Source organism: Micromonospora sp. NPDC005161 (genome assembly GCF_053599855.1).
The window spans coordinates 1-112,263 of record NZ_JBSFYQ010000011.1 but is presented as its reverse complement, the minus strand read 5'-3'; the positions used below and the strand labels follow the sequence as shown (position 1 = coordinate 112,263).

The 112,263-nt window shown below is 73.2% G+C and carries 106 protein-coding genes and 1 pseudogene (1 of these 107 only partly in view); 47 read left to right on the top strand and 60 right to left on the bottom strand.

Going from position 1 to position 112,263, the window contains the following annotated elements; all coding sequences use genetic code 11:
* Both ACWD5O_RS13570 and ACWD5O_RS13565 read right to left on the bottom strand, forming a co-directional pair.
* Window positions 1-66 carry the start of a TIR-like protein FxsC gene (locus tag ACWD5O_RS13570; RefSeq protein WP_450004936.1) on the bottom strand. Its footprint begins 1,176 nt before the window's first position, so the window shows 66 of its 1,242 coding nt (coding positions 1-66); its start codon is at window positions 64-66; its stop codon lies beyond the left edge, outside the window.
* A 194-nt stretch (window positions 67-260) separates the two neighbouring features.
* Entirely contained in the window at window positions 261-440 is a 180-nt protein-coding gene (locus tag ACWD5O_RS13565; RefSeq protein WP_450085445.1) for a hypothetical protein, read from the bottom strand.
* Between the two features lie 25 nt (window positions 441-465).
* Here ACWD5O_RS13565 and ACWD5O_RS13560 point away from each other — a divergent pair, with 25 nt between their 5' ends.
* On the top strand, window positions 466-1,548 hold the full coding sequence (locus ACWD5O_RS13560) for a family 1 glycosylhydrolase (protein WP_450085501.1): 1,083 nt from the start codon (window positions 466-468) through the stop codon (window positions 1,546-1,548).
* A gap of 76 nt (window positions 1,549-1,624) precedes the next feature.
* Here the strand turns inward: ACWD5O_RS13560 and ACWD5O_RS13555 are convergent, their stop codons facing one another.
* The 3 genes from ACWD5O_RS13555 to ACWD5O_RS13545 are packed head-to-tail and all read right to left on the bottom strand — an operon-like array spanning window position 1,625 to window position 5,417.
* The gene (locus ACWD5O_RS13555; protein WP_450085444.1) at window positions 1,625-4,084 is read right to left on the bottom strand and encodes an FtsX-like permease family protein; all 2,460 of its coding nucleotides are present in this window, start codon (window positions 4,082-4,084) and stop codon (window positions 1,625-1,627) included.
* Window positions 4,081-4,806 carry an ABC transporter ATP-binding protein gene (locus ACWD5O_RS13550; protein ID WP_450004939.1) on the bottom strand — a complete coding sequence of 242 codons (726 nt, stop codon included), beginning with the start codon at window positions 4,804-4,806 and terminating at the stop codon, window positions 4,081-4,083. The genes ACWD5O_RS13555 and ACWD5O_RS13550 overlap by 4 nt, the downstream gene beginning before the upstream one ends.
* Window positions 4,803-5,417 (bottom strand): PadR family transcriptional regulator, encoded by a 615-nt coding sequence (locus ACWD5O_RS13545; protein WP_354962341.1) that lies wholly within the window; start codon window positions 5,415-5,417, stop codon window positions 4,803-4,805. Before ACWD5O_RS13545 ends, ACWD5O_RS13550 begins: the two co-directional genes overlap by 4 nt.
* A gap of 92 nt (window positions 5,418-5,509) precedes the next feature.
* On the opposite strand from ACWD5O_RS13545, the gene ACWD5O_RS13540 reads away from it, so the two are divergent.
* The 7 genes from ACWD5O_RS13540 to ACWD5O_RS13510 all read left to right on the top strand — a co-directional run bounded on the left by ACWD5O_RS13540 (window position 5,510) and on the right by ACWD5O_RS13510 (window position 11,510).
* Window positions 5,510-6,181, top strand: coding sequence for a TMEM175 family protein (locus ACWD5O_RS13540; RefSeq protein ID WP_450004940.1), 672 nt, complete (start codon window positions 5,510-5,512; stop codon window positions 6,179-6,181).
* Window positions 6,182-6,309: 128 nt separating this feature from the next.
* Window positions 6,310-6,807: a 2Fe-2S iron-sulfur cluster-binding protein gene (locus tag ACWD5O_RS13535; RefSeq protein ID WP_450085500.1), complete on the top strand. Its 498-nt coding sequence runs from the start codon at window positions 6,310-6,312 to the stop codon at window positions 6,805-6,807.
* Entirely contained in the window at window positions 6,804-7,799 is a 996-nt protein-coding gene (locus tag ACWD5O_RS13530) for an FAD binding domain-containing protein (protein WP_450085443.1), read from the top strand. Before ACWD5O_RS13535 ends, ACWD5O_RS13530 begins: the two co-directional genes overlap by 4 nt.
* On the top strand, window positions 7,796-9,895 hold the full coding sequence (locus ACWD5O_RS13525) for a xanthine dehydrogenase family protein molybdopterin-binding subunit (protein WP_450085442.1): 2,100 nt from the start codon (window positions 7,796-7,798) through the stop codon (window positions 9,893-9,895). The genes ACWD5O_RS13530 and ACWD5O_RS13525 overlap by 4 nt, the downstream gene beginning before the upstream one ends.
* Before the next feature lie 28 nt (window positions 9,896-9,923).
* Window positions 9,924-10,292, top strand: a complete 369-nt coding sequence (locus tag ACWD5O_RS13520) for an ArsR/SmtB family transcription factor (RefSeq protein ID WP_354962345.1) — start codon at window positions 9,924-9,926, stop codon at window positions 10,290-10,292.
* The gene (locus tag ACWD5O_RS13515) at window positions 10,289-10,930 is read left to right on the top strand and encodes an SRPBCC family protein (protein WP_450085441.1); all 642 of its coding nucleotides are present in this window, start codon (window positions 10,289-10,291) and stop codon (window positions 10,928-10,930) included. The genes ACWD5O_RS13520 and ACWD5O_RS13515 overlap by 4 nt, the downstream gene beginning before the upstream one ends.
* Before the next feature lie 67 nt (window positions 10,931-10,997).
* Window positions 10,998-11,510 carry an NUDIX domain-containing protein gene (locus ACWD5O_RS13510; protein ID WP_450085440.1) on the top strand — a complete coding sequence of 171 codons (513 nt, stop codon included), beginning with the start codon at window positions 10,998-11,000 and terminating at the stop codon, window positions 11,508-11,510.
* Between the two features lie 80 nt (window positions 11,511-11,590).
* Here the strand turns inward: ACWD5O_RS13510 and ACWD5O_RS13505 are convergent, their stop codons facing one another.
* The 4 genes from ACWD5O_RS13505 to ACWD5O_RS13490 form a co-directional block, all read right to left on the bottom strand.
* Window positions 11,591-13,525 carry an ABC transporter ATP-binding protein gene (locus ACWD5O_RS13505; protein ID WP_450085499.1) on the bottom strand — a complete coding sequence of 645 codons (1,935 nt, stop codon included), beginning with the start codon at window positions 13,523-13,525 and terminating at the stop codon, window positions 11,591-11,593.
* A 150-nt stretch (window positions 13,526-13,675) separates the two neighbouring features.
* Window positions 13,676-14,308 carry a flavin reductase family protein gene (locus ACWD5O_RS13500; protein ID WP_450085439.1) on the bottom strand — a complete coding sequence of 211 codons (633 nt, stop codon included), beginning with the start codon at window positions 14,306-14,308 and terminating at the stop codon, window positions 13,676-13,678.
* A gap of 58 nt (window positions 14,309-14,366) precedes the next feature.
* Window positions 14,367-15,803 carry an ATP-binding protein gene (locus ACWD5O_RS13495; RefSeq protein ID WP_450085438.1) on the bottom strand — a complete coding sequence of 479 codons (1,437 nt, stop codon included), beginning with the start codon at window positions 15,801-15,803 and terminating at the stop codon, window positions 14,367-14,369.
* 55 nt (window positions 15,804-15,858) lie between these two features.
* A complete protein-coding gene (locus ACWD5O_RS13490) occupies window positions 15,859-17,526 on the bottom strand; it encodes an FAD-dependent oxidoreductase (RefSeq protein WP_354962350.1) in 1,668 nt (555 codons plus the stop codon).
* A 152-nt stretch (window positions 17,527-17,678) separates the two neighbouring features.
* Between ACWD5O_RS13490 and ACWD5O_RS13485 the strand changes: the two genes are divergently transcribed.
* The 8 genes from ACWD5O_RS13485 to ACWD5O_RS13450 all read left to right on the top strand — a co-directional run bounded on the left by ACWD5O_RS13485 (window position 17,679) and on the right by ACWD5O_RS13450 (window position 25,535).
* A complete protein-coding gene (locus ACWD5O_RS13485; RefSeq protein WP_354962351.1) occupies window positions 17,679-19,919 on the top strand; it encodes a hypothetical protein in 2,241 nt (746 codons plus the stop codon).
* 25 nt (window positions 19,920-19,944) lie between these two features.
* Window positions 19,945-20,436 (top strand): SsrA-binding protein SmpB, encoded by a 492-nt coding sequence (gene smpB, locus ACWD5O_RS13480; RefSeq protein WP_354962352.1) that lies wholly within the window; start codon window positions 19,945-19,947, stop codon window positions 20,434-20,436.
* A gap of 62 nt (window positions 20,437-20,498) precedes the next feature.
* Window positions 20,499-21,344 (top strand): MOSC domain-containing protein, encoded by an 846-nt coding sequence (locus ACWD5O_RS13475; protein WP_450085437.1) that lies wholly within the window; start codon window positions 20,499-20,501, stop codon window positions 21,342-21,344.
* Between the two features lie 62 nt (window positions 21,345-21,406).
* The gene (locus ACWD5O_RS13470) at window positions 21,407-22,336 is read left to right on the top strand and encodes an expansin EXLX1 family cellulose-binding protein (RefSeq protein WP_450085436.1); all 930 of its coding nucleotides are present in this window, start codon (window positions 21,407-21,409) and stop codon (window positions 22,334-22,336) included.
* Between the two features lie 109 nt (window positions 22,337-22,445).
* A complete protein-coding gene (locus ACWD5O_RS13465; RefSeq protein ID WP_450085435.1) occupies window positions 22,446-22,868 on the top strand; it encodes a TOBE domain-containing protein in 423 nt (140 codons plus the stop codon).
* Window positions 22,865-23,659 carry a molybdate ABC transporter substrate-binding protein gene (modA, locus tag ACWD5O_RS13460; RefSeq protein ID WP_450085434.1) on the top strand — a complete coding sequence of 265 codons (795 nt, stop codon included), beginning with the start codon at window positions 22,865-22,867 and terminating at the stop codon, window positions 23,657-23,659. The genes ACWD5O_RS13465 and modA overlap by 4 nt, the downstream gene beginning before the upstream one ends.
* A complete protein-coding gene (locus ACWD5O_RS13455) occupies window positions 23,656-24,471 on the top strand; it encodes an ABC transporter permease (protein ID WP_172899115.1) in 816 nt (271 codons plus the stop codon). The genes modA and ACWD5O_RS13455 overlap by 4 nt, the downstream gene beginning before the upstream one ends.
* Window positions 24,468-25,535 (top strand): ABC transporter ATP-binding protein, encoded by a 1,068-nt coding sequence (locus ACWD5O_RS13450; RefSeq protein ID WP_450085433.1) that lies wholly within the window; start codon window positions 24,468-24,470, stop codon window positions 25,533-25,535. The genes ACWD5O_RS13455 and ACWD5O_RS13450 overlap by 4 nt, the downstream gene beginning before the upstream one ends.
* 50 nt (window positions 25,536-25,585) lie before the next feature.
* Here the strand turns inward: ACWD5O_RS13450 and ACWD5O_RS13445 are convergent, their stop codons facing one another.
* From ACWD5O_RS13445 to ACWD5O_RS13435, 3 genes are all read right to left on the bottom strand, one after another.
* Window positions 25,586-25,999, bottom strand: coding sequence for a type II toxin-antitoxin system Phd/YefM family antitoxin (locus ACWD5O_RS13445; RefSeq protein ID WP_450085432.1), 414 nt, complete (start codon window positions 25,997-25,999; stop codon window positions 25,586-25,588).
* A 41-nt stretch (window positions 26,000-26,040) separates the two neighbouring features.
* Window positions 26,041-26,613: a GNAT family N-acetyltransferase gene (locus tag ACWD5O_RS13440; RefSeq protein WP_450085431.1), complete on the bottom strand. Its 573-nt coding sequence runs from the start codon at window positions 26,611-26,613 to the stop codon at window positions 26,041-26,043.
* 94 nt (window positions 26,614-26,707) lie between these two features.
* Window positions 26,708-27,943, bottom strand: a complete 1,236-nt coding sequence (locus ACWD5O_RS13435; RefSeq protein ID WP_450085430.1) for a hypothetical protein — start codon at window positions 27,941-27,943, stop codon at window positions 26,708-26,710.
* A 189-nt stretch (window positions 27,944-28,132) separates the two neighbouring features.
* Here ACWD5O_RS13435 and ACWD5O_RS13430 point away from each other — a divergent pair, with 189 nt between their 5' ends.
* Window positions 28,133-29,692 carry an NAD(P)/FAD-dependent oxidoreductase gene (locus ACWD5O_RS13430; RefSeq protein ID WP_450085429.1) on the top strand — a complete coding sequence of 520 codons (1,560 nt, stop codon included), beginning with the start codon at window positions 28,133-28,135 and terminating at the stop codon, window positions 29,690-29,692.
* 15 nt (window positions 29,693-29,707) lie between these two features.
* Here ACWD5O_RS13430 and ACWD5O_RS13425 read toward each other — a convergent pair whose 3' ends face one another.
* Window positions 29,708-31,954 carry an NACHT domain-containing protein gene (locus ACWD5O_RS13425; protein ID WP_450085428.1) on the bottom strand — a complete coding sequence of 749 codons (2,247 nt, stop codon included), beginning with the start codon at window positions 31,952-31,954 and terminating at the stop codon, window positions 29,708-29,710.
* Between the two features lie 217 nt (window positions 31,955-32,171).
* Between ACWD5O_RS13425 and ACWD5O_RS13420 the strand changes: the two genes are divergently transcribed.
* On the top strand, window positions 32,172-35,636 hold the full coding sequence (locus tag ACWD5O_RS13420) for a ThuA domain-containing protein (protein WP_450085427.1): 3,465 nt from the start codon (window positions 32,172-32,174) through the stop codon (window positions 35,634-35,636).
* Between the two features lie 62 nt (window positions 35,637-35,698).
* Here ACWD5O_RS13420 and ACWD5O_RS13415 read toward each other — a convergent pair whose 3' ends face one another.
* The 9 genes from ACWD5O_RS13415 to ACWD5O_RS13375 form a co-directional block, all read right to left on the bottom strand.
* Window positions 35,699-38,776 carry a S8 family serine peptidase gene (locus tag ACWD5O_RS13415; protein ID WP_450085426.1) on the bottom strand — a complete coding sequence of 1,026 codons (3,078 nt, stop codon included), beginning with the start codon at window positions 38,774-38,776 and terminating at the stop codon, window positions 35,699-35,701.
* Window positions 38,777-38,911: 135 nt separating this feature from the next.
* A complete protein-coding gene (locus ACWD5O_RS13410) occupies window positions 38,912-40,096 on the bottom strand; it encodes a hypothetical protein (protein WP_450085425.1) in 1,185 nt (394 codons plus the stop codon).
* Window positions 40,089-40,886, bottom strand: coding sequence for a sugar phosphate isomerase/epimerase family protein (locus ACWD5O_RS13405; protein ID WP_354962587.1), 798 nt, complete (start codon window positions 40,884-40,886; stop codon window positions 40,089-40,091). The genes ACWD5O_RS13410 and ACWD5O_RS13405 overlap by 8 nt, the downstream gene beginning before the upstream one ends.
* Before the next feature lie 65 nt (window positions 40,887-40,951).
* Window positions 40,952-42,103, bottom strand: a complete 1,152-nt coding sequence (locus tag ACWD5O_RS13400) for a dihydrodipicolinate synthase family protein (protein WP_450085424.1) — start codon at window positions 42,101-42,103, stop codon at window positions 40,952-40,954.
* Window positions 42,100-43,251: a Gfo/Idh/MocA family protein gene (locus ACWD5O_RS13395; RefSeq protein ID WP_450085423.1), complete on the bottom strand. Its 1,152-nt coding sequence runs from the start codon at window positions 43,249-43,251 to the stop codon at window positions 42,100-42,102. The genes ACWD5O_RS13400 and ACWD5O_RS13395 overlap by 4 nt, the downstream gene beginning before the upstream one ends.
* Window positions 43,252-43,289: 38 nt before the next feature.
* Window positions 43,290-44,045: an ABC transporter ATP-binding protein gene (locus ACWD5O_RS13390; protein ID WP_387322808.1), complete on the bottom strand. Its 756-nt coding sequence runs from the start codon at window positions 44,043-44,045 to the stop codon at window positions 43,290-43,292.
* Between the two features lie 43 nt (window positions 44,046-44,088).
* Window positions 44,089-45,090, bottom strand: coding sequence for an ABC transporter substrate-binding protein (locus ACWD5O_RS13385; protein ID WP_450085422.1), 1,002 nt, complete (start codon window positions 45,088-45,090; stop codon window positions 44,089-44,091).
* 23 nt (window positions 45,091-45,113) lie between these two features.
* A complete protein-coding gene (locus ACWD5O_RS13380; RefSeq protein WP_450085421.1) occupies window positions 45,114-46,094 on the bottom strand; it encodes an ABC transporter permease in 981 nt (326 codons plus the stop codon).
* Between the two features lie 296 nt (window positions 46,095-46,390).
* Window positions 46,391-47,113: a cupin domain-containing protein gene (locus tag ACWD5O_RS13375; RefSeq protein WP_354962371.1), complete on the bottom strand. Its 723-nt coding sequence runs from the start codon at window positions 47,111-47,113 to the stop codon at window positions 46,391-46,393.
* Between the two features lie 93 nt (window positions 47,114-47,206).
* On the opposite strand from ACWD5O_RS13375, the gene ACWD5O_RS13370 reads away from it, so the two are divergent.
* From ACWD5O_RS13370 to ACWD5O_RS13360, 3 genes are all read left to right on the top strand, one after another.
* Window positions 47,207-48,280 (top strand): LacI family DNA-binding transcriptional regulator, encoded by a 1,074-nt coding sequence (locus ACWD5O_RS13370; protein ID WP_450085420.1) that lies wholly within the window; start codon window positions 47,207-47,209, stop codon window positions 48,278-48,280.
* Window positions 48,277-49,296 carry a phosphotransferase family protein gene (locus ACWD5O_RS13365; RefSeq protein ID WP_450085419.1) on the top strand — a complete coding sequence of 340 codons (1,020 nt, stop codon included), beginning with the start codon at window positions 48,277-48,279 and terminating at the stop codon, window positions 49,294-49,296. Before ACWD5O_RS13370 ends, ACWD5O_RS13365 begins: the two co-directional genes overlap by 4 nt.
* Window positions 49,297-49,400: 104 nt before the next feature.
* The gene (locus ACWD5O_RS13360; RefSeq protein WP_450085418.1) at window positions 49,401-49,886 is read left to right on the top strand and encodes an N-acetyltransferase family protein; all 486 of its coding nucleotides are present in this window, start codon (window positions 49,401-49,403) and stop codon (window positions 49,884-49,886) included.
* Between the two features lie 143 nt (window positions 49,887-50,029).
* Here the strand turns inward: ACWD5O_RS13360 and ACWD5O_RS13355 are convergent, their stop codons facing one another.
* Window positions 50,030-51,304 carry an MFS transporter gene (locus ACWD5O_RS13355; RefSeq protein WP_450085417.1) on the bottom strand — a complete coding sequence of 425 codons (1,275 nt, stop codon included), beginning with the start codon at window positions 51,302-51,304 and terminating at the stop codon, window positions 50,030-50,032.
* A 122-nt stretch (window positions 51,305-51,426) separates the two neighbouring features.
* Here ACWD5O_RS13355 and ACWD5O_RS13350 point away from each other — a divergent pair, with 122 nt between their 5' ends.
* Both ACWD5O_RS13350 and ACWD5O_RS13345 read left to right on the top strand, forming a co-directional pair.
* On the top strand, window positions 51,427-52,632 hold the full coding sequence (locus ACWD5O_RS13350; RefSeq protein ID WP_450085416.1) for an NAD(P)/FAD-dependent oxidoreductase: 1,206 nt from the start codon (window positions 51,427-51,429) through the stop codon (window positions 52,630-52,632).
* Window positions 52,629-53,549 carry an RNA polymerase sigma-70 factor gene (locus tag ACWD5O_RS13345; RefSeq protein WP_450085415.1) on the top strand — a complete coding sequence of 307 codons (921 nt, stop codon included), beginning with the start codon at window positions 52,629-52,631 and terminating at the stop codon, window positions 53,547-53,549. Before ACWD5O_RS13350 ends, ACWD5O_RS13345 begins: the two co-directional genes overlap by 4 nt.
* Before the next feature lie 53 nt (window positions 53,550-53,602).
* On the opposite strand, the gene ACWD5O_RS13340 is transcribed toward ACWD5O_RS13345, so the two are convergent.
* Complete coding sequence (locus tag ACWD5O_RS13340; protein ID WP_354962379.1) at window positions 53,603-54,163, bottom strand: NADPH-dependent FMN reductase; 561 nt, start codon at window positions 54,161-54,163, stop codon at window positions 53,603-53,605.
* 136 nt (window positions 54,164-54,299) lie between these two features.
* Between ACWD5O_RS13340 and ACWD5O_RS13335 the strand changes: the two genes are divergently transcribed.
* Entirely contained in the window at window positions 54,300-54,764 is a 465-nt protein-coding gene (locus ACWD5O_RS13335; protein ID WP_354962380.1) for a MarR family winged helix-turn-helix transcriptional regulator, read from the top strand.
* An 11-nt stretch (window positions 54,765-54,775) separates the two neighbouring features.
* Here ACWD5O_RS13335 and ACWD5O_RS13330 read toward each other — a convergent pair whose 3' ends face one another.
* From ACWD5O_RS13330 to ACWD5O_RS13290, 9 genes are all read right to left on the bottom strand, one after another.
* A complete protein-coding gene (locus ACWD5O_RS13330) occupies window positions 54,776-55,387 on the bottom strand; it encodes an FMN reductase (protein ID WP_354962381.1) in 612 nt (203 codons plus the stop codon).
* A complete protein-coding gene (locus tag ACWD5O_RS13325) occupies window positions 55,384-56,481 on the bottom strand; it encodes an LLM class flavin-dependent oxidoreductase (protein WP_387322268.1) in 1,098 nt (365 codons plus the stop codon). Before ACWD5O_RS13325 ends, ACWD5O_RS13330 begins: the two co-directional genes overlap by 4 nt.
* 126 nt (window positions 56,482-56,607) lie before the next feature.
* A complete protein-coding gene (locus ACWD5O_RS13320; RefSeq protein WP_354962383.1) occupies window positions 56,608-57,108 on the bottom strand; it encodes an anthrone oxygenase family protein in 501 nt (166 codons plus the stop codon).
* A 1-nt stretch (window position 57,109) separates the two neighbouring features.
* Window positions 57,110-57,985 (bottom strand): NmrA family transcriptional regulator, encoded by an 876-nt coding sequence (locus ACWD5O_RS13315; protein ID WP_450085414.1) that lies wholly within the window; start codon window positions 57,983-57,985, stop codon window positions 57,110-57,112.
* Between the two features lie 91 nt (window positions 57,986-58,076).
* Window positions 58,077-59,924, bottom strand: coding sequence for an IucA/IucC family protein (locus ACWD5O_RS13310; protein ID WP_354962385.1), 1,848 nt, complete (start codon window positions 59,922-59,924; stop codon window positions 58,077-58,079).
* Entirely contained in the window at window positions 59,921-60,544 is a 624-nt protein-coding gene (locus ACWD5O_RS13305) for a GNAT family N-acetyltransferase (RefSeq protein ID WP_354962386.1), read from the bottom strand. Before ACWD5O_RS13305 ends, ACWD5O_RS13310 begins: the two co-directional genes overlap by 4 nt.
* Complete coding sequence (locus ACWD5O_RS13300; RefSeq protein WP_450085413.1) at window positions 60,541-61,830, bottom strand: lysine N(6)-hydroxylase/L-ornithine N(5)-oxygenase family protein; 1,290 nt, start codon at window positions 61,828-61,830, stop codon at window positions 60,541-60,543. The genes ACWD5O_RS13305 and ACWD5O_RS13300 overlap by 4 nt, the downstream gene beginning before the upstream one ends.
* 29 nt (window positions 61,831-61,859) lie before the next feature.
* A complete protein-coding gene (locus ACWD5O_RS13295; RefSeq protein WP_450085412.1) occupies window positions 61,860-63,410 on the bottom strand; it encodes a pyridoxal phosphate-dependent decarboxylase family protein in 1,551 nt (516 codons plus the stop codon).
* A gap of 111 nt (window positions 63,411-63,521) precedes the next feature.
* Window positions 63,522-64,553, bottom strand: coding sequence for an ABC transporter substrate-binding protein (locus ACWD5O_RS13290; RefSeq protein ID WP_450085411.1), 1,032 nt, complete (start codon window positions 64,551-64,553; stop codon window positions 63,522-63,524).
* A 247-nt stretch (window positions 64,554-64,800) separates the two neighbouring features.
* Between ACWD5O_RS13290 and ACWD5O_RS13285 the strand changes: the two genes are divergently transcribed.
* Genes ACWD5O_RS13285 through ACWD5O_RS13265 form a run of 5 tightly spaced genes read left to right on the top strand, consistent with a single transcriptional unit; the run spans window position 64,801 to window position 70,243 of the window.
* Entirely contained in the window at window positions 64,801-65,751 is a 951-nt protein-coding gene (locus ACWD5O_RS13285; RefSeq protein WP_450085498.1) for a FecCD family ABC transporter permease, read from the top strand.
* Window positions 65,748-66,776, top strand: a complete 1,029-nt coding sequence (locus ACWD5O_RS13280; protein WP_354962389.1) for a FecCD family ABC transporter permease — start codon at window positions 65,748-65,750, stop codon at window positions 66,774-66,776. Before ACWD5O_RS13285 ends, ACWD5O_RS13280 begins: the two co-directional genes overlap by 4 nt.
* Before the next feature lie 29 nt (window positions 66,777-66,805).
* The gene (locus ACWD5O_RS13275; RefSeq protein WP_450085410.1) at window positions 66,806-67,630 is read left to right on the top strand and encodes an ABC transporter ATP-binding protein; all 825 of its coding nucleotides are present in this window, start codon (window positions 66,806-66,808) and stop codon (window positions 67,628-67,630) included.
* Window positions 67,627-69,681 carry a penicillin acylase family protein gene (locus ACWD5O_RS13270; RefSeq protein WP_450085409.1) on the top strand — a complete coding sequence of 685 codons (2,055 nt, stop codon included), beginning with the start codon at window positions 67,627-67,629 and terminating at the stop codon, window positions 69,679-69,681. The genes ACWD5O_RS13275 and ACWD5O_RS13270 overlap by 4 nt, the downstream gene beginning before the upstream one ends.
* Window positions 69,671-70,243 (top strand): GNAT family N-acetyltransferase, encoded by a 573-nt coding sequence (locus ACWD5O_RS13265; RefSeq protein ID WP_354962393.1) that lies wholly within the window; start codon window positions 69,671-69,673, stop codon window positions 70,241-70,243. The genes ACWD5O_RS13270 and ACWD5O_RS13265 overlap by 11 nt, the downstream gene beginning before the upstream one ends.
* Before the next feature lie 20 nt (window positions 70,244-70,263).
* Here ACWD5O_RS13265 and ACWD5O_RS13260 read toward each other — a convergent pair whose 3' ends face one another.
* The 3 genes from ACWD5O_RS13260 to ACWD5O_RS13250 form a co-directional block, all read right to left on the bottom strand.
* On the bottom strand, window positions 70,264-70,881 hold the full coding sequence (locus ACWD5O_RS13260; protein WP_354962395.1) for a bifunctional 4-hydroxy-2-oxoglutarate aldolase/2-dehydro-3-deoxy-phosphogluconate aldolase: 618 nt from the start codon (window positions 70,879-70,881) through the stop codon (window positions 70,264-70,266).
* The gene (locus ACWD5O_RS13255) at window positions 70,878-71,921 is read right to left on the bottom strand and encodes a sugar kinase (RefSeq protein WP_387322260.1); all 1,044 of its coding nucleotides are present in this window, start codon (window positions 71,919-71,921) and stop codon (window positions 70,878-70,880) included. The genes ACWD5O_RS13260 and ACWD5O_RS13255 overlap by 4 nt, the downstream gene beginning before the upstream one ends.
* 77 nt (window positions 71,922-71,998) lie before the next feature.
* Window positions 71,999-72,868 carry a S1 family peptidase gene (locus ACWD5O_RS13250; protein ID WP_354962397.1) on the bottom strand — a complete coding sequence of 290 codons (870 nt, stop codon included), beginning with the start codon at window positions 72,866-72,868 and terminating at the stop codon, window positions 71,999-72,001.
* 177 nt (window positions 72,869-73,045) lie between these two features.
* On the opposite strand from ACWD5O_RS13250, the gene ACWD5O_RS13245 reads away from it, so the two are divergent.
* Complete coding sequence (locus ACWD5O_RS13245; RefSeq protein WP_354962398.1) at window positions 73,046-74,224, top strand: low temperature requirement protein A; 1,179 nt, start codon at window positions 73,046-73,048, stop codon at window positions 74,222-74,224.
* A gap of 10 nt (window positions 74,225-74,234) precedes the next feature.
* On the opposite strand, the gene ACWD5O_RS13240 is transcribed toward ACWD5O_RS13245, so the two are convergent.
* Complete coding sequence (locus ACWD5O_RS13240) at window positions 74,235-74,807, bottom strand: nucleosidase (protein WP_354962399.1); 573 nt, start codon at window positions 74,805-74,807, stop codon at window positions 74,235-74,237.
* Window positions 74,808-74,905: 98 nt separating this feature from the next.
* Between ACWD5O_RS13240 and ACWD5O_RS13235 the strand changes: the two genes are divergently transcribed.
* Entirely contained in the window at window positions 74,906-75,451 is a 546-nt protein-coding gene (locus ACWD5O_RS13235; RefSeq protein WP_450085408.1) for a Rieske (2Fe-2S) protein, read from the top strand.
* Between the two features lie 12 nt (window positions 75,452-75,463).
* Here ACWD5O_RS13235 and ACWD5O_RS13230 read toward each other — a convergent pair whose 3' ends face one another.
* The 9 genes from ACWD5O_RS13230 to ACWD5O_RS13190 all read right to left on the bottom strand — a co-directional run bounded on the left by ACWD5O_RS13230 (window position 75,464) and on the right by ACWD5O_RS13190 (window position 84,921).
* A complete protein-coding gene (locus ACWD5O_RS13230; protein ID WP_450085407.1) occupies window positions 75,464-78,355 on the bottom strand; it encodes an Hsp70 family protein in 2,892 nt (963 codons plus the stop codon).
* Between the two features lie 126 nt (window positions 78,356-78,481).
* Complete coding sequence (locus ACWD5O_RS13225; RefSeq protein ID WP_450085406.1) at window positions 78,482-79,108, bottom strand: hypothetical protein; 627 nt, start codon at window positions 79,106-79,108, stop codon at window positions 78,482-78,484.
* A gap of 79 nt (window positions 79,109-79,187) precedes the next feature.
* The gene (locus tag ACWD5O_RS13220) at window positions 79,188-79,895 is read right to left on the bottom strand and encodes a RibD family protein (protein ID WP_354962403.1); all 708 of its coding nucleotides are present in this window, start codon (window positions 79,893-79,895) and stop codon (window positions 79,188-79,190) included.
* Window positions 79,892-80,575 carry a GTP cyclohydrolase II gene (locus ACWD5O_RS13215; RefSeq protein ID WP_450085405.1) on the bottom strand — a complete coding sequence of 228 codons (684 nt, stop codon included), beginning with the start codon at window positions 80,573-80,575 and terminating at the stop codon, window positions 79,892-79,894. The genes ACWD5O_RS13220 and ACWD5O_RS13215 overlap by 4 nt, the downstream gene beginning before the upstream one ends.
* A gap of 58 nt (window positions 80,576-80,633) precedes the next feature.
* Entirely contained in the window at window positions 80,634-81,572 is a 939-nt protein-coding gene (locus ACWD5O_RS13210) for a lysylphosphatidylglycerol synthase transmembrane domain-containing protein (RefSeq protein WP_450085404.1), read from the bottom strand.
* A gap of 64 nt (window positions 81,573-81,636) precedes the next feature.
* A complete protein-coding gene (locus tag ACWD5O_RS13205) occupies window positions 81,637-82,461 on the bottom strand; it encodes a class I SAM-dependent methyltransferase (protein WP_450085403.1) in 825 nt (274 codons plus the stop codon).
* On the bottom strand, window positions 82,458-83,537 hold the full coding sequence (locus ACWD5O_RS13200) for a glycosyltransferase family 4 protein (protein WP_450085497.1): 1,080 nt from the start codon (window positions 83,535-83,537) through the stop codon (window positions 82,458-82,460). The genes ACWD5O_RS13205 and ACWD5O_RS13200 overlap by 4 nt, the downstream gene beginning before the upstream one ends.
* On the bottom strand, window positions 83,537-83,935 hold the full coding sequence (locus tag ACWD5O_RS13195) for a 6-pyruvoyl trahydropterin synthase family protein (RefSeq protein WP_450085402.1): 399 nt from the start codon (window positions 83,933-83,935) through the stop codon (window positions 83,537-83,539). The genes ACWD5O_RS13200 and ACWD5O_RS13195 overlap by 1 nt, the downstream gene beginning before the upstream one ends.
* A 2-nt stretch (window positions 83,936-83,937) precedes the next feature.
* Window positions 83,938-84,921 carry a dehydrogenase gene (locus ACWD5O_RS13190; RefSeq protein ID WP_450085401.1) on the bottom strand — a complete coding sequence of 328 codons (984 nt, stop codon included), beginning with the start codon at window positions 84,919-84,921 and terminating at the stop codon, window positions 83,938-83,940.
* 117 nt (window positions 84,922-85,038) lie between these two features.
* On the opposite strand from ACWD5O_RS13190, the gene ACWD5O_RS13185 reads away from it, so the two are divergent.
* From ACWD5O_RS13185 to ACWD5O_RS13175, 3 genes are all read left to right on the top strand, one after another.
* Window positions 85,039-85,938 (top strand): CDP-alcohol phosphatidyltransferase family protein, encoded by a 900-nt coding sequence (locus ACWD5O_RS13185; protein WP_450085400.1) that lies wholly within the window; start codon window positions 85,039-85,041, stop codon window positions 85,936-85,938.
* Window positions 85,938-87,686 (top strand): sulfatase-like hydrolase/transferase, encoded by a 1,749-nt coding sequence (locus ACWD5O_RS13180; protein WP_450085399.1) that lies wholly within the window; start codon window positions 85,938-85,940, stop codon window positions 87,684-87,686. The genes ACWD5O_RS13185 and ACWD5O_RS13180 overlap by 1 nt, the downstream gene beginning before the upstream one ends.
* Before the next feature lie 78 nt (window positions 87,687-87,764).
* Window positions 87,765-88,997: a PP2C family protein-serine/threonine phosphatase gene (locus ACWD5O_RS13175; protein ID WP_450085398.1), complete on the top strand. Its 1,233-nt coding sequence runs from the start codon at window positions 87,765-87,767 to the stop codon at window positions 88,995-88,997.
* Here ACWD5O_RS13175 and ACWD5O_RS13170 read toward each other — a convergent pair whose 3' ends face one another.
* A complete protein-coding gene (locus ACWD5O_RS13170) occupies window positions 88,998-89,321 on the bottom strand; it encodes an STAS domain-containing protein (RefSeq protein ID WP_450085397.1) in 324 nt (107 codons plus the stop codon).
* Between the two features lie 243 nt (window positions 89,322-89,564).
* On the opposite strand from ACWD5O_RS13170, the gene ACWD5O_RS13165 reads away from it, so the two are divergent.
* Window positions 89,565-89,987, top strand: coding sequence for an ATP-binding protein (locus ACWD5O_RS13165; protein ID WP_450085396.1), 423 nt, complete (start codon window positions 89,565-89,567; stop codon window positions 89,985-89,987).
* Window positions 89,988-90,146: 159 nt separating this feature from the next.
* Complete coding sequence (locus ACWD5O_RS13160; RefSeq protein WP_354962413.1) at window positions 90,147-90,317, top strand: hypothetical protein; 171 nt, start codon at window positions 90,147-90,149, stop codon at window positions 90,315-90,317.
* Window positions 90,318-90,645: 328 nt separating this feature from the next.
* Here the strand turns inward: ACWD5O_RS13160 and ACWD5O_RS13155 are convergent, their stop codons facing one another.
* The 5 genes from ACWD5O_RS13155 to ACWD5O_RS13135 form a co-directional block, all read right to left on the bottom strand.
* Complete coding sequence (locus tag ACWD5O_RS13155; RefSeq protein ID WP_354962414.1) at window positions 90,646-90,987, bottom strand: nuclear transport factor 2 family protein; 342 nt, start codon at window positions 90,985-90,987, stop codon at window positions 90,646-90,648.
* Between the two features lie 2 nt (window positions 90,988-90,989).
* Window positions 90,990-91,682 carry a dioxygenase family protein gene (locus ACWD5O_RS13150; protein WP_450085395.1) on the bottom strand — a complete coding sequence of 231 codons (693 nt, stop codon included), beginning with the start codon at window positions 91,680-91,682 and terminating at the stop codon, window positions 90,990-90,992.
* Between the two features lie 146 nt (window positions 91,683-91,828).
* Entirely contained in the window at window positions 91,829-92,383 is a 555-nt protein-coding gene (locus tag ACWD5O_RS13145) for a nucleotidyltransferase family protein (protein ID WP_450085394.1), read from the bottom strand.
* Between the two features lie 75 nt (window positions 92,384-92,458).
* Window positions 92,459-92,980, bottom strand: a complete 522-nt coding sequence (locus ACWD5O_RS13140; RefSeq protein WP_450085393.1) for a hypothetical protein — start codon at window positions 92,978-92,980, stop codon at window positions 92,459-92,461.
* 71 nt (window positions 92,981-93,051) lie between these two features.
* On the bottom strand, window positions 93,052-93,645 hold the full coding sequence (locus ACWD5O_RS13135; protein ID WP_354962418.1) for a helix-turn-helix domain-containing protein: 594 nt from the start codon (window positions 93,643-93,645) through the stop codon (window positions 93,052-93,054).
* Between the two features lie 73 nt (window positions 93,646-93,718).
* Between ACWD5O_RS13135 and ACWD5O_RS13130 the strand changes: the two genes are divergently transcribed.
* From ACWD5O_RS13130 to ACWD5O_RS13120, 3 genes are all read left to right on the top strand, one after another.
* A complete protein-coding gene (locus ACWD5O_RS13130; RefSeq protein WP_450085392.1) occupies window positions 93,719-95,293 on the top strand; it encodes an FAD-dependent oxidoreductase in 1,575 nt (524 codons plus the stop codon).
* A 228-nt stretch (window positions 95,294-95,521) separates the two neighbouring features.
* Complete coding sequence (locus tag ACWD5O_RS13125) at window positions 95,522-97,138, top strand: hypothetical protein (RefSeq protein ID WP_450085391.1); 1,617 nt, start codon at window positions 95,522-95,524, stop codon at window positions 97,136-97,138.
* 131 nt (window positions 97,139-97,269) lie between these two features.
* On the top strand, window positions 97,270-98,664 hold the full coding sequence (locus tag ACWD5O_RS13120; protein ID WP_450085390.1) for a dihydrolipoyl dehydrogenase family protein: 1,395 nt from the start codon (window positions 97,270-97,272) through the stop codon (window positions 98,662-98,664).
* On the opposite strand, the gene ACWD5O_RS13115 is transcribed toward ACWD5O_RS13120, so the two are convergent.
* Genes ACWD5O_RS13115 through ACWD5O_RS13105 form a run of 3 tightly spaced genes read right to left on the bottom strand, consistent with a single transcriptional unit; the run spans window position 98,661 to window position 101,311 of the window.
* Entirely contained in the window at window positions 98,661-99,437 is a 777-nt protein-coding gene (locus ACWD5O_RS13115) for a nucleotidyltransferase domain-containing protein (protein WP_450085389.1), read from the bottom strand. The two genes, ACWD5O_RS13120 and ACWD5O_RS13115, sit on opposite strands and share 4 nt — an antisense overlap.
* Before the next feature lie 54 nt (window positions 99,438-99,491).
* Window positions 99,492-100,832, bottom strand: coding sequence for a hypothetical protein (locus ACWD5O_RS13110; protein WP_450085388.1), 1,341 nt, complete (start codon window positions 100,830-100,832; stop codon window positions 99,492-99,494).
* Window positions 100,833-100,837: 5 nt separating this feature from the next.
* Complete coding sequence (locus ACWD5O_RS13105) at window positions 100,838-101,311, bottom strand: hypothetical protein (RefSeq protein ID WP_450085387.1); 474 nt, start codon at window positions 101,309-101,311, stop codon at window positions 100,838-100,840.
* Between the two features lie 101 nt (window positions 101,312-101,412).
* Between ACWD5O_RS13105 and ACWD5O_RS13100 the strand changes: the two genes are divergently transcribed.
* From ACWD5O_RS13100 to ACWD5O_RS13090, 3 genes and pseudogenes are all read left to right on the top strand, one after another.
* Window positions 101,413-102,264, top strand: coding sequence for a copper resistance CopC family protein (locus ACWD5O_RS13100; protein ID WP_450085386.1), 852 nt, complete (start codon window positions 101,413-101,415; stop codon window positions 102,262-102,264).
* Between the two features lie 171 nt (window positions 102,265-102,435).
* Window positions 102,436-104,268 (top strand): annotated as a pseudogene (locus ACWD5O_RS13095) (discoidin domain-containing protein); the annotation flags it as partial.
* A gap of 61 nt (window positions 104,269-104,329) precedes the next feature.
* The gene (locus tag ACWD5O_RS13090; protein ID WP_450085496.1) at window positions 104,330-104,476 is read left to right on the top strand and encodes an RICIN domain-containing protein; all 147 of its coding nucleotides are present in this window, start codon (window positions 104,330-104,332) and stop codon (window positions 104,474-104,476) included.
* A gap of 78 nt (window positions 104,477-104,554) precedes the next feature.
* Here the strand turns inward: ACWD5O_RS13090 and ACWD5O_RS13085 are convergent, their stop codons facing one another.
* Window positions 104,555-104,941, bottom strand: a complete 387-nt coding sequence (locus ACWD5O_RS13085) for a DUF2267 domain-containing protein (RefSeq protein WP_354962427.1) — start codon at window positions 104,939-104,941, stop codon at window positions 104,555-104,557.
* 170 nt (window positions 104,942-105,111) lie between these two features.
* Here ACWD5O_RS13085 and ACWD5O_RS13080 point away from each other — a divergent pair, with 170 nt between their 5' ends.
* From ACWD5O_RS13080 to ACWD5O_RS13070, 3 genes are all read left to right on the top strand, one after another.
* Window positions 105,112-105,918, top strand: coding sequence for an SAM-dependent methyltransferase (locus ACWD5O_RS13080; RefSeq protein ID WP_450085385.1), 807 nt, complete (start codon window positions 105,112-105,114; stop codon window positions 105,916-105,918).
* Between the two features lie 173 nt (window positions 105,919-106,091).
* Window positions 106,092-106,424, top strand: a complete 333-nt coding sequence (locus tag ACWD5O_RS13075) for a nuclear transport factor 2 family protein (protein ID WP_354962429.1) — start codon at window positions 106,092-106,094, stop codon at window positions 106,422-106,424.
* A gap of 34 nt (window positions 106,425-106,458) precedes the next feature.
* Window positions 106,459-107,295, top strand: a complete 837-nt coding sequence (locus ACWD5O_RS13070) for an oxidoreductase (RefSeq protein WP_354962430.1) — start codon at window positions 106,459-106,461, stop codon at window positions 107,293-107,295.
* A 96-nt stretch (window positions 107,296-107,391) separates the two neighbouring features.
* Here the strand turns inward: ACWD5O_RS13070 and ACWD5O_RS13065 are convergent, their stop codons facing one another.
* From ACWD5O_RS13065 to ACWD5O_RS13055, 3 genes are read right to left on the bottom strand one after another with little or no spacing between them, the layout of a single operon-like run.
* On the bottom strand, window positions 107,392-108,942 hold the full coding sequence (locus ACWD5O_RS13065) for a molybdopterin-dependent oxidoreductase (protein WP_450085384.1): 1,551 nt from the start codon (window positions 108,940-108,942) through the stop codon (window positions 107,392-107,394).
* 30 nt (window positions 108,943-108,972) lie between these two features.
* Window positions 108,973-109,092: a fasciclin domain-containing protein gene (locus ACWD5O_RS13060; protein ID WP_450085383.1), complete on the bottom strand. Its 120-nt coding sequence runs from the start codon at window positions 109,090-109,092 to the stop codon at window positions 108,973-108,975.
* Window positions 109,076-109,606: a fasciclin domain-containing protein gene (locus tag ACWD5O_RS13055; RefSeq protein ID WP_450085382.1), complete on the bottom strand. Its 531-nt coding sequence runs from the start codon at window positions 109,604-109,606 to the stop codon at window positions 109,076-109,078. Before ACWD5O_RS13055 ends, ACWD5O_RS13060 begins: the two co-directional genes overlap by 17 nt.
* A 197-nt stretch (window positions 109,607-109,803) precedes the next feature.
* Between ACWD5O_RS13055 and ACWD5O_RS13050 the strand changes: the two genes are divergently transcribed.
* Entirely contained in the window at window positions 109,804-110,136 is a 333-nt protein-coding gene (locus ACWD5O_RS13050; protein ID WP_450085381.1) for an STAS domain-containing protein, read from the top strand.
* On the top strand, window positions 110,136-110,564 hold the full coding sequence (locus ACWD5O_RS13045) for an ATP-binding protein (RefSeq protein ID WP_450085380.1): 429 nt from the start codon (window positions 110,136-110,138) through the stop codon (window positions 110,562-110,564). Before ACWD5O_RS13050 ends, ACWD5O_RS13045 begins: the two co-directional genes overlap by 1 nt.
* Window positions 110,565-110,574: 10 nt before the next feature.
* On the opposite strand, the gene ACWD5O_RS13040 is transcribed toward ACWD5O_RS13045, so the two are convergent.
* Complete coding sequence (locus ACWD5O_RS13040; RefSeq protein WP_450085379.1) at window positions 110,575-112,119, bottom strand: PP2C family protein-serine/threonine phosphatase; 1,545 nt, start codon at window positions 112,117-112,119, stop codon at window positions 110,575-110,577.
* Window positions 112,120-112,263: the final 144 nt, after the last annotated feature.

Sequence of the window (112,263 nt, the reverse complement as noted above, 5' to 3'; positions counted from 1 at the left end):
GAAGAACGCCTGCACCTGACCGTTGCGGTTGTCCTCTTGGGCGTAGCTCAGGAAGAAGAGTGGCACGCCCGCCTCCGCTCACGGGTCCCACGACCGGTGCGCCCAGTATAGGACCGTCGATGCCAGCCCAGCCGTCACGCGATCATCGCATTGGGCGCGCCGGGAGTCACATGCCCGACGCTTCGCGGCTGAGCGGAGGCGCGGAGGCGGCCGGGCCGGCCCGGTTCGTCGGCGCGACCGGGCCGGTCGGGGCGCCCCGGTCAGGGATAGGTGGTCAGGTACACCTGCTGGGTGGCCGCGTTCGCGGTGCCGCCGGCGTTGTTGATCACCCGGTTGATGGTGCCGACACCGCCGAGCGAGACGGTGACCATGTTGGTGAACCGCACGTTCGGGTTGGTGGGCGCCTCGATGGCCGGGTCCGCGACGACGGCCGGGTTCACGTTGAAGTAGCAGTAGCCCGCCGGGCTGGACTTCTACGACCGGCTCGTCGACACGCTGCTCGCCGACGGCATCCGGCCGTTCGTCACGCTCTACCACTGGGACCTGCCGCAGGCCCTGCAGGACAAGGGTGGCTGGCCGCATTGCGCCACCGCCGAGGCGTTCGCCGACTACGCGGCCGTGGTCGCCGCCCGCCTCGGTGACCGGGTGGCCGACTGGAACACCGTCAACGAGCCGCTCTGCGTGTCCTGGATCGGGCACCTGGAGGGGCGGATGGCACCCGGCGAGCGGGACCTGACCCGCGCGGTGCACACCTCGCACCACGTGCTCCTCGGGCACGGCCTGGCCACCCAGGCGGTACGGGCCAACGCCGCGCGGCCGGCCTCGGTGGGGCTGGTGCTCAACCTCAGCCCGATCGAGCCGGCGACCGACCGGCCCGAGGACGTCGCCGCCGCCCGGCGGGCCGACGGGCACGTCAACCGCTGGTGGCTGGACCCGGTGCACGGGCGCGGCTACCCCGCCGACATGATCGCCACCTACGGTGTCGAACCGCCGGTACGCGGCGACGACCTGGCGGTGATCGCCACGCCCACCGACTTCCTCGGCGTGAACTACTACTTCCGGCAACTCGTGGTCGACGACCCGGCCGGGCCGCCGCCGTACGCCCGGCAGGTGCCGGTGCCCGGCTCGGTGGAGACCGCGATGGGCTGGGAGGTGTACCCGGCGGGGCTGGAGCGGCTGCTGGTCGAGGTGAGCCGGGAGTACCGGCCGGGCCGGATCATCGTCACCGAGAGCGGCTCGGCGTGGCCGGACGAGGTCACCGCGGACGGCACGGTGGAGGACAAGGAGCGCACCGACCATCTGGAGCAGCACCTGGCAGCCTGCGCGTCGGCGGTGGCCCGGGGTGTGCCGCTGGACGGCTACTTCGTCTGGTCGCTGCTGGACAACTTCGAGTGGGCGTACGGCTATGACAAGCGCTTCGGGTTGGTGCACGTGGACTACGCCACCCAGCGCCGGACGGTGAAGGCGAGCGGCCTGCGCTACGCCGAGCTGATCCGCGCCCACCAGCGCCTCGCCCGCACGACCGGGACCGCCACGCCGGTGGCCTGAACGAGGGCGGGCGAGACCGAGGCACCCTGGGCGCCGCGCCGATCGGCGCCCAGGGTGCCCTGGTCTCGCCCGGCGCTCAGTCCAGGACGCGCCGGGACAGCGACGGCGGCAGCCGGCCGGCGAGCAGCCATCCGGCGCCGGTGGCGACCACCAGCAGCCCGCTGACGATCGCGACGAGGTGCGCGACGGGCACGGCGCCGAGCGGGTCGAGGTCACGGTGCAGAGCAGCGGCCAGCGCCAGGTACGCGCCGGCCACGCCCAGCACGGCGCCGAGCAGCGCGAGCGCTCCAGCGGTGGTGGCGGTGAGTGTCCGTCGTACCCGCCTCGGCGCGCCGGTCGCGGCCAGGGTGCGTAGGTCCGCCGCCGCCTCGCCCCGGATGAGCCCGACGGTCGTCGCCAGCACCCCGAGCGCGAGCAGTACGCCGGCGACGGTCGCACCGGTGCGCAGCGCGGTCAGCGAACTCTGCGACCGGCGTGACTCGATGGTGAGCCCGGCGGTGGCGGCCATCTCCTGGGCCGTGGCCAGCTGCGCGCCGGTGAGGGGGTGGTCGGCCGCGAGGAACCAGCCGACCCGGGCCGGCTGCCAGCCGTGCCGGGCGAGCGCGGCGGGAGTGATCAACGAGTCGGGCAGCCCGGTGTAGCCGGACCGGGGCAGGGTGCGCACGCTCGGCCGCACGCCCCGGGCCGGGATGTTCACCAGCTCCAGCTCACCGGTGCGGGCGGTGAGCACGTCGGTGTCGGCGTCGACCGCCATCCCGTCCGCCCCGTTCAGCCGGAGCAGTCCGGGACTGACCACGTAGAGCGGATGGGAGGGGGTCGACTCGCCGGCCGCTGCCGGAACGGCGATCTCGACGGCCGGGTGGCCGGTCGGTCCCCCCTCCCGACCCGGGTCGGTGTGCGAGGCCACCACCGCCATGTCGAGCGGAATGACGGTGGCCGCGCCAACGCCGGCCGCGATGGTGTCGGTCCGGGCCTGGAGAGCGGCGATCTCGGCCGCCGTACGCCCCGGAATCACCGGATCCGGCTGCCCGATCCGGATCAGCAACTGGCTGTCCGCCAGGTTGCCCAGCCCGGCGGCCTCCCGGCTGCGGTACTCCGCCGCGGCGGAGCCCACCACGATGGCCGCCGACAGGCCCACCGCGAGACTGATGGCGGCGAGCGCCGCACCGGCCCGAACGCGATACCGGGCCAGGTCGGCCAGTGCGAGCCGGACGGCCACCGGCAGGCCGCCCCGGGCCGCCGCCAGAGCCGGGATGGTCAGCGGGCTGGCGAGCAGCACGCCGAGCACGGTGCCGACGCTGCCCACGACGATGAGCAGCGGGTTCGACCCGTCGGAGAGCACCAGGGCGGTGAGGCCGGCGGCGAGCAGCGCGGCCGCGGCCACGGCGGTCCGTCGCGCCGCCGGCGGGGCCGGTGGCCGTGCCGACAGCGCGCTCATGATCGGGGTACGCGCCACCGCACGGGCCGGCCACCAGGCGGCGGCGGTCGCGGTGACCACGGCCAGCAGCATGCCCACGCCGATGGTGAGCCAGGGCAGGTCGAAGCGGCCGATGCGGTGCCCGGCGGCGGTCTCGACGAGACCGGCGGTGACCAGCCAGGCGGCGACCCCGACGGCGGTGCCGCAGACTGCGGCGACCACCCCGACAGCCGCGCCGTTGACCAGCAGCACCAGCCGCAGATGTCGGCGGGTGGCGCCCATCGCCGCCAGCATGCCGAGCTGACGCAGCCGGCGCTGCGCCAGCACCACGAATCCCGCGGCGGCCACGAGCGACACGAGTAGCAGGCCGACGGTTGCCAGCGCCAGGGCGGCAAGGGTGAGCACGGTGCGCTCGGCCGCCGGCCGGGACTCGCGCACCAGCGGGCCGTCGACGGTCCGGCGGAAGGCCTCCATGGTGTCGCGGTCGCCGGCCACCAGCACGGTCACCGACTGCGGCCGCTCGGCGTGGGCGGGGTCGGTGAGGGCGAACTCGTCGTGCAGGTCCGCCGGATTCTCGACGACCCCGACGATCAGGCGGTCGGCGTCACCGAGCGGGACCCGGGCGCCGAGCCCGGCGCGCAGGGCTTCCGCCACCCCGTCGGTCACCGCCAGCTCGGCGGGCCCGGTCGGGTAGCGGCCCTGCCGCAGGTCGAGCATCGGGCCGCCGTACGCGCCGGCGGGGTCCTGGGCCCGGACGTCCACCGGGTCGAACAGTCCCGGCACCGGCACGCGCCGGTGACCGATCACGTCGATCGTGCCGAACCACGCCCGAGCGGCGGTGACCCGGGTGTCCAGCTCGGCGGGGTCGTCGCCGGGGATCCGGATGAGCTGGTCGGCGCGGCCGAACGTGGCGTCGCTCGACGGGGGGAGGTTCCAGGTCGCCGCCAGACCGAAGGTGGCGCCGGTGACCGCGACGGTGAGCAGCGCGATGGCCAGCAGTTGCTGCCGCCACTCGCGGCGGAACAGTCGTACCGCCCAGCGGATCACCGCGCGGCGGGCCGGGAGTCCGCCGCCCGTGGGCCGGGTGGCCGTCCGGCTCGGATTCGCGGTGGCGGTCACAGCGCCGGGTCCGGGGCGAGCAGGGCGTCCGGGCCGGCCGACGGCGCGGTCTGGTCGACGACCCGGCCGTCCCGTATGAAGATCACCCGATCGGCCCAGGAGGCGAGCTGGGCGTCGTGGGTGACCATCACTCCCGCGATGCCGCGCTTGCAGGCCGAGCGGAGCATCCGCAGGACGGCTTCGCCGTTGGCGGCGTCGAGGGCGCCGGTGGGCTCGTCGGCGAGCAGCAGCCGCCGGTCCCCCACCACGGCGCGGGCGATCGCGACTCGTTGGCGCTCGCCGCCGGAGAGGTCGTCGGGGAAGTGCGCGGCGCGGTCGGTCAACCCCAGCTCGTCGAGCACCCGCAGGGCGGCGGCTCGCGCCGGACGCGCGGCCATGCCGTCCAGCTCCAGGGGCAGGGCCACGTTCTCGGCGGCGGAGAGGCCGGCGAGCAGGTTCAGATCCTGGAAGACGAAGCCGAGCGACCGGCGACGCAGCCGCGCGGTGGCGTCGGCGGAGAGCGTGGCGAGGTCGGACCCGCACACCGTGACCTGGCCCGTGGTGGGCTCCTCCAGGGTGCCCGCGATGGTGAGCAGGGTGCTCTTGCCCGAGCCGCTGGGGCCCATCACGGCGACCAGTTCACCGGCGACCACGTCGAGGTCCACCGCGCGCAGGGCGTGCACGGCGGCGGCACCGGCGCCGTACACCTTGGACACCTGTCGCAGGCTCAACACGACGCTCATCGCCGGGCTCCTGACGTCCGGTCGCGGTCCGGCCGCGTCGTACGCCCGGCGGGAGCGTCGGCGGCAGGCGGTGCGGCGGCCTGGTCGGCGGGCGGCGTCGGACGGGTACGCAGGCGCGCGTCCGCGGCGTCCAGCCACCGGACGACCGCTTCCAGCCGGAACAACTCGGCGTCGACGACGAGGCCCAGGCCGACGTCCTCCGGCGACGCGTCGGCCTTGAGATGCGTGTAGTGCTGCATCTCCTCGACGATCCGCCGCCGGTGGGCCTGGAGGATCCCGGTCACGTCCACCTGAGGCAGCCGCATCGCCACCTGCACCTTCATGACGAGCTCGTCCCGGGGCGGCGGCCCGGCCTGCGGCGGCGTACGCAGCCAGCTGTGCAGCTCGCGCTCGCCGTCGGCGGTGAGCCGGTAGCGCTTCTGGGCGCCGTCGCGGCCGGCGTCGTCGGACTCGACGTGCCCCTCGCGCTCCAGGCGTTGCAGCGTGGTGTAGACCTGCCCGACGTTGAGCGGCCAGACCTCGCCGGTTCGCGCCTCGAACTCCTGGCGGAGTTGGAGACCGTACTTCGGTGCCTCGGTGAGCAGCGCCAGCATGGCGTGACGGATGCTCACGATCCATCAACTACGGTTAGCATACTCGGTATAATACATAGTATTCTCGGGCTGACGCCTAGACAAACCGCACCGGCGGTTAGCCTGCGCCAATGGCCGCAGCAGCCGACGAGGTCGAGCAGCCCGACACCGGGCCACGGATGTCCGAGACGGACCGGTTGACCGCGTTCAGCGACGGCGTCTTCGCCATCGTCATCACGCTGCTGGTCATCGAGCTGCGGGTGCCGGAGTACCACGCGGGTGAGTTGCTGGCCGGGCTGCTCGACGAAGGAGCGTCCTACCTGGCCTTCGTGGTGTCCTTCGTCTACGTCGGCGTGCTCTGGCTCAACCACCACGCGCTGGTCCGGCTGATCCGCGCCACCACCCTCGCGCTGAGCTGGATCAACCTCGGCATCCTCTTCGGCGCGGTGATCATCCCGTTCCCGACCGCCGTGCTGGCGTCCGCGCTCACCCACGGCGACACCGCCGACCGTCGCGCCGCCGTCGCCCTGTACGCGCTGGCCGCCGCGCTGATGTCGGCGCCGTGGCTGGTGTTCTTCGGCTATCTGCACCGCCACCCGGAGCTGCTCCAGCGCGGGGTCAGTCCCGGGTACGTGCGGACGCAGCGGCTGCGACCGGTCACCGGCCTGGTCCTCTACGGGCTCAGCGGCCTGCTCGGCTGGTTCGTCAATCCGATGCTGGGCCTGATCGGCGTCATCGTCATGATCGTGTATCACGCGTTCACCAGCGAAGGGCTGCGCCGCCGACGGGCCGCGGGTCGCTGACCCGCCGGATCCTTCCGTGCGAGGGTCTATGGGTTGTTCGCCCGGATATGTACTGGCAAAGCTAGTCTGAGCCGGTGCGGGGCGGACCGGAGAGCGAGACGACCACCGACGAGCGGCACTCGTCCCGGGTGGCGTTCGACGTCAACGACGCGCACCGCGAGCTGACCCTGGACAACCGCACCACCCTGCTGGACACGCTGCGCGAACAGCTCGGCCTGACCGGGGCGAAGAAGGGCTGCGACCACGGCCAGTGCGGCTCGTGCACGGTGCTGCTGGACGGCCGGCGGGTGAAGAGCTGCCTGCTCCTCGCGGTCACCTTGGACGGCCGGTCGGTGGTCACCGTGGAGGGGCTGGCCGGCCCGGACGAGCTGTCCCCGCTCCAGGCCGCCTTCGTCGCGCACGACGCGTTCCAGTGCGGCTACTGCACCCCCGGCCAGCTCTGCTCCGCCCGTGGCATGCTCGACGAGGTCGCCCGTGGCTGGCCCAGCGCGGTCACCGGCGACCTCACCGCCCCGCCCGAGCTGACCGACGCGGAGATCCGCGAGCGGATGGCCGGCAACCTTTGCCGCTGCGCCGCGTACCCGCACATCGTCGCGGCCGTTCGCGAGACGGCGATGACGAGGTGAGACCGTTCCGCTACCACCGGCCCGCCGGCGTGGCCGAGGCGGTCGCCGTGCTGGCCGTCGAGCCGCAGGCGGCGTACCTGGCCGGCGGGACCAACCTGGTGGACCTGATGAAGCTCGGGGTGCAGCGGCCCGACCTGCTGGTGGACGTGACCCGGCTGCCGCTGGACGCCGTCGAGGAGCTGCCCGGCGGCGGGCTGCGGATCGGCGCGACGGTCCGCAACAGCGACCTGGCCGCCCACCCGGTTGTCCGGCGCGACTACCCGGTGCTGGCCCGCGCGCTGCTCGCCGCCGCCTCCGGGCAGCTGCGCAACCTGGCCACCACCGGCGGCAACCTGTTGCAGCGCACCCGCTGCGTCTACTTCCAGGACACCGGCAAGGCCTGCAACAAGCGCGAGCCGGGCAGCGGCTGCGCCGCCCGGCACGGCCAGAACCGCGACCTGGCCGTGCTGGACTGGTCCGACCTGTGCGTGGCGACCCACCCGTCGGACCTGGCGGTCGCGCTCGCCGCGCTGGACGCCGTGGTGGAGGTGCACGAGCCCGACGGTCCGCGGGACGTCCCGCTGGCGGCGCTGCACCGCTCACCCGGCGAGCACCCGGAACGGGAGACCACCCTGGCCCGGGGTGCGCTGATCACCGCCGTCCGGCTGCCGCACCTGCCGGCCGCGCGCCGCTCGGCGTACCTCAAGGTGCGCGACCGGGCGTCGTTCGCCTTCGCCGTCGGCTCGGTGGCCGCGGTGCTGGACCTCGACGGCGACGTGGTCCGCGACGTCCGGCTGGCGTACGGGGCGGTGGCACACCGGCCGTGGCGGGCGTACCGGGCCGAGGAGGAGCTGCGCGGGCGGCCTTTCAGCCCGCAGTTGGCGGCGCAGGCCGCCGATGCCGAGCTGGCCGAGGCCCGCCCGCTGCGGCACAACGGCTTCAAGCTGCCGCTGACCCGGGCGATCACGGTGCGGGCCCTGACCGAGCTGGCCGAGGGGACCTCCGCACCATGACCACCGGCGCGGTGGGGCGGGCGTATCCCCGGTTGGAGGGTCGGGAGAAGGTCACCGGCACGGCACGGTACGCGGTGGAGTACCCGGTGGACGGGGTCACCTACGGCTGGGCGGTGCCGGCGGCGGTGGTCCGGGGACGCATCACCCGGGTCGACGCCGCCCCGGCGCTCGCGCTGCCCGGCGTGCTCGCCGTGGTGCACCACGGCAACGCGCCCCGACTAGCGCCCGGGCCGGAGCCGGACCTGTGGCTGTTGCAGGAGCCGGCCGTGCACTACCGGGGGCAGCTGATCGCGGTGGTGGTCGCCACCAGCCTGGAGGCGGCCCGGGAGGGCGCCCGGCTGGTCCGGATCGACTACGACGCCGGGCCGCACAGCACGGTGCTCACCGCCGACCACCCCGGCCTGTACCGGCCGGACCAGGTCAACCCCAGCTACCCGACGGACACGGCGGAGGGCGACTTCGACGCCGGGTACGCGGCCGCGCCGGTACGGCTGGACGCCACGTACCGGACGCCGGCGTACCACAACAACCCGATGGAGCCGCACGCCACCACCGCGCAGTGGCGGGACGGGCGACTGCTGGTGCACGACTCCAACCAGGGCGCCACGCCGGTGCAGGCAGTCCTGGCCGAACTGTTCGAGCTGCCCCGCGAGTCGGTCCGGGTGATCGCGCAGCACGTTGGCGGCGGCTTCGGCAGCAAGGGATACCCCAAAGCGGCCGTGGTGCTGGCCGCGCTGGCGGCGCGGCAGGTGGACCGGCCGGTTCGGCTGGCGCTGACCCGGCAGCAGTTGTTCGGGCCGGTCGGCTACCGCACGCCCACCATCCAGCGGGTCCGGCTCGCCGCCGACGCCGACGGGCGACTCACCGCGATCTGCCACGATTCGATCACCCAGACCTCGACCCTCCAGGAGTTCGCCGAGCAGGTCGCCGTCTACACGCGCAGCATGTACGCCGCGCCGCACCGGCGCACCACGCACCGGCTGGCCCGCCTCGACGTGCCCACGCCGTTCTGGATGCGCGCCCCGGGCGAGTGCCCCGGCGCGTACGCCCTGGAGTCGGCGATGGACGAGCTCGCCACCGAGGCCGGCATCGACCCGGTGGAGCTGCGGATCCGCAACGACCCCGCGGTCGACCCCGAGCTGGGACAGCCGTTCACCAGCCGCAACCTGGTCGCCTGTCTGCGCGAGGGTGCCCGCCGGTTCGGCTGGGCCGACCGGGACCCCGCACCCCGGTCCCGGCGCGACGGGCGCTGGCTGGTCGGCACCGGGGTGGCCGGCGCGAGCTACCCGGCGCGGGCGCGCGCTTCCGCCGCGACGGCCACCGCGCGCCCCGACGGCGGTTTCCTGGTCCGGATCGACGCCACCGACATCGGCACCGGCGCCCGGACGGCGCTCTGGCAGGTGGCGGCCGACGCGCTGGGGGTGTCGCCGGAGCGGGTGGAGATCCAGATCGGCGACAGCGACCTGCCGCCGGCCGGGGTGGCGGGCGGCTCGATGGGCACCTCCTCGTGGAGCTGGGCGGTGATCCGCGCGTGTGAGGCGCTGCGGGAGAAGCTTCGGGACACCCCCGGCGGGGTGCCGTCCGACCGGGAGGTGACCGCGGAGGTGAGCACCGCCGACGAGGTGCGGGAACAGCCCGCGCTGCCGCGGTACGCGTACGGGGCGCACTTCACCGAGGTCCGGGTGGACGCGGACACCGGCGAGGTGCGGGTGAACCGGCTGCTCGGGGTGTTCGCCGCCGGGCGGGTGGTGAACCCGACGACCGCGCGCAGCCAGCTCATCGGCGGCATGACGATGGGCTTGTCGATGGCGCTGCACGAGGAGGGCGTGCTCGACGAGCGGTACGGCGACTGGGTCAACCACGACCTGGCCACCTACCACATCACGGGTTGCGCGGACGTGGAGCGGATCGAGGCGCACTGGCTGGACGAGCAGGACGGCGAGCTGAACCCGGCCGGGGTGAAGGGCATCGGCGAGATCGGCATCGTCGGCACCGCGGCGGCGATCACCAACGCGGTGCACCACGCGACCGGCGTACGGATCCGCGACCTGCCGATCCGACTCGACAAGCTGATCGGCATATCACCGTTAGCTTAAATAAGCTCGGGCTGATATAAAGGTCGTCGTGCACGCCTTCGACGTGCTGGGCGATCCGGTCCGGCGCCGCATCCTGGAGCTGCTCGCCGGTGGCGAGCAGACCGCCGGCGCGGTCAGCGCGGTGATCCGCGAGGAGTTCGGCATCTCCCAGCCCGCCGTGTCCCAGCACCTCAAGGTGCTGCGGGACAACGGCTTCGCCACCGTGCGGCCGGAGGGCGCCCGGCGGCTCTACGCGGTCGACCCGCGCCCACTGCGCGAGGTGGACGGCTGGCTGGAGCACTTCCGCCGGTTCTGGACGCCGCCCCTGGCGGCACTCGCCACCGAGCTGGCCCGGGGCCGACGCGAACGCCGGCTGCGCGGGCCCGCCGACCCACCCGAGGAGAGGAACCCACAATGATCAACGCGATCGAGCAGATCAACGCGGTCCAGCGCCACGTCGGCAGCCGCACCCTGGAGGCCGGCGAGGCCCGGGTGACCACGATCAGCCAGACGTACCACACGACGGTCGAGGATCTCTGGGACGCCTGCACCAGCGCCGAGCGCATCCCGCGCTGGTTCCTGCCGATCAGCGGCGACCTGCGGCTGCACGGGCGGTACCAGCTCCAGGACAACGCCAGCGGCACCGTCGAGAGCTGCGACCCGCCGCACCGCTTCACCGCCACCTGGGAGTTCGGCGGCGAGGTGAGCTGGATCGAGGTGCGGCTCACCCCGGTCGACGACGAGCGGACCCGATTCGAGCTGGACCACATCGCGCACGTCGACCAGGACCGGTGGGCCCAGTTCGGGCCGGGCGCCGTCGGCGTCGGCTGGGACCTGGGCCTGCTCGGTCTCGCGTCGTACCTGTCCGCCGACGGCAGCGGGGTTTCGCCGGAGCAGGCAGCCGAGTGGAGCGTCTCCGACGAGGGCCGGCGGTTCACGGAGCTGAGCAGCGAACTGTGGGGTCAGGCGAGCATCGCCGGCGGCACCGACGCCGACGAGGCGAAGGCCGCCGCTGAACGCACCACCGCCTTCTACACCGGCGCCCCCACCGCCTGAGCAGCGCATCCGCACCGCCGCCGCCGGCCCGAGGACCGCGGCGGCGGTGCGGGTAACGTGCTGCGGCATGACCGGTACGCCGTACTCGCACTGCTCCTACTGCGGCGCCGCCTACCCGGCGGCGGGCTGGCCGCGGGTCTGTGCGGCCTGCGACGAGACCGTCTGGCGCAACCCGCTGCCCGTCGCGGTGGCGGTGCTGCCGGTCCGCACCGCCGAGGGCCTGGGTGTGGTGGTGGTCCGCCGGGACATCGAGCCGGCCCGCGGGCTGCTCGCGCTGCCCGGCGGTTTCATCGAGTACGGCGAGGAGTGGTCCGACGCGCTGGTCCGCGAACTGCAGGAGGAGACCGGGCTGGTGGCGGGCGCCGAGGACGCCCGGCTGTTCGCGGTGCACGGCGCCCCGGCGGGCGGCACGATGATGATCTTCGGGGTGCTGCCCGAGCGGCGGGCCGAGGAGCTGCCGCCGTCGGCGCCGACCGAGGAGGCGACCGAGTGGTTGGTGCTCACCGAGCCGGTGGAGCTGGCGTTCTCGACCCACACCCGGGCGCTCGCCGACTTCCTCACCCGCGACCGCCGCGCCTGACCTCCCCTCCCCCAGCCGCCCCGGCCCGGCCCGACCTTGGGCCAGGTGGGTCGGCCTCAGCCGCGCGAGCTGCCTGGTGCTCAGCGGGGTAGTGCGTCGTCGGTGCCGGCGAGGTAGCCGCTGGCCTGGAGGTCGAACAGCTCGCGGTAGAGGCCGCCGGCCGCCATCAATTCGTCGTGACTGCCCTGCTGGACGAGTCGACCCCGGTCCATGACGAAGATCCGGTCGGCGTGCCGGACGTTGGCCAGCCGGTGGGTGATCAGGACGACGGCGCGGTCCGGTCGGCGACGCAGATGCTGGAACAGAGCGTGTTCGGCGCGGGCGTCCAGGGCTGCCGACGGCTCGTCACAGATCAGCAGGGCGGCGTCCCGGTAGAGGCCCCGAGCGGCGACCAGCCGCTGCCACTGCCCGCCGGACAGCTCGTGGCCATCCTTGAACTCCCGGTCGAGCAGGGTGTCGTAGCCGTGCGGCAGGCCGACGATCATGTCGTGGGCGGCGGCCGCGGCGGCGGCATCCTGCACGCTGGGGCCCGGTCGATCCGGCGGCCGGTCATGCCGCCCGACCCGGATGTTCTGCCCGGCGGTGAACGGAAACCTCCACCAATCCTGGGTCATCACGGCCACCTGCGCGCCGACGGTACGCGGGTCCAGTTCGGCGGCGTCGACGCCGTCCCAGCGGATCACCCCGCCGGTCGGCTGGTAGAGCCCCGCGATCAGCTTGGCCAGGGTGGTCTTGCCGGAGCCGTTCTCGCCGACCAGCGCGATCACCTCGCCCCGCCGGACGGTCAGGCTGACCCGGTCCACCGCTGGCGCGTCAGTGTCCGGATAGCGCAGGCTCACCTCGTCCAGCTCGACCGCGTCGACGCCGTCGGCGGCCCGCTCACCGCCGATCGGCACCCGGCTGCCGGCACGGTCCAGGAAGTCCCGGTAGTCCTGGTAGTAGAGGGCGTCCTCGTAGAGCGAGTTGGTGGCGACGACGGCCACCCCCAGGCTGGTCCGCGCCGACTGCAGGGCGAGCATGGCGGTCGCCGCGGCGGCGAGAACGACCATTCCGCCCAGCAGCAGACCGCCGAGGACCGCGTACACCCCGAAGGTGGCCAGCCCCGCGACGGACGCGCCCACCACCCGGGTGCCCGTCTGCGAGCGGACCAGTCGCAACTGGGCCCGGGTCTCGACGGCCATCACAGCCCGGTACTCGGCGAGCAGGAAGTCGCGCATCTGATAGGCGCGCACCTCGGCGGCGGTGCGCCGGTTGGCCATCAGGTGGGCCAGCATCCACATCCGACGTCGCCGGGTGATCCGCGCCAGCATGGCCAGGTACTCCCGGCGGGCCATCCGCACCGCCGTGATCGCCTGGGGTATCGCCGCGAGCAGCAGGCAGGGCAGTAGCAGCGGCTGGATGACGGTCACCGCGACCGCGGTGGCGAGGATTCCGACCACACCGGTGACCAGGTTGACGGTGTGATCGACGATGTACGCCGCTTCGCCCATCCCCCGGTCCCGCACGCGGTCCATCTCCTCGGCGAACCCCGCGTCGTCGAACGCGGCTAGGTCCACCGCCGTGGTCGCCTCGAACAGCCGCAGCTCCACCTGGTAGTTGATCTGCGGGGTCAACCGGGCCTGAGCCCAACCGGCGGCGATCGTCAGACCACCGCGGGCCGACACCGCCGTGGCGGCCACGATCAGCGCCGGCAGGGCCGAGCGGACCCGGTCCGGGGTGGGACCTGCGGCGAACAGCTCGCGCAGCACGCTGGTCGTGGCGAGCAGGCCGAACGTGGTCATCACCCCGGCCGCGACGTTGAGCCCGATGGAGGCGACGGTGTCCCGGCGGTTGGTGGCCCAGGCCAGCCCGACCGCCTCCCGGACCAGCCGGGGCAGCCGCCGGGCCACCGCCCAGAAGCTGGTGTGGGCGAACTCCCTCGCGTGGTGCATCCAGACGGCGTCCTCCAGCTCCGGCAGCACCGGCGGGTCGCCTGGCCGATCGTCGTCCAATGAGGCGGTGCGCTGGCGGGCCATCGACTCCACGGACCCTCCTCGGGGCGGGATCACCATTGCCGCCCGACACTACTGCGTGCAACTGCTCGATGTCTCCAGGTGACCGGCGCGTCGCACGAGTGTGCCAATGGCGTGTCGTCACCCCACCCGGATGATCCCGAGCCGGCCAGGTCAGCCGGCCGGCGTCTCCGAGCGGAAGCTGTGACCCATCTCGGCGCCGAGCCCGAAGTAGTGGCGGAAGTTGTAGATCAACGGATGCCAGGCCCCCGGGTCGACATGGTCGGTGCCCGGCACGACGATGCGGGCGTCGGCGTGCACCGCCAGTACGTGGGCCTCGACGATGAGGAACGAGTCAGTGGCGTCGGCGTGGATCCGGGAGACCCGGGCCTCCAGGTGCAGCGGGCACTCGGCCACCCGGGGCGGTCGGACTCGGTACGACGGCTGCGGCCGCAGGCCGGCGGCCTCGAACTTCGCCGACTCGTGCCGGAACCGGTCGCGCTTGGAGTCCGGCACCTGGTGCCGTCCGGTCAGCGGCGCCAGCCGCTCGACGGCCTCCCACTGATCAGCAGCGGGAAGATTGATCACCACATCGGGGCGGGCGGCGAGGTTGTACGCGGTCTGCCCCTCGCCGCCGAGGCCGAGCACGACGACGTGGTCGAGGGCCCACGCAGAGGAGATCGGTGCCAGGTTGGCGCTGCCGTCGTCGTTCTCGGTGCTCAGCAGCACCACCGGGGTACCGAAGTACAGGATGCTCGGGTTGATCGTCAGGTGCTCGGCGACGGGTGGTGAGTGGCTGATCGTCATGGTCGCTGACCGTACGGCCGTCATCGTTCGGCCCTCGCCGAAACGACCGGTCCGCAGGTCAGGACCGCGGCGTGCCCTCGTTGACCGGCAGCAGGACCCGGAAAGTGGTCCGCCCCGGTTCGGTCTCCACCCGGATGTCGCCGTGGTGCTTGTGCACCACGATCCGGTACGAGATGTCCAGCCCCAGCCCGGTGCCCGCCCCCACCGGCTTGGTAGTGAAGAACGGCTCGAAGATGCGCGGACGCACCTCGGGCGGGATGCCGGGGCCGGTGTCGGTGATCTCCACCGCCAGCAGGTCGCCGACGCGTCCGGTGTGGACGATCAGCGTGCCCTTCTCTCCCATCGCGCCCAGCGCGTTGTCGATCAGGTTGGTCCACACCTGGTTCAGCTCCGCGGCGTACGCCGGGACCGGCGGGAGGCCGCGGTCGTACTCGCGGACCAGCTTGACCTGCGCGGGGATCTTCCCCTTGAACATCACCAACGTCGCGTCGAGCAGGTCGTGCACGTCCACCACCCGGTGCGGCGCGCGATCCAACTGGGAGTACTGCTTGGCGGCACCGACCAGCCCGGAGATGCGGGTCACCGCGTCGCCGATCTCACGCATCAGCAGCTCGGTGTCGACGGTGTAGGTGAGCCACCGCACCGCCGCCTCCAGGTCCGCCGGGCCGACCGCCGCCTTCACCCGCCCCAACCAGGCCGCGTCGAGCCCGCCACCCACCAGGATCGGCGCCAGATCCCAGGCGCCGCTCACCCCGTGCTCCTCCAGCCAGTCGGTGAGCGCGTCCTCGGCGTCGGCGGTCGCCATCGGGGTCAGCTTCGGCGCGGTGGCCACCCGGGCCACCGCCTCCTCCTGCAACGCGACGAGGCCGTGCAGCGCCCGACCGTCCAGCCGGCCGTCGGCGATCATCGCGAGCTTGTGCCGCATCCCGGCGACCCGGTCGCCCAGCACCGATGTGGCCCGCACCGCCGCCGCGGCCGGGTTGTTCAGCTCGTGGGTCAGCCCCGCCGAGAGCGAGCCCAGCGCAAGCAGCCGCTCCCGTTCGCCGACGATGGTCTGGCTGTTCCGCATCCCGAAGAACAGGCCCTCCAGCAGGTGCATCGGCATCGGAAACCAGGACCGCAGGGCGTACGCGAAATCCTCGGCCGGCAGCACGAAGAACTCCGCGTCGGTCACTGCCCGCAGACTGTTGCGGTAGGTCTGCTCGACCTGGTCGCCCAGGTACGCCTGGGTGGCGCCGCCGTACACCCCGCGCTGCTCGGTGCGGCTGACCTCGATGTCGTCGCCGCGTACCTGCCGGCTCAACGCCACCGCGCCACGCAGCAGGACGAAGAAGCAGGTGGCGTCCTCGCCCTCGGCGTACACCAGCGTGCCGCCCGCGCGCTGCTCAACCCGGCCGTACTCGGCCAGCCAGTCCAACTGCCCGTCGTCGAGGGCCTCGAACAGGAACAGGGTACGCAGCTGAGCGGGTGTCAGCCGATCGGTCTCGGTGGTCACTGGGCCTCCTTCGTTCGCGACTGCGGGGCTCGCAAACCCGGCTCACTCCTCGCGCTCACTGGGCCTCCAGGTAACGGTGCACGAGCGACACGGCCATGGCGCCCTCGCCGACGGCCGAGGCGACCCTCTTGACCGATTCGGCTCGCACGTCACCCGCGGCGAACACCCCCGGCAGGCTGGTCTCCAGGTGGTACGGATCGCGCGACAGCGACCAGCCGGCCGGACGCCGCCCACCGGCGAGCAGATCCGGACCGGTCACGATGAAGCCGCGCCCGTCGCGGACCAGCACCCCGTCCAGCCAGTCGGTCCGAGGCTCGGCGCCGATGAAGATGAACAGCCAGGACGTGTCCACCGAGCGGGCCTCGCCGGTACGCGTGTCGCACAGGGTGAGCCGTTGCAGGTGGTCCTGCCCGGCGCCACCGACCACCGCGGTGTGCGGGTGCACGGTGATCCGGTCGATGCGCTCCAGCTGGTCGATCAGGTATCGGGACATCGAGGCGGTCAGGTCGGCGCCCCGGATCAGCAGGTGCACGCGGGCCGCGTACCGGGAGAAGTGCACGGCGGCCTGGCCGGCCGAGTTCGCCCCGCCGACGATGTAGACGTCCTGGTCGACGCAGCTCGGCGCCTCGGTCGCCGTGGAGCCGTAGAACACCCCCCGGCCGGTGAAGTCGGCCAGCCCCGGGGCGTCGAGCACCCGGTAGGAGACCCCGGTGGCCAGCACCACGGTGTGCGCGGCGATCTCGGTGCCGTCTCCGAAGCGCAGCAGCCGGGCGCCGCCGGCCTCGCTCAGACCGACGACCTCCCGGGCGCTGAGCAGCTCGGCGCCGAACTTCACCGCCTGCCGCCGCGCCCGGTCGGTCAGCTGCGCCCCGGAGACGCCGTCCGGAAAGCCCAGGTAGTTCTCGATTCGGCTGCTCTGTCCGGCCTGCCCGCCGGTCGCCCGCCGCTCGACCAGCACGGTGCGCAGCCCCTCCGAGGCGCCGTACACCGCGGAACCGAGGCCGGCCGGGCCACCGCCGATCACCACCAGGTCGTAGAAGTCGGAGGCGGGCACCACGGTCAACCCGGCCAGCCCGGCCAGCTCGGCCTCGCTCGGAGCGATCAGTGCCTTGCCCTCGGCGGTCACCACCAGCGGCACGTCCGCCGCGGTGGCCCCGGCGGCGTCGAGCAGTCGGGCGCCCTCCGGGTCGTCGGCCAGCAACCAGCGGTACGGCACCAGGTTGCGCGCCAGGAAGTCGCGGACCTTGAACGACGGCGCCGACCAGCGGTGCCCGACGACCCGGATCTCGGTGGTCGCCGCGTCCGGGGTGACCGCCCACGCCTCCAGCAGGCCGTCCACCACCGGGTACAGCTTCTCCTCCGGCGGATGCCAGGGCTTGAGCAGGTAGTGGTCCAGGTCGACCACGTTGATCGCCTCGATCGCGGCGTCGGTGTCCGCGTACGCGGTGAGCAGCACCCGGCGGGCGGCCGGGAAGATGTCCATCGCGGCCTCCAGGAACTCGACTCCGGTCATCTCCGGCATCCGGTGATCGGCCAGCAGCAGCGCCACCTGCTCGCCACGCAGCTTGACCTCCCGCAGCGCGTCCAGCGCCTCCGGGCCCGAGGCGGCCCGCAGCACCCGGTAGCGGTCGCCGTACCGGCGACGGATGTCCCGGGCCACCGCCCGGGACACCACCGGGTCGTCGTCGACGGTCAGGATCACCGGGTTCGCCATGGCGCCCATGAAACCACCTACCAGGGGTCCGCCGCACCGGGCCGGGTCGGTACGGGACGCGGTTCACGGTTGGTCGGGCGCGAGGCGGGTAAGCCGGGTCGCCGCGCGGGTGGCCGCACACCGACGACCCGCCCGACTGCCGCGCACACCTCGGGGGGCCCATGGCGGACGCGTCGACGACCGGAACGACGTCGGACCGGGTCGTGGAGCTGCGGGTGCACGGCGTCTCGGGGGCGGGGGCCGACCAGGTGCTGGACCGGCCGCACGTCCACCAGGTCGCCGGGGACCGCAGCGGCGGGTTCTACCGCCCACGTGAGGGCTATCCCGACACCAAGGGCACCGACGGGATCATGCTGGAGGCGTACCGCTGGAGCGACCTGCCGTCCGGCACGGCCGTGCGGACGCTGTCGCTGGTGTTCCTGCTGCCGTTCATGCTCTGCAACGTGGCGCTCTGGATGCGCCCGGCGGGTTACGCCTCGAAGCACGGCATCGTCGCGCTGTGCCGGGTGCTCGCGCTCACCCTCACCATGCTCTACGTGCTCTCCATCGTCGGGGTGGCGCTGGACCTGATCGCCTGGCGTTGCATGGGCACCCCGTCCTGCATGGCCGGGCGGACCTGGCTGTCCTGGCTCGGCGGGCGCTCGGCCGGGTTGCGCCTCGGCGTGTTGGCGCTGGTGCCGGTCGCCGCCATCGGAGTCGTCTGGTGGCTGGGCGCCCGCCCCAGCCACTCGTTCGACGCGTTCCGGACCCGGGAGCCCTCCTCCGCCGCCGCCGCGCACCGGTTGAGCGCGGTCGGCCAGTGGGACGGCACGCCGCTGGTGGGCAGGCTGCGCTCGGTGCACGTCGCCGCCGCGTTCGCCACCCTGGACGGCAGCCTGCTGGCCGCCCGGATCAGCGAGGGTGCGTCCTGGGTGATGGGGGTGCTGGTCGTGGCCACCGGGGCGGTGCTGCTCGCCTGCCTCGTCCTGCTCACCGTGGTGCAGAGCATCGACCGGCCCGGCCCGTCGGCCCGGCTCGACGGGCTCACCCGCGGCCTACGCACGATCGCCTGCGGCCTGACCATCCTGGTGATCGTGTACACGATCATCAGCCCGAAGCCGTGGCCGCACGGCCGCGAGCTGCCCGGGTACGGCGCGCTCGTCGCCTGGCTGTTCGCCAGCCAGACCGCGCTGCTGCTCGTACTCGCCGCGTTGGTGATCTGGCGACGGGGCGGGCCGCCGGGGGCCTCACCGCTGCGCGCGCTGGGCGCGCCGGCCTTCGTCACGGTGGGCGCCGGCCTCGCCGTGGCGTTCTCCGCCGAGCTGGTCTACCGGGTGTCGGACCTGCTGGACCGCGACGGTGAGACCGCGGACCGACTGGCCACCAGCCCGCCACTGGCGTACAAGTGGGCGATCTTCGGGTTCTTCATCGCGGTGCTGACCGCACTGCTGTTCGGCGGCGTGGTCACGGTGCTGAGCTGGCGCGAGCGGAGGCGGGCCGCGGCCGCGATCGTGGCCGCCGACTTCCCGCACGCGCCGCCGGACGCGGCGCAGCGGCTGCGTCAGGTCGAGCAGGCGGTGGCCCGGGCCCGGTTCACCGAGCGGCTGCCCCCGCTCACCGTGGTCTACGCCGGGCTGGCCGCGGTCGGCCTGGCCGCCAGCGTGCTCGGCCTGCTCCAGCTCTATCCCGGTGACGTGATCCAGCGCTACGTCCGGCTGCCCGCCGACATGGTCAACTTTCTGATCGGGATGGGCAGCTACGCGATCGCCGCGATCGTGCTCGGGCTGGTGGTCGGCGGCATCTTCGCGTACCGGACGGCACAGTTCCGCCGGTACGTGGGCGTGCTCTGGGACCTGGGGACGTTCTGGCCCCGGGCGGCGCACCCCTTCGCCCCGCCCTGCTACGCCGAGCGGGCCGTACCGGAGCTGACCCGGCGGATCACCTATCTAGTCGACCAGGGCGAGGCGGTGCTGCTGGCCGGGCACAGTCACGGCTCGGTGCTGCTCGCCGCCACGGTGCTGCAACTGCCGCCCCGGACCACCGACCGGGTCGCCCTGCTGACCTACGGGACGCCGCTGCAGCGGTTGTACTCGCAGCTGTTTCCCGCCTACGTCGACGACGAGGTGCTGCGCGAGATCGGCGAGCGGGTCGGCTGGCGCTGGGTGAACCTGTGGCGGGAAACCGACCCCATCGGAGGTTGGATCTTCGCTCCGCACCGTCCCGGGGACCCCGGGACGGTCACCGGGCCGGAGGCCTCCGTGGACCGCCGGTTGGTCGACCCGCACGACGTGGTGCCACCGCCGTACGACAGCGTGCCGCCGCCGATCCTGGGGCACTGGCCGTGCGAGTCGGATGAGGCGTTCGCGGCGGCGGAGCGGGACCTGACCGAGCGGCTGCGCGCGGACCTGCGGCGTACGGGTTGAGCGGCGGGCCGGATATCGTCGCGGGGTGAGCCCGTCCAAGCAGCCCGAACGCCGGCTGATCGCCTCGAACAAGAAGGCCCGGCACGACTACACCGTGCTCCGGACGTACGAGGCGGGCATCGTGCTGGTGGGCACCGAGGTGAAGTCGCTGCGCGAGGGGCGGGCGTCGCTGGTGGACGCGTTCGCCCACGAGCGGGACGGCGAGATCATGCTGTACGGCCTGCACATCGCCGAGTACGCCTACGGCACGTGGACCAACCACGCCCCCCGGCGCAACCGCAAGCTGCTGCTGCGCCGGGCCGAGATCGACCGGATCCTGGAGAAGGTCCGCGAGGGTGGCGTGACCCTGGTCCCGCTGTCGATGTACTTCGACAACGGCTGGGCCAAGGTCGAGCTGGCCCTGGCCAAGGGCAAGCGCACCTACGACAAGCGGCAGACGCTGGCCGAGCGCGACGCCAACCGGGAGATCGCCCGCGAGCTGGGCCGGCATCTCAAGGGCCACCCGCGCCGGGGCTGACCCCACCCGGGCCGCCGGAGCGAGGGCGCCCGCGTCACGCCACGTCGTGTCATCCTGGCCGGATGCGAGTCGCCTCGATCCACACCTATCCGGTGAAGGGGTGCCGCCGAATGGACCGCGACACGGCGCGGGTCGAGCCGTGGGGCCTGGACGGCGACCGGCGCTGGCTGATCGTGGACGACCACGGGGTCGGCCTGACCCAGCGCCAGCACCGGGAACTGGTGACGGTGCGGGCGGTGTCCCGGCCGGGCGGGCTGACCCTGGACGCGCCGGGCCTGGCTCCGCTCGATCTGGCCGAACCGACCGGCGGCGAGGCGATCCAGGTCCGGGTGTTCCGAGGGCGGCCGCCCGCACCGGTACGCGCCGCCGGCCGCGAGGCGGACGACTGGCTCAACCAGCTGTTGGGGCGCACCGCTCGGCTGGTCTGGCTCGGTGACCCCGCCGGCAACCGCGTTCCCTGGCCGGTTCCGCCCGGCTCCGGCGCCGAGGTGAGCTTCGCCGACGGCACTCCGCTGCTGCTGGCCAACACCGCGTCGCTGGACGCGTTCAACGACTGGCTGCTGGAGTCGGGCAGCTCCGAGGGGCCGCTGCCGATGATCCAGTTCCGCCCCAACCTGCTGGTCAGCGGTGCCGCGCCGTGGGCCGAGGCCGAGTGGGTCGGCCGGCGGATCAGGATCGGCGGGGCGGTGTTCCACGGCGTCGACGAGTGTGGCCGCTGTCTGGTCGCGACGATCGACCAGGAGACCGGGGAGCGTGGGCGGGAGCCGCTGTGGATGCTCGCCGCACGGCGGAACATCGGCCGGAAGCTCCGCTTCGGTCTCCAGATGACGGTGCGGGCCGAACCGGGCGGGCCTTCCCGCGACGGTCGTACGGTCAGCGTCGGTGACACCGTGGAGGTGCTGGACTGACCGGGGCGGCCCGCCTCGGACGTTGTTGCGCTGCCACCGGAGGTGCGGCAACATCAGGCGCCGTGACCGCACCAGGCAGGGACCCCGAGAACGACACCCAGGCCGGCGACAGCGGCACACACCGGTGGAATCGGCGGGTCAAACACTGGATGGCCGGCGCCGGGGTCACCGCCCTGGCCGCCGTGGTCGGCATCACCCTCGCCGTACGCTCCGGCTCCGCCCCGGCCTGTGCCGCGCCACCGACGGGCGCCACCGTCCACAAGGGAAAGGCCTCCTTCTACGACGCGGGCGGCTCGGGCGGCAACTGCTCCTTTCCGAGCCCTCCGGCGGACCGGCTCTACGTGGCACTCGGCCCGTCGGAGTACGCGGGGGCGGCGGCCTGCGGCGGTTACCTGGACGTGAGCGGCCCGAAGGGCACGGTCCGGGTCGTGGTCATGGATCAGTGCGCCGGGTGCACGCCCGGCCGCATCGACCTCTCCGAGGAGGCGTTCGCCCGGATCGCCGACCGGGCGCAGGGCGTCGTGCCGGTGACGTACCGGGCGGTGGTGAGCCCGCCGCTCGACGGGGGCCTCACCTTCCGGATGAAGAACGGCGCCTCGCAGTGGTGGTTCGCGGTGCAGGTGGGCAACCACGGCAACCCGCTCCGCTCGGTCGAGGCGAAGGGGCCGGGCGGCGGCTTCCGCGCGGCGGTCCGCCAGAACGACAACTACTGGACCGTCGAGCGCGGGATCGGCCCCGGGCCCTACAGCATCAGGGTCACCGACGTGTACGGGCGCCAGGCAACCGCCACCACCATCCGGATGGTCGCGAAGCGGGTCCAACGCAGCGCGGCCTCCCTCGCCGACCCCGGCGCCCCGGCCCGTACGCCCAGCGGTTCGCCCTCGGCCGGACCGACCCCGACGGCGAGCCCCGTCCCGACGGAGTCGGTCGCCCCGACGGCGACCCTCGAAGCCCTCGCCGGCGCCGCCCCGCTCGGCGTCCCCGACTGCTGACCCCACCCACGCCGGTCCCGTCCGCCTCCCGGCGAGCGGGGACAGGGAGACGTAAAACGCAACCCCTTCCGGTCTTTCCGCTCGCAGATGCGAGGGCTAGGGTGAGCCGGTGACGATGTTTCGGATCGGCGAGGCGGCCGAGCTGCTGGGCGTCAGCGCCGACACGATGCGCCGCTGGGTGGACGCCGGGCGACTGACCGCCGGGCGCGACGCGCACGGCCATCGGGTCATCGACGGCGCGGACCTGGCGAATCTGGCCCGCGCCCAGGCCGCCGATCCGGCGGTGGGCGCCGAGCTCTCCTCCGCCCGCAACCGGCTGCGCGGCATCGTCATCGACGTACGCAAGGACACCGTGATGGCGCAGGTCGACATCCAGGCGGGCCCGTTCCGGATCGTGTCGCTGATGAGCCGGGAGGCCGTCGACGAGCTTGACCTGCGGGTCGGCTCGGTGGCCGTCGCAGTGATCAAGTCGACCACGGTGGTGGTGGAGCGGGCCGCACCCGCCCCGGCCAGGGGAAGGTCGGGCGGATGAGGGCGCGGGCGGTGCATACGGCGGTGGCCGCACTGGTGGCGGTGGCCGGGCTGGCGGTGGCCGGTTGCGGCGGAGGCGACGACCCGACGCCGGGCGGCACCGGGGACGATCGGGTCACCGGCGCGGTGACCGTGTTCGCCGCCGCATCGCTGACCGAGTCGTTCACGCGCATCGGCGAGGACTTCGAGGCCGCGTACCCGGGCAGCACCGTGACGTTCAACTTCGCGGGCAGCTCCGCCCTGGCCAACCAGATCAACCAGGGCGCACCGGCCGACGTGTTCGCCTCGGCCGCTTCGCGGAACATGACCACGGTGACCGAGGCGGGCAACGCCGACGGCACGCCGAGCACCTTCGCCCGCAACCAGCTGGTGATCGCGGTGCCCCGGGGCAACCCGAGGGGGGTGACCGGGCTGGCCGACCTGACCCGGCCGGGCGTGAAGGTGGCGCTCTGCGCCGACCAGGTGCCCTGCGGCGCGGCTGCCCGGTCCGCGCTGGAGGCGGCCGAGGTCGCGTTGACGCCGGTCACCCTGGAGCAGGACGTCAAGGGAGCGCTGGCCAAGGTGAAGCTGGACGAGGTCGACGCTGCCCTGGTCTACCGCACGGACGCCAGCGCGGCGACCGCCGACGTGACCGGCGTCGAGTTCCCCGAGTCGGCGCGGGCGGTCAACGACTACCCGATCGTGGCGCTGAAGGACGCGCCGAACCGGGCGGGCGCGCAGGCCTTCGTCGCGTACGTGCGCTCGGCGCCGGCGCAGGCGGCGCTCGCCGAAGCGGGCTTCCAGGCCCCGTGAGCCGCGTCCTCGACACCGCCGTGCCCCGGCGGCGCGGCCGGGTGCCGGCGGCGCTGCTGATCCCGGCCGGGTTGGGGCTGCTCTTCCTCGTCCTGCCGCTGGCCGGGCTGGTCGTGCGGGCACCGTGGACGACGCTGCCGCAGCGGCTCACCGAGCCGGGGGCGCTGACCGCACTACGGCTGTCGGTGCAGACCGCGACCCTGGCCACCATGCTCTGCCTGCTACTCGGGGTGCCACTGGCCTGGCTGCTGGCCCGGGTCGAGTTCCCCGGCCGGCGACTGGTCCGCGCCCTGGTCACCGTGCCGCTGGTGCTCCCGCCGGTGGTCGGTGGGGTGGCGCTGCTGCTGGTCTTCGGCCGGCGCGGGCTGCTTGGCGGGTGGCTCGACGCCACGTTCGGCGTCACCCTGCCGTTCACCACCGCGGGTGTCGTGCTGGCCGAGTCGTTCGTCGCCATGCCGTTCCTGGTCATCGCCGTGGAGGGGGCGCTGCGCGCCGCCGACCACCGCTACGAGGAGGCCGCCGCGACGCTGGGCGCCGGCCGGTGGACCACCTTCACCCACGTCACGCTGCCGCTGGTGGCACCGGGGCTGGCCGCCGGCGCGGTGCTCTGCTGGGCCCGGGCGCTCGGCGAGTTCGGCGCCACGATCACCTTCGCCGGCAACTATCCCGGCCGGACGCAGACCATGCCACTCGCCGTCTACCTGGCATTGGAGACCGACCTGGAGTCCGCGATCGTGCTCAGCCTGGTGCTGCTCACCGTCTCGGTGGTCATCCTGGCCGCGTTACGCGACCGCTGGATGACCAGCCCGTGACCGCGTCACTGCTCGACGCCCGGCTCGTCGTCGACCGGGGCGCCTTCCGGCTGGACGTGCCGCTGCGGGTCGCGCCCGGCGAGGTGGTCGCGCTGCTCGGGCCGAACGGCGCCGGCAAGACCACCGCGCTGCGCGCGCTGGCCGGGCTGCACCCGCTCAGCGCCGGGCACGTCACGCTCGGCGGCGCCGACCTGGACCGGCCGGCGAGCCGGCGCTGGGTGCCCACCGAACGCCGGCCGATCGGCGTGGTCTTCCAGGACTATCTGCTCTTTCCGCACCTCAGCGCATTGGACAACGTGGCCTTCGGGCCGCGTCGGCACGGCATCGACCGTCGGGCGGCGCGGGCCACCGCCCGCGACTGGCTCGGCCGGGTGGGGCTGGCCGAGCAGGCGCACCGGCGGCCCCGGCAGCTCTCCGGCGGGCAGGCGCAGCGGGTGGCGCTGGCCCGCGCGCTGGCCGTCACGCCGTCGCTGTTGCTGCTCGACGAGCCGCTCGCCGCACTGGACGCCCGCACCCGGCTGGACACCCGCGCGGAACTGCACCGCCACCTGTCCGCGCATCCGGGGGCGACGGTGCTGGTCACCCACGACCCGCTGGACGCGCTGGCGCTGGCCGACCGCCTGGTCATCGTGGAGGGCGGACGGGTGGTGCAGGAGGGCGACGGCCCCAGCGTCACGGCCCGCCCGCGCACCGACTACGTGGCCCGCCTGGTCGGGCTGAACCTCTATCGGGGGCGGGCCGAGGGGCACGGGGTGCGGGTCGCACCGGAACTGACCCTCACCGTCGCCGACCGCCTGGACGGGGAGGCGTTCGTCGCCTTCCGCCCGGCGGCGGTGGCCCTGCACCCGCGCCGACCGGAGGGCAGCCCCCGCAACACCTGGGCGGGCACCGTGGCCGGCGTCCAGCGGCACGGCGACAACGTGCGGGTGCAGCTGGACGGGCCGATCGGGGTGGCCGCGGACGTCACCCCGGCCGCCGCCGCCCAGCTGCGGCTGATCCCCGGCCAGCAGGTCTGGGTGGCGGTCAAGGCGACCGAGACGCACGCCTACCCGGCCACCGGCTGACACCTGGTCGCGGTGCCCCGTCGTCCGCCGGGCGGCCCGGCGGGGACGGCTCAGCCGGCGAGGAGGTCGGCGTGCGCGGCGCGCAGCCATGCCAGCGCCGGGTCGCTGCCCGGGACGACACGGCGGTCCAGCTCGGCCCACACCTCGGCCAGTGCCGCGCGAACGGCACCGAGCTCGGCCGCGTGCCGGTGACTGCTGCGCCGGTGCTGCTCGTCGAGGCGACGGGCCCAGCCCGCGGTGACCGCGGCGAGCCGGTCGGCGTCGGCGCGGGCCTGTGCGCCGCTGCGGGCGGCAGCGGCCGGGACGATCGCGGCGACCGGGCGGTGATCGCCGTCGCGGGTGACGACGGTGACCGCGTCGGTCAGCTCGGCCAGCGCGACGAGCTGGCTGAACCGGGTGCGCGCCTCGCGCAGCGGCACGGAGCGCGGCGGATCGGGGTGCGGGGTGAGCGCGGGGACGGCCATGGATGCATGGTGCCGTCCGGGTACGACAGAACCCGCCGTCGTCAGTGGACGGTGGGCTGCGCAACGGCCGGCCCGACCAGCCACTCGTCGGCCAGCACCGACCAGACTTCGAGGTCGATCCGCCCCTGCGGCCCCGGGTAGACCTGCCGCAGCGTGCCGTCGTGGCGCAGGCCGAGACGGCGGGCGAGCGCGATGCTGCGGGCGTTGTCGGCGTTGGTACGCCACTCCACCCGCTGGATGCCGCGCTCGCGAACCGCCCAGTCGACGATCCGGCGGACCGCCGGCGCGACGATGCCCCGACCCTGCGCCGACGGCTCCACCCAGCAGCCCACCTCGCAGACGCCCAGCGCCGCGTCGAACGACACGAACATGACCCCGCCGACCAGCGTGCCGCGCCACCACAGGCCCCAGATGCCGCCGGCGTCGCGGGCCCAGCGGTCCGCGTACCGCTGGAGCACCGCCCGGGCCGAGGGCAGGTCGGTGGCGACGAAGGACGGCGACACCCAGGGCTGGATGTGCTCCCGCGCCCGGTCCAGGTTGGCGAGGAACTCCTCGGCCCGCCACGGGTCCAGCGGGCGCAGCTCGACCTCCTCGGTCAGCGGCAGGGCGAACACGGGGCCTCCACGGGATGCGGTTCGGACGTCGTTGGGAAGCAGGTTCGCACAGGCCCGCCGGCCGGACCCAGCGCGGGGCGCGCTCAGGCGCCACTCAAATGATCATGTGGGTCCAGTAGCTGAGCCAGAGCACGAACAGCGCGCCCTGCACCAGGGCGAGGGCCGCGGTCAGCCACACGTCGACGGTGGCGCGGCGTGCCCAGCGGGCCAGCACCAGGGCGACCGGGAAGGCGGCGAGCAGGTAGCGCAGCAGGCTCTTGTAGACCGCCGGGCCCATCGACAGCGGCACCAGGACCATGAGCACGCCGTACACCAGGTACGGCAGCTCCCGTCGGCGGAACCCGGCGATCAGCACGGCCAGCACGGCCACGGCGAACCAGACCCGGGCGGCGTCGCGGGGCTCCCCGGCCAGCCCGTCCAGCAGCACCGGCACCGGGTTCTGCACCTCGATCCCCCAGCCGACCTGCTGGGCATGCTGGTAGGCGAACCAGTCCCCGCCCCGCCACCGGCAGAACGCCATGAAGGTGAACCACCCGGCGGGCAGCAGCAGCAACGGCCAGCCGATCCGCAGGTAACCGAGCAGGGCGCGCGGGCCGAGCCGCCAATCGTGCTGGCGGAGCAGCACCAGGGCCAGCGGCAGCGCGACGAGCAGGCCGACCGACCGGCTCATCGCCAGGAAGTAGCCGAGCACGCCGACCAGCAGCCACCGACGGCGCTCGGCGTAGTAGAACGCGGCCAGCGCGAGGCAGACGAAGAGCGACTCGGTCAGCGCGGCCTGGAACAGGAACGCGGTGGGAAGCAGCACCAGGTAGCGGGTGAACCGGCGGGCCCCGTCCGGGTCGCCGAGCAGCAGCTCGGCCAGTCGGTAGCCGTACCAGAGGGCCAGCAGGAACGCGACGTTGCTGATCAGCAGCAGGCCCAGCGCGTTGTCGCCGCCGAGCAGCGCGCCGACCGGCCGGGCCAGGAACGGGTAGAGCAGGGGGAAGCCGAAGTCCCGCCACGGCCCGGTCATCGGCAGCTCACTCAGCCGCAGGTAGAGCAGCGCGTCCCAGGCGAACCAGAAGGAGATCCACCGGTGCCCGGAGATCTCCCGCTGCTGCGCCCACATCAACGCCTCGTCGGCCGGCGGTGCGCCGGGAACGCCGTCCCAGGCGTGCAGGACCAGGAGCCCGACCAGGGTGAGCAGCAGCTTCGCGCCGAGGAACAGGCCCAGCAGGTACGGCCAGGGGGCCGGCACCCGCCGGGCCAGCCGTACGACGGCCCGGGCCGTCGCGGCCAGCCGGGGGCCGAGCGCCCTCGCGCGCCCCCGGCCGCTCCGCCACCGGCGCATCCGCCCCGCTCCCCCGGTCCGCCCCGGCCCACCCTCTGCGCGGGGGCGCCACTCTTCCCGTTGTACGCCGCCGCGACCGCCGCCGGAGCCGAAACCGTCACATACCGGTGCGGTCGCGCGGGTGAAGTCCGCCGCAGAACGGGTACGCGCCGCGCCTCAACCACAGCGGTGAGCAGGGAGCGCGGCGGCATGAGCGAGCAGCACGGCACGGTGGTCATCGGCGCGGGGCCGGCGGGCCTCACGGCGGCGTACGAGCTGCTCCGGCACGGCCTGCCGGTCCGGGTTTTCGAGGCCGACGAGGTGGTCGGCGGGATCAGCCGGACCGTGGAGCGCGACGGGTGGCGGTTCGACATCGGCGGGCACCGGTTCTTCACCAAGGTGCCCCGGGTGGAGGCGTTCTGGCACGAGATCCTGCCGGACGAGGACTTCCTGACCCGGCCCCGGATGAGCCGGATCTTCTACCGGGGCGCGCTGTTCAACTACCCGCTCAGCGCGGCGAACGCGCTGCGCAACCTGGGGCTGCCGGAGGCGGCCCGCTGCCTGGGCTCGTACGCCCGGGCCCGGCTGCGCCCGCCCCGGGACCAGTCGCACTTCGAGGGCTGGGTGTCGGCCCGGTTCGGCTGGCGGCTGTACTCGATCTTCTTCAAGACGTACACCGAGAAGGTCTGGGGAATGCCGGCCGATCGGCTCCAAGCGGACTGGGCCGCGCAGCGGATCAAGAACCTGTCACTGGCGAAGGCCATCCGCAACGCCGTGCTGCCCCGGCGGTTCCGCACGGACGTCACCAGCCTGATCGAGCAGTTCCAGTACCCGAAGTACGGGCCGGGGATGATGTGGGAGCGGTGCGCCGAGCAGGTCCGCCACCGTGGCGGCGAGGTGTCGACCGGCACCTGGGTCACCGCGGTGCACCGCGACCCGGCGCGACGGCGGGCGGTCAGCGTGACGGTCAACGGGGCGGGCGGGCAGCGCACCGAGGCCGCCGACCACGTGATCTCGTCAATGCCGATCTCCGAGCTGGTGACCGCGTTGCGGCCGGCGCCGCCGACGGAGGTGCTGGCCTGCGCCGCCGACCTGCGCTACCGCGACTTCCTGACGGTCGCGCTGGTGGTGCCGGCCGAGTTCTCGTTCCCGGACAACTGGATCTACGTGCACGACCCGGGAGCGCGGGTGGGCCGGATCCAGAACTTCGGTTCCTGGTCGCCATACCTGGTCAAGGACGGCCGCACCTGCCTGGGCCTGGAGTACTTCGTCTTCGAGGACGACGAGATGTGGCGTACCCCCGACGCCGAGCTGGTGGCGCTGGCCACCGCCGAGCTGGAGCGGCTGGGGTTGGCCCGCCCCGGCGTGGTGGAGGCCGGCTACGTGGTGCGGATGCCGAAGGCGTACCCGGTGTACGACGAGCGCTACCAGCACAACGTGGACGTGATCCGGGCCTGGCTGGCCGAGGAGGTGCCGAACGTGCACCCGGTGGGGCGCAACGGCATGCACCGCTACAACAACCAGGACCACTCGATGCTGACCGCGATGCTCACCGCGGAGAACATCGCCACCGGCAGCGCGCACGACGTCTGGTCGGTGAACGTGGAGCAGGACTACCACGAGCAGTCCACCGGCGGCGACGGACGGCGGGGCACGGGCCGGGACGCGCCGGTGCTGCCCAGCCGCATCATCACAGCCCCGATCACCGCGCCGGCGGGTACCCGCCACGTCGGCGACGAGGACCGGCCAGCCCAGGTGCCGCTGGCCTGACCGTGGGCTGTCGGCTCACCGCCTGACCCGGACACCGGGGGTCGCCGCGGTTTCGCCGCCGGCCCCCGGCGCCGGCGGCCGGCGTATCGTGCCTGGATCCTGCCGTCGCTGGTAGGCGGCGGCCAGGTGGTCCTGGAGTTCGGCGTGCCGGAACTGGTACACCACACCGGCCTGGCGCAGCACCTGCCGTCGCAGCGCCTCTCGAAACAGTACGGGGAACCGAACCGGCGGACGCCCACGCAGCAGCAACACGATCTGAGCGAACCCGGTCAGGACCGCCGGGCCGAGGCCGCTGAAGATGCCGTACGACATCCCCAGCAGGATGCCGAGCTCCGGTCCGACCGACACCATCCCGGGTCGAGGCGGATCCACGATATTGAACAGCGCGAACAGGACTCCGCCGAGGACGATGCCAGAAGTCACGGTCACCACGGTGCGGCGGCGGTCGGCCCGGTAAATGCCGTCCGGGGTGCTCGCCGGCGAGTCGGCCAACGGCTTCAGCCAGATGCCCAGCAGGCCGAATGTCACGTTGGATCGACCGATCGACGTGCCGACGATTGAGAGGCCCATCAGCGTCAACCCGAGCAGCACCCCGGCGAACGGGCCGAGGACAAGTCCGGTGGCTACGCCGATGGTCAGCGGTGGACCCGATCCGAGCAGCCACAGCGTGCGCAGTTCCGCCCTGGTCGGCCACCGCGGGTCCATGCCGATCGGGTCAGCGGGGGTTGGTGCCGGGCCGGGGGGCTTAGATCCCAGAACACACGCGCCTGCGGTGGCGGCGGCGCCGAAGATCACGCCGAGCACAGCCAGCAGTATGTCGGCCCTGGTGCCGTTGGCCAACGCCACGCATGTCCCAGCCAGCACGGCCGTCGGCAGTCCGATTCCGAAGCCGACAACGATCGACAGAGGCCCGAAGGGAATCCAGGTCGGGATCTCCCACCAGCGCAGGTCGCGGCGTCCCTGGAGGTGGTGGGCGAACCAGGACAGGTAGAACAGGTGACGCCGGTTCCGCCGCCGCTCGCGTCGGCCGCGCGGGCCGGAACCGCCCGGGTAGGCCCGCTTCAGGAACTGGCCGATCACGCGGGCCTTCACCTCCGCCACCGACGACAGCTCGGCCAGCTCAGCTGGGTCGGATGCCCCACCGTCCGGCCCGTCGAACGCGTCCCGGGCCAAACTCAGGATCAAGGGGTTGGCGAAGGCTTCCGCGACCGGCGAGTCGGGGTGGCTGCGCAGATGGTCGGTCAACTGCCGCCAGAGCCGACGTTGCCGGTCGCTGTCGTGGCCACGGCGCAGGTACTCGGCGGCGGTGTCTGGCTCGACCGGGTCGAGCTGGAGGACGACCGGGCGGGGCAGCCGTCCGCCGGCGCGCGCACGGTCGTACCCCTCGATCTGGGAGGTGAGTACGACCCGCAGCCCAGCAGCCTCACGGGCGATCGCGGTGAGCGCGGCCCCCTGCCCCGCCGCCGGCATCTCGTCGAGGCCGTCGAGGAAGAGCGCCACCTGTCCTTTCTCGATCAGGCGGCGTGCGACGTCCGCGCCGTAACGCGGGTGCCGAAGAGCCCGGAAGTTCGTCTCCATCTCCCTGACCACGTGGTCGAGCAGCGACCTCTCGCCCGGGTGCCAACTGCCCAGGGTCACCCATACCGGCACCGGCGTGCCGGCGTGCCCCCCTGTCATGATCGGTTGGACGCACTCCTCGGCCGCCCTGATCAGCAGCATCAGCATCGCCGCGGTCTTCCCGCTACCGGCCGGGCCGAGCAGGAGCAGTTGCTGGCGCTGGATCCGCCGGTAGAGGTCCGCATGTAGGTCGCTGACCACGCCCTGTTCGCCGCGACCGTCCTCGACCTGGTTCCGGCGATCGGCGCTTCGACGGCGGGGAGCCCGGCGAGCTTTCCCACCGGGGCGGTCGAACACTTCGTGAATCGGCAGCGACCGTTGGTGGTCCCAGTGCCAGGTGACCCGCACCGGGTCGGCGGTCGTTTCGATGCCCCAGGCCGCAGACTGCTTCGACCACAGCGACAGGGTGGCCTGGGCCAGTACGTCGGCTGCCGCCGTGAGCTGCTCCGCCGCCGAAAGCTGCGGCTCTTCTGAGCCGCGCCGCCACTCCACCACCGCCGCCGCGAACACGAGTAGGGCACACGTGATCCACATGGCCGTGTACACCCAGGACGGCAGGTGGACCGGGGCGGTGGTCAGGTTGATGACGACGGCGAGCGCGGCCGTCAGCGCGGCCGTGGCCAGAGAGTAACGGAATCGCCGCATGCACATCTCCCGGTCAGCGGAGCCAACAGTATCGACCGGGACGCCCTTCGGGCGGGGGCCCGGATGGGCCCGGTGCCACGGCACCCCGGCGTCCGGTCTCGGAGGCAGGAAACCGCTTACCTCTAGGCTATTGACGGTCATCACTGGCTGTCAGTACCGTGATGCGGGCAGCGAGAAAGCGCTTTCCGACCCTCACCGTCCGACAGGGAGCGCCCCCATGCCCAAAACCCTGCGCGCGTTCTGCCTGGCCCTGCTCGCCGTCGCCACCGTGCTGAGCACTACCGCCCCCCTGCCCGCCGAGGCCGCCCCCCGCTTCCGGGTCCTGGTCTTTTCCAAGATCACCAACTTCTACCACGACTCGATCCCGGCCGGCATCGCCGCGATCCAGCAGCTCGGCACCGCCCACAACTTCGAGGTCGTGGCCACCACCGACGCGGGCGCGTTCACCGACGCCAACCTCGCCACCTTCGACGCCCTGGTGTTCAACAACACCAACTCCACACCCGCCTCCGGTGACCTGCTCAACGCCGGCCAGCGGGCGGCCCTGCAGACGTTCGTCCGCAACGGCGGCGGCTGGGCCGGCCTGCACGCCGCCTCGGCCAGTGAACGCGACTGGCCCTGGTACGAGGGCCTGGTCGGCACGATCTTCGACTTCCACCCCGACTTCTCCGCCACCGGCGGCACCTACCCCGGCCGGGTGAAGGTCCTCGACCGGGCGCACCCCTCGACGCGGAACCTGCCGGAGCTGTGGGAGCAGAGCGAGGAGTGGTACAACTGGCGGACCAACCCGACCGGCAACGTGCACACCCTCGCGCAGATCAAGGTGCGGGACGGGATCAGCGGGCTGGACGAGGGCGTCGACCACGCGTACTCCTGGTGTCAGCGCTACGACGGCGGCCGTTCCTGGTTCACCGCCGGCGGGCACGCCAGCTCCCGGTTCAGTGAACCGGCGTTCCTGGAGCACCTCCGCTATGGCATCGAGTGGGCCGCCGGCGCGGTCGCCGGCGACTGCTCGGCCTCCGAGACCGGCACCTTCGAGCGGGTGGGACTGGTCACCGAGAACCTCGCCGACCCGTTCGAGCTGGCCGTCGCCCCCGACCGGAAGGTCTACTACATCCAGCGCACCGGCGCGCTGAAGGTCGTCAACCAGGACACCCTCCAGGTCACCACGCTGCTGGACCTCGCGTACACCTCGGCGATGACCGACCAGTCCGACGGTCTGCTCGGCATGACCCTGGACCGCAACTTCGCCAGCAACGGCTGGATCTACCTGCTCTGGTCCGACAAGACCCTGAAACAGCTCAACCTGTCCCGGTTCACGGTCGCCAACAACAGCGTGGCGCTCTCCTCCGAGAAGCGGCTGCTGACGATCCCCACCTACCGTGGCGTGGGCCGGGCGAACTCGCACATGGGCGGCTCGCTCACCATGGACGCCGCCGGGCGGCTCTACGCCGCCATCGGCTACAACACCGATCCGTTCGCCTCCAGCGGATACACGCCGATCGACGAGCAGGCCGGACGGGCCGCCTGGGACGCCCAGGGCACCGCCGGCAACACCAACGACCTGCGCGGCAAGATCCTGCGGATCACCCCGCAGGCGGACGGGACGTACACCATCCCGAGCGGCAACCTGTTCCCGGCCGGCACTGCGAGGACCCGCCCGGAGGTCTACGCGATGGGCATGCGCAACCCGTTCCGGATCACCATCGACCCGCACACCAACGCGCTGCTGGTCGGCGACTACGGCCCGGACGCCCGCGCCGCCGATCCCAACCGCGGTCCGGAGGGGACGGTCGAGTTCAACCGGATCACCGCCGCCGGCAACTACGGCTGGCCGTACTGCGTGGGCAACAACATCCCGTTCAACGACTACAACTTCGCCACCAGCACCCCTGGGGCGAAGTTCAACTGCGCCGCGCCGGTGAACAACTCCCCCAACAACACCGGCCTGACCACCCTGCCGGCGGCGAAGCCAGCGCTGGTCTGGTACGCGTACTCCGCCTCCAGCCAGTTCCCGGAGGTGGGCACCGGCGGGGGCGGGCCGATGAGCGGTCCGGTCTACGACCACGACCCGGCCAACACCCGGACGACGAAGTTCCCGGAGTACTTCGACGGCAAGTGGATCACCTACGAGTTCACCCGCAAGTGGTTCAAGACGCTCTCGATCCACAGGACGGCGCAGACGTTCACCAACGCGCGCTTCGGGCCCACCGCCGTGGGCGACCTCCAGTCGATCGACGGAATCTTCGGCAACATGACCTGGATCCAGCCCTTCGAGGCGGAGTTCGGCCCGGACGGGTCGCTCTACGTCATCGACTTCGGCGAGGGAACCGGCAGCGGCCGCGGCGGCAGCAACGCCGGGGCGGGCATCTACCGCATCGACTACGTGGCGAACGGGAGGCCGCCGACCGCGAAGATCGCCTCCAACCCGGACAGCGGGCGCCCTCCGCTGACCGTGGCCTTCTCCTCGGCCGGCTCGACCGCTGGCGACCGCTCGGCGCTCAGCTACGCCTGGGACTTCACCAACGACGGCACCACCGACTCCACCGCCGCCAACCCGAGCCACACCTACCCGTCGGCGGGGACGTTCACCGCCCGGCTGACCGTACGCAACAGCGGCAACGGGTTGACCGCCAGCGCGGTCACCGACGTGGTGGTCGGCAACACCCGGCCCACGGTGACCATCACGGTGCCCGACGGTGGCTTCTTCGACTTCGGCGACAAGATTCCGTACACGGTGACGGTCACCGACCCGGAGGACGCCACCATCGACTGCGCGAAGGTGACCGTGCAGACCCAGCTCGGCCACGACTCGCACGCCCACCCGCTGGACAACTACACCGGCTGCTCGGGCCTGCTGGCCACCGAAGCGGACGCCGGTGACGGGCACGGACCCGGGCAGAACCTCTACACGGTGGTCACCGCGCAGTACACCGACGGCGGCGCGGCCGGCGGCGTACCGGCCCTGACCGGCTCGACCCGGGCGCAGTTGCAGCCCAAGAGCAAGGAGGCCGAACACCTCAGCGGCCAGTCCGGCATCACGGTGAACGACCGGCCCACCGCCCGCGCCGGCAAGCGACTCGGCGACGTCGACCACAACGACTGGGCGGCGTACGGACCGGTGGACCTGCGCAACATCGGCTCGGTGACGCTCGGGGTGACCAACGGCGGAGTCGGCGGCGACATCGAGCTGCGAACCGGCTCACCCACCGGCACGCTGATCGGCAGGGCCACCATCGGATCGACCGGCGGATGGGACAACCTGGTCTCGCCCACCGTCACGCTGACCAACAAACCCGCCGGCACCACCACCCTGTACGCGAGGTTCGTCAACGCCGCCCAGGTCGGCGGCACCCCGGACCTGCTCTCGCTGGACTGGCTGCGGTTCAACGGGGCCGGTGTCAAGCAGGAGCCCGGCGGGTCGCTCTCCCTCGCGGCCAGCCCCGGCAGCGGCACCGCGCCGCTGACCACCACCCTGACCGCCACCGCGACGGCGCCGTCCGGGCGGAGCATCACCGACTACGCGTGGGACTTCGGCGACAACAGCGCCGTCACGCACGGAGCGACGCTGCGGTCGACCGGCCACAGCTACCCGCGCAAGGGGACCTTCACCGCCCGGGTCACGACCACCTACACCAGCGGGGAGACCCGCTCAGCCAACCTGACCATCACGGTCAACTGACCGTCGAGCGGTGGCGGGCAAAGGTCCATCCCGCCCGCCACCGCCCCACGGACAGGTGCGGTTTACTGCCAGGAACTCTGCTGCGTGTAGACGAAGTTGCCGGGAATGACCGTGCCGTCGGTGCTCAACTCGGTGTAGGCCCAGAAGTCACCCTCGGGCAGCGGCTTGTTCGGCTTCAGCGTGAATCCGACCGTCGAACCGCGCTCCACCGTGCTGGGCAGCGTCAGCGTCGCACCCGAATACTTGGCGTTCCGACCGATGATGGCGTGGCTCAGCTGGAAGTCGACGACCGGGCCGCTGGGCAGCTGGGCGAACACGTAGGCGGTGTAGCGCCCCGGCTCGGGCAGGAACTTGTAGGCCTGCTCCGCGCTGGTCCAGAACCTGTCACTGCTGTAGATCAGGGTGTCGCCCTTGTACAGGTAGAGGTCGAGGTTCGTGTTCGGGTCGTCGGTGTTGGCTTCGACAACGATGCCGGCGGTGTTCGCCGGCACGGTGAAGTCGAACTTCCTCACTCCGGTCGCGGTTGGGTCGAAGACGCCGCCGTAGACGCCGGCCGGCATCGAGTACGACTTCCGCTGCATCGGCGTGTAACCGGTGCTGCGACCGTCGAGTGGTCCGGTGAAGCCCGGCTGGAGCGAGCCGAACGCGCCGTTGGTCATCCGGCCGAATTCCTCCCCGTCGTCACCGTACGGTCGGGGGGTGATTCCCCACGGGCGGGCGGTGACCGGGATCCGGGCGTCGTGGGCCTTGCCGCGCCAGGCGATCGACCCGGTCACGTACCGGTCCCAGGGCGCGCTGCCCCGGCGCAGGGTGATGGTCACCGTCGCGGACCGGCCCGGCTCCAGCGTCACCGATGCCGGCGTCACGGTGACCTTCATACCGTCCAGTCCGGACACCGACGAGCGGTAGGTCTCCCGCGCCTTGCTCACGTTGATCAGGGTGCGGGTGAGGGTCACCGGCCGGGTCCCGTCGTACTCGCGCAACGAGATGGCCGGCAGGTTGAGCGCCTTGCCGTCGGGCTGGGCCGTCTCGCTGAACTCGATCAGGTCTGCCGCGGTCGGCTCGATGACCAGTCCGGGATCGGTGGCCCCGGCCAGGTTGATGAAACCGCTGCCCTGGTCCAACGGACTGCTGGTGCCGACGGTGTCGGTGGCGGTGGTCCGCAGTGCCGAGGAGACCGCGCCCGGTGACCAGGTCGGATGCGTGGCGCGCAGGATCGCCGCCGCGCCGGCCACGTACGGCGAGGCCATCGAGGTGCCGGAGTACGCGTCGTAGTTCCGCCCGAAGTTGCCGGGCGGTGCGACCGCGGCGATGATGTCCGAACCCGGCGCGACCAGGTCCGGCTTGAGGATGCCGGTGGCCACCTTGTCCGGACCGGTGGAGGAGAAGTCCGCGACGCTGGGTACGCCCGGCACGCTGGAGCCGTCGCCGCCGCTGCGCAGAGACACCTTCGCGTCGGTGGGGTGGCGCATCAGATAGTTGAACAACGTGCCGGCCTGCTTCTCGGTCGGCAGGTAGACGACCGGGAAGTTGAAGATCGAGTTGATCCGGTAGTTGCCGACGGGGTCGAACAGCACCATCGCCGCCCCGCCCTTGGCCTTGATCTCGGCGGCGGAACCGAACGTGTCGGACAGCGCGCAGGCGACCACCTTGCCCTTGATCTTGGCAGGGTCGAGGCTGCCCGGTTCGCAGTACACCGAGCCCTCCGCCGATCCGGCCTGCTCACCGAAGACCATCGGCAGCGAGTTGCCACCGGGCAGAGCGTCCAGCGAGCCGCCGACGAGCTTCGTGCCGTCACCCAGCTTGACGGTCGCCTCGTCGAGGTTCGTCACCGCCGCGCCGACCGTGGTCACCCAGGGCGCCGCGTTGCTGATCGCCCCGCTGACGATGCCGGTGTTTCCCGCCGACGCCGCCACGAATACTCCGGCCAGCGACGCGTTGAGGAACGCGACGCCGATGGGGGTGTTGGCTTCCCAGTCGCCGAGATCGGAGCCGATCGAGAAGTTCAGCACCTGCACACCGTCGGAGACGGCCGCGTCGATGCCGGCGATGATGTCGGCGTCGTAGCCCATCCCGCCCCACAGCACCTTGTAGACGGCGATCTGGGCGTCCGGCGCGACCCCGGAGACGGGACCGAAGCGGCGGCCGTCGATCGTGACGTTCGACAGCGGCAGACCCGCCGCCGTGGACGCGGTGTGCGTACCGTGACCGGCCATGTCGCGGGCGGACAGGACCTCACCCTCCGGGATTGAGCCACCGTAGGCGAGCCACGAATCGGCGAAGTACCGAGCGCCGACGATCTTGCCGTTGCAGTGCTCGGCCACGAAGGCGACGCCAGTCTGGCAGGTGCCGCGCCAGGTCGCCGGGGCGGTCATCCGCTTGGCGAACGACGCGCTCTCCGGCCAGATGCCGGTGTCCAGGACGCCGATCACCATGCCCGCGCCCGTGCCGGGGCCGGGCTTGACCGGTTTGCCGGCGACGCCTGATGCCACCGGCTGGTCCGGCTCGCCAGGAGTGGTGGCGGTCGGGGTGCCGGCGGTCGGGTTGGTCGGCGTCGCGGCCGGCGGAGCCGTTCGGGTGCCGAGCGCCCGCGAGGCGGTGACGGCGCGCACGCGCTTGTCCGCCCGCAACGTGGTCACCTGCTGGGCGGTCAGCTTCGCCGAGAACCCGTTGAGGGCGGTGGTGTACGCGGCGGTGACCTGGACCCCGGCCGCGGCAGCGACGGCGTTGCGCTGTGCGTCGAGGTGTCCGCGGTAGGCGCGTGACGGTGCCGACGTCACGTCCAGCCGGTCACCCGCCTCCGGACGGGTTCGCGCCAGCCCGGACACGCCGCCGGCGTACGAGGTCAAGGGATCCTCGGCCAGTTCGACGATGTACATGCCCGGACGGGTCTCGTCCACCGTGGCTCGCTGGCTGGCCGCGTTCTTGCCGTCGGGCCGGCGATCGGCGCCGTCGGTCAGGGTGACTCTCTTGTCGGAACCGGCGGTGAAGTATCCGGCGGCGCTGCTGCCGCTGCCCGTCGGCCCTACCGGGGCCGCCGACGCCGATCCTGCGACACCGGTGGTGCCGGCGATCACGGCGAGGACCAGCGTCGGTAGCGCTAGTCTTCGCAGCCTGTTTCCGCTCGTGCTTGTACCCACGAGGCTCCTTTCGATGACTCCCTTGTGGAGCGTTCTTACGATCACGTCCCCGCTAATGGGAGCGCTCCCCCGCCTAGGCCGCCGAAGGTAGATCGGCGGTTTGGGGAGTGGTACGGATCGCTGGTGCGTATAAGATCATGATCCGTCAGCCGAGACCAGATGCGCGTTTCCTCGGTGCCGCCAGAGCACAGTGCGCACCCCGGCGAGGGCCAGTCCGAGCAGCGGAGCGACGCCGACCCCGGCGAGCGTGCAGGCCACCGCCAGCAACGCCGGCGGCACCCAACACCAGGCGGGCACGGTACGCGGCGCGCGACCGCGCCGACGTGCCGCCGCTTCCACGGCTATCGGCACCACCAGCACCGGCAGCGCGGCGGCCAGGAGCGTCAGCCAGGGCAGCACGAGGCGGTCGAAGCGCGCCACCGCGAGCAGCCCGCCGAGCACCGCGACGCCGAGCATCGCCGTGCGCGCCGGCACCCGCGGCGTCAGGCCACGCAACGCCAGCGCCCCAGAGTACGTGGTGGTCAGCGCGGCGGCGAAGACCGCCACGGCGACGAAGAGATTCGCGTACGCGGCCAGCCCCGAGCCGGCGGCGAGCAGCGCGACCACGTCCGCCGAACCGGTCCGCAGCCACAGGCCCGCACCGGCCACCACCCCGAGCAGCGCCGGCCCGAGCAGCAGCCCCACACACCAGGCCAGGTCCCGCCGCCGGGCCAGGCCGACGCTGAAGTCCGGCGCGCGCAACGCGAAGACCGCCACGTAGCCGATCATCGCGGCGGCGTCGGCGAGACCACCGGCGGCGACGCGGACCGGCGCGCCCGGCGGCGGCAGGACGATCAGGCACCAGCCGACCAGCACCACCGCGCTGAGGGTGGTGAGCACCGCGACCCGGTTGCCGAACCGGGCCGGCGCCCAGGAGACGACGAGGACGGCGACCTCCAGCAACGCCGGCCCGACCCAGCCGGGCAGGTGTGTCAGCGCCGCCAGGGACGCGCCGCCGAGCCCGACGTTGAAGCCGTTCCAGCCGACCATCGACACGGTCAGCACGGCCGCCAGCAGCATCCGCGAGGTGTTCCCCAGGTACGCGGGCAGCACCGCGGTCAACGTTCCGCCGTCGCCGAGCGGCCGGCGCAGCCCGATCCGGCCCTGCCCCCAGAGCAGCGCCGCCATCAGGGCGCCACCGACCAGCAGCCCGGCCACCGGCACCGCGCCACCGTGCCGGGCGGCCATCGCCGCGCCGAGCACCAGTGTCGCCGGGGCGGTGCCGATGCCGAGCCACGCCCCGATCGCCGCCGGCCACCGGCGGTGCGGGGCCTCAGGCAACGTGGTGCAGGTAGCCGGCGATCGCCGCGTCCAGCACCTCCGCGCCGGGACGTGCCCACACCTCGGCGGAGAAGACCTCCACCTCGATCGGGCCGAGGTAGCCGGCCGCGTCCACCGCCTCGCGCAGCCGGCGCAGCTCGATGCACCCGTCGCCGGGCAGGGCCCGACCGAGCAGCACCCCCTCCGGCAGCGGGGTCACCCAGTCGCAGACCTGGAAAATGGCGATCCGGGCGCCGGCCCGGTCGATCTGCGCGTACACGGTGTCGTCCCACCAGACGTGGTACGCGTCCACGACCACGCCCACCACCGCCGGGTCGAAGCGCTCGGCGATGGCCAGCGCCTGGCCGAGTGTGGCGATCACGCAGCGGTCGGCGCAGAACATCGGGTGCAGCGGCTCGATGGCCAGCCGTACGCCGGCCGCCGCCGCGTGTGGGGCCAGTTCGCCGATCGCGTCGGCGACCCGGCGCCGGGCGCCGTCGATGTCCCGGCTGCCCTCCGGCAGCCCTCCGGACACCAGCACCAGCTCGGGGGCGCCCAGGGTGGCCGCCTCTTCGATGGCCCGCAGGTTCTCCGCGCTCCAGTCGTCGGCCTGGAAGAAGCCACCCCGGCACAGCGACGTGACGGCGAGGCCGGCGTCGCGGACCAGCTTCGCCGAGCGGGCCAGCCCGTACTCGGCGACCGGCTCCCGCCACAGCCCGATGCCCGGCACCCCGGCCGCGACGCAGCCGGCCACCACCTCGGGCAACGGCCAGTGCTGGGCGGTGGCCTGGTTGAACGAGAAACGCTCCAGCCCGCTCACTGAGCTGGCTTCCGTTCGCGACTGCGGGGCTCGCAACACCGGCTCACTCCTCGCGCTCACTGGGCAACTCCCGCCACGGTGAACAGCGCCCGGGCGCGGGTGGCGGCCAGCTCGGCGTCGGGCAGCAGCCCGGCGGCGTCGGCCAGGGTGAGCAGGGTGGCCAGGTGGGCCGGCGACCGGCCGGACTGCGCGCCGCCGACCATGGTGAAGTGGCCCTGGTGCCCGGCCAGCCAGGCCAGGAACACGATCCCCGTCTTGTAGTGCCAGGTCGGCGCCGCGAACAGGTGCCGCGCCAGCGGCACGGTCGGCGCGAAGATCTCGTCGTACGCGGCCAGGTCGCCCCGGTCCAGGGCGGCCAACGCGGCGGCGGCGGCTGGCGCGATGGCCGCGAACACCCCGAGCAGCGCGTCGGAGTGGCCCACCTCGTCACCGCGGATCAATTCCGGGTAGTGGAAGTCGTCGCCGGTGTAGAGCCGTACCCCGGCCGGCAGCCGGCGGCGCAGCGCGACCTCCCGCCCGGCGTCGAGCAGCGACACCTTGATTCCGTCCACCTTGGACTGGTGCGCCTTGATCAGCTCGACCACCGTGTCGGCGGCCAGGTCCAGGTCGACCGCACCCCAGTAGCCGGTCAGCGCCGGGTCGAACATCGGGCCCAGCCAGTGCAGCACCACCGGCTCCTCGGCGGCGGTCAGCAGGTCGTCGTACACCCGTAGGTAGTCCTCCGGGCCGCGGGCCGCGGCCGCAAGGTGCCGGCTGCACATCAGCACCGGTTGGGCGCCGGCCGCCCGCACGTCGTCCAGCTGCTCCCGGTAGGCCACGGTGACCGCCGTCAGGGTGGCCGGGCCGGCCGGCAGCTGGTCGGTGCCGACCCCGGCGACGATCCGCCCGCCCACCGCGCGGGCCTCGGCGGCGCTGCGCCGGATCAACTCCCGGGTGGCCGGGTAGTCCAGCCCCATCCCCCGCTGGGCGGTGTCCATCGCCTCGGCGACGCCCAGCCCGTACGACCAGAGGTGCCGCCGGAAGGCGAGGGTGGTGTCCCAGTCCACCGCCGCCGGTGCGCCCGGCACGTTCTCCGCGCTCGGGTCGGCCACGACGTGCGCGGCTGCGTACGCGATCCGGCTGGCCGCCGGGGCGGCCGGACGGGGGAACCCGCTTCCTCCGGCCAGCCGGTGTAGCCGCCCGCCGGGCAGCACCACCTCCGCCGTCATGAGGTCAGCTCCGGCACCTCGACCCGGACGCCCTCACGGGCCGAGCGCAGCCCCAACTCGGCGAGCTGCACGCCGCGTGCGCCGGCCAGGAAGTCCCAGCGGAACGGCTCACCGGCCACCACGTGCCGCAGGAACGCCTCCCACTGCACCTTGAAGCCGTTGTCGAACTCCTCGTTGTCGGGCACCTCGGTCCACTGTGCCCGGAAGTCCTCGGTGGCAGGGAGGTCCGGGTTCCACACCGGTTTCGGGGTGACCGCCCGGTGCTGCGCCCGGCAGCGGCGCAGCCCCGCCACCGCGCTGCCCTCGGTGCCGTCGACCTGGAACTCCACCAGCTCGTCGCGGTACACCCGCACGCACCAGGACGAGTTGAGCTGCGCGATCACCCCACCGTCGAGTTCGAAGATGCCGTACGCGGCGTCGTCGGCGGTCGCCGGGTAGCTGCGGCCGGCCTCGTCGACCCGCTCGGGCACGTGGGTGGCGGTCACGCAGGAGACGGCGTTGACCCGGCCGAACAGCTCCTCCAGCACGTAGTGCCAGTGCGGGAACATGTCGACCGTGATGCCGCCGCCGTCCTCGGCCCGGTAGTTCCAGGACGGACGCTGGGCCGGCTGCCAGTCGCCCTCGAAGACCCAGTAGCCGAATTCGCCGCGCACCGAGAGGATCCGGCCGAAGAAGCCGCCGTCGATGAGCCGCTTGAGCTTGCGCAGCCCGGGCAGGAAGAGTTTGTCCTGCACCACGCCGGTGCGTACCCCGGCGGCGTCGGCGGCACGGGCCAGGTCGAGCGCGCCCGCGGTGTCCTCAGCCAGGGGCTTCTCCGTGTAGATGTGCTTGCCGGCGTCGATCGCCTGCCGGATCGCCTTCTCCCGCTGCTGGGTGACCTGGGCGTCGAAGTAGATCTCGACGTCGTCCCGGGCCAGCGCCGCGGTCAGGTCGGTGGTCCAGTCGGTCAGCCCGTGCCGTTCGGCGAGCTCGCGGAGCTTCGTCTCGTTGCGCCCGACCAGGACCGGTTCCGGCCAGATGGTCGTGCCGTCGGCCAACGTCACGCCGCCGGCTTCGCGGATGGCCAGCAGCGAGCGGACGAGGTGCTGCCGGTAGCCCATCCTTCCGGTCACGCCGTTGACGATGATGCCGATCGACCTGCGGGTCATGATGTTCCTTCCGTCGTGCTGGTCGTACCGATGCGGGCTCAGTGGTTGGCGGCCGCGCTGCCGAGCAACCCGCGCAGGTCGGTGGCGAGCCGGTCGAAGCGGGGATCCGACATCACCTGCGCGTAGTCGCGGTGCGCCGGCAGGTCGACCGGGAAGGTGCGGATGATCCGGCCGGGTCGGGCGCTCATCACCACGACCCGGGTGCCGAGGAAGACCGCCTCGGCGATGGAGTGGGTCACCAGCACCACCGTGGTGCCGGTCTCCCGCCAGATCCGGTGCAGCTCGGCGTTCATCTGCTCGCGGGTCAGCGCGTCCAGGGCACCGAAGGGCTCGTCCATGAGCAGCACCGGCGGGGAGTGCAGCAGCGCGCGGCAGAGCGCCACCCGCTGCTGCATGCCGCCGGAGAGTTCGTGCGGCAGCGCCTTCTCGAAGCCGGTCAGGCCGGTCATCTCGATCAGCTCGTCCGCCCGGCGGGCCGCCTGCGCCCGGTCCATGCCGCGCATCTCGGCCTGGAGCAGGATGTTGGCCCGCGCGCCGCGCCACTCGAGCAGCGCGGCCTTCTGAAAGACGAAGCCGATCTCCTTCTGCGGGCCGGCTACCGGGCGGTCCAGCAGCGACACCTCGCCGCTGGTCGGCCGGACCAGCCCGGCGACGATCTTCAGCAGGGTGGACTTGCCGCAGCCGGACGGACCGACGATGGTGACGAACTCCCCCGGCTGGATGTCCAGCGACACGTCGTCCAGCGCGGTGGTCTGCGACCGCCGCGAGCTGAACCGCACGGTCAGCCCGGACATCCCGATGGCGGTGCCGGCCCGGGCCGGCGCGGCGGTCACCGGGTCACCCCTGGGCCGCGTACGAGTCGTCCCAGTACGCGTTGGGCGCGCCCGGGTCCTTCAGCTCCGCGTAGCGGGACATCAGGTCGATGGTCTCGCTCCACTGGGCGTCGGTGTTCACGCCGGGCGGGCCGTCGGAGCCGATCAGCGGCAGGTTGAGGGTGAGCTGCTTGGTGAGCACCTCGGGTGCGGGCTCGTTCTCGGCCAGCGCGGTCATCGCGCTCACCGCGCCGGCCGGATCCCGGGCAGCCTCGGCCCAGGACTTCTGGGTGGCCCGGACGAACTTGCGGGCCAGCTCCGGGTCCTTCTGCAGGGTCTGGGTGTTGGCGATCAGGCCGGTGCCGAGCAGGTTCATCCCGTAGTCGGCGAAGAGCAGCACGTCGACCTTCTTGCCGGTCTTGCTCTCGATGGTGGGCGCCTGGTCGTGGAAGAAGCCCATGATGGCGTCGACCCTGCCCTCGGCCAACGCCGCGATCTTGCCGGCGGCGTCCACGTTGACCACCTTGACGTCGCTCTGCTTCAGGCCGTTCTTCTCCAGCCAGGCCGGGAAGGTCGCGTAGAGGGCGTCGCCGGGGGTGCCGCCGACGGTCTTGCCCTTGAGGTCGGCCGGGCTCTTGATGTTCTCCTCCGCGAAGAACTCCACCGAGGAGGGGCCCTTCTCCAGGTACGCGCCGAGGCTGCGCACCGGCATCCCGCTGGCCACGGACTTGAGCAGCACCGGGCTGTCCGCCCAGCCGAAGTCGGTCTGCCTCTGGGCGACCTGCTTGACGGTGTTGCCGGAGCCGTTGCCCGGCAGGATCTTCAGATCGATGCCCTCGGCGGAGAAGAAGCCCTTCTGGAGCCCGTAGTAGAACGGGGCGTGCTCGCCGTACGGCACCCAGTTGAGGGTGAGGGTGACCTGCTTGCTGCCGTCGGTGCCGCCGTCGGAGGAGTCGTCCCCGCCGCAGCCGGTGGCGGCGAACAGCAGGGCGACGGTGGCCAGGATGGTGGTGGCGGTGCGTTTCATCGGTGCCTCCGTGATGGGGTCGGTCAGGAGGTGGTGAGCGGTACGCCGGCCCGACGGCTGGCGTGCCAGGGAATGAGCAGTGCCTCGGCGATCTCGACCAGGACGAACAGGACGATGCCGATGGCGGACATCAGGATCAGGTCGGCGAACAGCAGCGGGGCGTCGAGGTTGCCGTTGGCCAGCAACAGGACGTAGCCGAGCCCTTCGCTGGCGCCGACGAACTCACCGACCACGGCGCCGACCACCGCGAGGGTGACCGCCACCTTGAGGCCGGCCATCAGGTGTGGCAGCGCGTTCGGGAAACGGATCTTGCGGAAGGTGCGCCACGGGCCGGCGCCCATCGTGGCGGCGAGGTCGAGCAGCTCCGGGTCGGTGGAACGCAGCCCGGCCACGCCGGAGATGACCACCGGGAAGAACGCGATGAGCACCGCCAAAATGATCTTCGGGGTGAGGCCGAGACCGAACCAGACCACCAGCAGTGGTGCGATGGCGATCTTCGGGATGACCTGTGCGAACAGGACGATCGGGTAGAGCGCCTTGTCCAGGGTGCGCGAGTAGGCGATGGCGACCGCGGTGGCCAGCCCCAGCGCGGCGGCCAGCACGAAGCCGAGCACCGTCTCGTAGAGGGTGACCATGGTGTGCCGGGCCAGCTCGGACCACTGCTGCGTCATCGTGGTCCAGACCTGGCCGGGGGTCGGCACCAGGTAGTTGGGCACGTACTCCCGGGCGGCCACGAACCACCAGGCGGCGAAGAACGCCGCCAGCACCAGCGCCGGGCGCCAGAGCGAGTCGGCGAGGGCCAGTGCACGCCGGCCGAGCGTCGGTCGTGGCGGGCGGCCGCCGGTGCCCGGTGGCGGACCGCCCACTGCGGACGGAGTCGCGCCGTCGACGGAAGCCGGCCCACCGGCGGACCCGGGCGGGAGCGAGGAAGCGGCAATCCGTTCGCCGCTCGCCGCCTCGGTGGCGGCTTGCTGACCCGCCGCGTCCAGAGCGTTGTCGGTCACGCGGAACCTCCTCGAAGCCCGGCATGGCATGGCACTCACGGACCGGGCCGGTCGGCGTATCAGGCACACGCTTTCCAGGAGCGTAGGCGGCTCGCCGACACCAGGCAAGGCCTTTCCTGGGTCTGTTCGCCGCTACGCCAGGTCCGCCCGCGATCGTGGCCACCGAGATCGACTCCACTTCCAGGGAACCGGGCCATCGTCAGCCCTCGATCACCCCGGCTTCAAGGAAACCGAGTCAATCAACCACGACGACGCAGCGCGGACCGTCCGAGAAGGACGGCGAGCCGACCGCGCCGTCAGATGGCCGCCGGATAGGTGTCGAGCAGGCCGCACATGCCCAGCCGGCCCCGCTCGACCGGCTCGTCCACCGCGTACACCCCGGCCTCGCCCAGGTGCCCGGCATCGCCCCGGCCGAGCGCGTCGAGCTGCTCGCCGGTCCCGGCGGCGGCCCGGCCCGCGCCGGCCGCCCAGCGCTCCCGCCAGCGCGCCAGCAGTGGCTGGCGCAGGGCCACCGCAGCGGAGTGGAACGCGGCGAGCGCCGCAGGTCCGCCCGCCCGCAGCGCCTGGAAGCCGGTCACCGCCAGATCCCGCCGCCGGTACGCGGCGGTCACGTCGGCGCCCGGCGCTCCCCCGTCGGGCAGCGCCGCGGCGGCGGCGTACGCGGCCGGGTCGGCCAGCACCTCAGGCGGGAAGGTGAGCACGGCATCGCCGGCCTCGGGCAGGCCGCTGTTCTGCATGAGCACCACGATGGTCAGACCCCCGCCGTTGACGAGGCGATGCACGGTGCCCGGCTCGAACCAGACCACCGCACCCGGCCGCAGCGGGGTCTCCCGGTAGCCGCCGGCGGCGGTGAGGGTCTGCACCGCGCCCTCGCCGCCGGTCACCACGTACCCCTCGGTGCAGCACAGGTGCACGTGCGGGGTGCCGCCGACCACGCCGTCCGGCGCGGGGGTGTCGTAGACGCGTAGCCGGGAGAGCCCAACCCCGCCGGGCAGCGGGGCGGCGAAGCGTTCCGACACGGCGGGGCCTCCCTGCGGGAAAGGGCTTTCTCTGCGGTACCGTGACGCTAGCCGGCGCGGCGAAACGCCGTCAACAGACCGAGGGGGCGGGCCATGGCCACCCTGTCCGACGTGGCGCGGCGCGCGGGCGTCTCGCCCGCCACCGCCTCCCGCGTGATCAACGGCAGCAGTAAACCCGTCACCGACGAGCTGCGCGAGCGGGTGCTCGCCGCCGTCGCCGAGTTGCAGTACGTGCCGAACGCGCACGCCCAGTTGCTGGCCCGCTCGCACCGCAGCGCGGTCGGCGTGATCGTGCACGACGTCTCCGACCCGTACTTCGCCGAGATCACCCGTGGGCTGCAACGCGTCGCCACCGACCAGGGCCGGCTGCTGATGATCTGCAACAGCTACCGCGACCCGGACCGCGAGTTGGAGTACGTGGAGCTGCTGCGCGGCCACCAGGTGGCGGCGCTGATCCTGGCCGGTTCCGGCTACCACGACGACGCGTTCACCCGGCAGCTCAACGAGAAGCTCGCCGCGTACGAGGCGACGGGCGGGCGGGTCGCGGTGATCGGCCGGCACGAGCACTCCGGCGACGCGGTGATGCCGGACAACCGGGCCGGCGGCTACCTGGCCGGGCGGGAGCTGTGCGAGCTGGGCCACCGGGCGATCGGCGTGGTGGCCGGTCCGCGCATCCTCACCACCACCACCGACCGGCTGGCCGGGCTCCGGCAGGCCCTCGCCGAGCAGGGCCGTGACCTGCCCGAGCGGCGGATCCGGTACGCCGAGTTCGACCGCGACGGCGGCGCCGAGGCCACCGCCCGGCTGCTCGACGCCGACCCGGAGCTGACCGCGATCGTGGCGCTCAACGACTCGATGGCCATCGGCGCGCTCGCCACCCTCCGGGCCCGATCGCTGGCGGTGCCGCAGCGGGTCTCCGTGGTGGGCTTCGACGACATGCCGATCGCCCGGGACGTGACTCCGGCGTTGACCACCGTGCGGCTGCCGTTGGTCGACATGGGGGTCCGGGCGATGTCCCTGGTGCTCGGCGCGGAGGCGCCGGCACCCCGCGTCGAGGTGCTTCCCGCCGAGCTGATCCGCCGGGACACCGCCGGCCCCGCCCTTCGGTCCACGTTGGACGCGACCGGCGCGGCGCCGCGCGCGCGTCGGGGTGACGCCGGCTCGTGACCGTGGCGAGCCCGACCCAGCGTCCGCTCACGATGGACGACGTGACGTACCTGGTCCGTGCGTCGTTCGGCCCGCACACGCGGGTACGCGACGGCGGCCCACTGACCGGCGGCGGCTACGCCACGGTCTGGTGGGCGCTGCTCGACGACGACCGCCGGGTGGTGCTGACGCTGGCCCCGCCGGCCGGTAAGCGACTGCTGCGCTACGAGCGCGGGCTCTGCACGGCCGAGGCGCGATACTTCCGGCTGGTCACCGAGCGGGCACCGGGGGTGCCCGTTCCTCCGGTGCTGCACCACGGCGCCGACCCGGCGTACGGCGAGTGGCTGGTCACCGGAATGCTGCCCGGCCGGTCACTGCGCCGGTTGGCCGAGGCCGGCGCGGCGGTCGACGACGGCTCGGCGCGGTACGACCTCGGCGCGGCCCTCGCCGCGCTGCACCGGGTCACCGGCGACCGGTTCGGTTATGACGGCGACCGGGCCAGCGGGGCGACCTGGCGAGCGGCGTTCACCGGGATGCTCGACGCGCTCCTCGCCGACGCCGCCGACTGGGACGTCCGGCTGCCGGTCACCCCGGACCGGTTGCGCGCGCTGGTCGGGCGGCACGCCGGCGCGCTGGACGAGGTACGCCGGCCGGCGCTGCTGCACTTCGACTGCTGGGACGGCAACGTGCTGACCGTGCCCGGCCCGGACGGCCGGCTGCAGTTGAGCGGGCTGGTGGACGGCGAACGGTTCCTGCACGGCGATCCGCTGCTGGATCTGGTCTCTCCGCTGCTCTACCGGCGGATCGAGGACGAGCCGGAGCATCCACTGCTGCGCGGCTACCGTGCCGCGGCCGCCGAGCCGCTGGTGCTGGACGCGGCGGCCCGCCGCCGGCTCGGTCTCTACCGGCTGCATCTGTACCTGCTGATGACGGTGGAGATGCCGAGCCGGGGCATGACCGCGCGGAGCCATCCTGGCCGGCATGCCCGGCTGGCGGCCCTGCTGGACGAGGAGATCGCCGCGCTCGTCCGGGACTGACGCGCGGGTCTCGTCACTACCCATGCTTCGCACCGGGTGTGCCGCACGGATGCGCCTCGGCACAACGGATTGTCCCGGGCCCGTCCCGGGCTTAACCTCCCCCGGTGCAGATTCGGGAGTTCGTCGACCAGGACTGGTCGCAGGTGTGGCCGATCATCGAGGAGGTGATCCGGGCACAGGAGACCTTCCCCTACGATCCCGCGATGACCGCCGAGCAGTCGTATGGCATGTGGGCGGAGGCGGCGCCGGGGCGGACCGTCGTGGCGGTCGACGGCACGCGGGTGCTCGGCACCGCGAAGATGGGCACCAACCGACCCGGGCCGGGCTCGCACGTGTCCACCGCGAGCTTCATGGTCGCCGCCGACGCGGGCGGGCGGGGCGTGGGCACCGCCTTGTGCCGAGACGCCGTGGTTTGGGCGCGCCACCAGGGGTACGTCGGGATGCAGTTCAACGCCGTGGTGGAGAGCAACCGATCGGCGGTCGAGCTGTACCGCCGGGAGGGCTTCGAGGTGGTCGGCACGGTGCCGGGCGCGTTCCGTCACCCCACCCTCGGCCGGGTCGGCCTGCACGTCATGTACCAGGAGCTGTGACCGGGCCTACGGGTGTGGCGGAAACGCTGGCGGGTGCGTGGCCCTGCCAGGTGCCTGTCGAGCTGCCCCACAACTGGGGCAGCTCGACAGGCAGCCGTGGAACAGGCCGACTCGGAGGACGACGACCCGGGGTGGAGCCGGGGCTAACCGGCCCCTCCTACCGGGACGGCGACGGGCGACCGATGCGGCTCCGCGCCGGCTCGGCGGATCGGCGTGAACAGGCCACCGATCGCGACCAGCAGACATCCCGCCCCCGACACGATGGCGACCGCCGCGACGCCGTACCGGGCGGCGGCCCAGGTCAACGCGACCGCACCGGCCGGCCCGAGGGCGTAGTGCGTGCTCCAGAACGCCGAGGTGACCCGGCCGAGCAGATGATCAGGAGTGATCTCCTGGCGCAGGGACATCGAGCAGATCCCGCCCACGCTCAGGCAGCACAGGTACACGGCGGTGAGCGCGGTGACCGTCGGCACCGACGTCGCGAGGCCGACGCCCGCCACGGCGAGACCGCAGATCGCGTGCGCGCTGATCCAGGTGACGCCGAAGCCGCGCCGGCGGCGCAGCGGGGCCACCAGGAGCGCCCCGACGATGGTGCCCACCGCCGCCAGGCCGAGCACCGTGCCGACGGTGCCCTCGGATCCGCCGAGGTCGTGCGTGACGTGGTAGATCAGCACGTCGGTGAAGCCGTAGGTCAGGAAGATGAAGACCGACAGCAGCACCGTCAGCGCACGGAGCACGGGTTGGCGCCACAGGAACCGCGCCCCGGCCAGGAACTCGACCAGCGGTCGCTGCCGGGTCAGCGGGGCGGCGTCGTCGGCCTGGACGGGTCGCAGCCGGATCAGCCACAGGCCGACCGCGGAGGCCGCGAAGCTCGCCGCGTTGACGGCGATCGCCACCGCCGGACCGAACCGGGCCGACACCACGCCGGCGAGCAGCGGCCCGAGCACGGCCGCTGCCGCGTACGTCGCCTGCAACCGGCCGTTGGCCTCGGTGATCCGGTCCCGGTCGACCAGGTTGCGGACCGCGGTCACCGCGGCGACCTGGAACATCATCCCGGCCGCCTCGCAGATCGGCAGCACGACGAAGAGCAGCCAGACCTGCGGCCCGGCGAGCCAGGCCAGTGGCACCAGGCCGTAGAGCACCAGGCGGGTGAGGTCGGCCACGATCATCAGGGTCCGCCGGTCGTACCGGTCGACCAGCACGCCGCCGAAGATCCCGGCGACGACGGACGCCGCGCCCGCGACGGCGGTGAGCAGGCCCATCCGGGCCACCGACCCGGTCGCCTGGAGCACCAGCAGCGGCACCGCGAGGAACGCGAACGAGTCGCCGGCCGCGGAGAGCGACTGCGCGATCCAGTACGTACCGAATGTGCGGTCCCGCCACAACGGAGGCCGGACCGCACCGGCAGGTCGGCTCATGGCGACGAGGGTAGTGGGCGCGGCCGCCCGCATCGGCTGTGCCGGGCGTCACACCAACCCATGTCACGAATCGTCGGGCGACACGCATCTCGTGGTCGTCACCCAACGAGAGAGGCCAGACGATGAGCACATCGCACGACGCAGGCACGGCCACCACGCACCGCGTGCTGGTCCTGGGCGCGGGGTACGCGGGCATGGCCGCGGCGATCCAGCTCGCGGCCCGCACCAGGGGACGCGCCGACGTGCAGGTCACCCTGGTGAACGCGCAGGAGCGGTTCACCGAACGGTTGCGGCTGCACATGGTGGCGACCGGGCAGCACCTGCTCGAGATGAACATTCCGGCGCTCCTGGCCGACACGGGCGCGCAGTTCGTCCGCGGCTGGGTCACGGCGGTGGACCCGAACGCGAAGACCGTCCGGATCGACGACAGTCGGGTGCTGCACTACGACACGCTGGTGTACGGGTTGGGCAGCGTGGCCGACACGGCGCTGGTGCCGGGGGTCGAGGAATACGCGTACACCCTGGACAGCGCCGACGACGCGGCGTCGCTGGCCGACCGGCTGGCGCGGCTCGCCAGCGGCACGGTCGTGGTCGCTGGCAGCGGCCTGACCGGTGTCGAGTCGGCCGCGGAGATCGCCGAGCGGCACCCGCAGCTGAACGTCGTGCTGGTGGGCCGGCAGGAACCGGGCGCCACCATGAACCCCAGGGCCCGGGCGTATCTGCGGGCGGCGCTCGAACGTCTCGGTGTCCAGGTGCGCAGCGGGACGGCGGTGACGAAGGTGCTGCCCGATTCGGTCGAGCTGGCGGGCGAGGCGACCATCGCGGCCGACGTCGTCCTGTGGACCGGCGGTACGCGGGTGTCACCGCTGGCGGCCGCCGCGGGCCTGACCGTCGACCAGGGCGGTCGTGTCGTCACCGACGCCACACTGCGGTCGGTGTCGCACCCGGACGTGTACGCGATCGGCGACGCGGCCGCGATCCGGCAGGGTTACGGCGTCATGCACGGCACCTGCCAGAGCGGCATGCCGACCGGCGTGCACGCGGCGGTGTCGATCGTCCGCGCGCTGGACGGCAAGCTGCCCAGGCCGTTCCGGTTCGGTTACTACCACACCCCGGTGAGCCTGGGACGGCATGACGCGGTCGTGCAGTTCACCCACCCCGACGACAGCCCCCGACGGGCGTGTCTGACCGGCCGCGCGGCCATCTGGTACAAGGAGACGGTGAGCGCATCCCCCTGGCCGACGTACCGCCGCATGGTGAAGCTGCCCTCCTCCGGCGCGTTCTGGCCGCGCGGTGGTCGCTTCACCCGCCTCCGGGACGCGCGGTGACCCGCCCCTACTCGGACGTCGACCAGCAGGTGTTCCACCGCCATCGCAACCTGCTGTTCTCGGTCGCCTACCGCATCCTCGGCTCCGCGGCCGACGCCGAGGACGCCGTCCAGGACGCGTGGATCAAATGGTCCGGGGCCGACCGCGCCCAGGTGGCCGACCCCAAGGCGTACCTGGCGCGCATCGTCGCGAATCTGGCGTTGCAGCGCCTGCGCTCCAGCCAGCACCAACGTGAGACCTACGTGGGTCCATGGCTTCCCGAACCCGTCCTGACCGAGGGCGACACCGCCGATGCCGTCACCGACGCCGAGTCGGTGTCGATGGCGATGCTGGTGATGCTGGAGACGCTCAGCCCGCTGGAACGCGCGGTGTTCGTCCTGAAGGAGGTCTTCGACTTCAGCCACGCCGAGATCGCGGTGGCGGTGGAACGCTCCGACGCCGCCGTACGCCAGGCCGCGCACCGCGCTCGGGAGCACGTGCGCGCCCGGCGACCACGCTTCACCGCGGACCGGTCGCAGCAGCGCGGAGTCACCGAGCGGTTCCTCGCCGCCGCGACCGGCGGCGACATCAACACCCTGCTGGAGTTGCTGTCGCCGGACGTCACGTTGTGGACCGACGGCGGCGGCAAGGTCCGCCAGGCCCTGCGCCCGATCGTGGGCGCGGAGACGGTCGCCGCCTGGTTCGCGGCCATCGGCACCGTCACCTACCAGGGCGTCCGACCCGATGACATGCGCGCCGCCCTGGTCGAAATCAACAACGGGCCGGGCGTGGTGTTCAGCGGTGCGGGCCGGGTGATCGCCACCGTCACCTTCGACATCGGCGCTGACGGCCGCATCACCACCATTCACAACGTCGCCAACCCCGACAAGCTCCGGGCCGTCGGCGACGGCGCCACCCGCGACCTCACGACGAGCTGAGCCGGCCGCGGGAAGGATCCCGGCGGCCGGCCCCGGATCGGTGTGAGACGTGGTCAGCGCTGGCGCAGGGGTGCGAGCGCGGTGCTCCAGGCCACGACCTGGTCGAGGGTGACGCCGAGCGCGTCCCGCTGGTGCTCGTTGGGCTTGAAGACGCTGAAGTTCTCGAAGTCGGTGAAGAGCGACAGCGCGACCTGGGACCGCACGTCGGCCATCTGGAGCTCAGCGGAGATCAGCCGCAGGTGCTCGACGGCCCGCGCACCGCCGACCGAGCCGTAGCTGACGAAGCCGACGGCCTTGTTGTTCCACTCGGCGTAGAGGAAGTCGATGGCGTTCTTCAGGGCGCCCGAGGTGGAGTGGTTGTACTCGGGCGTGACCATCACGAACCCGTCGAACGACGCGATGGTCTCGGCCCAGCGCAGCGTGTGCGGCTGGGTGTACTGGCCCATCGCCGGCGGGTACGCCTCGTCGAGGTGCGGCAGGTTGTGGTCGAGCAGGTCGATCAGCTCGAACTCCGCGTCGGAGCGCTGCTTGGCGACCTCGAGGACCCAGCGGGCGACGGCTTCGCCGTTACGGCCCGGGCGGGTGCTCCCGAGGATGATCCCGATCCTGGTCATGGTTGCGCCTTTCAGAAGTCCTTGCCTGGCGACGAGAACGCTAGCCATTTGTTGCTTCGTCAAGCAACCTCCTGATCCATGTCGAGCATCACAGCGAGGGCGAGCAGTTGCTCGGTCAAGCAACTAGGATGGGGGCATGTCCGGCAACTCCGCAGAACCCCTTCGCCCCCTCAACCCCGACGAGGAAGCCCTGGTCCGCTCCCTGGGCCAGCTGATGTTCGTCCTGCCCCGGGCCATCGACGCCGACATGACCGGCGACCGTCAGCTGCCGCTGACCGAGTACACGGCCCTCCGGGTCCTCTCCGAGGCGCCGGGCCGGCAGCTGCGGATGCACGAACTCGCCGCGGAATGCCAGCTCTCGCTCAGCGGGATGACGCGCACCATCATCCGGCTGGAGACGCAGGGCCTGGTCGAGCGGGTCCGCAGCGAGCAGGACGCCCGCGGCTGGAACGCCGTCCTCACCGACGCCGGCTTCGCCCGGTTGGAAGAGTCCTGGCCGAGCCACCTGACCGCCGTGCGGCGGCGGTTCCTGGACCACCTCGAGGGCGTCGATCTCGTCCAGCTGGCCCGTGCGTTCCGGCAGATCGGCACGGCTGACTGAGCCGGGTGCGCTCACCCGCCGAGCAGCCGCGCGAACGGCGTCGGGTCGTCGTACGGGTCGGCGGGAGCGGGCGAGTCGCGCCGCTGGACCTCGCGGGCCAGCTCGCCGGCCGCCCGGTCGATCCGTTGCACCAGGGAGCCCTGGGCCGCGTCGCCGGCACCCCAGTCCTCCGGCGCCGCGAACACCCCGGTCGGCACCACGACCGCGCGCAGGTAGCTGAAGAGCGGTCGCAGCGCGTGTTCCAGCACCAGCGAGTGCCGGCCCGTCCCCCCGGTGGCGGCGATCAGGACCGGCTTGTCGATCAGGGCCGTGTCGTCGAGGACGTCGACGAACATCTTGAAGATCCCGTTGTACGAACCGGAGAACGTCGGGGTCACCGCGACCAGCGCGTGGGCACGCCGGACGGTGTCCTGCACCCGTTCCAGCTCCTCCGACGGGTACCCGGCCAGCAGATTGTTGACCAGGTCGTGCCCGTGGTCGCGCACCTCGATCAGCTCCACGTCGACCTCGGCGCCGAGCCGCTCCAGCTCGCGGCGGACCGCGTCGGCCAGCCGGTCGGCGAGCATCCGGGTCGACGACGGCTGCCGCAGGCCGGCGGACACGACGGCGATGGTGCGCTTCATCGAAGCTCCTCCCCCGCAGCGGCAACCGTCGCCGCCTTGAGCGAGGCGTGGGTCGGGGCGTCCGGGACGTGGGCGGGACGGCCCACCGCGAACTCCTTGCGCAGCACCTGCACGACCTCGCCCAGCATCTCGATCTGCTCCAGCACGGTCTTGCGGGGGACGCCAATGCCGTCGACGTTGAAGAGTTGGCGCTGGTAGTCGCCGCCGGCGTACTCCCGGAAGGTCAGGGTTCGGTCGATCACCTCCTGCGGGCTGCCGACCAGGAGCGCCGTCTGCCTCATCGTCTCCTCCAGGGACGGCCCGTGCCCGTACGCGGCGGAGTTGTCGAAGTACGGACGAAACTCGCGGACCGCGTCCTGGGAGTTGCGCCGCATGAACACCTGCGCGCCCAGGCCCACGATCGCCTGATCCGCCGGGCCGTGCCCGTAGTGCTCGAACCGTCGGCGGTAGAGCTCGACCATCCGCTGGACGTGCGCCTTGGGCCAGAGCAGGTTGTTGTGCAGGAACCCGTCGCCGTAGTAGGCGGCCTGCTCGGCGATCTCCGGGCTGCGGATCGAGCCGTGCCAGACGAACGGGGGCACCCCGTCGAGCGGGCGCGGCGTGGAGGTGAACGACTGCAGCGGAGTGCGGTAGCGGCCCTCCCAGTCGACCACGTCCTCGCGCCACAGCCGGCGCAGCAGGTCGTAGTTCTCGATGGCGAGAGGGATGCCGGCGCGGATGTCCTTGCCGAACCACGGGTAGACCGGGCCGGTGTTGCCACGGCCCATCATCAGGTCTACCCGGCCGTCGGCGAGGTGCTGGAGCATCGCGTAGTCCTCGGCGATCTTCACCGGGTCGTTCGTGGTGATCAGCGTGGTCGAGGTCGACAGCAACAGCCGCTCGGTACGCGCCGCGATGTAACCGAGCATGGTGGTCGGCGACGAGGGCACGAACGGCGGGTTGTGGTGCTCGCCGATGGCGAAGACATCCAACCCGACGTCCTCGGCCAACGTGGCGTACTCCAGCACGGCCTTGATCCGCTCGTGCTCCGACGGCATCCGCCCGGCCACCGGGTCCCGTGCCAGATCCCCCACGCCGAAGATTCCGAACTGCATCTGAAGTCGCCGCCTCACTCGTACCGGTTGTGCCTGACGCTCGTCAGCAACCCGGGACACACGCGGCAGATTCCTTGACCAGTCAAGTACTTACGTGACGGCGGTCACGTGGAGCGAGCGGGCGGCTCAGCCGGGCAGTCGGCCGAGCGCGACCAGGGCCCAGGTGAGCAGCCCGAACGCGCCGGTCGAGGCGACGGCCCGGACCACGTTGCCGCGCACCCAGGCAGCCTCGAAGCCCTCCCGCAAGCCGGCCAGGTCGGCGACCCGGTCGACGTCGCCGGCCTGCGCCAGCACGTTGTTGAGGGGCACGTTGACGACGGCCGTGACGCCGAGCACCACCAGGTACAGCAGCAGCGCGGCGACGATCCACGGCAGCACCGCGCGGTGCCCGGCGTCCAGGTGCAGTGCCGCCGCCAGCAGCGTGAACACCAACGCACCGCCGAAGCAGACGGCGAACCACCCGTTGAGGATGGACTCGTTGATCCGCTGCATGGCGAGCACCAGCGTCCGGTCGTCGGTGCGGGCCAGGCCCGGCATGACCGCGTACGAGAACGCGGTGAACAGCCCAGCGGTCAGACCGGTGGTCACGGTGGCGGCGAGCAGGCTCGCGGTTCGCAGGACACTCATCTCACACCGCCCAGACGCTGGTCGCGGCGGCGGCCCGGGCGTACCCGCTGAAGTCAGCTGGGTCGCGGCCGAGAGCCCGCCGCACGCCGTCGGTCAGGCTCGCGTTGCGACCGTCGAGCACCGTGCCGAAGAGGTACGCCAGCAACGCCACCGTCTCCGCCGGCACGCCGGCACCGCGCAGCGCGTCGGCGTACTCCGCCGGGTCGACCGGGACGAACCGGATCGGTCGGCCGCTGGCCTGGGCGATCTCCGCGATCGCGTCGGCGAAGGTCAGCAGACGCGGTCCGGTCACCTCGTACACCTCGCCAGCGTGGCCCTCGGCGGTCAGCGCGGCCACCGCGATGTCGGCGATGTCGTCGACGTCCACGAACGGCTCCGGCACGTCACCGATGGGCAGCGCCACGGTGCCCGAGCGCACCGCGTCGGTCAGGTCCCCCTCGCTGAAGTTCTGTTGGAACCAGCTCGCCCGGACCACCGTCCAGGTGCCACCGGCGTCGTCGAGCACCTTCCGGACGGCCTGTTCGGCCTGCTCGGCCTCGGCCTCGCCGCGCCCGGAGAGCAGGACCACGCGGTCCACTCCCCCGGCGACGGCGAGCCGGGTGAACGCGTCGACCGCCGGCACCGCCCCGGGCACCGCGAGGTCGGGCTGGTAGCTCAGGTACACCGACCGGACGCCGGCCAACGCGGCCGGCCAGGTGGCCCGGTCGGTCCAGTCGAAGGGCGGAGCGCCGGCGCGGGAGCCGAGCCGGACCGGCAGCCCTCGGGCGGCGAGCCGGGCGGCGACCCGGCGGCCGGTCTTGCCGGTGCCAACCAGGACGAGTACGGGGGAGGTTTCAGTCATGCCTCCATTGCACTGGCCGGCGAACGCTTCGACCATGCGTCACACCGTCGGGTGCATACGCAATCGTCTCGCGGTCGCGCCCCGGCCGGGTGTCAGCCTCGCCGACCCGGCCGGAGCGCGACCGGTGTCACCGGGCCGGCGCGTAGCGGGCCAGCGGATTGGTCAGCGTGCCGACGAACTGGAGGGCGGCCGACGGGTCGGCCAGGTCGATCATCTGCTGGTTGTCGCGCAGTTGCAGCCGGTTGAGGCAGGACAGCGCGAACTCCGGGGCGAACAGGTCGTAGCGGCGGGCCCGCTCGGCCAGGTGCGGCACCCGGTCCAGGTAGTCGGCGGCGCAGGCCGCGACCGTACGCCAGAAGGCGTCCTCGGCCAGCACTCCGGCCTCGACCAGCACCGCGTTGAGGTGGCGCAGGAAGCAGTCGACCACGTCGGTGAAGATGGTCAGCAGTTTGGTGTCGTCGGGCACCTCGACCCGGATCCGCTCCACCGCGGGCGGCAGCTCGACCTCGGTGCTCATCACCGCGATCTCCTCGGCGATGTCCTTGAAGATCACCCGCTCGACGGTGTCCCGCTCGTCGAGGACCAGGATGACGTTCTCGCCGTGCGGCATGAACGCCAGATCGTGGGCGTAGAAGCTGTGCAGCAGCGGGGTCAGGTAGGCGTCCAGGTAGCGGCGAAGCCACACCTCGGGCGCCAGCCCGGACCGGGCGATCAGCTCCGCGGCCAGCGAGCCGCCGTCGCTGTCCACGTGCAGCAGCGCGGCCATGGTGGTCAGTCGCCGGCCCGGCGCCAGGCCGGGGACCGGACTCTCCCGCCACAGCGCGGCCAGCATCTTCCGGTACGGGGAGGTGCGGTCGGTGGCCGCCTCGTACTGCCGGTGCCGGTAGCCCACCGCGGCCCGCTCCCGGATGACCGTCAGCCCGGTGCCGGCCAGCACCTCGTCCCCCGCGATCAGGTCCGCCAGCCAGTCGTTGATGGCCGGCGTGGCCGCCATGTACGCGGCCGACAGACCGCGCATGAAGCCCATGTTCAGCACCGACAGCGCGGTCTTCACGTAGTGCCGGCCCGGCTCGGTGACGTTGAAGAAGGTGCGGATGGACTGCTGGGCGAGGTACTCGTCCGACCCGGGGCCGAGGTGCACGAGCCGCCGCTCGGCCAGCTCGCCGGCGAAGGTGACCGCCAGCTTGTTCCACCACTGCCACGGGTGCGCCGGGATCAGGTGGTAGTCGGCGAGATCCAGCCCCAGGCCGGCCATCGTCGCGGCGAACCGGGCCCGGGTGTCGACGTCCAGCTCACCCTCGATCAGCGTGTCGTAGTCGAGGTCGGCGGCGCTGCTGAACGTCGAGTGGTCCCGGTGTGCGGCCAGCCACTCCAGTCGGACCGGCGCGGCGGCCTCCGGGGCGTACCGGTGGTACTCGTCGACGCCGAAGCCGAGCCGGCCGTTGTTGGCCACGAAGCAGGGGTGGCCCTCGGTCATCGACGTCTCGATGGTCTGGAAGTCCGCCCCGGCCAGCTCGGCGGCGTCCGGCGCGGGGCGGGCCAGCTTGTACGCGGTGCCGGCGAGGGTGGAGGTGATCTCCTCCAGGTAGACCGGAAGCACCCGCGCGGAGAGCCCGAGAGTGTCGCGCAGCTCGACGATGAGGTCGACCGCGTCGGGCGGCAGGGCGACCCCGTCGCGGTGCCGGGTGATGCTGTCCGGGTCGATCTGCCAGTGCGCCAGGGCGAACACCCGCGCGGCGAACCGGTAGGTGACCGCGCCGTCGTCGCTGCGGACCTCGTACCACTGCCGGTCGTCGGTGGTGACCGGGACGGGCTCCGGGGTGATCAGCCGTTCGTGGGTGAACTCGGCGAGCGCCTTGCGGACCAGCAGCCGGTTGGCCCGGGCCCAGCGCTGCGGGGTGAGATGCCCGACCGGGTCGACGGCGGCCGAGGCGGCGGCGGAGGACGGCTGGGTGGGGACGGCGGTGGCGGTCACGCCGGGGCTCCTTCGGTTCGGGTGGCGGCTGCGCGGTCTGTGGCGGCCCGGTCGGCCGCTGCCTGGTCGGTCGCGGCGTGGAACCGGGCCCGGGTGCAGACGCTCAGCAGCGCCTCCTTCTCGGGCTTGGCGATGGCGCCGACGACCTCGAAACCGACGGCGGCGTTCAGCGCGTGCACGGCGGTGTTGCGCACGTCCGGCTCGACCACCACCCGGCGGGTCGCCGGGTCGGCGAAGAGCCAGGCCATGACGGTGGTGATGACCGCCCGGGTGAAGCCGTGCACGGGGGTGCCGGTGGGCGCGCAGAGGAAGTGCATGCCCACGTCGCCGGGCTGGGCGTCGTACAGGCCGACCAGCTCGACGCGCGCCGGGTCGTAGCGTTCGGCCAGGAAGGCCGGACGTCCGTCGCACAGGCCGAGGTACGCGTCGTGGTGCGGGTGGGCGGCGATCCGCCGGTACTCCTCGGCCACCCCGGCCGGGTCGGCGTCCTGCATCAGCCAGAACGCCGCCTTCGGGTGGGTCACCCAGGCGTGCAGCAGCGCGGCGTCGGCGTCCGGGTCGAGGGTACGCAGCGTGAACTCACCGAGCCGGTCGTCGACGCGGGTGTAGACGACGGTCACGACGCCACCCCGGCGGGCGCGCCGAACTCCTGGAAGGTGATGCTCTTCTCGATCGGGTAGTGCTCCCGGCCGAGCAGCTCCCGGATGATCCACGAGTTGCGGTACGCGCCCATGCCCAGGTCCGGTGAGGTGATGCTGTGCGTGTGGGTGCCCGCGTTCTGCAGGAAGATGCCCCGGCCGGTGTGGTCGATGCTGTAGTTGCGGGCCACGTCGAATCGGCCGCGCGCGTCCCAGCGGATCCGGTCGCGCACCGGCGTGAGGAACTCCGGCACCCGGTAGTGGTAACCGGTCGCCAGCACCAGGCCCTCGGTCCGCAGGGTGAAGTCGCGCTCCTGCTCCACCTGACGCAACCCGAGCGTGTACGCCCCGTCGTGGTGGTCGGCGCCGGTCAGCTCGGTGTTGGTGAGCAGCCGGGTGTTCACCGGCCCGTCGACGCTGTGCGCGTAGAGCAGGTCGAAGATGTCGTTGATCAGGTCCGCGTTGATCCCCTTGAACAGCCCCTTCTGCTCGGACTCCAGCCGGTAGCGGGTCGCCTCGGGCAGCGCGTGGAAGTAGTCCACGTAGTCCGGTGACGTCATCTCCAGAGTCAGCTTGGTGTATTCGAGGGGGAAGAACCGCGGCGAGCGGGTCACCCAGTTCAGTTGGTAGCCGTACCGGTCGAGGTCGCCGAGCAGGTCGTGGTAGATCTCGGCGGCGCTCTGCCCGCTGCCCACCACGGTGATGCTGCGTTTGGTGCGCAGCGCGTCCCGGTGCTCCAGGTAGCGCGAGTTGTGCACCGCGTCGCCGGGCAGCGCGGCGACGGCGGGCGGCAGGTGCGGCGGGGTGCCGGTGCCGAGCACCAGGTGCCGGGCCCGGTATTCGACCGTCTCCCCCGCGGCGGTGCTGGCCCGCACCACGTACCCCTCGTCGGCGGGGTCGTACTCCACGGTGGTGACCGTCTGGCCGAAGCGCAGGCTCGGCAGCTTCGCCGCAGCCCACCGGCAGTAGGCGTCGTACTCGCTGCGCAGCGGGTAGAAGCTCTCCCGGATGTAGAACGGGTAGAGCCGGCCGATCTCCTTCAGGTAGTTGAGGAAGGAGTACGGCGAGGTGGGGTCCGCGAGGCTGACCAGGTCCGCGATGAACGGGGTCTGCAACCGGGCCGACTCCAGCAGCATGCCGGGGTGCCAGGCCAGGCTCGGCCGGGCCTCCAGGAACACCCCGTCCAGCTCGTCGATCGGCGCGGTGAGGCAGGCCAGGCCCAGGTTGTACGGGCCCAGCCCGATGGCGATGAAGTCGTGGGTGGACATCCGGCCCTCCAGGCGCGGGTTCGCCGGCATCAGCCGACGTGGCAGGTCAGGTCGGCGGCGGTACGGTCGTGCACGTACCGGCCGGCGTGGGTGGCGATCAGTTCGAGCACGTGCCCGACGTCGTCGAGAGTCGTGGCCGGGTTCAGCAGGGTGAACTTCAGGAAGTGCCGGCCGTCCACCCGGGTCCCGGCGACGAGCGCGGCGCCGGAGGCGGCCAGCGCCTCCCGGGCGTGCAGGTTGGCCGCGTCGGCGAACTCCCGGGCAGGGCCGGTGGGCAGGTAACGGAACACCACCGTGCTCAGCTCCGAGCGGGTCACGACCTCGAAGCGGGGATCCTCGCTGACCAACTCCCAGGCGTCGGCGGCCCGGTCGACCACCTCGTCGAAGAGCGCGCCGAGCGCGTCCGGGCCCATCACCCGCAGGGTCAGCCAGAGCTTCAGCGCGTCGAAGCGGCGGGTGGTCTGCAGGCTCTTGTCGACCTGGTTGGGGATCCGCTGCTCCACCATCCGCGCCGGGTTGAGGTAGTCGGCGTGGTAGGTGGCGTGCCGCAGCACCCGCCGGTCGCGCACCAGCAGCGCGCTGGAGCTGACCGGCTGGAAGAACGACTTGTGGTAGTCGACGGTCACCGAGTCGGCCCGATCGATGCCGTCGAGCAGGTGCCGCCGGGTCCGCGAGACCAGCAGGCCGCAGCCGTACGCGGCGTCGACGTGCAGCCACACCGCGGCTGCCGCGCAGACCCCGGCCAGGTCGGCGAGCGGGTCGATGGAGCCGAAGTCGGTGGTGCCGGCGGTGCCGACGACCGCCATGACCACCAGCCCGGCCTGCCGGCACCGCGCGATCTCGTCGCGGACGGCGGTCGGGCGGATGCGGCGCTGCGGGTCGGTGGGCACCGCGAGCACCGCGTCCGGGGCCAGGCCGAGCAGCTTGGCGGACTTCTGCACGCTGAAGTGACCGGCCGCGGAGGTGAGGACACGCAGGCGGGGCAGCAGGTCGGCGCGGGCCGCCGGGGTGGTCGCGGCGGCGCACGCCTCCTCCCGGGCCAGCAGCAGCGCATGGAGGTTGGACTGGCTGCCCCCGGTGGTGAAGACGCCGTCGGCGGTGGGGCCGAGGCCGACCCGCGCGGCGGTCCAGTCGATCAGGCGCCGTTCGATGAGGGTGGCCCCGGCGCTCTGGTCCCAGGTGTCCAGGGAGGAGTTCACGGCGGTGAGCACCGCCTCGCCGAGCAGTGCCGGGATGGCCACCGGGCAGTTGAGGTGGGCGAGGTAGCGGGGGTGGTGGAACCAGACGGCGTCGCGCAGGTAGACGTCCTCCAGCTCGTCCAGCGCGGCGTCCGCGTCGCCCAGGGGTCGGTCCAGGTCGACGCCATCGACCACGGGCGCCAGCTCGGCCGGGGTGATCCCGGTGCCGGGCCGGTCCACGGTGGCCACCCGGCGGGCGACCCGGTCGACGCCGTCGGCGAGTGTCCGCCGGTACTGCTCGACCGAGTCGCCGTGCAGCAGCTGGGCCCGCGCGACTGCCGGCGCGGTGGCCGGTGCCGATGGCGGCGCGGTGGTCTCGACGGGGTACGTCGGCAGGGTCACGGATGTCCTCCACGTTCTCGACGATGGGCAGCCGGAACCGTCCCCCCGGCGCGGTCGAGCGCCGGGGGCCGTGCTGCCTTCGATTGGGTCGCCGGTCAGGCGGTCATGGCGTCAGCTGATCTTCTTCGCGTTCCGGATGGCGGTGGCGAGGTTCTCCAGCAGCGGCGCGGAGCCGGCGTACGAGAAGCGGGGCACCGTGTCCCACGGGGTCACCTGGTTGGCCTTGACCGCCGGCAGCTGCTGCCAGGTGGGCTTGGCGGTGAGGTCCTTGGGCTGCAGGGCGGTGCTGCGGTTGTCCAGCAGGATCAGGTCGGCCGGGAACTTGCCGGCGTTCTCCCAGCTCAGCGCCTCGAAGTAGTCGCCGGCTTCGAGCTTGGTGGGGACCACGATGTCCACGCCCAGCTCGGCGAAGTACATCAGGTCGGTGCTCACCTTTGGGTTGGAGACGTAGAACAGGTCGGGGCTGCCGGAGCAGGCCATGACCTTGATCGCCGGGTTGGCCTTGACGGCCTGGCGGACCGCCTCGGCGCCGGCCTCGAAGCGGGCCTTCGCGTCGGTGACCTTCTTCGCGGACAGGTCCGCGCCGAGCGACTCGGCCAGCGCGGCGTACCGCTCGATGGGCTTGGTCATCGGCACCCGGGCGGTGGTGATCGCCACGCTCGGCGCCAGCGGCAGGATCTTGGTCTTGCTCTCGTCCGGCACGTACCAGAGGGCGTCCGGGTCGTACATGTGCGTGACCAGCAGCTCGGGGCGCAGCGCCGCGTACTTCTCCAGGCTGAACTCGCCCCACACGTTGCCGAGGATCTCCACGGCCTCGATGTTCAGGTCGCCGGCCTGCGGTTCGGCCGTGCCGTCGGCGCGCGTGGTCTCGCCGAACACGCCGACGAGCTGCTTGTCGAGACCGAAATCGATCAGTGCGGCCGCTACCCCCGTGAAGGCCACCACGCGGGTCGGACGAGCCGCCACCTCGATCTTCTGGTTGCGGTCGTCGGTGAACGACCAGGGGCCACTTCCGTTGCTGGCGTCGGTCTTCTGGGCGTCGTCCTTGCCACAGCCGGCGAGCAGGGCGGCCAGCGTGGCGGCGCCACCGGCGGCCAGCAGGCCACGACGGGAGAGGCGACGGGCGGACAGGGCATCGGGCATGGTGTTGTCTTTCGATCAGGGGACGGCCGGGGTCGACCAGGACGGCGGGGGTTAGGTTAGCCTAACCTCGTTCGTTGTCAACATCGGTACGTCGTGTCGCCACACCCCGGAGCCCACACTGGACGCCACACCCTCCGTCACCAGACCGGCACCAACCGTGCCAGCTGACCTGGCGGCACCACCCCTCGCACCACCGCCGGTGCGGCGCGGTCGCGACGCGGCCCGCGCCACCGGCCTGATCGGCGCCGTGGCGCTGCTCGGCGTGGTCCTGCTGCTCAGCATCGCGGTCGGCGCGAAGTCCATGTCACTCGGCGACGTCTGGTCCGGGTTGCTGCACCGCGACGCCACCGAGTACGCCGTGGTGCACCGGATGCGCCTGCCACGCACCCTGCTCGGGCTGATCGCCGGCGCGGCGCTCGGGGTCGCCGGCGCGGTGATGCAGGCCCTCACCCGCAACCCGCTCGCCGACCCCGGGCTGCTCGGCATCAACGCCGGCGCCTCCGCCGCCGGCGCCTCCGCCGCCGCCTTCCTGGGCGTCACGGCCATCGGCGGGTACGTCTGGTTCGCGCTGCTCGGCGCGGCGGTGGTCACCGCGCTGGTCTACGCCGTGGGTGGCGGACGCGGGGCCACTCCGGCCCGCCTCGCGCTGGCGGGCGCGGCGCTGAACGCCACCCTCTACTCGTACGTGAGCGCGGTGATGCTGCTGGACACCGCCTCGCTGGAGCGGCTGCGGTTCTGGACGGTCGGCTCACTGGCCAGTGCGGACTCCGCGACGGTGACCCGGGTGCTGCCGTTCATCCTGGTCGGCCTGCTGGTCGCGCTCGGCGCCGCCCGCCCGCTGAACGCCCTCGCGCTCGGTGACGACGCCGCGCGCGCCCTGGGCGCCCGACCCGCGCTGATCCGGGCCGCCGTGATCGTCGCGGTCACCCTGCTCTGCGGCGCGGCGACCGCGGCCTGCGGCCCGATCGTCTTCGTCGGGCTGCTGGTGCCGCATCTGGTCCGCGCCCTGATCGGCCCCGACCTGCGCTGGCTGCTGCCGTACTGCGCGGTGCTCGCACCGGTGCTGCTGCTCGGCGCCGACGTGCTGGGCCGGGTGCTGGGCCGGCCGGGTGAACTCCAGGTCGGCATGGTCACCGCCGTGCTGGGCGGCCCCCTCTTCCTCTGGCTGGTCACCCGCGGACGGGTGGCCCACCCATGACCGTCCTCCGTACCCCGGGCGGGCTCTCGCTGCGCTTCCGCCCCCGCGCGCTGATCGTCGGGGCCGGTGCCGCGCTGCTCGCCGCCGGGCTGGGTCTGGTCGCCCTGGGCAGCGGCGACTACCCGATGGGCGCGGCCGACGTGCTGCGCACGTTGACCGGCGGCGGCACACCGGCCGAGCAGTTCATCGTCGGGGAGCTGCGGCTGCCCCGGTTGGTCACCGCCCTGCTGGTCGGCGCGGCGCTGGCGCTGGCCGGCACCGTGTTCCAGTCGCTGGTACGCAACCCGCTGGGCAGCCCCGACGTGCTCGGCTTCACCCAGGGCGCGGCGACCGGCGCGCTGGTGGTGGTCGTCCTCGGCGGCGGCAGCCTGGCGCTGGCCGGCGCGGCGGTGGCCGGCGGGCTCGGCACCGGCGTGCTGATCTACGCGCTCGCCTGGCGGCGCGGGGTGCACGGTCACCGGCTGATCCTGGTCGGCATCGGCGTCGCCGCGATCCTCACCGGGGTCAACGGCTACCTGCTGACCCGGGCGCCACTGATGGACGCCGCCCGCGCCGTGCTCTGGCTCACCGGCAGCCTGGACGGCCGGGGCTGGGCCAACGCCGGGCCGCTGCTCGCCGTCGTGGCCGTGCTGGCGCCGCTGGTGCTCATCGGCTGCGCCCCGGCGCTGCGAATGATGGAACTGGGCGACGACACGGCCAGCGCCCTCGGCGTGCCGGTGCGGCTGCTGCGCCTGGTGCTGCTCGCCGCCGCGGTGCTGCTGGTCTCGTTCGCCGCGGCCGCCGCCGGGCCGGTGTCCTTCGTGGCGCTGGTCGCGCCGCACGTGGCGAAGCGGTTGACCCGCGCGCCCGGCCCGAACCTGGTGCCGTCGATGGCGGTCGGCGCGGCGCTGCTGGTCGGTGCCGACCTGCTGGCCCAGCGTGCCTTCACCGGGCACCAGCTTCCGGTCGGTGTGGTGACCGGGGTGATCGGCGGCGGCTACCTGGTGTGGCTGCTGGCCATGGAACGCCGGGCGGGTCGGCTGTGAACACCCGCGACGCCTTCGAAGGAGCATCCATGCACCCCGGCAGTTCACGGCTCGGCGGCACCGCGCTGACCCTCGCCTACGATCGGCGCACCATCGCCGAGGACCTGACCGTGGCGGTGCCCGACCGGTCGTTCACGGTGATCATCGGCCCGAACGCCTGCGGCAAGTCGACCCTGCTGCGCGCCCTGTCCCGGATGCTGCGCCCGACCACCGGCGCGGTGCTGCTGGACGGGCGGGACATCCACGACGTGCCCGCCCGGAAGGTGGCCCGCACCCTCGGCCTGCTGCCGCAGACGTCGATCGCGCCGGACGGGATCAGCGTCGCCGAACTGGTCGCCCGGGGCCGGTACCCACACCAGGGGCTGCTGCGGCAGTGGTCCCGGGAGGACGAGCGGGTCGTCGAGGAGTCGATGGCCGCCACCGGGGTCGCCGACCTCGCCGACCGGTCGGTGGACGAGCTCTCCGGCGGGCAGCGGCAACGGGTGTGGATCGCCATGGCGCTGGCCCAGCAGACCCCCCTGCTGCTGCTCGACGAGCCGACCACCTATCTCGACATCGCCCACCAGATCGAGATCCTGGACCTCTGCGCCCGGCTGCACGAGGAGCAGGGGCGCACGCTGGTCGCTGTGCTGCACGACCTCAACCACGCCGCCCGCTACGCCACCCACCTCATCGCCATGCGCGACGGGCGGGTGGTGGCCGCCGGCGAGCCGGCCTCGGTGGTCACCGCGGACCTGGTGGCCGAGGTGTTCGGGCTGCCCTGCCGGGTGATCGACGACCCGGAGACCGGCACCCCGCTGGTCATCCCCGCCGCCCGGCGCCGGGCCACCGTGCCCGCCCCGGAGCCGGCGTGAACGCTGAGCGGTTCCGCGACCGGTGGGGTGTGCCGCACCTGCGGGCCGGCGACCCGCTCGCCCTGGCGACGGCGCAGGGCCGGGTGACCGCGTACGACCGGGCGTGGCAGATCGAGGTGGAACGGCACCGGGCGCAGGGCACCAGCGCCGCCTTCCTCGGCGCTGACGCGCTCGGCTGGGACCGGTTCGCCCGGCAGGTCCGGCTCGACGACACCGCCCGCCGCTGCCACGCCGCGCTCGACCCGGCGACCGCCGCCTGGGTGGGCGCGTACGTGGCCGGGGTGAACGCCGGCCTCGCCGCCGGGGCGGCCCGCGCACCCGAGTTCGCCGCCACAGGGCTGAGCCCGGGCCGGTGGCAGCCGTGGACGCCGCTGGCCATCTGGCTGGGTCACCACATCCTGTTCGCGGGGTTCCCCAGCAAGCTCTGGCGCGAGCACGTGGCGCGCCGGCTCGGCCCGGACGCGCGGGACCTGTTCGCCACCGACGGGCCGGCCGTCGCCGGCAGCAACGGATGGCTGCTCGCGGCCGAACGGACCGGCACCGGGGCGGCGCTGCTCGCCGGCGACCCGCACCGGTTCATCGAGGATCCCGGCGTCTACCAGCAGATCCGGTTGGCCTGCCCGGAGTACGACGTGGTCGGGCTGGCGATGCCGGGTGTGCCGGGCATCGCGCACTTCGCGCACGCCGGCGCAGTGGCCTGGGCGATCACCAACGCGATGGCCGACTACCAGGACCTGTACGCCGAGCGGCTGCGCCGGCAGGGCCCGGTGGTCGAAGCGCTCGGCCCGGACGGCTGGCGACCGGCACACACCCACGTCGAGACGATCGAGGTGGCTGGGGCGGACCCGGTCGAGGTCGAGGTGGTGGAGACCGAGCGAGGCCCGGTGATCGTCGGCGGGCCGGACGAGTCCAGCGCCATCAGCCTCCGCTACCCTCCCCGCGTCCGCGCCGAGCTGGGGTTCGCGGCGTTGCCGGAGCTGCTGCGCGCCCGGAGCGTGGCGGACGTGGACCGGGCACTGCGGCACTGGGTGGAGCCGGTCAACGTGGTGCAGGCGGCGGACACCGCCGGCGGGCTGCTGCACCGGGTCGCCGGCGCGGTGCCGGTGCGGAATCCGGAGAACGGCCGGGGGGTGGTCCCGGCCTGGCGGGCCGAGTACGCCTGGCGCGGCTGGTACGCGCCGCTGCCCCGGGCCGACGTGGCCGGCCGTGCGGTGATGGCCAACGAGCGGGGGCTGGCGGCGCCGCTGGGTGTCGAGTTCGCCCCGCCGCACCGGGCGCACCGGATCGCCGAGCTGCTCGACGCCGGCCACGCCTGGACGGCCGAGCGCCTGGCCGCCGTGCACACCGACACGTACCTGGCGTCGGCCGGTCCGCTGCTGGCGATCCTGGCCGGGGTGACCGGGCTCGGTCCGGATGCCGACGCGCTGCGTGAACGCCTGCTGCGCTGGGACCGGCGGATGGCCGCCGACAGCACCGACGCCGCGGACTTCGCCGTGCTGCGGTCGGCCGTCGTACGCCGGCTGGCTGCCCACCCGGCGCTGGCCGCGCTGGCCGAGCCGCCGGCGTACCCGGAGGTGTTCGCGCCCTGGCTGGCACTGACGCCGCGGGTCGGCTACGCGCTGTCGCACCTGCTCGGCGGCGCCCGGCTGCCCGGCGTGGACGTGGCGGCGCTGGTCCGCACGGCGGCCGAGGAGGTCGCGGGCGCGGCGGACGGGCAGGTGCGCTGGGGAGACCTGCACCGGTTGGCGCCGTGGCGGGCGCTGCCCGACCCGGACGCCGGCCCCGGCCCCCGCCTCGGCGGCGACCACGACTGCGTGCTGTCCACCTCCAGCGTGCCCGGGGTGACCCATTGGTGCTTCCGGGGACCGGCCGCGCGTTTCGTGTGGGACCTGGCCCGGCGGGACGACAGCCGCTGGGTGGTCCCGCTGGGCGCCTGCGGGGTGCCCGGCGACCCGCACCACGACGACCAGAGCCCGGCCTGGCTGGCCGGGGAGCTGTTGCCGGTGACCACGGGCTGGGAGAAGCTCACCGAGGAGCGTGATGAGCACTGACACCAGGACCGCCGATCGACACCGCCACCGGCGGGACATCCCCGCTTTTGGGCTGGTGACCATCCGGCCGGTGCGGCCCGACGAGGACGCCGACCTGTTGCACGCCTGGGTGACCCAGGAGCGGGCCCGGTTCTGGGGGATGCGCGAGGCGAGCCGTGAGCGGGTGCACGAGATCTACGCGTACCTGGACTCGCTGGCCACCCACCACGCGTACCTGGTGCACCGCGACGGCGTGCCGGTGGCGCTGGCGCAGACCTACCAGCCGGAGGCCGACCCGGTCGGCGAGCGCTACGACGTGCTTCCCGGCGACGTCGGCGTCCACCTGCTGATCGGGCCACCGGTGACGGTCGAGCGCGGCTTCACCGGCACGCTGTTCGGCGCGATCCTGGATTTCGTCCTCGCCGACCCCGGCCGCCTGCGGGTCGTCATGGAGCCGGACGCCCGCAACGACAAGGCCGTCGACCGGTTCGTGCGCGCCGGCTTCCGGCCCGGCCCGCTGATCGACCTGCCGGAGAAGCGCGCCCGGCTGCTCTTTCTCGACCGACCGGCGGCCACCGGCTGACGCCGGGCGGCGAACCGGGATCAGCGGGCGGAGGTTCCGAGGGCGACCAGCTCGGACAGCCGGTCCAGCTGATCGGGATCGGCCAGCGCCGAGCCGACCGCCACGACCCGTACGCCGGCGTCGAGGAACGCCCCGGCGTTGCCCGCGTCGAGGCCACCGGTGGCGACGAACCGTAGCTGCGGCAGCGGGCCGGCGACCGCCCGGAACCAGCCCGGTCCGAGGGAGATCGCGGGGAACGCCTTGAGCCAGGTGAGGCCGTGTCGCAACGCCTGCTGTGCCTCGGTCGGCGTGGCCACGCCCGGCAGGTGCGGCAGGCCGCGCGCGGCAGCGGCGTCGGCGACCGCGAGATCCAGGCCGGGCGCGACGGTGAACGCGGCCCCGGCGTCGGCCGCGGCCGCGACCTGCTCCACGTCGAGCACGGTGCCGGCGCCGACGATCCGGCCGCGCTCGGCGCCCGCCTCGACGGCCGCGCGCAGCGCCGGCACCGCGTCGGCGGTCGCCACCGGCACCTCGACCACGTCGATGCCAAGGTCCCAGGCGCGGCCGGCGAGCCGGACGGTCTCCGCCACCGGCAGGCCGCGCAGGATCGCCATCACCCGGGCCGTGCCGAAGACGTCGCCGAAGTCCGCTGTGCTCATGATCCACTCCATCCGAGATCGCTTGGAAGCCGGGCCAGGTCCAGCGGCGACCAGGCCTCGGCGGGGGCGTCCAGCAGCTGGTCGAACCAGGCCCACGGCGGCACCGGCGCGTTGTCGCCGCTGCTGCCCAACGCCTGGGCCGCGACCAGATGCCCGAGACGCAGCCGCCGTACCGTGTCGAGGCCGCGCAGCAGCCCGGCGAGGTAGCCGGCGGCGAACGCGTCTCCGGCGCCGACCGGCTCCACCACCGCCACCCGCGGCGCCGGGACGAAGACCGGCTCGGCGTCGCGGCACAGCGCGATGGCCCCCACCGCGCCATCCTTGACCACCACCGTCTCCGGCCCGGGCAGCAGGCGGCGCACCGCCGCCGGATCGTCCGTGCCCCACAGCGCGTCCGCCTCGTCCTGACCGACGAAGACCAGGTCGCTGCGGTCGGCGAGGTCGCGCAGCACCGACGCGGCCCGGTCGGCCGGCCAGAGCCGGGCCCGGTGGTTGACGTCGAAGCTGACCAGCGCGCCCGGCAGCGGCCGGTCGGTCACCGCGTGCTCGGCCAGTGCTCGACAGGGGGCGGAGAGCGCGGGGGTGATCCCGGACAGGTGCAGCACCCGGGCGCCGGCCAGCCGCTGGTCGGCCAAGGTGCTGGGGCCCATTCGGGAGGCGGCCGAGCCGGCCCGGTAGTAGTGCACCTCGGTCGCCGTCGCGCCCGGGTCCTTGACGTACAGCCCGGTGGGGGCCGCCGGATCCACAGTCACCAGATCCACCCGGACGCCGGCGGCGGCGACGTGTCGGACGACGGCCCGGCCGAAGGGGTCGTCGCCGACCCGGCTGACCCAGGCCGCCCGGTGCCCGAGCCGGGCGAGGTAACCGGCCACGTTGGACTCCGCGCCGCCGACCGAGACGGCGACCCGCTCGGCGTGCTCCAGTGGCTCGCCCGGCGCGGGGCACAGCACGACCATGGTCTCCCCCACCGTGGCGACCTCGACCGACGGGGAACCGGCCGGAGCGGTCGCGGAGTCGGGTCGGGCGTCGGGGGTCGGCACACGTCCTCCGGGCGAGGGTTCGGGGTGCGCCGAGCCTAGGCGCGTCGCGCGGGACGAGCAACTGCATCGCGACGAGGTCAGGGCAGCGTCAGCCCGTACGCGGCCAGCACCTCCCCGATCGGCTGGTAATAGGTGGTGCCGCCGGAGGTGCAGTTGCCGCTGCCGCCGGAGAGGATGCCGATGATCATGCCGGTGGCGGCCACGTAGAGCGGGCCGCCGCTGTCCCCCGGCTCCGCGCAGATGTTGGTACGGATCAGGCCGTAGACCACGTTGCCGCCGGCGTAGTTGACGGTCTGGTTGAGGCCGGTGACGGTGCCGCAGCGCACGCCGGTGGTGACGCCGCTGCGGCACACCGCCTGACCGACGTACGCGCCGCCGGCGCCGTAGATCGTCAGCAGCCCAGGGTAGGTGTAGACCGCGCTGGGATGGGCGATCCGGCCGGTGTAGCGGATCAGGCCGTAGTCGTTGCCGGGGAAGCTGGTGGCGGTACGGGTGCCGAGCACGGTGGTCTGCGCGCTGTCGGCGTACCAGGCGCTGGCGACGGTGGTGCAGTGGCCGGCAGTGATCACGTAGTAGGTGCTGCCGCTGCGCACGTTCGCGCCGAGCGAGCAGCGGCTGCCACCGCCGTAGACGCCCTGTCCGGCGGCGATCAGGGTGCGCAGCGTTCCGGGTTCCCGACGCAGCAGCGCGCCGGCCCGGTCGGCCACCGTCCGCAGCGCCGCCACCTGGGCGGGAGTCACGGTGTCGTCGACGGTGAGGGTCATCCGGCCGGTGGCCGGGTCGAGGCCCCAGGCGGTGCCGGGTGTGCGTACACCGGCCAGCGCGGCCACCGGGTCGGCGACGGGCGCGGCGGGGGCGGCGCGGTCGGGGACGGCGGCCTGCGCCGCGCCGGGCGCAACGAGCAGGAGGGCGGTCAGGACGAGGGCGACGAGCGGGCTGCGGAGCATCCGAACCTCCAAAGAGATCGAGATATATGGATGCCGTCAAGCATCGCCCGGCGGCTGTCGCCATGGCAACCACGCCCGGTCGCGCGCTTGACCAGGGGTCGGCGGGAATCGTCGATCCGGGGACGGGCCACGCCGTCGCCGCCGATAATCCTCGAAGGATGCGGCGGGAGGCCGGGCATGACCACCGGAGGCACCGCGGCGCTGGTACGCCGCCCGGACGGATCGGCCCGGGCCACCCTGCTGGAGCTGCTCTTCGACGTGGTCTTCGTGGCCGCCCTCGCCTTGGTCTCGAAGCTGATCGCCGAACGTGAATCCTGGACCGGCGCCGCGGAGGTGCTGCTGACGCTGACGGCCATCTGGTGGACCTGGTCGGTCACCTCGACCACGACCGAGTTCTACGACCCTGATCAGCGCCCGATCCAGGTCATCCTGATGGTCGCCATGGTGGGGTCGGTGGGGATGGCGGCGGCGCTGCCGATGCTCTCGGCAGGGCACGCGATGGTCTTCGCGATCGCGTACGTCACCACGCACGTGGTGCGCGGCGTCGTCCTGATCACCTCGTTGCACCGGCAGCGGCATGAGGCGGCCAAGAAACGGGCCACGCGGTTCCTGTTCTGGTTCGTGGTCTCCGGCGTCTTCTGGATCGCCGGGGCGGTGACCGGCGCGCCGGACTGGGGACTCTGGGCCGTGGCGATAGCGATCGACCTGTTCTTCGCGGCGGTCCGGTACCCGACGCCCTGGCTGGGTCAGGTGCCCATGGAGCAGTACGACCGGACCACCGGGCACCTGGGCGAGCGGTACCAGCAGTTCATCATCCTGGCCCTCGGCGACATCATCCTGGTGCCCACCCTGGAGGTCAGCCGGACACAGTTCGACCGCTTCCGGCTCACCGCCCTCTTCTGCGCCTTCGCCATCATGCTGCTGCTCTGGCAGGTCTACGTCTTCCGGGCCGGCCAGTTCCTGTTGGCCGGGGTCGAAGCGAGGCAGGCGTCCCGACTGGCTCCGTACACCCATCTGGTGATGCTGACCGGCGTGGTCGGCACGGCGGCGTCGTTCGACCTGGTCGCCGCCCGGCCCACGGGAGAGACGCCGGTGCGGTGGCTCATGCTGATCGTCGGTGGTCCGCTGCTGTTCGTGCTCGGGCGCGTCCTGTTCACCTGGTTGGTGACCAACAACGTGCCGTGGCGGCGGTTGGCCTGGCAGCTCCTGCCGCTGCTGGTGCTGCCGTGGGCCGGCGGCTGGCCGCCGCTGCTGGTCACCGTGGTCGTGGCGGCCGGGCTGGCCGGTCACATCCTGACCCCCGGCGGGGGTCGGGAGACCAAGCCGGGGCTGGAGTGGCGGCGAAGCAACGACTGACCCGCGACCGTCAGGCGAGGTGTCGGGTGGCCCACTCGGCGAGGTCCCGGGCGCAGGCGTCGACCGACTCCCGCCACGTCCGGGCCGCACCATCCCCCGCCTCGTCGCTGACCTGCTTGACCAGCCGGCATGGCACGCCAGCCTGGTTGGCGGCCCAGGCGATCGCGTACCCCTCCATGTCCACCAGGTCTGCGCGCTGCGCCAACCGGTCCCGTGCGCCGTCGTCGGCCACGAACGTGTCGCCGGTGGCCAGCACGGCGCCCTCCGCGGCCAGCGGGAGCGGCGCGCCGTACGTCTGGCCGGTGAGCGTGCGCAACAGGGCGGTGTCCAGGTCGTGCTGGAGCACCGTGGCGACCTCGTGGATGCCGGTCCAGCCTGGGCGCAACGCCCCCGCCGTGCCCAGGTTCAGCAGCAGGGCGGGGCGCGGGCCGGCGGCCAGCACCGCCGCCACGGCGCTGGCGGCGTTCACCTTGCCCATCCCGGTGAACAGCACCGGCAGCTCCGGCGGGAGGTACCGGGCCTCCTCCTCGACGGCGAGCACCACCAGCGGACGATCGAGCCGGACCGTACCCCGAAGAATCACCGCAGCATCGTACGGGCCGTCCCGGAGGCGGGCGTTTCGGCCTCGGCGGGCGTGCGCCCAGCCATCATTCAGCTGGCTCGCAACGCGCGCCCAGCCGGATGGGGCAGGCTGGCCCGGCGAGCCACCGGACCCGTCCGGGTGCGCCACCGCCGACACCGGCGACCGCGCGCGGACCGACGGCGGTCCGGTCCGCCGACGGAGAGGTGACGACGGTGTACGACGGGCAGGAGTTCCTCCGCGACGACCGCTGGTGCCTGAGCAGGCGAGCGCTGCTGAGCGGTGTCGGCGCGGTCGGCGCGGCCGGACTGCTGAGCGCCTGCGGCGCCGGCGACTCCCCCACCGGTCAGCCGGCTGCCACACCCGGCACCGTGCTGGCCCGCACCGGCGACGTGCCGGTCGGCGGCGGCACGGTCGTCGACGGTGTGCTGGTCGTCCAGCCCGAGGCCGGCACCTTCACCGCGTACGACGCGACCTGCCCGCACCAGGGCGCGCGGGTCGGCGCACCCCGGGACGGGGTGATCACCTGCCCCGCGCACAACTCCACCTTCTCGGCCAGCGACGGCGCCCGCCTCGCCGGCCCCGCCACGCGGGGGCTCACCGAGATCCCGGTCCGGGTCGAGGGCACGAACATCGTCCGCACCTGAAGATCGCGGCGGTTACTCGTCCACGAAGCTGTACAGGACGAAGTCCTTGTCGGCGCCGCAGGCGATCACCCGGGTGTTCCACGAGCAGGACGCGCTGCGGACGTCCTGGAGTTCGCCCAGTTCGTCGACCGCGCCCGACTCGGCCCACACGCCGGCCAGGACCCGGTTGTCCGCCACCGTGCTGGGCGCCTTGGCGAAGACCAGCAGGTTGCCCTCGTCGAGGCGGACCGCCACGCCGCGGCGGTCGCGCAGCACCGCCTTGCCCTCGGCGTCGAAGACAGTGACCGTCGACTCCGGGCTCTCCCGCTGGGCGAGCAGTTGGGCGCCGAGCGGGACCAGGCCGGTCGCGCCCGGCGCCGCCCACCGAACCGGGCTCTTACCCTCGGTCGCCGCCACCACCTCGGTGCGCTCGGCCTCGCTGTTCGGCACCTCCAGCAGGCACGCCCGCCGCTCACCGCAGGCCACCAGCTCCTTCGGCCGGCGCTGGTCGTTCCCGGCCCGGTAGAGAACCACGGGCGTGGCGTCGGAGTTCAGGTCGTACGCCAGCAGCTGGTATCCGCCGTCGTTGGCCGCCACGTAGAGCCGGTCCTCGTGTGCCACCACTAGGTCGTCGAGGTCCGCGACGTTGCCCCACTGACGCAGCACCGAGCCGGAGGCCATGTCGAGCAACCGCGCCGACCGGTCCGCACCGATCTGCACGAGTCGCCGCCCCTTGCTCGTCCACGGGTTGCGGGGCGTGCCGTCGAGGAAGGCCGGCCCGCCGGCCGCCCCATCGGTGCTGACCGGCCGGACGACGGTGCGACCGCCGCCGTACTGGTCGCGGGGGTTGGCCTCGGTCCACGTCTCGTGGCCGTCGCTCAGCCGCAGGCCGACCAGCCGGTCGCCGGCCCGGTCCACCAGCACCGCCACGCCGTCGGCGAAGTACACGCTGTCGTCGCCACGGATGGCGCGGTTCCAGCGCTGCGTGCCCAAGCGACCGTCGAGGACGGCCAGCTGGCGGGGGGTGCTGTCGCCCGGCGCGTCGGCGATGACCGCGACCGCCCCCGGGACGGCCACCAGCCCCGTCCAGTTGTCGGCGCTGACGTTGGTCGGCTTGCGCCACAGCTCGTCGCCGGTGCCGGTGTCGACGGCGACCACCTCGAGCCGTTTGTCCGGCAGCGGGTACCCGAGGTAGGCCCGATCCTCGAGCACCGCCGTCCACATGCCGCTCGGCCGCTCGGCGCCGGCATGCGGCCGGGACAGCACACTCAGCGGTCGGAACTCCAGGTCCGGATAGCGGTCGCGGAGGAAGTAGAGCGTCGACGCGGTGGCCACCCCGGCCAGGGCGAGCACCGCGGCGAGCACCACCCAGTGGGCCCGCCGCCAACGCGTCCCGGGGACGCGGTTGGGCGTCGGCGGCGGGGTGGCACCGTGGCCACCGACCAGGGTCGCCGGTACGCCCGCCGGCTCTGGTTCGGTCGGCGTCGGCAACCCCGGCCAACCTGACCCGGACGGCCCCGACGGCAGCGTCGACACCGACCCGTGCTGCGACGGCACGGTCGGGGCGGCCTCGGCGGGGACGGTGGGCGCGGTCGAACCGGCCCCAGCCGGGATGGTCGGCGCGGTCGAACCGGGCGCGGCGGGCGAGGTCGGCGCGAACGGTGGTCCGGCCGGTGACGCAGGGGCCTGCGTCGGTACGGCTGGCGAGGCTGGTGCCTGCGCCGGTCCGGCCGGGGCGCTCGGCGGGGCGAGCGGCGGTCCGGCGTACGCCGGCGCGGACAGTTGCCGGAGCAGCGGCAGGTCGGTCAGCGCTCCCTCGGCCACCGGCAACTCCGGCTGGTCCAGCACCGTCGGCGCCACCCCCAGCTCGGCGTGCAGCATCCGGGCCACCAGCGGGATCCGCGACGAGCCGCCGACCAGGAACAACCCGGCGAGCTGGTCGGGGCTGAGCCCGGCGGCGGCGATCACCTCCCGGGCCCGGTCGACCGCGCGGCGCAGCAACGGCGTGGCCACCCGCTCGACGTCCCCCCGGGTCAGGCGCACCGCCTCGGCCACGCCGGGCACGGTGACCGGCGCCACCGTCGAGCGGGACAGCGTCTCCTTGGCGCCCCGGACCTCGTCCCAGAGCCGGACCTGGTCGCGGCGCTGCGCCGGGTCCGTCGGGTGAATCAGCCGGGCCCACTGCGCGGCGTGCCGGTCACCGACCAGCTCGCCGACCCGCCGCACCAGCGCGGCGTCGAGATCCAGGCCACCGAGATCCGGCAGGCCACCATCGGCCACCACGCGAAAGCCGGAGTCCCCCCACGGGTCGGCGCCCTCGTTGCGCAGCACCGCGACGTCGAGCGTCCCGCCGCCGAAGTCGAACACCGCGATCGCGCCGCCGACCGGCACCGGCCGGTGCAGCACCTGCGTGTAGTAACGGGCCGCGGCCACCGGCTCGCGCAGCAGCCGGGTGCCCGGCGGCGTCGGCCCGGCGAGCGTGTGCTCGGCCGCCTGCGGCCAGCCGGCCCGCATGAGCGCGTCGCCGAGCACCTGGCGCCGCGTGGCGTCCCAGGCCGCCGGGCAGGTGACCACAGCCGGGGGCAGGAAGCCGACGGTGCCCACCGCGGCCCGCGCGACCGCCGCCAGCACCGCGGCGAGCAGCTCGGCCGGCGGGTACGAGCGGTCCCCGAGCAGCACGCCCGGCTCGTCCACCCGACGCTTCGGGTTCGCCTCGAACCGGGCCGGATCGGCCTGCGCCAACCGGCGGGCGTCCCAACCGGCGTGCAGCGTGCCGTCCGGGTCGGCGTACACGGCGGACGGACTGACCGGCTGACCGTCCATCAGCAGCGGACGGGTCCGCCCGTCCGGCCAGCGCAGCACCGCGACCGTGTTGGACGTACCGAGGTCGACGCCGAGGGCGAAGCCCTCGTGCTGGCCTGCCATCTACCCGATACCTCCGCCACGACGAGGGAAACCCAGCCCCGCATGGTACGCATCCGGTGCCGGCGAGCTGATCAGTCGGTCGGAGTCGCGTCGGTCCGGCCTACCCGGGTGCCTGTTCACCAGCGCTCAGGGGGTCGTACAGCGGACCCCGCGCACGGCGGTGACGGTGACCTCCAGGCTCCCGGCCTCAGGCCAGTGTCCTTCCGGCGACGGGGAGACCGGAAAGACCCGACGGTCGGTCGTGCCCACCCAGCGCTCGTAGACCGAGAGGAAACTTGGCACGCCGTTGACGTCCTTGCAGTAGTAGAGCCCGGCCTGCCGGTCGCCGCTGCTGTGCACGGGCGCCAGGTCCAACGGCTGCGTATTCCAGCCCGCGGCCAGGATGGCCGGCTCGTACATCTCGGCCAGCTTGTCCTGGGCGAAGCCCACGTCGAGCGCGAAGAACAGGCTGACCCTGGTGGTGGTGACGCCGGGACCCGCGTCGACGGGCTGTCCCTTGATCCGGGTGCTCTCGCGTTCGCCTACCTGCCGGCAACCCTTCTCGACCGCTGGTGGGCCGACCGCGAGCGCCTCCGGCGGGCGGAAGGCGAAGACCGGTTCAGCGAGGTAGGCGGCGAGTAGTTCATCTTCGTGGGCAGGTGGATGGCAGCCCTTGGCGAGCGGAGTCGCACTCGGGTCGCCGCTACAGCCAGCCAGCATGGCGAGCAGGCACAGCGCGGCAACGACACCCGACCGAACCGCTCGTGAAGCCATGCGCCGGGACCCTACCGGGCCGAGAGGCGGCCACCGCACTCGCGGCGAACCACCTGGTGTGGGCCGGTCCGGCGTGGCGTCAGTCGCCGGGGCAGCGGTCGGAGAGGGCGTAGCGGAGCAGGACCACGTCGCCGATCTGGCGGGCCTCGGCCAGCCGGGCCCGGCGGCCAGGGTGCCAGGGGAAGCTGCCCTCGCCGACGAACCGGGGCGCCCGGCCGTCGCCGACGAAGAACGGGGCGACCACCAGGTGCAGTTCGTCGGCGAGGCCGGCGGTGAGGAACTGGGCGTGCACCGTCCCACCCCCCTCCACCATCAACCGCCGTACGCCCCGGGCGGCCAGGTCGGCCAGCAGCCAACCGGGGTCGACCGGCTCGCCCGCGTCCACCACGGTGGCGAGTCGGCCGAGCCGTTCCCGGGTCTTCTCCAGCGCGTCGCTGGCGCAGTAGACGAGCCGGGGCGCGTCGCCCGCGGTGAAGAACCGAGCCGTCGGGTCGAGGTCGCCCCGGGCGGTCAGGGTGACCTTGATGGGCGAGGCCGGCCGCCCGCCCGCCACCCGCTCGGCCCGCCGCTCCGCCGCGCGCACCAGCAGCCGGGGATCGTCGCGGCGGACGGTGCCGGCGCCGACCAGGATCGCGTCGCAACTGGCCCGGACGGCGTCGACCCGGTCCAGGTCGTCCGCGTTGGACAACAGGAGCCGCTGGTCGGAGGCGTCGTCGATGTATCCGTCGATCGAGGTGGCGCAGCTCAGCAGCACGTACGGCCGCGCCAGCGCCGGCCGGCAGCTCATGGGGCGACGGGCCGATCGGGGGTACGCCCAGCGGGAGCCGCGTCCGCCTCGGTCTCCGCAGCCTTGGCCGCCTTCGCGGCAAGGTAGTCGGCGTTGGCCGGGGAGAGGAAGATGCCGGTGGGCACCCGTTCGGCGACCGCCACACCCAGGCGGGTCAGCTGCTCCGCCTTGTCCGGGTTGTTGCTGAGCAGCCGGATCCGGGGCACACCCAGGGTGGCCAGCATCTGCGCGGCGGCGGTGTAGTCCCGCTCGTCCTCGCCCCGGCCGAGCGCGACGTTGGCCTGGTACGTGTCCAGCCCGGCGTCCTGCAGGGCGTACGCGTCGAGCTTTGCGTACAGGCCGATGCCCCGGCCCTCCTGGCGCAGGTAGAGCAGGAATCCGCCGGCCTCGGCGATCCGCTGCACCGCCTCGCGCAACTGCGGCCCGCAGTCGCAGCGCTGGCTGCCGAACACGTCGCCGGTCAGGCACTCGCTGTGCGGGCGGACCAGTGGCGGCTCGCCGCCGTCGGCGAGCCGGTCCAGCGCGCCGGCCCAGTCGCCGAGGCCGAGGGCCAGGTGTTCGCGGCCGTCCACCAGGCCCTTGAACGAGAACACCCGGGTGGTCGTGGCGTAGCCGTCGGGAAAGGTCAGCGGCACCGTGACCTGCGTACGGACCGTGGCGACCGGCAATGCTTCGGGCATGGGACTCCTTTGTCCGGCGCCACCACCGTGCGGTGACGCGTACCGTCTCACAACCGGCTCAACAGCCGCTACCGGAGGCGGCTTCCCGACCGGGGGCCGGAGTCCGAGCACGCCGGGCGAGCAGCACGGCGGCACCCGGCAGGCTGGCCACCAGCACCAGTCCACCGTAGACGGTGGCGGTGGCGACCCCCTCGGCCGCGGTGAGGCCGGCCGCCCCGAACACCCAGGCGGCCACTCCCTCACGCGGCCCGAACCCGGCGATGTTCAGCGGCAACCCCATGGCCAACAGCGCGAGCAGGGTCAGCGGCAGCAGCCGGGACAGCGGGGCGTCGGAGCCGGCGGTACGCGCCGCCACCAGGAAGGTGGCCAGGTGACCGGCGACCATCACGGTGGAGGCGACCAGCACCCCGAACCAGGTCCGCCGGGCCAGCAGCCCGGCGCGGACGTCCGCCACGGCGGTGCGCAGTCCTCGTGCCGAGCGCGACCGGCCGGCCTGCGGCAGGACCCGCGCCAGCAGCACGGCTGCCAGCCCAGCGGCGACCAGCAACGCGACGGCGGCCGGCAGGTACGGCCGCACCGGCGACGGAAAGGCGGCCAGCACCACCAGGGCGACGGCCACCAGAACCACCTGACCGGCGGCACGTTCCCAGACCACTGCGCGGATGCCCCGGCTGACGTCACCGGCGTCCCGGCCGTGGCGTACCGCCCGGTGCACGTCGCCGAGCACACCGCCGGGCAGGGTGGCGTTGAGAAACACCGCGCGGTAGCAGTGCGCGACCGCGGTCGTGAGCGGCAGCCGTACGCCCAGGCCGCCGGCGACCAGGCTCCACCGCCAGGCCGCGCAGACCGTGGTGAGGACACCGATGAGCAGCGCCGCGGTCAGCGCCGGCGCGTCGATCAACCGCACTCCGGCCAGGAACGGGCCGGTGCCCACCTGCCACAGCAGGGCGGCGAGCAGGCCCACCCCGCCGACCACTCGTGCCCAGGCCCAGAACATCGGCGCCGGTCCTCCCTGAAGATCGTCCACTTGCCCTAGTGCACGTACCCGGGGCGCGAGCGGTTCATCCGCCGGCCAGGAGGTCCCGGTGGTCGACCTGCACCGTGAGCCGGCCGGCCGCCGCGTCGGTCAGCCGGCGCTCGGCGTACGCCCGGGCCGGGCCGGCCAGTTCCGGACGGTGCGCGCAGGCCGCGCCCAGCCAGCCCCGGAACCACTCGGCGGCCAGGTCCGCCTGGTCCGGGCCGAGCAGCCACGGGCTGGGCCGCTCCCGGACCGGGACGCCCCGGCGGGCGAACGCGGCGGCGGTGGCGGCGACGGCGTCCGGGCCGAGCAGCCGCCGGCCGTCGACGGTACGCCGCTGATGGTCGTTGAACGCGGCCTCGACCAACGGGTCCAGTGGGTCGGCCGGGGTGAGCCGGACCCGCCCGGTGACCGAGATCGCGAACAGGGTGGGTCGGCCGGCGTCGGCGCAGGCGGCGACCACCCGCTCGACCTCCTCGGCGGTCAGCATGTCCAGCAGTGCGGACGCGGTGACCAGCGCGCCGTCGGCCAGATCGGCGGCGGTCAGCCGGGTGAGATCGCCGCAACGGGTGCTGACCGTGACCGGTGCGCCGTCGGCGGCGGTGACCCCGGCCATGCCCTCGGCGGCCCGGGCCAGCAGGTCGGCGTCCCGGTCGTGCAGCACCCAGTGCTGCGGGCCGGTCAGTCGGGCCGCCAGCCAGCGGCTCATCGAGCCGGTGCCGCTGCCCAGGTCGTGGATCACGGTCGGAGCCTCGCCGGCCAGCCGGGGACGGACCACGTCCACCAGGTCCTCGGCGCGGGCCGCCGCGTCGGCGGGCTCGCGCAGCCGCAGCCAGTCGGCGAACGACAGGGTCTCCTCGACGGTCATGCCGCCACCTCCTCCAGCACGGCGGCGAGCAGCGCCGTGGTCACCGTCCAGTCGGTCAGGGTGTCCCGCCGGGCCAGAGCGGCACGCCGCAGCCGGGCCCGCAGGGCGTCGTCACTCAGCCAGCGGGTCAGCGCGCCGGCCAGCGCGGCCGGGTCGCCCGGCGGAACCAGCAGCCCGGGCCGGTCACCGCCGGGCGCCTGACCGAGCGCCTCGGGCAGGCCGCCCACCTCGGTACCCAGCACGGGCAGGGCGCGGGCCAGGGCCTCGGTGACGACCATTCCGTACGTCTCGCCCCGCGACGGCAACACCAGCAGGTCGGCGGCGTCGTAGGCGGCGTCCAGCGCGGCGCCGGTCAACGGGCCGGCCAGGCGGACCCGGTCGGCGACGCCCGCCCCGCCGAGCCGCTCACGCAGCCGGTGCACCAGCTCCGGCTCCCGGGCGAGCGTGCCGGCGCAGACCAGCGTCCACGACAGCCCGGCGAGCGTGGACAGCGCGTCCACCAGCACGTCGTGTCCCTTGTGGCGGGTGACGGCCGCCACACAGAGCAGCCGGTGGCCGGTGACCGAACCGGGCGCCGGCGGCGCGGGCGTCACCCCCGGCGGCGCGGCCCGGACCCGGTCCGGCGGCAGCGGGTGGCGGGCCAGCAGCCGGCGGCGCGTCCACTCGCTGGTGGTGACGACGGCCCGGGCGGTCGCCAGCGCGCGGGCCTCGGCCTCGTCGTCCAACGGCAGGTGCACCAGGACGACCAGGCGCAGCCGCCGGGCGTGCGGGGCGAGCAGGTCCGGAACGGTCGACGCGATCAGGCCGTCGAGCAGCACCACGGCGTCTTCCGGCGCGGCGGCCAGCAGCCGAGCCAGCTCCGCCCGGTCCGTGGGGTCGGGGTACGGCCACGCGCCGGGCACCGCGTGTTCATGCACCGACCAGCCCCGCCCGCCGAGGCCGGTGCAGATCCGCCGGTCGTAGGCGTTGCCGCCGCTGGGCGTGGCCGGGTCGTCGATGTCGCCGGGCAGGACGACGTGCACCGCACGGCCGGGCGAAGCGGGCCGGTCGACCGGCGTCGCCCGGCCCGCCCCGATCACAGCGACCGCTCGTAGCTGGCCCAGGCGACGTGCGACTCGTGCAGGGTGACGGTGATGCCGGCCAGATCACGCGCCCCGGCGCCCAGGTCACCGGCGTGCACCCGCTCGGCCAGCCGGTCGGCGACCGTACGGGCCAGCACCTCGGTGGTGGTGTTCACCCCGGCGAACGCCGGCTCGTCGTCGAGGTTGCGGTAGGACAGCTCGCCGACCACGGCGCGGAGTTGCTCGGTGGCCAGGCCGATGTCGACCACGATGCCGTCGGCGTCCAGGTCGGGCCGGCGGAACGTCGCGTCCACCACGAAGGTCGCGCCGTGCAGGCGCTGGGCCGGGCCGAACACCTCGCCCCGGAAACTGTGGGCGATCATCATGTGATCCCGAACGGTCACGCTGAACACGGTCACTCCCCGTCGTCGTAGGTGATGAGGTGGCAGAGCGCGGGAAGGTCACCCGTGCTCAGTCGAGCGAGGACGTCGGGCAGCTCCTCGAACCGGGACGCGCCGGTGATCAACGCGTCGAAGGCCGGATCGTCGAGCAGGTCCAGGGCGAGCGCCAGCCGGTCGGCGTAGCTGCGCCGCCCCCGCCGTGCGGGCGCGACCATGCCGACCTGGCTGCTGCGGAGGGTCAGCCGCCCCGAGTGGAACGCCCCACCGAGCGACACCTGCACCGGGCGGTCGCCGTACCAGCTCAGCTCGATCACCGTGCCCTCCGGCGCGAGCAGGTCCAGCGAGCGTTGCAGACCGTCGGCGGTGGCGCTGGCGTGCACGATCAGGTCCCGGTCGCCGGCAGCGTCGGCCGGTTGGGCGAACCCCACGCCGAGGGCGCCCGCCACCCCGGCGCGGCGGGCGTCGGTGTCGACCAGTTCGACCTGCACGCCGGGAAAGCGGGCGAGCAACGCCGCGACGCAGCAGCCCACCATGCCCGCACCGACCACGCTGACCCGGTCGCCGACCAGCGGCGCGGCGTCCCACAGCGCGTTCACGGCGGTCTCCACCGTGCCGGCGAGCACCGCGCGGGCGGGCGGCACGTCGTCCGGCACCGGCACCACCGCGGTGGCCGGCACGACGTACGCGCTCTGGTGCGGGTGCAGGCAGAAGACCGTGCGCCCGAGCAGCTCCGGTGGGCCCTGCTCGACCACCCCGACGCTGAGGTAGCCGTACTTCACCGGGCCCGGGAAGTCGCCCTCCTGGAAGGGCGCGCGCATCGCGGCGTGCTGGTCGGCGGGCACCCGGCCGGTGAAGACGAGTGTCTCGGTGCCCCGGCTGACCCCCGAGTAGCGTGCCCGGACCAGCACCTCGTCGGGGCCCGGGACGGGCAACGACACCGGCCGGATCTCCGCCGCGCCGGGCTCGCGCACCCAGCAGGCGTACGCCTCGCGGATCACCGTCGCGCACCTCACCTTTGCTCCGGGCCGAACCGAACGGCCACGTTTTCCGTGTTCCCTGTCGGGGTCGTCGATCATAAACACGGAGGTACGGTGCCCACGGTTCGAAGTGGTCCGATGATCGGGCTGAGCGCGCAACTGGTCGTGTTGGCGGTGCTGGCCGCCACGGTGGGGCTGGGTGGCGCCGGCTGGCTGGTCGGTACCGGCTACGCGGTGGTCACCTGTCTCGCGTTGAGCCGGGGCCTGCACCGGGCCGGCGCGTCCCGCCTGGGCCCGGCCGACCGGGTGACGCTGACCCGGGCCGTCCTGGTCGGCGCGGTCACCGCGCTGGTGGCGGACTCGTTCGGCCGGCCCGCGCCGGTGGGGTTGCTGGTCGCGGTGAGCGCGGTGGCGTTGCTGCTGGACGCGGTGGACGGGCAGGTGGCGCGACGCACCGGCACGGTGAGCGCGCTCGGCGCCCGCTTCGACATGGAGGTCGACGCGTTCCTGATCCTGGTGCTCAGCGTGCACGTCGCGCCGGTCGCCGGCGGGTGGGTGCTGGCCATCGGCGTGATGCGGTACGCGTTCGTCGCGGCGAGCGCGGTGCTGCCCTGGCTGGGCGGGTCGCTGCCGCCGCGCTTCTGGCGCAAGGTGGTGGCCGCCGCGCAGGGGGTGCTGCTGGCGGTGGCCGCGGCAGGGGTGCTGCCCGAGCCGTGGACCACGCTGGTGCTGGTGGTGGCGTTGGCTCTGCTGGTCGAGTCGTTCGGCCGGGACGTGGCGTGGTTGTGGCAGCGTCGGTCGGTGTCCCGGCGGGCTCTCCCGGTGCCGGCCGCGCCGGTGCGGACCGCGCCGCCGGTGCCGGCCGCCGCGCTGGCGCCGACCGTCCCGCCGGTTCCCGCGCCGGTGGCCCTGCCGACTCCGCTGCCGGTGGTCGCGCCGTCCACGGTGACGCTGCCGCCCCTGCTGCCGGTGCCCGCTCCCGCGCGGGCGATGGCGGCCCGCTCGGGCGGTACGGTCCACTCCGACTGGAGGCTGTGATGACCCTTCCCACCCAGGTACGCCGGCTGGCCGGCCGGTTCCGTTCGCGCCCTCCTGCTGTGGGCGAGGTGTCGGCGCGTACTCCCGGGTCGTTGGCCGCGGCCGGACGCGGCCCGGCGCGGCGGGTGGCGGGCGGGGTGGGCAGCGCGCTGGCCGTGTTGCTGGTGTTCGCCGTGCTGGTCGGCCCGGACCGGCTCGGCCTGCTCACGCCGGGCGCCCTCCTGCGCATCCCGCTGGAGGGGCTGCTCCTCGCCGCGCTGCTGCTTGCCCTGAGGGCGCGGCCCCGGCGGGTGGTGGTGGCCGTGGTCGGGCCGCTGCTCGGCCTGCTCGCCATCGTGAAGCTCGCCGACCTGGGCTTCCGTACGGCTCTCGACCGGCCGTTCGACCTGGTGCTGGACTGGCTGCTGCTGGACGACGCGTTCGGCTTCGTCCGTGACTCGGCCGGTCAGGCCGGCGCGGTCGGCACGGCGATCGGCATCCTGCTGCTGGTCGGAGCGCTGCTGGTGGTGCTCACGCTGGCGCTGCGGCGGCTGGCGTCGCTGCTGGTCCGGCACGAGCGGGTGGCGACCCGGGCGGTGGCCGCGCTGACCGTCGCGTGGGTGGCCTGCGCCGTCGTCGGGGTGCGCGTCGTACCGGGCGTGCCGGTGGCCGACGCCGGGACCACCGCGCTGGTCGGCGCGCACGCCACCCAGGTGGACGCACGGCTGCACGACCGGGAGACGTTCGGTGCGCAGATCAACGCCGACCCGTTCCACGACACGCCGGGCGACCAACTGCTGACCGGGCTGCGCGGTAAGGACGTCATCGTCGCGTTCGTGGAGAGCTACGGCCGCGACGCGGTGGAGGACCCGGAGCTGGCGCCGCAGGTCAACGCGGTGCTGGATGCCGGAACGGAGCGGCTGCGCGCGGCCGGTTACCACGCCCGCAGTGGCTTCCTCACCTCCCCCACCTTCGGCGGCGGTAGCTGGTTGGCGCACGACACGCTGTTGTCCGGCCTGTGGACGGACAACGAGGGGCGGCACCGCACCCTGCTGGCCAGCGATCGGCTCACCCTCAACGGCGCGTTCCGCCGCGCCGGATGGCAGACCGTCGGGGTGCTGCCGGCGGCCACTGAACCGTGGCCGGAGCAGGGGTTCTTCGACTACGACCGCTACTACGACACGGAGGCGCTCGGCTACCGGGGACCGAAGTTCGGCTACGCCCCGATGCCCGACCAGTACACGTTGTCGTTCTTCCAGCGGCAGGTCCGGGCCGACGCGGACCGCCCGCTGATGGCGGAGATCCCGCTGATCTCCAGCCACTCGCCGTGGACGGCGGTGCCCGAGATGATCGGGTGGGACGAGGTGGGCGACGGCTCGATCTACCGCGGCTCCGCGGTCGGCGAGGACAGCGGCGACCCTGACGACCGGGACGCCGGCCAGATCCGCGGCGGGTACCGGAAGGCCATCGCGTACTCGCTGGAGACCCTGATCTCCTACGTGCAGACCTACGGCGACGACGACCTGGTGCTGGTCTTCCTCGGCGACCACCAGCCCGCCCCGGTGGTCACCGGCGAGGGTGCCAGCCGGGACGTGCCGATCACCATCGTCGCCCACGATCCGGCCGTGCTGGACCGGGTGGCGGACTGGGGGTGGCAGGACGGCCTGCGGCCCGGTCCGCAGGCCCCGGTGTGGCCGATGGACACCTTCCGGGACCGGTTCCTGACCACCTTCGGGCCGTCGGCACCGCCGATCGCCGCGCCCCGCTGAACCCGGGGACCAGCGTGCTCGGCGATGACCAGCCTGGTCTCGTAGGCTCCGACAGTGGAAAGCAGTCGAGGGCGACTCATGGACCATTTGTTGGACGCGGCGGAGAACGCCTCGCCGGTCGAGGCGGTCGAGGCGGTCACCCGGGAACTCGGTGCGGCGCTGGGGGCACGTACCGTCGCGTTCCTGATCGCGGACCTCAGCGGCCGGGCGCTGGTCCGGTTGGCCCACGTGCCGCTCGATGGTGCCGGCGACGGGCGCCGCGACGGTGCTGAGGTCGCCACCGTGATGCCGTTCGACGGCGGCCCCGCCGAGCAGGCGCTACGCACCCAGGTGGTGCAGGTTGTCGCGCGGCCCGATCGGTGGACGGTGCTGGCGCCGGTGACCGACCGCGGTGAGGCGATCGGCCTGCTGGAGATGATCCTGCCGGACGAGCCCGATGCGCGGGCACTGGAGGAGATCGCCCGCACGGCGCACGTGTTGGCGTTCGTGGTGATTGCCAACCGGCGGTACACCGACCTCTTCGAGTGGGGGCAACGGACGACGCCGTTCACCCTGTCCGGGGAGATCCAGCGCCGCCTTCTCCCCAGCTCGTTCACGTGTGAGGCCAGTGCGTTCACCCTGTCCGGCTGGCTCGAACCCGCCGCCAGCATCGGCGGGGACACCTTCGACTACAGCCTCGGCCGGGACGTGCTGCACTTCAGCGTCACCGACGCGATGGGCCACGGGGTGGCCAGCGCGCTGACGGCCACCCTGGGCGTGGGCAGCCTGCGCAACAGCCGCCGCCGCGGGGTTGGTCTGGCGGAGCAGGCCGAGGCCGCGAACGCCGACGTGGCCCAACACGCCGCGGTGCCCGGCAGCTACATCACCGCGGTCCTCGGCTGTCTCGACCTGCGCACCGGGGTGTGCGCGCTGCTCAACGCCGGGCACGTGCCGCCGCTGCTGGTGCGCGACGGGGACACCCGGACGCTGGCGCTACCGGCCAACTTCCCGCTGGGAATGTTCGCCGAGACCGATCACCACGCTGGCGAGATCACGCTGCGACCAGGCGACCGTCTGGTGGTGGTCACCGATGGCATGCGGGAGCGCAACGCCGCCAGCCTGGATCTGCCGGCCATGTTGCGGTCGATCGCCGGTCTGCACCCGCGGGAGGCTGTCCGGGCGTTGGCCGATGCCGTGCTCGAGGTCAGCGGCCCGACTCTGGCCGATGACGCGACCCTGCTCATCCTCGACTGGCACGGCGGCCACAGCGAGGACCGGCGTACCAGCGCCGGCGCCGACCAGGCGCGTGCCAGCACCGCGCTGCCCGACTGACTACCCGCCCGCCGCGTCGTCCCTTGACGGCAGATCGGCTTCCGCCGCCGGGACACTGTCATAGACCTGGATGGCTCGATCCACCGAGGTGACCGTCAGCACGCTGTGCACGGCGGGCTGCACCGCGGCGAGGCACAACCGACCGCCGAGGTCACGCAACGCCTTGAACATCACCACCAACGCGCCCAGCGCGCTGGAGTCCAGGAAACCCACCCCGGCCAGATCCACCACCACCTGGCGGTCACCGGCGTCGATCAGCCGTTGCAGACCATCGCGCAACTGGGGGGCCGTCGCCATGTCGATCTCGCCGCGCACCTCGAGCACGGTGCAACCCCGGCCCGGCCGGTCCGACAACAGCAGATCCACAACAACCCCCAAGCCGATGATCCCCGCTTACCCTATTCTGCCGGCGGGCGAAACGCCGCCGCCGGCGTCGCCGAGCCGGCATCCTGACCGTTTCACCTCGGCAACACCCGGGTAGTGCCGATCACGGCGGGAGCATCCTGCCCCGGGGTGTGACACAGGAGTCCGGCGCGGGCCACGCGCGGGCTGAGGAGGAACTGCGCGATGCGCGTGACCATGACGCTGTCACTCCCGCGACAACCGTCCTCGGTGACCCGCGCCCGCCATGTGCTGACCACCCTGCTGAGCCTCACCGACGCCGCTGAGGACTCCGTTGACCGCCTGGCCGTGCTGATCACCGAGGCTTGCGCCAACGCGGTGATGCACGCCGACCCGGACAGCACCGTCGACATCACCATCATCATCGAGGACGACGTCTGCCTGCTCGAGGTCAGCAACCGCGGCAGTATCCCCAACGGCGCCGGACTCGACGCCGAGCTCCCCGCCCCGCTCACCGTCGGTGGTCGCGGGCTGCCCTTGATCGCCGCCCTCGCCGACACGGCGGCCTTCGTCGCCGGGCCACCGAACCAGGTGCTGCTACGCATCACCAAACACCTCAGCGAGGTACGCACAGCACCGGTCCGATGACCGGAACGCCACGCCGGCAGTCGAGGGCAGCGCGGTGGATCGCCTCGTTGGGCTTGAGGGAGTCCGATCGGACATCGCGATGATGTGTAGTCAAAGCTGAAAGGAAGCGGGCCGGGCCCTCGACGGGCGTCCCAGCCCGTGTCAGGTGCCGTACTCCCCGTGAATGCGGAGGCTGGGAAACCATGGGAGCACGAGGGTGAACCGTGGCGGCAGGCCGTGTACCTGTACCCGCGCAAGGGTGGCCGAGTACTCGTCATCACCGCGCAGTCTCGCGAGCCTGGCATCGCGGCCGCCCGCTACGGCGTGGAGTCGATGCTGGCCCTAACCTGAGACGAGACGACCCAGCCCTGCGGACGCACGCACATGCCGCGAACCGCTCGCTACGGCAAGTCGCGGCAAGCGGACCGCGCCGGCGGCGGGTCGTGCCGATGCGCGGATGCCAGCCAAGCGAGTGGATGCTGCAGCGCGGGTGCAGGCCGCCGCCGAGCCGGACCAGTTCGCCCAGCCCGCCACGGACGGCTTCTTCGGCGGCGCGGAGCAGCCACGGGCCGCGCATTTCCCCTGGGTGGACGACACCTCAGCATTCACGGCCTCGGCGGAGCGACTCCTCGCAGGTAGCCGGACGGCAGGCCACGAGGTCACTCCGCCCGGTTTGGTTCTAGCTCGCGTACGCCCGCATTGAAGTGATCATGGCCTGGTCGTCGAAGGTCATGGTGTCGATGACCTCTCTGGTGGGGCCCTCGGCTGGTGTGGCGCGGAAGTGGAACGCGGCGTGGTGGTCGGCGATCGCCACCATCACGAGTTCCATTGTCCGTTGCTCGGTGAGCACGCCGGCAAAGTGCTGCTCGATGGCCGTTCGGCCGGTGACCGGGGGTCCGCCAGCGGGGTCATGCAGGCGGGCATCCGGTGTGTAGAGATCTGCCAGTGCGGTAGCATCGGCGGCGCCGACGGCGGCGAGGTGAGCCTCGATGGTGGCCCTGATCTGCTCCGTGCTGGCCACGATCAACCGTCGCTTTCCGCCGAAGGACCCGCAGCCGAGGCAGGTCGCGCTTGCTGGTCGAGGACGACGCAGAGGACCCCGGTGTAGCCGGTCGTCGGATCTCCCTGCAGGTCCAGGATCATCTGCTCGCCGCCTTCGGCGAAGATGCTGTCGGTGGCGTTGGTGGTGTCGCGCTGCGGCCGGCCCCGATAGGGCGGGCGACTGAAAACCTCGTCGGTGACCGTGTCGGGAAAATAGACCTGCGTGGTCGCCGAGCCGTCGCCGAGGTGCGCGATGAGGTGGATGTGCACGGTGCGGCTGGCGTACCAGCCCGGGTAGATCGTGTTGAACCCGCACATCCCGCGCTCGTCGGTGCGCTGGCTGCCCCGCAGGTACGTCTCACCGGCGGCGATCACATCGTGCGGCACCGACTCCGAGGTGACCACCTGTCCCGGCCTCGCTTCGAATGGCTGGAAGCCGGAGTATCGGCCCACGTGGTCGGCCTGCCAGACCTCGACGAGGACATCTGCGAGGGGGGTGGTGGCGTCCGCCGCCAGTAGGCGTAGCCCGAGGCGCAGCGGGAGACCATCGCGGTCCTCGGTGATCTCCCGACGCTCGGGATGCACAGCTCGGTGGTATGGGCCCCGTGTCTGCTCGACGAACAACCGGCAGGTGACTCCGGTCGAGGCCAGTAGTTCGACGAGGTCCTCCTCCACCGTGCCAGTATCGTCCGCCGTTCGGTGCGGCGCCCGCGGTTCGCCGCCCGCACTCATGTGCCGCGAACCGCTCGCTACCGACCATGACGGAGGTTGTGGTGTCGGTTGTCCGCCCGTGCCGCGAAGTCCTTCGCTTGGCGTGACCGTTAGATCTCCAGCCGCAGCCCGGCCCATCGGTGGAGCCATCCCTTGACCTCCACGCGGCGCTGTACCTTCGCGCGGCCCGCTGCGTTGTTGAAGGCTGGAGAGGGGCGGACAACCATTCCCAGAAGGTCGGTCAGACCGTGGGAGGACACCAGGCGAACAGAGTCGCCCCTCAGTGTCACCGCGACGCACGTCGCCGTTTCGGGCCAGCGCGATATCGCGTCCAGGGCGGACGTGTAGGGCTCATCGCCGTTGCGCAGATGCATCCGTGCTTGATTACGAATCTCCCACGGCACCCCAGGCAGGGCCACTATGGCTTGGGCTTCGGCGCGTGCATCCTCGCGTGGGTCCGGCTTTTCCGGGTCGAAGTAGGCGACATCCACGTCGCGCTCCGGCGAGACTGGGAGGCCGCTGATCGCGTCCCAGACGCGGTTGCGTACGAAGCCGGCACCGATCCACCAGTCCGGTAATCCAAGCTCGGCCGTAGCCCGAAGGACTCTCATTGCTCCCGGGTCCGACTCGATCACGCCCACAACGTCCTGCGCGCTCATGACCATCGCAGGGACCCTAAACCAGCGGACGTGCACACCGCTTGCGAGGCGAGGGCTGAGGGCAGAGCGAGGTCACGTTCGCTAGCGGTTACCTCGGCGCGCGGGGCCACCGTAAAGATGGACACGGTTATCGACAACGCAGTCCGGTTCGCCGCGCAGGAACCGGTCGCATGCAACATCGCCGTTGCTGACATGGACCACCCAGTCCTCGTAGTACCAGCTGGGGTCGCACGCGCAGCCGGTCAACCGGAAATTGGCCCTATACCGGCCGACCTGCCCGTGGGCGAGGGTGAACAGGCGGGTCGACACTCCCGCCCGGGGAAACGCCGCCCCGCCGGGCAGACGCTCGACGGTTACCGCCGAGCCGTCGAAGGTGAGCCATAGAGCGAGACCGCGGGAGATGCTCACGCCACCGGTCCGTACCTCGCCACGGCGTTGGTAGCTGGCGGCCTCATCAGCCAGGACGTCGTGGACCACGACATCGCCTGCTGGCAGCGGCGCAGGAAGTATCACCGGGCGGTTGAGCCCTCGACGGGCGTTGGCCTGTGGAGCGCCGCGCCCAGCCGGGCTCCATCGCACGCGCACCCGCTGGATGATGATCACGCCCAAACCATGGCCCACGGCCACACGTCTCGCCAGCCGATATCCCGCTCATGCCTCTGACGGCTCGCTGACTATTCCCTGGCGGACGCGGCGGGGCGGGCGCGGACGTGCAGCCGCTCCCCCTGCGGCCCGAAGAGGTTGAGGACCTCGGTGGTGCCGGGGCCGGGGTTGATCACCCGGTGTGGCGTACGCGTGTCGAACTCGGCAACCTCGCCCGGGGTCAGCGTCAGGTCGTGCTCGCCGAGCAGCAGGCGCAACTGGCCGGAGAGCACGTAGATCCACTCGTACCCCTCGTGGGTCTGCTGGGTCAGCTCCCCGGTGGGCGTATTCGGCGGGAGGATCTGCTTGAACGCCTGCAGACCGCCCGGTCGGCGGGTCAGCGGCAGGAACGTCACGCCGTGCTGGACGATCGGCTTGGGACGGACCCGTGGGTCGCCGGTGGCCGGGGCGTCCACCAGCTCGTCCAGCGGGACCTGGTAGGCGCGGGCCAGCGGGAGCAGCAGCTCCAGGGTGGGCCGGCGGCCACCGGATTCCAGCCGGGACAGGGTGCTCACCGAGATGCCGGTCAGGTCGGCGAGCTGGGCCAGGGTGGTCCCGCGCTGCTGGCGCAGGGCGCGCAGCCGTGGGCCGACCGCGGCCAGCGCCGCGCTGTCGTCGTTTGCCATAACGGCAAGGATAGTTGCCGCCTGGCCGACGGCGACGGATGGTGGGCTCAGCCGACAACAAGGGGAGACTCCGGTGGACGAGACATATGACGTGGTGGTGGTGGGCGGCGGCGCCGCGGGGCTCAGCGGAGCCCTGGCGCTGAGCCGAGCCCGACGGTCCGTGCTGGTGATCGACTCCGGTGAACCGCGCAACGCGCCGGCCGACCACGTTCACAACTACCTGGCACGCGAGGGGACGCCGCCGGGCGAGCTGGTCGCGGTCGGGCGCGCCGAGGTCGCCGGGTACGGCGGAAAGTTCCTGGACGGGCGGGTGGCGGCGGCGACCCGGGACGACGACGGGTTCCGCCTCGGCCTCGACGACGGGCGCGCGGTGCGGGCCCGGCGGCTGCTGGTGGCCACCGGGCTCAGCGACGAGCTGCCCGACGTGCCCGGGGTGGCGCAGCGGTGGGGGCGCGACGTGCTGCACTGCCCGTACTGCCACGGGTGGGAGGTCCAGGACCGGCGGATCGGGATCCTGGCCACCGGGCCACTGGCCGTGCACCAAGCCGAGATGTGGCGGCAGTGGAGTTCGGACGTGCTGCTCCTGCTGCACGACGCCCCGGCGCCCGACGAGGAGACCGCCGAGCGGCTCGCCGCCCGGAGCATCGCCGTGGTGCCCGGGCCGGTGGCCGGGCTGGAGGTCACCGGGGATGCGCTGACCGGCGTCCGCCTCGCCTCCGGCCGGGTGGTGGCGCTCGACGCGGTGGTGGTCGCGGCGCGGCCGGTCCCCCGCGCGGGAATGCTGGTCGGGCTGGGTCTGGCCGCGGAGGAGGTGACGATGGGCGGGCAGGTGATCGGCACCCAGATCCCGGCCGACGCCACCGGGGCGACGACCGTCCCGGGCATGTGGGTGGCCGGCAACGTCGCCGATGTCCGCGGCCAGGTCATCGCGGCCGCCGCGGCCGGCCTCACCGCCGGGGCGGCGATCAACGCCGATCTGATCGCCGAGGAGACCCGCGACGCGGTGACCGCGTACCGGCAGGTGCTGGCCACGGCCTTCGAGGAGCCGGCGTGGGAGGAGCGCTACCGGTCCCGGCCGGCGGTGTGGAGCGGTCGGCCGAACCCGCAGCTGGTCACCGAGGCCACCGACCTGACCCCGGGACGGGCGCTCGACGTGGGCAGCGGCGAGGGCGCCGACGCGGTGTGGTTGGCCGACCGTGGCTGGCGGGTGACGGCGGTGGACATCTCCACCACCGCGCTGGGTAGGGCCGCCGGGCACGCCGAGGCTGCCGGCGTCGGTGAGCGCATCGAGTGGACGCACGCCGACCTGCGCGAGAAGCCACCCGCCGAGGAGGCGTACGACCTGGTGTCCGCGCAGTTCATGCACCTGCCACCGGCGCAGCGGCGGGAGCTGTTCGCCCGGCTGGCCGCCGCGGTGGCTCCGGGCGGCACCCTGCTGATCGTCGGGCACCACCCGTCGGACCTGTGGACGTCGGCGCACCGGATGCACCTGCCGGACATGATGTACACCGCCGAGGACGTGGCCGCCGCACTGGACCCGGCGCACTGGGAGGTGCGCACCGCCGAGGCCCGCCCCCGCCCAGCCACCGACCCGGAAGGCAGGAACATCACCCTGCACGACGCGGTCCTCGTCGCCCGCCGCCGCTGAACCACCAACCCGCGTCGATCATGAAGTTGTGCTGGGTGACAAGAGCCGCGGATCAGGGTCTTCCGGGCACCACGACTCCATGATCGACCGAGGAAGGGAGGGTCGGCCGGGCAGAGACGGGGCGGGACTTCGCACCGGGCCGCCTCGGCGGTAGCGTTGCGCCACACTCACGGCCCGCGGGGCGGTAGACCGCCGGCCCTGGCGCCCCGATCGTACGGAGGATGGCGCATGTCCATCGGCGCTGAGCCGCTCGCAGCACGCGACGACGCGGCCTCGCGGCCGAGCTTCGAGCTCACGCTGCGCGGCTACGACAAACGCCAGGTCGACCGGCACCTGGAGCAGCTCGACGGTCAGATCGCGATGCTGAGCGGGGAGCACGGGCGTTCCGCCGTCCGGGTCCGTGAGTTGACCGCCGAGGTGCAGCGGCTGCGCGCCGAGCTGGCCGAGCTGCACGACCAGCCGGTGCAGGTGGACCGCGCCTCGTTCCAGGATCTGGGCCCGATGGTCGGCGAGATCCTGACCCTCGCGGAGAAGCAGGCAGCCATGATCAGCGACTCGGCCACCGACCTGGCCAACGAGCTGCGCGCCGAGGCGGAGCGGATCCTCGCCGACACTCGCGAGCGGGCCGCCCAGGCGCGCCAGGACCTGGCCGAGGAGCTGACGGCCCGGCGCGCCGAGCAGGAACAGGCGCACGAGGAGCGGCGCGGCGTGGCCGAGGCCGAGCTGACCGCGATCCGGGAACACGCGGAGCAGCTGCGCGCCGACAGTGAGGCCGCGCACGAGCGCGCGCAGAACGAGGCGAAGCGGATCACCGAGCAGAGCGCGCAGCAGCTCAACCAGACCCGGGTCGCCGCCGACGCACTGATGAAGTCGGCGCGTACCCAGATCCAGCAGGAGCTCCAGGCGGCCCGGGCCAAGAGCCAGCAGGAGCTGGCCCAGTGGCAGGCCGGGATCGAACGCGACGTCAACGACCGCCGGAGCGCGGCCGAGCAGGAGATCGCCGAGCAGCAGGCGGCCGCTGAGCGGGAGCTGGCGGAGCAGCGCAGCGCGATCGAGCAGCAGATCGCCGCGCTGCTGGCCGAGGCGCAGCAGCACGTGACCGACCTGCGCAACCGCGCCGACGAACAGGCCGCCACGCACCAGGAGCAGCTCGCCGCCCTGCAGCAGGAGATCGAGGAGCGCCGGCAGGAGTCGACCCAGCTGCACGCCGAGCTGGAGACCGCCCAGCAGCAACTCGCCGAGGTGCGCGAGGAGGGCGAGACCCTGGAGAACGAGCTGTCCCGGTTGCAGCAGCGGCTGGGCGAGGTCCGTCGGGACCTCACCGCCGAGAGCGCCCGGCTGGACGAGGCCCGGCGGGCCGGAGACTCCGCCGAGCGGCACGCCAAGGACGTCCGCGCCCGGGTGCAGCGGGAGGCGAAGCGGGTGGCCGACCTGGCCGCCGCCGCCGTCATGGCCGCCGCCGCGGGCGGTACGGAAACCGCCGAGTACCCGATGGTGGGCGCCCGCTCCAGCGCCGAGCGACCGGTTGCCGATCGGACCGACGTGGAGCCGGCGGGTGGTGAGCGGCCGAGCGGCGGGCGGCACGGCGAGCGCGTGGACCGGCCCGGTGGCGACCACACCGGTGGCGACCAGTCCGGTGGCGGCCAGTCCGGCGCGGAGCGGGTCGGCACCTCGTCCACTACGGACGAGGCGGCAGCGGCTGCCGACCGTACGGCCGCCGCGGAGGGGACCACCGGCGACGCCGACCCGACCTTCACGCGCCCCGGCGACACCGCCGAACCGACGCCTGTGCCGTTCCTGCCCTTCGGGCAGCCGGTCAGCGAGAACGGTGCCGCCCGGCACTGAGCTCGAGGCGGGCCCGGCCGGAGTTGGCGGTTCTGCTCGGAACCGGGCCGATGGCGCACCGGAGCTGACAGGCTGGTCTGGCCGCCACGCAGAGGCGGCCGCATCGGCCCGGCGACCGAGAGGAGCACCCGGTGACCGACCGAGCGGAGGAGTTCGACCTGCTCGTCGTGGGTGGCGGCAAGGCCGGCAAGACGTTGAGCATGGACGTGGCCCGGTCCGGCCGTCGGGTGGCGATGGTCGAACGCGGCATGATCGGCGGCAGCTGCATCAACGTCGCGTGCATCCCGACCAAGGCGCTGGTGACGAGCGCGCGGGCGGCTCGCCAGCTACGCGGCGCGGCCGCGCTCGGCCTGGTGGTCGAGGGCGGTCGGGTCGACGTGGACCTGCTGCGCGCCCACAAGCAGGACGTCGTCGAGGGGATGGTGGCCGCCAACCGGCAGCAGTTCCTCGACTCCGGCCTGCACCTGGTGATCGGGGAGGCCCGGTTCGTCGGTCCCCGGACCGTACGGGTGTCGCTGGCCGACGGCGGCGAACGGTTCCTGCGTGGCGCCGACGTGGTGATCAACACTGGTACCCGCCCGCACCTGCCGCCGGTCCCCGGGATGGCCGAGGCCTCGGTGCTGACCAGTGACACCCTGCTGCACCTGGATCGGCTGCCGGCCCGACTGGTGGTGCTCGGCGGTGGCACCGTCGGGGTGGAGTTCGCGCAGATGTTCGCGTCGTTCGGCAGTGCGGTGACCCTGATCGAAGGTGGCCCGCGGCTGCTCACCCGCGAGGATCCCGACGTCGGCGACGCGGTGCTGCGGGTCCTGCTCGACGACGGCATCGACGTGCGCGCCGGCATGTCGGTCGCCCGGATCGACCGCAACGCCGACGGCACGGTCCGGGTGACGCTGGACGACGGCAGCCTGGTGACCGGGGACGACGTGCTGGTCGCGGTCGGCCGGGAGCCGGTCACCGACGGGCTCGGTCTGGACGCCGCCGGCGTGCAGCTGAACGACCGCGGCTTCGTGGCGGTCGACGAGTACCTGCGGACCAGCGCCGAGCGGACGTGGGCGGCCGGGGACGTCGCCGGCACCCCGCAGTTCACCCACGCCTCGCTCGACGACTACCGGATCATCCGGGCGAATCTGGCGGGTGAGCTGCGCAGCACCGCCGGCCGGCTCATCCCGTACACCGTGTTCACCACCCCGGAGCTGGCCCGAGTCGGTCTCACCGAAACCGAGGCGCGCCGCGCCGGGTACGACGTCCAGGTGGCCAGCCTGCCGGTCGCCGCGATCCCCCGGGCCCGCACCCTGCGCCAGACCGAGGGAACGTGGAAGGCGGTGGTCGACGTCGGGACCGACCAGATCCTCGGCGCGGCGCTGCTCGGCGCCGAGGCGGGTGAGGTGATCACCTCGGTGCAGCTGGCCATGCTCGCCGGGATGCCGTGGACCGCCCTGCGGGACGCGGTCATCACCCACCCGACCATGACCGAGGGTCTCAACCTGCTCTTCGCCTCGCTCCAACCCCGCCCGGTCCGCTAGTCGGGCTGGCCGGCGATCTCGGCGCGGACCCGGTGCTGGAAGGCGCGCGCCTGGGCGCCGGTGGGCGGCGGCCCCCCGTGCCGCGCGGCGACGGCCCGGCCGATCACCTCGGCCGGGTCGCCGGCGTCGATCAGCCGCTGCCCGGCCGCCACCTTGGACAGCCAGACGCCGTCGCGGTGGCGTACCAGGGACCGGCAGGCGCCGAGCACCGCGTCCTCCGCGCCGGGCGCGGGTCGGTCGTCCGGCGGCGTGGGCAGCGCCAGCCACCACGACAGCGCCTCGATCAGCAGGCGGCGCAGGTCGGCCGGGGCCAGATCGGCGAAGACCTCCCCCGCTGGCGGCCCGAGCAGCGGCAGGCCGCTCTGGTGCAGGATGCTGCGGTCCAACCCGTACCAGAACCGGCCGTCGGTCGCCGGGCGGTCGGCGGGGTCGAGGGTGCACCGGAACGGCATCCCGGAGCCGGTGTTCAGCTCGACCTCGAAGCCGGGCTCCGGGCTGCCGGAGGCGGCCACCTCCCGCCGGTAGGCGACCAGCTCCAGCCCGCGCGCCGGGCAGGGCAGCGCCTCGTGCCGCAGCCGCGCCACCAGCGCCCGCTTGTCGGCCTCGGTCAACGGCCCGGCGCAGAGCAGCGCCACGTCCACGTCGCTGCGGCCGGCCTGGTACGCGCCGAGCCCCACCGAGCCGGCCGCGTACGCGCCCACCAGGTGGTCGCCGAGCACGTCGCGGGCGGCGTCGACCAACTCGTCGAGATAGCGCCGAAGATCGGAATCCACGCCCCATCCTCACCGGTGGCCCGCGGCACCTCCGATCTGGGTCCCCGGTTGGCCCTAGCCGGCGTAGAGCAGCAGCAGGCCGGCGACGGTGTAGGCGACCATCAGCGCCAGTAGCGGGAGCTGGCCGGCCACGGCCCGGGCCCGGGGGAACAGGTACAGGGCGCGGTCGTGGGCGAGCAGCGTGCCGAGCAGGTGCCCGAGGATGATGACGGTGATCTGGAGGGTGGCCACCCCAGACGGGGTGACCAGGCCGGTGTGCGGTTCCCAGCCGGCGGTGCCCAGCCAGTTCGCGCCGGTGTCCAGGGGGTCGGAGAGCAGCGCGACGGTGCGCTGACCTTCCAGGATCAGCAGCGAGTAGTAGTGGGCCACCAGGTAGCCCACCGCGATCGGCACGATCGAGTGGGCGAGTTCGCCGGGCAGCCCGGGGGCGTCGGCGGGCCCGGCGCGGCCGATCCGGGTCGCCGCCCCGGTGGCGACGAGGTACGCCGCGGCGACGGCGGCGATGACCAGGAGCAGCCCGGCGCTGCCGGTGACCACCGGGGGTAGCCCGTTCTCCTGGGTGAGGCGCAGCCAGGCCGGCGCGTTGGAGAGGCTGTCGAACACGGTCGAGCCGAGCAGCACGATCACGACGGCGACCAGCCCGGGGCGGGGCCGCAGCCCGGCGATCCCGTCGAGCGGGTTGCGCCACACCAGCACGCCGTCCGCCGCCCGGCCGACCGGCGCGAGGTGGCCGATGAGCCCGCTGTACACCTCGAACGGGTCGGCCCGGTCGAACCAGCCCGCGCCGAACAGCGCCGCCCCGGCCAGCATGACCACGGCGTACCCGCCGAGCCAGGCGGTGATGACCGGCAGCGTGGCCCGGTCGGGTGCGACCAGTTCCAGCCAGACGAACCCGAACAGGGCGACGGCCGCTGGCCAGAGCCCCAGGCCGACCGGCAGCTCGCGGAGGCCACGCTCCGGGTCCCGGCGTGCCGCCAGCGCGGCGAGCAGATGAACGGCGCGCAGCGGGTTGACGGCCCGCCAGACGGGGCCGAGCACCAGCGACACGGGCACCAGCCCGACCCAGAGCAGCACGTAGAGCGCCCCCGCCGTCGGGTTGTCCGGGGTGTCCGGCCCGGCCAGCAGGCCCACGCAGAACCAGCCGGCGGCGAGCAGACCCAGCCCGCGCAGTGCCCACCGGAACGCGGGCGCGTCGACGAGCCGGGCCAGCGGCTCCGGCACCGGCCGTCCGCCGGTCGCGTCCCGGTCGAGCCGCGGCTCGCGCCACAGCAGGCCCAGCGCGAGGAACGTGACGACCAGGGCCAGGGCCGCGGCGACGACGAGCTGCGGCAGCGTGATCGGCAGGTCCTGGCGGCCACCGACGCCGTGCGCCAGCACCACCGGGGCGCCGGTCATGGTGCTCAGCGGACGACGAGCTGGAACAGCACCAGCTCGGTCTCGTGCGTCTCCACCTCGAACAGCCCGGTCTTCTCGGCGCGGAACTCCACCGAACCGGGCGTGCCGGCCGGCAGCCGGGCGCCCAGGTCGTAGCCGTGCACGTGCAGCTCGTCGGAGACGTCCGAGGTGACCGTGATCCGGACCAGCTCGCCCTTACCCACGGTGACCCGCCCGGTGGACGGGTCGACCCGCCGCTTCGCGATCGTCACGGTGATCTGCCGGTCCACCGCCGGTGTGCTGGCGCTGGCGCTGGGTGTCGGACTGCCCGACGAGGTCGGCGCCGTCGTGGCGCTGGGCGGCACGGCGGCCGTCGCCGGCGTCGAGGGGGTGGCCACGGACGGGTCGTCGTCCCGCCCGCAACCGGTGGCGAGCAGGGCGGTGACGAGGACGACGGTGAGGACGACGGGAACGCGGGAACCGGGGGCACGGACGAACACGGGCGGACTCCGAACGACGCGGGGGACAGGTGTCGAACTGATCGTCGGGGAGGAGAACTCTACGTCTTGTTCGGCGGCGGGGAAATGACCATGATGAACGGATGCGATCGAGGCTGGTCACTGCCCGTCACCTCTGGAGCCGAGCGGCGGCGGCGCTGGCCGCGACCCTGGCGGTGTCGCTGCTGCTGCCCGCCGCTCCGGCGTCCGCGCACGGCCAGTTGGCGACGTCCACCCCGTTGACCGGCACCGTGGTCCGCGAGCCGCTGACACAGCTGGGGTTGTACTTCACCGAGAAGCCGGCCTCCAACGCCCACTTCACCGTCACCGGGCCGAACGGGTCCCGGGTGGACAGCGGCTGGTCCTACGGCGAGCCGAAGCGGCTGGACAAGCCGGTTCAGGAGTACTTCATGGTCAACGGCGTCTTCGAGCCGCGGTTGTACCACACCGGTTTCCCCGCCATGGTGTCCGTCGCGCACTGGCCGGCGAAGGGGCGGTACACGGCCAGTTATCTCTCCGTCGCCTCCGACGGCGAGGCGGTGCGTGGCACCGTCACCTTCAACTACCAGGGGGCCAGTACGGCGGCGCCGGCCGGATGGACGCCACCCACGGACGGGCCGGCGCCGGCCCTGCTCGCCCTGGTCGAGGGCAACCCGTCGGCGAGCCCCGGCGTGGCCGGCGCGAGCGCCGACGCGGGCGCGACCGCCGCCCCGGCGAGCGCGCCGAGCGGCGCCACGGAGGAGACGCGAGGCGGCGGGTGGCCACCCTGGCTGGTACCGGCCTTGATCGTCGTGGTGGTCGCCGCCGTCGTGCTGGTGGCGGCCCGCCGCCGGCCCGCCGCGCGTGGCACGTCCGCCCCGACCCGCCGGACCGCCGGTCCGGCCCGCAGATCCGGTACCGCGGCGCGCAAACCCGGCAACCGGGGCGGTGGTCCAGCCCGGCGCGGACGGCGGTAGGCCGGGCACCTTCGCACCGGGCATTCCGCTACACGCTGACCAACCTGCGGCCCACCGGCTTCCAGCCGAAGGTCACCGGGATGGACTGGCTGGCCGACGGCCGGCTCGTCATCTCCACCTGGGGCGGCAGCGACCAGTCCGAGCACCTCCCAGGACGGCGAGGTCTGGATCATGGGCAACACCGGCGGCGCGACCGGGCCGGGCACCGTGACCACCAAAAAGATCGCCGGCGGCCTCAAGGAACCGATGGGCCTCAAGGTCATCGACGGGGTGGTCTACGTCTCGGAGAAGCAACGGCTGACCCGGCTGGTGGACACCACCGGCGACGAGGTGGCCGACCAGCTCCAGACGGTCGCCACCTGGCCGTACGGCGGGAACTTCCACGAGTTCGCGTTCGGCCTGCTCTACCAGGACGGGTTCTTCTACCTGAACCTGTCGGTGTCGATCAACTCCGGCGGCGCGACCACCAACCCGCAGCCGGCCGCCAACCGCGGCACCACCCTCAAGGTCAACAAGGACACCGGCGCGGTCAGCCACGTCGCCGGCGGGCTGCGGACCCCGCACGGCATCGGCTGGGGCCCGGAGGGCGGCATCTTCGTCACCGACAACCAGGGCGGCTGGCTGCCCTCGTCCAAGCTGGTGCACATCAAGCAGGGCCGGTTCTTCAACCACTACCTGAACCCGGCCGGCCCGTTCGACGCCAACCCGGTCACCCCGCCGGTGCTCTGGATGCCGCAGAACGAGATCTCCAACTCGCCCAGCACGCCGCTGTACCTGACCAGCGGCCGGTACGCCGGTCAGTTCGTCATCGGCGACGTGACCTACGGCGGCCTGCAGAGGGCCAGTGTGGAGAAGGTCAACGGCGAGTACCAGGGCGCCCTGTTCCGGCTCACCCAGGGCCTGGAGGCGGGCGTCTCCGAGGTCAACGTCGGCCCGGACGGCGCGATCTACGTGGGTGGGCTCGGCGCGGGCGGCAACTGGGGCCAGACCGGCAAGCTGTCGTACGGCCTGCAGAAGCTGACCCCGACCAGCACCACCACCTTCGAGATGCTGGCCATGCGGGCCACCACCGCCGGGTTCGAGGTGGAGTACACCCAGCCGGTCTCCGCGGAGACCGCCGCCAACCTGGCCGCGCACTACAAGATCAAGCAGTGGCGGTACCAGCCGACGGCCAGCTACGGCGGCCCGAAGATCGACGACGAGACGCTGACCGTCACCTCGGCGACCCTGTCGACGGACGGGAAGAAGGTCACCCTCGCGGTCAACGGGCGCAAGGCCGGCCACGTCGTCCACCTGCGCTCGCCACGCCCGTTCACCTCGACCAGCGGGCAGTCGCTGTGGAGCACCGAGGCGTGGTACACGCTCAACGCCATCCCGGGCGTCACCCCGCCGCCGACCGGCGGGATCAACCTGGCGCTCAACAAGCCGGCCACCGCGGACAGCTCCTGCTCGGCGACCGAGGGCCCGGCCAAGGCCGTCAACGGCAGCGTCGCCGGCGGCAACGGCGACAAGTGGTGCTCGAAGGGCACGGCGAAGTACCTCCAGGTGGACCTCGGTGCCAGCTACGCGGTGAACCGGGTGGTGGTCAAGCACGCCGGCGCCGGCGGCGAGAACACCGCCTGGAACACCCGGGACTTCACGGTCGCCTCCAGCGCCGACGGCACCGCCTGGACGACCCGGGCCACGGTCACCGGCAACACGGCGAGCACCACCACGCACGACGTCACCGCGCCCGGAACCCGCTACGTGCGGTTGGCCATCACCGCGCCGACCAGCACCGGCGATCCGGCCGCGCGGATCTACGAGCTGGAGGTGTACGCGGGTACCGGTGGCGGGTCGGGCCGCATCACCGGGGTCGGCGGCAAGTGCCTGGACGTGGACAACGCGGGCACCGCCGACGGCACCAAGGTGCAGCTCTGGACCTGCAACGGCACCGGCGCCCAGTCGTGGAGCCGCGTCGGGGACACCTACCGGGCCCTGGGCAAGTGCCTGGACGTGGACAACGCCGGCACCGCCGACGGCACCAAGGTGCAGCTCTGGACCTGCAACGGCACCGGTTCCCAAGGTGTGGCAGCCGGAGTCCGACGGGTCGATCCGCAACCCGCAGTCGGGCAAGGCGCTGGAGGCCGCCGGCGCCGGCACCGTCGACGGCACCCAGATCCAGATCGGCACGTACGCGGGCGGCGCCCACCAGAGGTGGGTGGTCAGCTGACACTGGACGTGGGGGCGGGGTCTGACCGGCAACCCGGTCAGGCGCCGCCCCGGGCACCTCGGACGGTCGCGACGTCGGTCAGGGGCCCTGCGGCAGCGGCTGGGCCAGCTCCTTCAGATCCGCCGGGAGCTGGGACAGCGCGTCCTCGAACTCCCGGTGGCCGACCACCCGGTGCATGGTCTGGAGCACGGCCCGGGAGCCCCGCTCCGCGGTGGGTCGGTCGGTCCCCGCGCGCTCGGCGACACGCCGCAGGAACTCGTCGTAGCCGAACACCTCGGGCGCCTCGGCGACCTTCACCAGCAGCGGGCTCAACTCTGTGGCCAGGTGGGGTGCCAGCGTGGCCGCCTCGCCGCCGCTGAGCCGCTCGGTGAGGGTACGCAGAACCGCCTCGGTCAGCGGTCGCGCCTGCTCGGGCGGGACACCCGCCCGTGCCGCAACCTTGTCGACGAACGCCAGCTCAGCCATGCCCCCGCCCTTCGTTCCGGAGATGCATGGCTACCCGGGCCGACCGACGGCAAACCCGGGACCGGTCCCGGTGCGATCCGACGGCATGGGTGTCCGTTTTGCGGACGGGAGCGCTGTGCGAGCATGAGTGTCCTCTGTGTCTTCCCCCACCCCTCAGCGGAAGGACGCCCGTGGCAGAAACCGCCCCTGACCCGGCCACCGACGGCACCAAGATCGACACGAGCGTCCCGCACTCCGCCCGGATCTGGAACTACTGGCTCGGTGGCAAGGACAACTTCGAGATCGACCGGCTGGCCGGCGAGCAGGTCCGCGAGCTCTTTCCCGCGATGATCGAGACGGCACGCGAATCCCGCGCGTTCCTGTCCCGCGCGGTGCGCTTCCTCGCCGGCGAGGCCGGGATCCGGCAGTTCCTCGACGTCGGCACCGGGCTGCCCACCGCCGACAACACCCACCAGGTTGCCCAGCGGGTCAACCCGCAGAGCCGGGTCGTCTACGTCGACAACGACCCGATGGTGCTGGCCCACGCGCGGGCGCTGCTGGTCGGCAGCCCGGACGGGCTGACCCGGTACATCCACGCCGACCTGCGCGACCCGCAGGCGGTGCTCGGGCAGGCCCGCGAGCACCTCGATTTCAGCCAGCCCGTCGCGGTCATGCTGTTCGGGGTGATGGGCCACGTCGGCGACGACGACGAGGCGGTCGCCATCATCCGCGCCCTGCTCGACGCGGTGCCGTCCGGCAGCTACCTGGCGCTGTCCGACGGCACCGACACCAGCGCGGCGGTCGTCGAGTCGCACCGGCAGTACAACGAAAGTGGCGCGCTGCCGTACCACCTGCGCAGCCCGGAGCGGATCGCCCGGTTCTTCGACGGCCTGGAACTGGTCGAACCCGGCCTGGTGCCGTTCACCCACTGGCGGCCCGAGCAGGACGGCCAGCCGGCCGACCTGGACGGCTACTGCGCCGTCGGCCGCAAGCCCTGACCCGCGCCGACCCTGAGCGGTGTCCGGCGGGCGGGCTGCCGCCGGACACCCGCGACGATGGGTCGACGACGGGTTCTGTCGGTTGGTCCGCGAAGCACCGGCACCGTCTCGTACCGTGAGGTCGGACGGGGAATCCGGCTGCCCGAGGGCGGCCCGCGCCGCAGGAGGAGCCGATGGGAGTCGACCTGCCCGAGGTGATCGACCGGTACTTCCGGGCCGTCGGCGACGGTGACCTGGAGGCCTTCGTCGCCTGCTTCGCGGACACCGCGAGCGTGGCCGACGAGGACCGGGTGCACGAGGGACGGGCCGCGATCCGCGCCTGGCGGCAGCGGACGATGGCGACCTACTCGTACACCGCGGAGCCGGTGACCGTCACGCCGCAGGCGGGCGACTCGTACCTGGTCCTCGCCCGGGTGTCGGGCAGCTTTCCCGGCAGCCCGGTCGAGCTACGGTACCGGTTCACGCTGCGCGACGACCTGATCGGTGCCCTGAACATCCGCCCGTAGCGACCGTCTGATTGAGCCGGCAGGAGGAGACGACGTGCCGCGTGTCTGGCTCATCACCGGCAGTTCCCGGGGTCTCGGCCGGTCGCTCGCCGAGGCGGTGCTGGCCGACGGCGACCGGCTGGTCGCCACCGCCCGCGATCCGGCGCAGCTCGGCGACCTGGCCGACCGGCACGGCGACCAGATCCGGACGGTGGCCCTCGACGTCACCGACCCCGCCGCCGCCCGCACCGCCGTGCACAGCGCTGTGGACGCGTTCGGGAGCCTGGACATCCTCGTCAACAACGCCGGGTACGCCGACGTCGCCGCGATCGAGGACATGCCGGAGGACGACTTCCGGGCCCAGATCGAGGCCAACTTCTACGGGGTGGTCAACCTGACCCGCGCCGCCCTGCCGGTGATGCGCGAGCAGGGGCGCGGGCACATCGTCCAGGTCTCCAGCGTCGGCGGGCGGGTCGGCGGGCCCGGGCTGGGCGCGTACCAGCCCGCCAAGTGGGCGGTCGGCGGCTTCTCGGAGGTGCTTGCCAAGGAGGTCGCGCCGTTCGGGATCCGCGTCACCACCGTCGAGCCGGGCGGGCTGCGGACCGAATGGGCCGGCTCCTCGATGCGCACGCTGCCGATCAGCGAACCGTACCGGCCGGTCATCGAGCCGGTCGTCGAGCGGCTGCGCCAGGCCAGCGGCAGCCAGCCGGGCGATCCCGTCCGGGCCGCCCAGGCGATCATCCGCATCACCCGGGTCGACGACCCGCCCGCGCGGTTGCTGCTCGGCGCCGACGCCGTGGCGGTCGCCTCGGCGGCCGCCGAGTCCCTCGCCGCGTCCGACGCGCGGTGGCGCGAGCTGAGCGAGTCGATCGTCTTCGACCCGGCTCCGTGACCCTGCCCGACCCGGCGACGGCGACGCGGTGGGCACGATCGCCGCCGACTCTGCCGATGCCTGGCTCTGGCCGGGTCACCGGGGCGGGGCGACGGCTCAGGTGACCGTGACGGTGACGCTGTGCCAGCCGGTGGCCCCGTCCGGAAAGGGCGTGGCGCGGGCCTCGGTCTGCATCGCCCCGATGCCGTCGACGGCGCGGACCCGGACGGTGTGGCTGCCCGGTCGGGCGTCCCACCGGTAGGTCCACTGCCGCCACAGGTCCGCCGACGGGCCCGCGGCGAGCCGGGCCGGCTGCCAGCGGCCGTCGTCGACCTGGACCTCGACCGCGCTGATGCCGCGCCGCTGCGCCCAGGCGACACCGGCGATCATCAGCGGGCCGGCCGGGCGACGCGCGAACGGCTTCGGGGTGTCGATGCGCGAGGCCGTCTTCACCGGCGCGTCGGCGGCCCACCCGCGCCGCACCCAGTACGGGTCGACCTCGTCGAACGTGGTCACCCGCAGCTCGGTGAGCCACTTGCAGGCGCCGACGTAGCCGTACAGGCCGGGCACGAGCATCCGGACCGGGAAGCCGTGCTCCACCGGCAGGGGCTCACTGTTCATGGCGACGACCAGCATGGCGTCGCGGCCGTCGAGGATCGCGGTCAGCGGGGTGCCGATCGTCATGCCGTCGACCGAGCGGCTGAGCAGCTGGTCCTGCCCAGGCCGCAGGCCGGCCTCGCGCAGCAGCGGGGCGAGCGGCACTCCCGTCCACCGGGCGGTGCCCACGTACGGGCCGCCGACCTCGTTGGACACGCAGTTGAGGGTGATGTCGCGCTCGACCAGGTCGCGGGCGAGCAGGTCGGCGAAGCTCCAGGTGCGGGGCCGCTCGACCGCGCCGGCGAGCCGCAGCCGCCAGGTGTCGACGTCGATCTGCGGGACGGTGAGCGCGGTGTCCACCCGGTAGAAGTCGCGGTTGGCGGTAACGAACGCCGGACCGCCCTCAACCGCGACGTCGGGTGGCAGTGGCGGGGCCGGGGTGGCCGGGGGCGGGATGCGTACCGCCGACCCGGACCGTGTGCCGGCGGCCCGGCGCCCGCCGACGGCCTGCCCGCCGGTGGTCGCCGCCACGGCGGTGAGGGTGGCGGCGCCGGCGGTGGTGAGGAACTGCCGGCGGTTGAGTAAGTGGGGCCGTCCGGAGGCGACGGCTGGCCCGGGTCGGGCGGCGCGCAGCAGCGCGAGCAGGGCACCCGCGCCGGCGGCGACGCCGACGAGGGCGGGGACGGCGTCCGCCACGGTCGCGGCGGGGCGGGCGAGTACGGCGGCGACGCCGACAGCGCCCAGCCCGACGAGGCCGGTCAGACCGGCTCCGGTCCAGCGGATCGCGGCGATGCCGAGCACGACCGCGACCAGCACCAGGACGGCGAGCACACCACCGAGTAGGACGATCTTGTCGGCGGTGCCGAAGGTGCGGATGGCGAACGCCTTGACCGGCTGGGGTGCCAGGTCGATGGCGGTGGCGCCGACGGCGAGGACCGGATCTCCCACCGGGTCGGTGAGCGCGGCGGCGAGGTGGGCGACGCCCAGCGTGACGGCGGCGGTGAGCAGGCCGACGAGGGCGCCGGTGCGGTTGGGGCGCGGGACGGGGGGCCGCCCCGGCCGGGGGTCCACCGACCGGGGCGTGGTCGTGGTCGGGACGGTTCAGCTCTTCGGCATCAGCACGGTGTCCACGATGTAGACGGTGGCGTTGGCGGTGGAGACGTTGCCGCAGACCACCATCGAGGCGCCGTCGACCGTGAACGAGTTACCGCTGCCGGTCACCGTGACCTCGTCGCCCTGGAGGGTCTTGTGCGTGCCGGCCAGGGTGTCCGGGGGAGAGGTGGGTCGGCACCACGTGGTGGGTGAGGACCTTCTTCAACATGGCGTCGTCGGCGAGGACCTTGCCGAGGTCCGCCTTGGGGATCTTGGCGAACGCGTCGTTGGTCGGCGCGAACACCGTCACCCCCTGCGCACCGTTGAGCGAGTCCACCAGATTCGCCTTCTGCACGGAGACCAGGGTGGACAGCAGCGGGTTACCGGAGGCGGCGGTGGCCACCGGCACCTTCGCCATGGCCTGGAAGCTGCCCGCGTCGGCGGGATCGGTCGGCACCACGGCGCAGCCCGGCCCGAACTGCGCGGTCATCATCGACGAAGTAGCCGACGGCATCGGTGCGTCGGCCGAGGCGCTGGCAGCGGTCCCGCCGCTGGCAGTGCTGTCGGTGTCGCTGTCGCCGCAGCCGGCGGCGAGGGTCAGGATGGCGATCGCGCCGATGGTGACGAACAGACGCCGGTTCATTCGAACTCCTCAGGTAGGTGACCGCGGTGGTGCTCGTACCGGTGATTCGGTGCGGTCGAGCCGGCGGATGGGTCGGATCGTCGACGAGCTGACGGCACGCCCCCGATCGCCGCCGAACGGAGGACACGGCCGGCAGGCTGGTGGGTGACATGATGTGCCGACAACGGCTGTCACGACGAGGAAGGTGCTGCTGCCCGATGCCGCACTTCGAGGCCCGGACGTCCACGGCGCCCGGCCGGATCGTCGTCACGCTGTCCGGCGAGTGCGACCTGGCCACCCGGGAGGAGCTGACCACCGTGCTGTCCGCGGCGGTCCGCGGCGCGCCCGTCGTCGTGGTCGACGTGGGCGGGTTGCGCTTCCTCGACTCCAGCGGTCTGCACGGCCTGGTGACCGCCCACCAGACCGCCCGCGCCGCCGGTCGGCGGTTGTACGCCGTCAACGCCAGCGGGCCGGTCGCCGCCGTGCTGGACATCACCGGCGTCGGCACCCTGCTGCAACCGCCCGCCGACGACCCGCGGCTGGCGGGCTGATGGCGGCCGGCCGGCGGGAGACCCGGATCGTGGCCGAGCAGTCGGTGTCCACCCGCGCCCCGGACACGATGGCGTACCAGGTGGCGACCGACCTGCGAGCGCTGCGCGCGTTCGTCTGCACCGCGGCCCTGGCCCGGGGCCTGCCGCCGCACCGGGTGGAGCTGCTGACGTTGGCCGTCAGTGAGCTCGCCACCAACACGTTGCAGCACACCATCGGCGGCGGCCGGGTCCGGGTGTGGGCCGAGGCGGACCAGTTGTTCTGCGACGTCATCGACCAGGGGCCGCCGGTGCGCGCGTTCGGCCGGGACATGCCGCCGGCCGACGCGGTACGGGGGCGGGGGCTGGCGATCGTCGAGCAGGTCTGCGACGAGGTCGCCGTGCTGACCGAGCCGGAGGGAACGGTGGTGCGGCTCCGGCTGGGCCTGTGAGCCGGGCGGCTCAGGGCAGCACGCGTACGGCCAGCGCGCAGGTGTCGTCGTCCGGGCTGGGCTGGTGCAGCAGGTCGCGCAGACGGCCGAGGGTCTGCTCCCCCGGCTCGGCGGAGAGCGCCGAGAGCACCGACCGCACCTGTTCCAGCCGGTCCTCCTCGGGCGCGCGCCGCTCCACCAGCCCGTCGGTGTAGAACAGCACCAGGTCGCCCGGACGCAGTCGCGGGGTGAGCACCGGGTACACCGAGTCGTCGGCGGCGCCGAGCAGGAGGCCCGGCGGCCGGTCCAGCGGGCCGGTCCAGCCGTCGCGGGACAGCAGTGGCGCCAGGTGCCCGGCGCGTCCCCAGCAGAGCAACCGGGTCACCGGGTCGTAGACCGCGACCACCGCGGTCCCGGTGATCGCGAGCTGACCGCAGAGTCGGTTGAGGTGCCCGAGCAGCACCGCCGGGTCCCGGATGCCGATCGACAGCCAGGCCACCAGCGCGAAGCGCAGATGGGCCATCCCGCTGGCGGCGCTGAGGCCGTGGCCCGCCACGTCACCGACCGCGAGCACGACCGACCCGTCCGGCAGGGTCTGCGCGTGGTACCAGTCACCGCCCACCCGCACCGCGCTCTCCGCCGGCAGGTAGTTGACCATCGCCTCCAGGCCGGCCAGCGGAAACGGCTCGCGGGGCACCGGCTGGATCAGGTTCTGCAACTGACCGGCCAGCCGGTGCTCGGCCAGCGCCGTCATCTCCCGGGTGCGCAACTGGTCGCTGAGCTGCTCGATGGCGGTCCGCGAGTCCACCCTGGCCGTCACGTCCTGCACCACGGCGTGGATCTTCAACGGTGTGCCGTCCGCGTCCCGCGAAACGTCGGACAGAATCCGTAGGTACTTCACCAAGCCCGCCGCCCGGAACCGGACCGTCACGTCCGAGGAGGCTCCACTGTCCAGCGTCTGCCAGGCCGCCTCGCGCAGCATGTGGTCGTCCGGCAGCAGGGCGGCCGACTGCTCGGCTCGCGACAGCGGGCCCAGCGCCGGGTCACGCTCGAAGATCCGGTACATCCCGGGTGACCACTGGCTGACCCCGCTCGCCAGGTCGTACTCCGCCCAGCCGAGGCTGCCCAGCAACTCGGTGCGCTCCAGTCGACGCAGGTCCTCGTCGAGCCGTTGCCAGGTCACCAGCAGGCCGCCCAACACCCGGTGCACGTGCACGTCGAACAGCGAGTCGGCGACGACGCCGCTGCGCTTCTCCACGTACCGGAAGTCGGCCAGCCGGCCGGGCGACCCGGTGGCCAGCACGTCGAGGTACAGCCGCCAGAGCGGACCGTCGACCATGCTGGGGTACAGCTCGGTGAGCCGCGCGCCCACCCGGTCGGTCCCCCGGCCGTAGATGTCGTGGCCCTCGCCGCTGGTGGCCGCGATCCGGAAGTCCGCGACCGCCCGACCGTCGTCCGGCACCGGCAGCAGCCACGTGCAGCCGGCCGGAACGACCGCCAGGATCTCCCGCACGACCTCCTCGACCGGCCGCGCCGCCCCGGCGGCGTGCGTGGCACGCCCGCCCTGGTCCGCCATGCCAGCAGCCTAGCCACCGGCCGGCCCGCGGCCCACAGCCACCGGCCGGCCCGCGGCCCACAGCCACCGGCCGGCCCGCGGCCCACAGCCACCGGCCGGCCCGCGGCCCACAGCCACAGATCGGGAGAGCTCACGTCTGAACTC

What these genes read in the sequence shown, in the direction of transcription:
- ACWD5O_RS13385 (WP_450085422.1), bottom strand. Translation starts at nt 45,090, where the DNA reads ATGAAACGCACCGCCACCACCATCCTGGCCACCGTCGCCCTGCTGTTC.
- ACWD5O_RS13500 (WP_450085439.1), bottom strand. Translation starts at nt 14,308, where the DNA reads ATGACGATCAGCCACTCACCACCCGTCGCCGAGCACCTGACGATCAAC.
- ACWD5O_RS13215 (WP_450085405.1), bottom strand. Translation starts at nt 80,575, where the DNA reads ATGCCCGAAGCATTGCCGGTCGCCACGGTCCGTACGCAGGTCACGGTG.
- ACWD5O_RS13340 (WP_354962379.1), bottom strand. Translation starts at nt 54,163, where the DNA reads ATGACCAGGATCGGGATCATCCTCGGGAGCACCCGCCCGGGCCGTAAC.
- ACWD5O_RS13110 (WP_450085388.1), bottom strand. Translation starts at nt 100,832, where the DNA reads ATGACCGGCGCCCCGGTGGTGCTGGCGCACGGCGTCGGTGGCCGCCAG.
- ACWD5O_RS13540 (WP_450004940.1), top strand. Translation starts at nt 5,510, where the DNA reads ATGGCCGCAGCAGCCGACGAGGTCGAGCAGCCCGACACCGGGCCACGG.
- ACWD5O_RS13325 (WP_387322268.1), bottom strand. Translation starts at nt 56,481, where the DNA reads ATGCAGTTCGGAATCTTCGGCGTGGGGGATCTGGCACGGGACCCGGTG.
- ACWD5O_RS13145 (WP_450085394.1), bottom strand. Translation starts at nt 92,383, where the DNA reads ATGGTCATGAGCGCGCAGGACGTTGTGGGCGTGATCGAGTCGGACCCG.
- ACWD5O_RS13280 (WP_354962389.1), top strand. Translation starts at nt 65,748, where the DNA reads ATGACCGTCCTCCGTACCCCGGGCGGGCTCTCGCTGCGCTTCCGCCCC.
- ACWD5O_RS13485 (WP_354962351.1), top strand. Translation starts at nt 17,679, where the DNA reads ATGGCGGACGCGTCGACGACCGGAACGACGTCGGACCGGGTCGTGGAG.
- ACWD5O_RS13445 (WP_450085432.1), bottom strand. Translation starts at nt 25,999, where the DNA reads ATGGCCGTCCCCGCGCTCACCCCGCACCCCGATCCGCCGCGCTCCGTG.
- ACWD5O_RS13395 (WP_450085423.1), bottom strand. Translation starts at nt 43,251, where the DNA reads ATGACCCGCAGGTCGATCGGCATCATCGTCAACGGCGTGACCGGAAGG.
- modA (WP_450085434.1), top strand. Translation starts at nt 22,865, where the DNA reads ATGAGGGCGCGGGCGGTGCATACGGCGGTGGCCGCACTGGTGGCGGTG.
- ACWD5O_RS13050 (WP_450085381.1), top strand. Translation starts at nt 109,804, where the DNA reads ATGCCGCACTTCGAGGCCCGGACGTCCACGGCGCCCGGCCGGATCGTC.
- ACWD5O_RS13135 (WP_354962418.1), bottom strand. Translation starts at nt 93,645, where the DNA reads ATGGCAAACGACGACAGCGCGGCGCTGGCCGCGGTCGGCCCACGGCTG.
- ACWD5O_RS13250 (WP_354962397.1), bottom strand. Translation starts at nt 72,868, where the DNA reads ATGCTCCGCAGCCCGCTCGTCGCCCTCGTCCTGACCGCCCTCCTGCTC.
- ACWD5O_RS13275 (WP_450085410.1), top strand. Translation starts at nt 66,806, where the DNA reads ATGCACCCCGGCAGTTCACGGCTCGGCGGCACCGCGCTGACCCTCGCC.
- ACWD5O_RS13125 (WP_450085391.1), top strand. Translation starts at nt 95,522, where the DNA reads ATGTCCATCGGCGCTGAGCCGCTCGCAGCACGCGACGACGCGGCCTCG.
- ACWD5O_RS13425 (WP_450085428.1), bottom strand. Translation starts at nt 31,954, where the DNA reads ATGCGGCGATTCCGTTACTCTCTGGCCACGGCCGCGCTGACGGCCGCG.
- ACWD5O_RS13205 (WP_450085403.1), bottom strand. Translation starts at nt 82,461, where the DNA reads ATGACCGTCGAGGAGACCCTGTCGTTCGCCGACTGGCTGCGGCTGCGC.
- ACWD5O_RS13490 (WP_354962350.1), bottom strand. Translation starts at nt 17,526, where the DNA reads ATGGGCGCCATGGCGAACCCGGTGATCCTGACCGTCGACGACGACCCG.
- ACWD5O_RS13220 (WP_354962403.1), bottom strand. Translation starts at nt 79,895, where the DNA reads ATGAGCTGCCGGCCGGCGCTGGCGCGGCCGTACGTGCTGCTGAGCTGC.
- ACWD5O_RS13085 (WP_354962427.1), bottom strand. Translation starts at nt 104,941, where the DNA reads ATGGCTGAGCTGGCGTTCGTCGACAAGGTTGCGGCACGGGCGGGTGTC.
- ACWD5O_RS13175 (WP_450085398.1), top strand. Translation starts at nt 87,765, where the DNA reads ATGGACCATTTGTTGGACGCGGCGGAGAACGCCTCGCCGGTCGAGGCG.
- ACWD5O_RS13230 (WP_450085407.1), bottom strand. Translation starts at nt 78,355, where the DNA reads ATGGCAGGCCAGCACGAGGGCTTCGCCCTCGGCGTCGACCTCGGTACG.
- ACWD5O_RS13550 (WP_450004939.1), bottom strand. Translation starts at nt 4,806, where the DNA reads ATGAGCGTCGTGTTGAGCCTGCGACAGGTGTCCAAGGTGTACGGCGCC.
- ACWD5O_RS13225 (WP_450085406.1), bottom strand. Translation starts at nt 79,108, where the DNA reads ATGGCTTCACGAGCGGTTCGGTCGGGTGTCGTTGCCGCGCTGTGCCTG.
- ACWD5O_RS13235 (WP_450085408.1), top strand. Translation starts at nt 74,906, where the DNA reads ATGGGGCAGGCTGGCCCGGCGAGCCACCGGACCCGTCCGGGTGCGCCA.
- ACWD5O_RS13245 (WP_354962398.1), top strand. Translation starts at nt 73,046, where the DNA reads ATGACCACCGGAGGCACCGCGGCGCTGGTACGCCGCCCGGACGGATCG.
- ACWD5O_RS13165 (WP_450085396.1), top strand. Translation starts at nt 89,565, where the DNA reads ATGCGCGTGACCATGACGCTGTCACTCCCGCGACAACCGTCCTCGGTG.
- ACWD5O_RS13320 (WP_354962383.1), bottom strand. Translation starts at nt 57,108, where the DNA reads ATGAGTGTCCTGCGAACCGCGAGCCTGCTCGCCGCCACCGTGACCACC.
- ACWD5O_RS13075 (WP_354962429.1), top strand. Translation starts at nt 106,092, where the DNA reads ATGGGAGTCGACCTGCCCGAGGTGATCGACCGGTACTTCCGGGCCGTC.
- ACWD5O_RS13515 (WP_450085441.1), top strand. Translation starts at nt 10,289, where the DNA reads ATGATCAACGCGATCGAGCAGATCAACGCGGTCCAGCGCCACGTCGGC.
- ACWD5O_RS13265 (WP_354962393.1), top strand. Translation starts at nt 69,671, where the DNA reads ATGAGCACTGACACCAGGACCGCCGATCGACACCGCCACCGGCGGGAC.
- ACWD5O_RS13330 (WP_354962381.1), bottom strand. Translation starts at nt 55,387, where the DNA reads ATGAAGCGCACCATCGCCGTCGTGTCCGCCGGCCTGCGGCAGCCGTCG.
- ACWD5O_RS13315 (WP_450085414.1), bottom strand. Translation starts at nt 57,985, where the DNA reads ATGGTCGAAGCGTTCGCCGGCCAGTGCAATGGAGGCATGACTGAAACC.
- ACWD5O_RS13505 (WP_450085499.1), bottom strand. Translation starts at nt 13,525, where the DNA reads ATGGCCCGCCAGCGCACCGCCTCATTGGACGACGATCGGCCAGGCGAC.
- ACWD5O_RS13040 (WP_450085379.1), bottom strand. Translation starts at nt 112,119, where the DNA reads ATGGCGGACCAGGGCGGGCGTGCCACGCACGCCGCCGGGGCGGCGCGG.
- ACWD5O_RS13350 (WP_450085416.1), top strand. Translation starts at nt 51,427, where the DNA reads ATGAGCACATCGCACGACGCAGGCACGGCCACCACGCACCGCGTGCTG.
- ACWD5O_RS13300 (WP_450085413.1), bottom strand. Translation starts at nt 61,830, where the DNA reads ATGTCCACCCACGACTTCATCGCCATCGGGCTGGGCCCGTACAACCTG.
- ACWD5O_RS13370 (WP_450085420.1), top strand. Translation starts at nt 47,207, where the DNA reads ATGGCCACCCTGTCCGACGTGGCGCGGCGCGCGGGCGTCTCGCCCGCC.
- ACWD5O_RS13400 (WP_450085424.1), bottom strand. Translation starts at nt 42,103, where the DNA reads ATGACGGCGGAGGTGGTGCTGCCCGGCGGGCGGCTACACCGGCTGGCC.
- ACWD5O_RS13390 (WP_387322808.1), bottom strand. Translation starts at nt 44,045, where the DNA reads ATGTCCGGGCTGACCGTGCGGTTCAGCTCGCGGCGGTCGCAGACCACC.
- ACWD5O_RS13435 (WP_450085430.1), bottom strand. Translation starts at nt 27,943, where the DNA reads ATGCGCCGGTGGCGGAGCGGCCGGGGGCGCGCGAGGGCGCTCGGCCCC.
- ACWD5O_RS13335 (WP_354962380.1), top strand. Translation starts at nt 54,300, where the DNA reads ATGTCCGGCAACTCCGCAGAACCCCTTCGCCCCCTCAACCCCGACGAG.
- ACWD5O_RS13420 (WP_450085427.1), top strand. Translation starts at nt 32,172, where the DNA reads ATGCCCAAAACCCTGCGCGCGTTCTGCCTGGCCCTGCTCGCCGTCGCC.
- ACWD5O_RS13055 (WP_450085382.1), bottom strand. Translation starts at nt 109,606, where the DNA reads ATGAACCGGCGTCTGTTCGTCACCATCGGCGCGATCGCCATCCTGACC.
- ACWD5O_RS13430 (WP_450085429.1), top strand. Translation starts at nt 28,133, where the DNA reads ATGAGCGAGCAGCACGGCACGGTGGTCATCGGCGCGGGGCCGGCGGGC.
- ACWD5O_RS13475 (WP_450085437.1), top strand. Translation starts at nt 20,499, where the DNA reads ATGCGAGTCGCCTCGATCCACACCTATCCGGTGAAGGGGTGCCGCCGA.
- ACWD5O_RS13510 (WP_450085440.1), top strand. Translation starts at nt 10,998, where the DNA reads ATGACCGGTACGCCGTACTCGCACTGCTCCTACTGCGGCGCCGCCTAC.
- ACWD5O_RS13355 (WP_450085417.1), bottom strand. Translation starts at nt 51,304, where the DNA reads ATGAGCCGACCTGCCGGTGCGGTCCGGCCTCCGTTGTGGCGGGACCGC.
- ACWD5O_RS13290 (WP_450085411.1), bottom strand. Translation starts at nt 64,553, where the DNA reads ATGCCCGATGCCCTGTCCGCCCGTCGCCTCTCCCGTCGTGGCCTGCTG.
- ACWD5O_RS13045 (WP_450085380.1), top strand. Translation starts at nt 110,136, where the DNA reads ATGGCGGCCGGCCGGCGGGAGACCCGGATCGTGGCCGAGCAGTCGGTG.
- ACWD5O_RS13180 (WP_450085399.1), top strand. Translation starts at nt 85,938, where the DNA reads ATGACCCTTCCCACCCAGGTACGCCGGCTGGCCGGCCGGTTCCGTTCG.
- ACWD5O_RS13260 (WP_354962395.1), bottom strand. Translation starts at nt 70,881, where the DNA reads ATGAGCACAGCGGACTTCGGCGACGTCTTCGGCACGGCCCGGGTGATG.
- ACWD5O_RS13185 (WP_450085400.1), top strand. Translation starts at nt 85,039, where the DNA reads ATGATCGGGCTGAGCGCGCAACTGGTCGTGTTGGCGGTGCTGGCCGCC.
- ACWD5O_RS13525 (WP_450085442.1), top strand. Translation starts at nt 7,796, where the DNA reads ATGACCACCGGCGCGGTGGGGCGGGCGTATCCCCGGTTGGAGGGTCGG.
- ACWD5O_RS13100 (WP_450085386.1), top strand. Translation starts at nt 101,413, where the DNA reads ATGCGATCGAGGCTGGTCACTGCCCGTCACCTCTGGAGCCGAGCGGCG.
- ACWD5O_RS13210 (WP_450085404.1), bottom strand. Translation starts at nt 81,572, where the DNA reads ATGTTCTGGGCCTGGGCACGAGTGGTCGGCGGGGTGGGCCTGCTCGCC.